We start from the raw sequence: 108,818 nt of genomic DNA on the forward strand, positions 1-108,818 counted from the left end.
GGCCGTGATGAGCCACGAGCTGCGCACGCCGCTGAACGGCATGCTGGGCATGGCCCAGGCCCTGCGCGGCGAGGCCCTGGACGCCCGCCAACGCGAGCAGGTCGAGCTGATGATCGACAGCGGCGACACCCTGCTGGTGCTGCTCAACGATATCCTGGACCTGTCCAAGATCGAGGCCGGCAAGCTGGAGATCGCCCCCACCGCCGGCGACCTGGTCGGGGTCTGCGCCCGCCTGGTGGGGGGCTACCAGCCGACCGCCCGGGAAAAGGGCGTCGAGCTGACCTTCGCCGTGGCGGGCGACCCGCCGCCGATGCTGCTGTTCGACGCCGTGCGGGTGCGCCAGTGCCTGGCCAACCTGCTGTCCAACGCCCTGAAGTTCACGGTGGTGGGCCGGGTGGAGGTGACCCTGGCCTGGGCGCCCGATCCGCAGACGGGGCGCACGGCGATCAGCCTGACCGTCGCCGACACCGGCATCGGCATGACCCCGGCCACCCTGTCCAAGCTGTTCGGCGCCTTCACCCAGGCCGACGCCTCGACCACCCGCACCTTCGGCGGCACGGGCCTGGGCCTGAACATCACGCGCCGCCTGGCCGAGCTGATGGACGGCGAGATCCGCGTCGACAGCCGCGAGGGCCACGGCTCGACCTTCATGCTGGACTTCCAGGTCGACCTCGCGGCCGCCGGGACGATCGAGACCGGGGCCCCGGCCTTTGGCGCCCCGGGCGAGGACGAGACGCTGTCGCCCCTGCACGGCCGCCGGGTGCTGGTGGTCGACGACCACCCGGTCAACCGCCGGGTCATCAAGCTGTTCCTGGCCCCGTTCGACTGCGACCTGGTGGAGGTCGAGAACGGTCGCGAGGCCCTCGACGCCCTGGAGGCCGAGGCCTTCGACCTGGTGCTGATGGACGTCAACATGCCGGTGATGGACGGGCTGGAGGCCACGCGCCGCCTGCGCCGCGACCCGCGCTGGACCGGCCTGCCGGTCATCGCCCTGACCGCCGACGTCATGCGCACCCAGATCGACACCTGCCTGGAGGCGGGCATGGACGCTCACATCGCCAAGCCGATCGACCTGCGCGACCTGCTGTCGGTGATGGTCCAGGTGCTGGGCCGGCGCGGCGTCGCGCCGGCGGTCGGCGAGACCGCGCTGGCCTAGGCGGCCACGGCGCGCTCGCGGCGGCCGCGCAGATACAGCTCGACCAGAAGCAGGTTCGGGATCCAGGCCAGGAAGGCCGAGGCGCGGTAGGCGTCGATCTCGGCCACGCCCATCATCGGCAGCACCACGATGTAGATCCGCAGGCTGACCGCGGCGAAGGTCATGGCGAACGATCGCAGCATCCAGGCGCGGTGGTCGTCGAAGCGGCGCGCCACCGCCAGGCGCCAGCCCTGGACGTTGGCCGTGATCCAGCAGACCGCCAGGCTGGCGAAACCGACCGTGGCGATCGGCCCGGCGGTCGAGCCGAAGGCCATCACCAGCCCGCCGACCCCGCCGGCCAGGCAGCCGATCACATAGACCCGCCCCAGCGTCCGGTGCAGGGCGGGGAACCGTCGGCGCACCCAGGGCAGGAACTGGAGCGGGCCGACCAGCAGCGCCGTCGCCGCGCCCGCCACGTGGACGTCCAGCCAGGGTCGCGCGAACAGGTTGGCCAGGATCTCGGGGCCCAGCGGCCCGATCCTCGGCAGATAGCGGTACGAGAAGATCGCCACGGCCGCGCTCAGCAGGGCGTACAGGGTCCAGAGGCTTCGGTTCAGCAGGCGGGTCATGTCGGTCTCCGAGGTTTGGCGGAGATTGCGAAGCTCGCCGACCGGCGCTAGGCGAGGTTGCGTGAGCGGCGCCGATACTGCGCGAACGGCGCCGCGCCATGATGAGAGGCTTTTGGGCGAGAGGCTTAGATCGGGGTGACGGACCTGCGGGCGATCCTTCAGCGCGGCGGCGCGGACCTGGCGCTGCTGCTGGCGATGGGCCTGTTCCTGGGCGCGGTCGGCCCGTTCGGCAGCGAGCACCTGGCGCCGCGCCAGGCCTACGCCTACTGGGTGCTGTGCATCGTCGGCGGCGGGCTGATCGGCATCCTGATCGACGAGACCGTCGGACGCCGGGCCGGCGTCTTCTGGCGGCGGCTGCTGGTCACCGCCGTGCTGATGACGCCGCCGACCGCCCTGTGGGTGCTGGTGTCCGATCGCCTCGTGGTCGGCGCGCCGATCGTCGCGTCGCGGTACTGGCCGCTGCTGTGGCAGGTGTTCCTGATCTCGGTCCCGGTCATGGCCGTCCGGGCCCTGGTCTGGCGCCGGCCGTCGGCGGTGGTCGAGACCCGGGTGGTGGTCGAGCCGCCCCTGCCCGAGGCCGAGGCGGCCTTCCGCCGGCGCCTGTCGGCGAAGCGGCGCGGCGCGCGGCTGATCGCGGTCGAGGCCGACGACCACTACCTGCGGGTCCACACCGACGCCGGGGCCGAGATGGTCACCCTGCGCTTCGCCGTCGCCCTGGACGAGCTGTCCGGCGCGCACGGCTTCCAGACCCACCGCTCGTGGTGGGTGGCGGCCGAGGCGGTGGAGGGCGTGCGCTGGCGGCGCGGCGGCGGCGAACTGCGCCTGGCGGGCGGCCTGGCGGCTCCGGTCAGCCGCACCCATGCGCCGACCGTCAAGGCGGCCGGCTGGTTCTGAGCGCTAGGCCGGTAAGGCCGCCGGCTCGGTGATCCCGAACAGCGCCCGCATCTGGTGGCGCTGATCCAGCAGGTCCTCCAGCGTGTACTTGTCCAGCACCGCGATGAACGCCGCCGTCGCCTCGTTGAGGGCGCGGGGCAGGGTGCAGGCGGGGGCGATCACGCAGCTGCTGCAGTCCACCAGCTGGAAGCCCTCCTCGGTCTGGCGCACCACCTGGCCGACGACGATCTGGTCGGCCGGACGGGCCAGGGCGATGCCGCCGCCGCGGCCGCGCACCGTGCGCACGAAGCCGGCCTTGCCCAGATCCTGCACCACCTTCATCAGGTGGTTCTGCGAGATCTTGTAGAGGGCCGCGATCTCGCCGATCGAGGACAGGTCGCCGTCGTCGCGCGCCGCCAGGTGCAGCAGCACCCGCATGGCGTAGTCGGTGTAGCGCGTCAGCCGCATCGGGACTCCGGGCACGCGCCCCGCCGAGACGGACTAAGGGCGAATACGTAAAACAGGCATTTTCATTGCATGTTTCGTCGCGGCCTTATAGATGCATTTTTGACGCATCAATTAGGCTCCCCCTATGGACCCGACCCAAGCCGCCGAGATCGAAGCCGCCCTGCCGGCGCTGCTGGAGCGCTTCTACGCCCGCGTCCGCGCCGACGCCGAGCTGGGCCCGGTGTTCAACGACGCCGTTCAGGACTGGGATCACCACCTGGGGACCCTGGCCGACTTCTGGTCGTCGGTGATGCTGACCAGCGGCCGCTACAAGGGCAATCCGATGGCGGTCCACCTGCAGCACGCCGCCCGCATCCCGTCGGAGATGTTCGGCCGCTGGTTGGCGCTGTGGACTCAGACCACCGACGAGATGATGTCGCCGCCGGTCGCCGCGGTCATGCAGGCCAAGGCCGCGCGCATCGCCCAGAGTCTGGACGCGGCCCTCCATTTCCGCCTGTCCAAGGCCGAGGCCGCCAAGAGCGAAACGATTCAGCGTGAGGTCTCCAAGCCCTATCGTTCGACCCCGGTCTTCGACGAGCGGACCCTGCCGCAAGGCCTGCGCCAGGCGCACACCACCAAGGACGGCGTCTGGGGCGTGATCCGCGTGCTCGAGGGCTGTGTCCGTTACCGGATCGAGGCCCACGACCAGGACGTCATCCTGTCGCCGGGCACGCCGGGCCTGGTGCGGCCCCAGGAACCTCATCACGTCGAGCCGGTCGGGCCGATGCGCATGCAGGTCGAGTTCTACAACCATCCTCCGGCGCTCTAGCCGGACCGAAACACCGAACCCGAACGAGGAGAGAGACAATGGCGGCTGCGCTCAGCGCGGAGACGATCGCGCGCGTCAAGGCCACGGTTCCGGCCCTGGCCGAACACGGCGAGGCGATCACCCTGGCGATGTACGCCCGGCTGTTCCAGGACGACCATATCAAGGCGCTGTTCAACCACGCCAACCAGGCGACCGGCGCCCAGCCCAAGGCCCTGGCCGGGGCGATCCTGGCCTACGCCCAGAACATCGACAATCTGGGCGTGGTGCTGCCGGTGGTCGAGCGCATCGCCCACAAGCACGTCGGCTATCACATCCTGGCCGAGCACTATCCGTTCGTGGCCAAGGCCTTGCTGGGCGCGATCAAGGACGTGCTGGGCGACGCCGCCACCGACGAGATCCTGGGCGCCTGGGGCGAGGCCTACTGGTTCCTGGCCGACATCCTGATCGGTCGCGAGGCGGCGATCCGCACGGAGATCGAGGCCTTCGAAGGCGGCTGGACCGGCTGGCGCGACTTCGTGGTGGCCGAGAAGGTCCGTGAGAGCGCGGTGATCACCTCGTTCGTGCTGCGGCCCGCGGACGGCGGCAAGGTGATCCCGCACAAGCCGGGCCAGTACCTGACCTTCCGCTTCGACTCCGCCGACCTCGCCGGCGAGAAGCGCAACTACTCGATCTCGGCCGGGCCGAACGGCGAGAGCTACCGCATCTCGGTCAAGCGCGAGGACCTGGGCGCGGCCTCGCGGTTCCTGCACGACCAGACCCGGATCGGCGACATCCTGCAGGCCACCCCGCCGGCCGGCGACTTCTTCCTGGCCGACCAGCCGGCCCGTCCGGTGGTGCTGCTCAGCGGCGGCGTTGGCCTGACGCCGATGGTCAGCATGGTCGAGCACATCGCCAAGGAACATCCGGAGCTGGAAGCCCACTTCGTGCACGGGGCGCTGAACAGCAAGGTCCACGCCCTGGACGGCCACGTCCGCGCCCTGGCCAAGGACCACGGCGGCGTCTCGGTGACCACCTTCTACAGCCACCCCTTGGCGGGCGACCGGGCCGGTGAGAGCCACGACGTCGACGGGTTCATCACCATAGACTGGCTGAAGGCCAACACCCCGTTCGCCGAGGCGGATTTCTACCTGTGCGGCCCGACGCCGTTCCTGAAGGCCTTCGTCAGTGGGCTGACGGACGCCGGCGTGCCGGCCGACCGGGTGCACTACGAGGTGTTCGGCCCGACGGCCGAGGCGATCGCGGCCTGAGGCTGAGCTCGGAGCGTCGCCGTGCTATTGAGGCGGCATGAGCGACCCGCCTTTCTCCAACGATCCAAACTCGAATGGCTGGGCTGAATCCGCGGCGGCCTGGATCGCCGACATGGGCGAGCACGGCGACTACGGCCGTCGCTACGTGCTCGATCCCGTGATCCGCCAACGGCTGGGCGAGCGCGGCTTTCGCAAGGCCCTGGACGTGGGCTGCGGCGAAGGACGGCTGTGTCGGATGCTGTCGGGCTTCGGCGTCGAAACGATCGGGCTGGACCCGACACAAGCCCTGCTGGACCAAGCCAGACGGTCGCACCCCGAGGGACGCTATGTGGAGGGCGTCGCCGAGGCCCTGCCGTTCGAGGACGCGGGCTTCGACCTGGTCGTCAGTTGCTTGAGCCTCATCGACATCCCCGGCTTCGAAGCGGCGATCGCCGAGATGGCCCGGGTGCTGGCGCCGGGTGGAACCCTGTTCGTCGCCAACCTGACCAGCTTCGCGACCGCCCGGATCGACGCCCCGATCCTGGAGCGCTGGGTCAACAGTCCGGGCGTGCGGATCGACCGCTATCTGGAACAGCGGTCCAGCTGGGAGGCTTGGCGGGGCATCCGGATCGTCAACTGGCACCGGCCCCTGTCGGCCTACATGGCCGCTTTCCTGGGCGCGGGCCTGCGCCTGACCCACTTCGACGAGCCGGCGCCGGTCGGCGGCGACCCGGCCAAGGCCGAGCGCTATCGCGGCGTGCCCTGGTACGTCGTGATGGAGTGGGAGAAGCCGGCCTAGCCCCGCGCCGCCGCCAACCGCCGCACCGCCTCATCCAGCGTGTCGTCCGCCTTGGCGAAGCACAGGCGCAGGATGTGGCGCACCGGGTCTTCCGCATAGAAGGCCGAGACCGGGATGCTGGCCACCCCGTGGTCGCGCACGGCGCGCAGGGCGAAGGTCCGGTCGTCCTCGTCGACCCCCGACGCCTTCAGGTCGACGTTGAGGAAATAGGTCCCGCCGCTGTCCAGCACCACGAAGCCGGCGTCGCGCAGGCCCGCCGCCAGGCGGTCGCGCGAGCGCTGCAGGCCGGCGGGCATGGCCTCGAACCAGTCGCCGGGGTCCCGCAGCCCGAACGCCACCGCCTCCTGCAGGTTGGGCGGGGTGGTGAAGGTCAGGAACTGGTGGGCGCCGGCCAGGGCCTTGGTCAGGGCGGGGGCGGCGCACAGGAAGCCGACCTTCCAGCCGGTCATGCCGAACATCTTGCCGGCCGAGCCGATCTTCACGGTGCGCTCGCGCATGCCCGGATAGCCGATCAGCGGCCGGTGCCGGCGACCGTCGAACACCACGGCCTCCCACACCTCGTCGCAGACGGCGACGGCGTCGTGCCTGACGCAGAACTCGGCCAGCAGCGCCAGGTCCTCGTCGGGCGTGACCACCCCGGCGGGGTTCAGCGGAGTGTTCAGCACCACCATCCGCGTCCGGTCGCTGAAGGCGGCCTCCAGCATGGCGCGGTCGAACCGCCAGTGCGGCGGGGTCAGGCGCACCAGCTTCGGAACCCCTCCCGCGCGCTTCACCATCGGCAGGTAGGCGTCGTACAGCGGCTGGAACAGCACCACCTCGTCGCCCGGCGAGATCAGGCTGAGGAAGGCCGCCGCGAGGGCCTCGGTCGCGCCGGAGGTGACGACGATCTCGCTCTCCCAATCCAGGTCCAGCCCCTGGGTCCGGCCGTAGTGCGCCGCCACCGCCTGGCGCAGGTCGGGCAGGCCGCGCATCGGCGGATATTGGTTCGTGCCCGTGATCAGCGCCTCGCCGGCCTTCCGGCGCAGGGCCATCGGACCCGCGTCGTCCGGAAATCCCTGGCCCAGATTGATCGCCCCGGTCTGGCGGGCCAGGCCGCTCATCTCCTCGAAGATGGTGGTGGGCAGGTCGGCGTAGACCGGATGGACCATGGGGCGCGTCTCCCAAGACACTCGAACTGGGAACCCTTGCCTAGCACAGGTCGCGCGGTGATAGCTTGGGTCGTCGCGTGGAACGATTTCCCCAAGGCGGAGCTTCCTCTGAAGTGACCGACAGCGCCGTCCCCGCACCGCCGTCTCCGCCGCCCTGGACCTGGTCGCATGGGCTGGCCTACGGCGCGGTGTCGATGCTGCTGGGCCTGACCCAGGGGCTGGGCGCCAACCTGATCAACAACAACCTGCCTTGGATCCAGGGCTCGCTTGGCGCCTACACCAACGAGTCGGCCTGGCTGTCGATCGCCTACACCGCCGCCAACGCCACCATCGGCCTGCTGGCCGTGAAGTTCCGCTTCCAGTACGGCCTGCGGCTGTTCGCCGACATCGGGCTGGGGCTGTTCATCGTGGTGGGCCTGGCGCACCTCCTGAGCAACGACCTGCGCTCGGCCATCGCGGTGCGGGCGGCGGCGGGCATGGCCGCCTCGGCCCTGTCGACCCTGACCCTGCTCTACATGGTCGAGGCCGCGCCGCCCGAGCGGCGCATCGTCGGCATCGCCTTGGGCGTGGGCTGGGCGCAGCTGGCCCTGCCGCTGTCGCGACTCGTTTCCTCCGACCTGCTCGACACCGGCCAGTGGCACGGCCTGTACCTGGCCGAGATCGGGCTGAGCGTCGTCTGCCTGTCGGCGGTGAACCTGCTGCGCCTGCCGCCGATCCCGCGCGTGCAGATGTTCGAGTGGCGCGACTTCCTTACCTTCGCCCTGTTCGCCCCGGGCATCGCCCTGCTGTGCGTGGTGCTGGGGCAGGGGCGTTACGTCTGGTGGTTCGACACCGCCTGGATCGGCTGGTGCCTGGCCGCCGCCATCGTGCTGCTGGCGGCCTCGGCCCTGGTCGAGCTGCACCGCAACAAGCCGCTGATCCACCTGCGCTGGCTGACCAGCGCCGACCTCTTGCGCCTGCTGGTGATCATCCTGCTGTTCCGCATCGTGCTGTCCGAGCAGGGCGTCGGCGCGTTCGGCCTGCTGCAGACCCTGGGCATGAACAACGACCAGATGGCCGGGCTGTCGTGGGTGATGCTGGCGGCCACCCTGGCCGGCATGGTCATCGTGGCCTTCACGATCAATCCCGAGCACGTCAGCACCCCGGCCCTGATCGCCCTGCTGATGGTGGCGGCCGCGGCCTGGATGGACAGCCTGTCCACCAGCCTGACCCGGCCCGAGCAGATGTATCTCAGCCAGGGCATGATGGCCTTCGCCGGGGCCCTGTTCCTGCCCGCCGCCCTGCTGGCCGGCTTCCCGCGCGCCATCCGCATGGGCCAGGAGTACATCGTCAGCTTCATCGTGCTGTTTTCGACCGGCCAGGTGATCGGGGCCCTGGGCGGCTCGGCCTTCCTGGGCACGCTGATGACGGTGCGCGAGCGGGTGCATTCGGCCGCTATCGTCGACCGGCTCAGCCTGACCGACCCGCAGGTGGCCCTGCGGGTGAAGCAGTTGTCGGGGACCTATGCCGGCGTCCTGACCGACCCGGCCCTGCGCAGCGGCGAGGGCGCGGCCCTGCTGGCCCAGCAGGCGACGCGCGAGGCCACGGTGCTGGCCTATGACGACGTGTTCGCCACCGTGGCCGTGATGGCGATGATGGTGTTCTTCTACCTGTTGTTCCTGCGCGTCCGGTCCGACCTGCGCCTGCGGCGCGCGGCGCGGCTGACGCCCGTGGAGGCCGCCTGATGTCCGACCCGCAAGCCGCCACGCCGACCGCCCCTCCGCCGCCGCCCCCAAAACGGATGTGGTCGCGCGCCGCGATCCCGGTGATCGTCGCGGGAATCGGCGGGGTGCTGCTGGTGCTCTACGCCTGGAAGCTGCCGCCGTTCACCGGCACGATGCAGAGCACCGAGAACGCCTATGTCCGAGGCTATGTCACCCTGCTGGCCCCCAAGGTGGACGGCTATGTGACGGCGGTGGCGGTCAAGGACTTCCAGGCGGTGAAGGCGGGCCAGGTGCTGGTCCAGATCGACGACCGCATCTACCGCCAGAAGCTGGCCCAGGCCGAGGCCAGCGTGCGCTCGGCCCAGGCGGCCCTGGACGCCAACACCCAGGCCCAGACCTCCAACGCCGCCCAGATCCGCCTCGCCGAGGCCCAGGCCGGCAGCAGCCAGGCGGCCCTGGCCAAGGCCCAGGTCGACATCAAGCGGGCCGAGCCGCTGCTCGCCCAGGGCTGGCTGGCCCCCAGCCAGCGCGACGTGCTGCAGGTGGCCCAGCGCCAGGCCGCCGCCGGCGTCGCCCAGACGGCGGCCAATATCGACATCGCCCGCCAGGCCCTGGCCACCACCAAGGTCAATCGCGAGGGGCTGGAGGCCACCCTGGCCAACGCCCGGGCCGCCGTCGAGCTGGCTCGCATCGACCTGGCCAACACCACCATCCGCGCGCCCGAGGACGGGGCGGTGGGCGAGGTGGGCGTGAAGTTGGGCCAGTACGTCGCCGTCGGGACCCAGCTGATGGGCGTGGTGCCACGCCAGACCTGGGTGACCGCCAACTTCAAGGAGACCCAGACGGCCCACATCAAGGTGGGCCAGCCGGCGACGGTCCAGGTCGACGCCCTGGGCGGGCTGAAGCTGCGCGGCCATGTCGAGCGGCTGGGACCGGCCACCGGCTCGGAATTCGCGGTGATCAAGCCCGACAACGCCACCGGCAACTTCACCAAGGTGGTCCAGCGCCTGCCTACCCGCATCGTGCTCGATCCGGACCAGGACGGTGTCGCCCGCCTGCGGCCGGGCATGAGCGTGGTCGCCCGTATCGACACCGCGCGCTAGGGTCTAGAGGTAGTACATCGCCACCGTCATGCACGCGCAGAGCAGCGCGCCGAGGCGGGTGAGGACCAAGAGCGCGCGCCGCTTCCGGGGAAATTCCTCGATCGCCCAGCGCCGATTGGCGGCCAACGCGATCCATAGGCGCGGCCATCGCGTCAGGCACAGCATGAAGATCGTGCACAGCGCGAAGAAGGCGACGCCGACAAGGTCTGGTCCATGGTCCATTCCAAAGTGTTCCACGGCGCTCACCGGCTGTCGAGCGACCGGCCGGTCGGCCGCGGCGCAACCTTTCCGGGGGTTCCGGTGTTCCAGCAGCAAATCTTGGCTGTGAGGATCTTCAGCACATGAACGGCGTGGGTTTCATCGGTGCGGTCATCATCGGCATCTTCGCCGGCTGGATCGCCGAACAGGTCATGGGCCGCAATCACGGTCTGATCACCAACCTGATCGTCGGCCTGGTCGGCGCCCTGATCGGCGCCTTCCTGGCCAGCATGTTCAACATCCACTTCTTCGGCTGGCTGGGCAGCCTGCTGGTCTCGACCGTCGGGGCGATCGTCCTGCTGTGGATCGTGGGCCTGTTCAGCGGGCGACGCCGGATCTAGGCGCCCTTGGCCGCCGCGGCGCTCTCGACGGCTTCGTCCAGCACAATCCGGCGCATCTGCTGCGCCGTGTTGTCCAGCAGGAAGCCGGGGATGTCGGCGATCGGCATGGGACGGCCGAACAGGTAGCCCTGGAAGTGATCGCAGCGCATGTCCTCAAGGATCCGCGCCTGGTCGGCGGTCTCCACGCCCTCGGCGGTGACCTCCAGGTTCAGGGTGCGGCCCAGCAGGGTGATGGTGCGCAGGATGTCGGCGATCGCCGGGTTGCCCGCCATCTCGGCCACGAAGGTGCGGTCGATCTTGATCTTGTCGAACGGGAACCGCCACAGATAGGCCAGGCTGGAATAGCCCGTGCCGAAGTCGTCCATGGCGATGCGCACGCCCAGGTCCTTCAGGGCCTTCAGCTGCTCCAGCGTGCCGGCGGTGTCGCGCAGCAGCAGGCCCTCGGTGATCTCCAGCTCCAGGCGCGAGGGCGCCAGGCCCGAGGCCTCCAGGGCCGCCCGCACCTGGTCCACCAGGTCGCCGGCCGCGAACTGGTTGGGCGACAGGTTGACCGCCACCTTCAGCGGCGCGGGCCAGGCGGCGGCCTGACGGCAGGCCTCGTTCAGCACCCACTCGCCGATCTTGCAGATCAGGCCCCACTGCTCGGCGCATTCGATGAAGTCGTCGGGCCCGACCAGGCCGCGGCGCGGGTGCTGCCAGCGCAGCAGGGCCTCGAAGCCGATGGTCTCGTGGGCCTTGGCGCCGATCAGCGGCTGGAAGAACAGCTTCAGCTCGTCGTTCTTCAGGGCCGAGCGCAGGTCGATCTCCAGGGCCCGGCGCTCCTGGGCCCACAGGTCCATGGTCGCCTCGAAGAAGCGATAGGCCCCGCGCCCGTCGCCCTTGGCGCGATAGAGGGCCAGGTCGGCGTTCTTCAGCAGGGTGTCGGCGTCGTCGGCGTCGGCCGGGGCCACGGCGATGCCGACGCTGGCCCCGATCGACACGTGATGGTCGTTCAGCTCGTAGGGCTGGGACAGGGCGTCGACGATGGCCTGGGCCAGGGCCCCCAGCTCGGCGGGCGCCAGGTGGTCGCGGACCACCACGGCGAACTCGTCGCCGCCCAGGCGGGTGACGACTCCGGTCTCGCCGACGCAGGCGCGCAGGCGGCCGGCCGCCTCGGCCAGCAGGGCGTCGCCGATCGGGTGGCCCAGGCTGTCGTTGACGCCCTTGAAGTGGTCCAGGTCCAGGCACAGCACCGCGCAGCCCGAGGTCTTGCCCTTGGCGTCCCAGGCGGCGCTCAGGGCCTGCAGGAACGACAGGCGGTTGGGCAGGCCAGTCAGCACGTCGTAGTGGGCCAGGCGCTTGATGCGCTCCTGGTCCTTGCGGGCCTGGGTGACGTCGGCCCCTACGCCCCGGAAGCCCGCGAAGGCCCCGTCCAGGTCATGGATCGGCTTGCCGCTCAGCGCCCACCAATGCAGTTCGTCGCCGACCACCACCGACACGACCACGTCGCGGAAGGCCTTCTGGTCGATCAGCAGTCCGCCCAGGTTGGAAAGGCCCTCGGGGGCCTCGGCCAGTTCGGCGCCCAGCTCGCTGACGCGGCGGCCCAGCAGGTCCTCGCGCGGCCGGCCGGCCGCTTCGGCCATGCGTTCGGAGACGTAGGTCAGGGCCCCGGCGGCGTCGACTTCCCAGAGCCAGTCGCTGGAGCCTTCCTCGAAGTCGCTGAGCAGCAGGCTGACCACCTGCTTCTGGCGCTCCAGCTCGTCGCCGGCCACCAGGCGGTCGACGAAGACCTTGGCGTGCGACAGGCACGACAGGCCCACGACCAGGTAGCAGAAGATCAGAAGGCCGGCCAAGGCCAGCAGGATGGGCTCGTGGCTGGTCAGCAGCACCCACAGCGAGCCGACGACCAGCGGCGTCGTGTAGGCCAGGGCCGCCACGGGCAGGGTCAGCAGGGCGAAGCTTCCCACGCCGATCATCCCGGCCATCAGGGCCACGACCAGCATGCTCATGTGGAGGCCGGCGTCGTGCAGGGCCAGGGCCGGCAACAGGCCCCAGATGAAGCCCAGTAGCCCGGCCTGCAGGGCCACGCGGCGCACGCCGCGGGCCGAGACGGTGTTCTTGCCGCTCTTGCGGCGGCGGGCGGCGACCCAGCCGCGCAGGCCCAGCAGGGCGTAGCAGGTGACCACGCCGGCCCAGACCAGCAGGGTGAGGCGATGCGTCCCGCCCAGGCCGGCCAGGCAGACCAGCTGGGCGTTGATGATGTTGGCGGCCATCATCACCGGCGTCAGGCGCTGGATGCTGGCCAGCTGCTCGAACCGGACGCGGCCGGCCATGGCCTCGGGCACGGCGGTCAGGTGGCGCGACAGCAGGGCGGCGGCTCGCGAGGCGGTTCCCGAAATGACGCCCGAAAAGAAGGAAGTCTGGCGCACGGCGCGGTCCTGCACTTCAGGACGCCCCCGCATCCCCCGCCTGCAACGTACCGTCGGTTCCTGAAACGCGGGTTAACCGTAAGCTGAGCAAAGGCGCGTGAAAAAGCCCGCCATCCCAAGAGATGACGGGCTTCTTGATCGTCTGTCCCAGAAGAGTCTGGGAAGCGACTATTCTTCCTTGACGCGACGCTTGCGGAACGACGGGTTCAGGACCTGCTTGCGCAGGCGGATGTTCTTGGGCGTCACTTCCACCAGCTCGTCTTCCTCGATGTAGGCGATGGCCTGCTCGAGGGTCATGCGGCGCGGCGGGGTCAGGCGGATCGACTCGTCCTTGCCCGAGGCGCGGACGTTGGTCAGCTGCTTGGCCTTCATCGGGTTGACGTCGAGGTCGTCCTGACGGGCGTTCTCGCCGATGATCATGCCCTGATAGGTCTTCTCGCCGGCGCCGACGAACATCACGCCGCGCTCTTCCAGGTTCCACAGCGCGTAGGCCGCGGTCTCACCGTCCGAGTTCGAGATCAGCACGCCCTTGCGCTGCTGGTCGATGGCGCCCTTGTAGGGCTCGTAGTGGCTGAACACGCGGTTCAGCACGCCCGAGCCGCGGGTGTCGGTCAGGAACTCGCCCTGGTAGCCGATCAGCGAGCGCGACGGGGCGGTCAGCTGGAGGCGGGTCTTGCCCGCGCCCGACGGGCCCATGTCCTTCAGCTCGGCCTTACGGAGCGACAGCTTCTCGATGACGATGCCCGAGAACTCGTCGTCGACGTCGATCATGACGTCTTCCATCGGTTCCAGGCGCTTGCCGGTTTCCGGATCGTTCTGGAACACCACGCGCGGACGGCTGATCGACACCTCGAAGCCTTCGCGGCGCATGTTCTCGATCAGGACGCCCAGCTGCAGTTCGCCGCGGCCGGCGACTTCATAGGCGTCGCCTTCGGTCGACTCGGTCACCTTGATGGCGACGTTGGACTCGGCTTCCTTCAGCAGGCGGTCGCGGATCACGCGGCTCTGCACCTTGTCGCCTTCGCGGCCGGCCAGGGGCGAGTCGTTGACCGAGACGGTCATCGAGATGGTCGGCGGATCGATCGGCTGGGCCGGCAGGGCCTCGGTCAGGTCCAGGGCGCACAGGGTGTCGGCCACGGTGGCCTTGGACATGCCGGCGATGGCGACGATGTCACCGGCCTCGGCGCCCTCGTCGATCGGCTGGCGCTTCAGGCCGCGGAAGGCCAGCACCTTGGTGATGCGGCCGCGCTCGATTTCCTTGCCGTTGCGGTCCAGGGCCTTGATGGCCATGCCGGGGACGGCCTTGCCGCTCTCGATGCGGCCGGTCAGCAGGCGGCCCAGGAACGGATCGGATTCGATCAGCACGTTCAGGATCTGGAACGGCTCGTCCTTCTTCTCGATCTGCTTGGGTTCCGGCACGTGGCGGACGATCAGGTCGAACAGCGGGGCCAGGTTGTCGTTGGGGACGTTCAGGTCGAGCGTGGCCCAGCCGGCGCGGCCCGAGGCGTAGATGTGCGGGAAGTCCAGCTGCTCGTCCGTGGCGCCGATGGCGGCGAACAGGTCGAAGGCGGCGTTGTGCACGCGGTCCGGATCGGCGTGGGCGCGGTCGACCTTGTTGATGCAGAGGATCGGGCGCAGGCCCATCTTCAGCGCCTTGGTCAGCACGAACTTGGTCTGCGGCATGACGCCTTCCTCGGCGTCGACCAGCAGGACGCAGCCGTCCACCATGCCCAGGATGCGCTCGACCTCGCCGCCGAAGTCGGCGTGGCCGGGGGTGTCGATGATGTTGATGCGGGTTTCGCCCGCTTCACCGTTCCACAGGACGCTGGTGCACTTGGCCAGGATGGTGATGCCGCGCTCGCGCTCCTGGTCGTTGGAGTCCATGGCGCGCTCGGTCGTCGCCTCGTTGGCGCGGAACACGCCCGACTGGGCCAGGAGCTGGTCGACGAGGGTGGTCTTGCCATGATCGACGTGCGCGATGATGGCGATATTTCGCATGGACATGGAGAAGGCGGACTTTCGGGGAGGAACAGATGGGGTTTGACGCGGGCGCGTCAGGCGCGCGGCTTTTACGCGACTGCGCGACGTTTATCCACCCCCACCCCTGCGCGTGGAATTGCCACGGTAACCGGTGTCACGCTCAAACCCCTTAAATTCATAGGGTTTGCGAAAGTTGCGGGCGGATGTCGTTTCTTCGGCAACTAATTGTGCAGTGCAGCATTGTCGCCAAAATCGGCCAAGCTTGGAGAGCGGCGTTCTCTGTCCCTTGTGTTACAAAGGATTTCACTCGGTTCGCGATATAAAAAACGACAACGTTGTCGAAGATTTCGCTTGATGCATTTCGCACCGCACCCTATAAGCAACCTGTGAGGCGGCGCTGCCGCCTCTGCCCTTCCTGGGCGTTTCCTCCCTAATGAACTGCCCGGCTTTCGAGCCGGGCTTTTTTTTGCCCGCAACCTGGGCGAACCCAAGGCGAACGGCCACGCTCGGGGTGTTTTCGCGAAAAACCCGAATTCGGAAGGGCTAGAGAAGCTCGGCCCAGTCGGTCGCGACCAGCCGGGCCGTCACCGACTCGATATGCGCCTTCAGCCGCGCCAGGCCTTCGGTCGGCTCGCGCGTCGTCTCGTTCATATAGAGCGCGCGGTTGATCTCGACCTGGATGGCGTGGGTGCGCCGGGCGGGGCGGCCGTAGTGCTCGGTGGTGTAGCCGCCGGCGTAGGGGGCGTTGCGGGCGACGCGATAGCCCAGCCCCTCAAGGGTCTTCTCCATCAGCGCGGTCAGCTTGGGACCGCAGGCGGCGCCGAAGCGGTCGCCCAGCACGATGTCGCACGGGCCGCCGCCGCGCGCTCTGTGGCCGCGGGCCGCCGCCGCCGGCATCGAGTGCCAGTCGACCAGGATCGCCAGGCCGTGGGCGTTGCGCGCCTGGGCCAGCAGGCGGTCCAGGGCGTCGTGATAGGGCCGGTGGGCGGTCTCGATGCGGGCCTTGGCCTCGGCGAAGGTCAGCTTGCGGGCGTAGATCGGGCGGCCTTCGCCGGCCACGCGGGCGATGGCGCCCAGCCCCGCCGCCACCCGCGCCGTGCGGGCCTGGGCGAAGTCGGGCAGGGCGTCCTCGAACATCGCCGGGTCCAGCTCCCAGGCGTCGCGGTTCAAGTCGATATAGGCGCGGGCCAGCCGGGCGCGGATCACGCAGGCCCCCTGGGCGGGCGCGCCGGCGATCAGGTCGTCGACGAAGGCGTCCTCGGATCCGCGCAGGTCCTGGGCCGTCAGCCGCGCGGCGGCCATCATGTCGGGCGGATACAGCCGGCCCGAATGGGGCGAGGCGAAGACCAGCGGGGTCGGGGGCGGCTCGCCTTCGGCCTGGGCCCGCGCGATCTCGAAAGCCGGCGAGAAGCCCTGCTCCGCCGTCGCCGGCGTTTCCGAAGCGATCGGCTCCCATGCGGTCATGGGCTTATTGTCGCGGCCGGACGGTTCCGGGTCAAACGCCAAGCGCCCGGGTGATAAGGAGCGGGGCCCGGCGCCAAAGCTTTACCTGTGGACAGCGCGGGGCCGGTTCATCCGCGATTTACCGTCCTTCTCTAGATTCCCGCTTTCCAATTCCGCCGATCGCCTGGAAACTGACCGCATGGCCCGCATCCTCCTCGCCGAAGACGATGACTCCCTCCGCGGGTTCCTGGCCCGGGCGCTCGAGCGGGCCGGATTCGAGGTCACGGCCTGCGCCGACGGCGAGGAAGCCGTCCAGCACCTGGACACCCCCTGGGACCTGCTGCTGACCGACATCGTCATGCCCGGCATGGACGGCATCGAGGTGGCCCGCCAGGCCGCCGCCCGCGACCCGTCCCTGCGCATCATGTTCATCACCGGCTTCGCCGCCGTGGCCCTGTCGGCCCAGGACCGCGCGCCGGCCGGCGCCAAGGTGCTGTCCAAGCCCGTCCACCTGCGCGACCTCGTCTCCGAGGTCGAGAAGATGATGGCCGCCTAATTTTTTGGGGACCCGCCGAAAGGCGGGTTGCGCGACGGCCAAGCCGCCGCTATACCCCCACACCTTCCCGGCCGGGACGCCTTTTAAGAGGCGCTTCGGATCGCTTCGGCGGACGCGTAGCTCAGCGGGAGAGCACTACGTTGACATCGTAGGGGTCACAGGTTCAATCCCTGTCGCGTCCACCATTCCCTTCCTAAAATCAGATCGACCCGACGCCTGTTCAGGCGTCGTCGTGACGCGTGGCCGTCGCCACCGCCTCCCACGCCGCCAGGTCGGCCAGCATCGCCTGGGCGTGGCCGCGCACGGCCTCGACCGCGTCGGCGCCCAGCTGCAGGCGTAGAGGGGTCACCTCGGCGTCCAGCGCCGTGACGATCGCGGCGGCGGCCTTGCGCGGGTCGCCGGGCTGGGTCCCGTGCATGTCGTGGGCGAAGGCGCGGGTGGGGCCGACCGTGTCCTGGTAGGCGGCCAGGATCGGCATGTGGCGCATGCCGGCGCCGGCCAGGTCGGTGCGGAACTGGCCGGGCTCGACGATCAGCACCTTGATCCCGAACGGCGCGACCTCCTGGGCCAGGGCCTCCGAAGCGCCCTCCAGGGCGAACTTGCTGGCCGAATAGGCCGAGAAGCCGGCGAACGACAACTGGCCGCCCAGGCTGGAGATATTGACGATCGCGCCCGAGCCTTGCGCCCGCAGCGTCGGCAGGGCGGCGCGGATCACGGCCAGGGCGCCGAAGAAGTTGGTGTCCATGATCGCCCGCAGCTCGGCGTCCGGCGTCTCCTCCAGGGCGCCGACCACGCCGTAGCCGGCGTTGTTCACCAGGATGTCGATGCGGCCGAAGCGGGCGACCGCCGCGGCGACGGCCGCCTCGGCGTCGCCGGCCTGGTCGACGTCCAGCTTGGCGGCCGACACCCGGGCCGGGTCCAGGGCGACCAGGCCGTCCAGCTTGGCGGTCGAGCGCGCCGTGGCCACGACGTTGTCGCCGCGTGACAGGGCGTGCTCGGCGAAGGCGCGGCCGAAGCCCGAGGCGGCGCCGGTGATGAACCAGGTCTTGGCGGAGGCGGTGGCGGTCATGGGAATCTCCGGTTCGGAACGCGTTCCGTCCGAACGCCGGGCGAAGATCGCAACCGAGGCATTGCGCGATAAGTCGGTTCAAATCGCATTGGCTGTTCGATATCGTGCAGGAATGGATCGAGACCTGATCGCGCACTTCCCCGTGGTCCTGGCTGTCGCCCGACGCGGCGGCTTCGCGGCGGCGGCGGCCGAGCTGGGCATGAGCCCCTCGGCGGTCAGCCATGCGGTCAAGACGGTCGAGGACCGCCTGGGCCTGCCGCTGCTGACCCGCACGACCCGCAGCGTCGCCCCGACCGAGGCCGGCGCCCAGTTCGTCGCCGAGGTCGGTCCGGCCCTGGCCGAGGTGGGCGAGGCGGTCGAGCGGCTGCGGGCGACCCGGGGGCGGGTGACCGGCGTGCTGCGTCTGAACGCGCCGCGGGTGGCGCTCGAGACCGCCCTGACCCCGGTGATCGCCGAAATGGCCTGGCGGCACCCGGACCTGGTGATCGAGGTCACTTCGGACGACGGCCTGGTCGACATCGTGGCCGGCGGCTGGGACGCCGGCGTGCGGCTGGGCGAGATGATCGCCCAGGACATGACCGCCGTCCGACTGACCCCGCCGTTCAAGGCGATCATGGTCGCGTCGCCCGGCTATCTGGCGGCGAGGGGCGAGCCTGGGGTCCTGGCCGACCTGGCCGATCACAACTGCATCGGCTTCCGCCTGATCTCGACGGGCGGCGACTATGCCTGGGAGGTGCGGGAGAACGGCGCCGACACGGCGGTGCGGGTGCGGGGCAGCGCCCGCGTCACCGATCCGCTCTACGCCCGCGACCTGGCCCTGGCCGGGGTGGGTGTGGCCTATGTGTTCGAGCCCCTGGTCCGCGAGGCCGTGCGCGAGGGACGCCTGCGCTGGCTGCTGCCCGACACCGCGATCGAGGAGCCTGGCCTGTTCCTCTACTTCCCGCGCCGCGCGGCCCAGGCTCCCAAGCTGCGGGCCTTCGTCGACGTGGCGCGGGAGGTCCTGGGGCCACGCCGCCGCCGCGACGGGAGCGATCGCTCGGGGACGACGTTTTCTTGAAAGGACAAGGGCCCGGGTTCCGGAGCGTTGAGTCGGTTCTTCGACGAAATGACCGGAATGTGGCGCCTTGGCCACACCTGATTTCAATCCTGGCGCGTTGTCGTCGTGAGGTCGCTCCCAGTGCCGATCTCGCGACATTCACGTAGAGGGTTACATCATGAAAATCGGGTTGCTGGCTGGTGTTGCGACGCTTGCGCTCTGCGCCGCGTCGGGCGCCTCCGCCCAAATGACGTTGAGCGGATGGTACGTCGCCGGCGACGTCGGGTACCATTGGCCCGACGGCGTCAAGGGGACCTCGTCCACCACCGGCTCGGAGTGGAGCTTCTCCCCCGATGACGATTGGGCGGGCTTTGGCCGTATCGGCTACAAACTGACGCCGAACTGGCGCGTCGAAGGCGAATACGGCTATCGCCCGGGCGACCAGTCGGGCGTCCACGGCACGGGTACGCCGTCGGGTCTCTGCACCCCCGGCGTCATGCGCACCACCGCCGCGCCGACCTGCGGCGGCGTGGATGGCGAGCTGAAGGCCTCGAGCCTGATGTTCAACGTCATCTACGACTTCATGCCGGACTCGACCTGGCGTCCGTTCCTCGGCGCCGGCCTGGGTACCGCCTGGGTCCACAACAAGGTCTACGGCCAACTGTCCAACGTGCCGGCCGGCGCCGCGGCGTTCCAGAACACCAGCATCGACGACGTCGACCAGGCCCTGGCCTGGCAAGGCATCCTCGGCGTGGCCTGGGACTTCGCGCCGAACTGGTCCCTGGACCTGACCGGCCGCTACCTGGCGACGGACGACCTGCAATGGGGTTCGCTGACCACCAACACCGGCGGTCCGGGCCGCTTCGGCGCGGTGACCGACGTCGGCACGTTCGAAGGCAAGTACAAGGACACCTCGCTGACGCTGGGTATCCGCTACACCTTCGGCTCGCCGCCGCCCCCGCCGCCGCCGCCTCCGCCGCCCCCGCCGCCTCCGCCCCCGCCGCCTCCGCCGGAGCCGCCCCCGCCGCCTCCGCCGCCGGCCTACGAGGCCAAGGAGTTCGTGGTCTACTTCCCGTTCGATCAGTACGTGCTGACGCCGGAAGCCCAGGCCGTGGTCTCGCAAGCGGCTGACTACGCCAAGGGCGGTAACGCGACGAAGATCACCGTGGTCGGCCACACCGACACCTCGGGGTCTCCGAAGTACAACGCCAAGCTCTCCGAGCGCCGGGCCAAGGCCGTCGCCGACGCCCTGGTGGGCGCCGGTGTCCAAGCCACCACCCTGGCGGTGGATTGGAAGGGCGAAAGCGAACCGGCCGTCGCCACCGGCGACGGTGTGAAGGAACCGCTGAACCGCCGTTCCACGATCTCGATCAACTTCTAAGATCGCGATCCGGTACTGAAGTCGAGGGCTCGGCCGAAAGGCCGGGCCCTTTTCTTTTGCGTCTTCCCTGGGAGCGAGGCGGCGGCGCGACCATCCGCAAAAGAAAGACGCCCCCGAGCGGTTCGGGAGCGTCATCGTCCGGAATCCCGAGAGGGCGTCGGGGGCCGGTCAGGCCGACGTTCTGGGGGTGTCGGCTCTCGTGGCGGGCGTCCGCGCCGTCAGGGCCTCTGCTTGTCCGGCAGGGCGGAGGCTTCCTCGGGCGTCAGGGCGCGGATGGACTGCACCGCGCAATGCAGCGGGCCCGCGCCGCTGCGCGTGATGACGGTGGCGGGGCGGCCGTTGCACATCTGGTCGGTGAAGTCGGTGTCGAAGGACAGGACGCGATAGGTCGTCAGGCCGGGGCAGTCGCCCTTCAGGGTCACCTGGAAGACCGCGCCGGTGTTGAGCTTCACATAGATGTTGCGGTCGTCGTCGGAGGCCCAGTTGGCCATCCGCTCGGTGCGGAAGCACTGCGACGGATCGACCTTCCTGGACGAGGCCTCGACGGCGGGGGAGGCGAAGCTGGTCAGGGCGGCGGCCGAAGCGGCCAAGACGAGGAACATGCGCTGCATGGCGTTCTCCTGTTTCCCCGTTTCGACGCCGATTATACCGCTCTAGGTTAAGGGCGCGATGAAAATCGCGCGGGCTCGACCAGTGCGGCCAGGTCGCGCGGCAGCGGCGAGGGCAGGGCCAGGATCCGGGCCGTCAGGTGCTCGGCCAGCAGGGGCGCCAGGCAGAAGCCGCGTCCGCTCAGCCCGCCCAGGACGAACAGGTTCCCGGGCGAGTCGGGGATCGCTCCGGCCAGCGGCAGGTGGTCGGCGGTGGTCGCGCGCACGGCGGCGCGGCCCCGTAGCGGCGCGTCGGCGAGCCCGGCGGCCAGGCCGGGCAACCCCTTGGCCAGGGCCGCGAGGTTGCGGCGGTCGTCGGCCTCGCGGGCGTCGGTCTCGACGACGCCGCGATCGTGGGTGGCCCCGAACAGCACCCCGTCGCGGGTCGGGATCGCATAGGCGCCGAACGCGGCGGGGGCGGGCGCGTGGTCGGGATCTGGGCGCTCGGCCCAGGTGGCCTGGCCGCGCACGGGGCGGATGGGGGCGGAAGGCCACAGGGCGGCCTGCTCCGCGCCGCCGGCCAGCACCACGGCGTCGGCCTCGGCCAGCAGGCGATCCTCCGCGTCGTACAGGCGCCAGGCGTCGTCCTCGCGCGCCAGCCGGGCCACGCGGGCCAGGATCGCCGGTCCGCGCCAGGCCTCCAACACCCTGGCCGGCTCGACGACCAGCGCCTGGGCCATGTCGAGGGCGGCCTCCGCCGGTTCGCCCAGACGCGCCGCGGCGGCGTCGGCGGCCAGCACGCGCATGGCGCCCGGTTCGAACAGGTCCTGGGCGGCGACGGCGTCGTGGCGCTCGCCGTCGCGCGGCGCGACCGCCAGCTTCAGCACGCCCCGGGCGATCACCGCTTCCGGCCAATGGGCTTCCAAGTCGGCGTAGAGCGCGACGGCGCGGGCGAAGGCCTGGGCCGGCAGGGCGGCGCGCGGGCCGCCGCCGGCGTCCAGGGCGGGGGTGACCAGGGCGGCGGGATTGCCCGAGGCCGGCGCCCGGCCGTCGTCGAGGATGGTCACGGCCAGGCCCTCGGCCCGCGCGGCGCGGGCCATGGCGGCGCCGGCGATCCCGCCGCCGATCACCGCCAGGCGGCGCGGACGGGCGGTCACGGACGGCGCGCCCGGAAACACCGCCTCCAGCCGTTCCTTCTTGCGGCCGAAGCCCGGACGCTTGTCGACCTGGAAGCCGGCGGCGGCCAGCCCGCGCCGCACGGCGCCGGCGACGGTGAAGGTGGCGGCCCGCGCCCCGGGGGCGCTGCGGGCGGCCACCGCGGCTAGGATCTCCTCGCGCCACATGGCCGGGTTCAGGGCGGGCGAGAAGCCGTCCAGGAACCAGGCGTCGGCCGCCCCGTCCCAGGCGGCCAGGGCGTCCTCGACGTCCATCACGGCCAGGTCGAAGGTGGCGTCGAAGCCGGGCAGGTCGATGCGGTGGAAGCCCCGCGCCCGGCCCGGCCAGTGGTCGAGCAGCACCTGGGCCGCCTCGCCCAGTTCTGGCCAGACCGCCAGGGCCCGGGCCGCCTCGTCGCGGGTGATCGGGTGGGCCTCGATCGAGAAGACGTGCAGGCGCTGGCCGGGGGTCTTTTCCCGCCGCCACAGGTCCAGCAGGGCGGCGATGTTGAGGCCGGTGCCGAAGCCCAACTCGCCGACGACGAGGCGGTCGCGCCCTCGCCAGGCGGCCGGCAGGTCGCAGCCGGTCAGGAACACCGCTCGGGTCTCCGCCAGGCCGTCGGTGCTGGAGAAGTAGACGTCGCCGTACAGCGCCGACTGCGGCAGGCCGTCGTCGCGCCAGACCAGCGGGGAGTCGGGGGAGGGGGCGGCCGGATCGCTCATGCGCCGCTTATAGGGCGCGCCCGACTCTTTCAGAAGAAGCCCGCAAAGAAGAAGGGCCGCCCTCGCGGACGGCCCTTCCGGATCGCTTGGAAGCGAACCCGCCTTAGTGGGCGGCCGGTTCGGTCTTCTTTTCGGTGGTGGTGGTCGTGGTGGTGGTCGTGCCGGGCGCTTCGGCGGCGGTCGTGGCGTCCGGGGCGGCCGGAGTCGCGGCGGCGTCGGCGGCGGCCTTGTTGGCGTCGGCGGCGGCGGTGGCGGCGTTCGCGGACGCGTCCTGGGCCGTGCTGGCCGAGGCGGCGGCGTCCTGGGCGGCCTTGCTGGCGTTGGCGTCGGCGGCGGTGTCGGTCTTCGGGCCGCAGGCGGCCAGCGACAGGGCCGAGACGGCCACGCCGGCGATCAGGAACGAGCGGAGAATCTTGGTGGTCATAGGGACTTCCCTTGCGACTGCTTTTTGGGCGATCGCGGCTCGTTGGGGCCGCGTCACAAGGTCACAGAACATCAGTTCGGTGGCAGGGGCAAGACAAATGTTCACGGATCCGTGATCGGTCCGTGATCGCCCGGATCAGACCTCGTTGGGGATGGCCTGCAGGGCTTCTTCCAGTTCCAGGAAGCTGGGTTGGGCCTCGCTGGGGACGTTGCCGCGGCCGATCTCGACGCTGATCTGGGCGGCGTTGCCGTGCAGGTGGGCGACCAGGACCGACTGGATGATCTTGTAGAACGAGCCCTCCTCGTCGACCACGGCGGTCAGGCGGGTGGCGAACGGGGCGACCAGGCCGTAGGCCAGGAACACGCCCAGGAAGGTGCCGACCAGGGCGCCGCCGATCATCGCGCCCAGCACGGCCGGCGGCTCGGTGATCGAACCCATGGTCTTGATGACGCCCAGCACGGCGGCGACGATGCCGAGGGCGGGCAGGGCGTCGGCCAGGCTCTGCAGGGCGTGGGCCGGGGCCAGGCCTTCGTGATGGTGCTTTTCGAGCTGCTTCTCCATCGCGTCCTCGACCTGGTGGGGATCCTCCAGGTTCATGGTCATCATCCGCAGGGTGTCGCAGATGAAGTCGACGGCGAAGTGGTCCTTGATGATCTTCGGGTAGCGCAGGAAGATTCCGCTCTCGTGCGGCCGCTCGATGTGGCTTTCCAGGGCGATGACGCCCTTGGACTTCATGGTCTTGGTCAGCAGGAACAGCAGGCCCAGCAGGTCGCGATAGTCCGCGGTCTTCCACTTGGGGCCCTTGAAGATCTTGCCGAAGCCGGCGCCGGTGGCCTTGATCACCGTCATCGAGTTCGAGATCAGGAACGAGGCGATGCCCGCGCCGAGGATGCACATCAGCTCGTGCGGGGCGGCTTCGATGATCACGTCCATCTTGCCGCCGGACATGATGAAGCTGCCGAACACGAGGCCGAACAGCAGAACGATGCCGATGATCTGGAACATGACGAAGGGCGCCCCGGGTAACTTCAGCCGGGATCATCGCCGTTAATGCTTAATCCAAGGTGAGCGGGGGTTTTCGGGCCTGTTGCGCCTTTCGCCGCACCCGCCTAACAGATGTTTGACGTCGCTGCTTCGACACGAGCCGGACCAACCGGCCAGGAGCGGGCGAGCCGTCGCCTGGAGGGGAAGCATGAGCGCAGCCAGCCCGGACGCTGATCTTTTCGGGCGCCTCGACGACCGTGCCAAGGGCCGCGCCTTCGCCATCCTGTTCGCCGTCCTGCTGTCCAGCGCCGCGGGCAACACGGCGCTGCAGACCGTGCTGCCGGCCATCGGCCGCCAGGTCGGCATCCCGGACGTCCTGATCAGCTCGATCTTCTCGCTGTCGGCCCTGCTGTGGGGCGTGATGTCGCCGGTCTGGGCGCGGATGTCGGACAAGCGCGGCCGCAAGCCGATGGTGATCCTGGGCATGGCCGGTTTCGCCGTGTCGATGCTGGGCTTCGGCTTCTTCATCCTGATGGGGCTGAAGGGCCTGATGGTCCCGCTGGCGGTGTTCGCCGGCGCGGCCCTGTCGCGGGCGATCTTCGGCCTGGTGGGCAGCGCCTCCAACCCGGCGGCCCAGGCCTATGTCGCCGACCGCACGGCGCCGGCGGACCGCACCAACGCCCTGGCCACCATGGCCTCGGCCAGCGGGCTGGGCACGATCCTGGGCCCGGCCGTCGCGCCGTTCCTGGTGTTCCCGCTGCTGACCCTCTCGGGGCCGATGTTCTCGTTCGCGCTGATCGCCGGCGTGGTGCTGATCCTGGTGATGCGCGGCCTGCCCGAAGCGCCCGAGGAGATCCCCGAGCGCGCCGGCGACACGGCGCGGAAACCCCGGGCCCGCGTGCGCTGGAACGACCGGCGGATCATGCCCTTCATCCTCTACGGCTTCCTGCTGGCCAGCGCCCAGACGGTGAACCAGCAGACCCTGGGCTTCATGGTCATCGACAAGCTCAACATCAGCCCGGCCAAGGCGGCGGCCTTCGCGGGGATAGCCATGATGGCCGGGGCGGTGGCCAGCCTGCTGGCCCAGTGGGGCCTGATCCGCATGCTGCGCCTGATCCCGCGCCAGCTGCTGTGGCTGGGCGCGGGCTGCGCGGGCCTGGGCAACCTGATCGTCGCCTTCTCGCCGGACTACCACACCCTGGTCGTCGGCTTCGCCCTGTGCAGCCTGGGCTACGGCTTCGCCCGGCCCGGCTTCACGGCCGGCGCCTCGCTGTCGGTGGGGCACGAGGAGCAGGGGGCGGTGGCCGGGGCGATCAGCGCCATCAACGGCGCTTCGGTGATCATCGCCCCGGTGCTGGGCGTGGCGCTGTACAAGTGGGCCCACCCGTCGCCCTATCTGATGAACGTCGTGGTGCTGGTCGGCCTGGTCGCCTACGCCCTGATCGACCCGATCATGCGCCGGGTCGGCGAGGCCGCGGCCCCGCGCGAGGCCCGCGACGAGTCCCAGGTGGTGGACGCCAGCTCGATCGACGCCACGGGACCGCACTGACGGCCGGCGACGCTTCCGACCTGCAATAGTCGTGAAATGAACCGAGCGCAGCGTCCCGAGGCGTCCGCCTCAGGGAGATCTACGGTGGGTTCCAAGCTGTTCATCCTGGCCTGCGCGGCGGGCCTGGCCATCGGGGCCGGCGCCGCCATCGCCGCCCAACCGAAGCAGTATGTCGTGACGGTCAAGCCGGCGGGGCATCCGTCCGGCTACGAGAAGCTGAACGTCGCCAAGGCCGTCGTCGGCAGCGCGCCGATCCGGGTCTGGGCCAACACCGCCATCGATCCCGACTGCTCGGCCCACGTTCCGGGCGCCGAACTGACCATCCTGCAGCCGCCGTCCCACGGCACGGCGGTGGTCAAGGACGAGCCCTATTTCGCCGCCTTCCCGCCGGCCAATCCGCGCTCGGCCTGCAACAACCGCAAGGTGCCGGGCCATCAGGCCTTCTACACCGCGGCCTCGGGCTATACCGGCCACGACCATATGGTGCTGCAGGGCTCCAGCCCCGACGGCGCGGTCCGGCGGATCGCGGTGGACATCACCGTGCGCTAGCCTCAGGTCGGCGGCGCGGCGGGCATCTTCAGGCTGAGCGGCACGGTCAGGCCCAGCCAGATCGAGTCGCCCTCCATCCGGTTGGTGGCGTCGAACTCGGTGAAGGCCCGAGCCCGCAGGGTGGCGGGCATGTGGCCGATCTTGAAGTTGTAGGCCGCCGTCGCGCCCACGCCGGTCACCTCGCCCTGGAACGGGCCCAGCACGGCGCCGGGGCCGCGGTCGGCGCTGACCTGGTCGAAATAGTAGCCGATCAGGCCCGCCGACCACTTCGGCGAGAAGGTCTTCTCGACCGAGGCCTCCACGTGCATCTCGGTCCCGGTGGTGTAGTTGGTGTATCGGTTCTCGCCGTTCCAGGTCAGGCCCGCCTTGCCGCTGACGTCCCAGCCGCTCTTGGGGTCGTGCCAGCTGACCGCGAACGAGGAATCGAACGCCCAGCGGTGGAAGGCCAGGTTGGCCAGCTCGTCCTTGCGGTAGTCGCCGATCGGGACGTTGAGCATGGTCGAGACCTGGTAGTGGACGTTCCCCTTGCTCCAGCCGAGCATCCCGGTGGCGATCGGGTCGCCGATCACGGTGGCGGAGTCGCTGGCCGAGCGGCCGATCTGGTTCCCGTGCGGGCCGGTGATCACCGCGTTGACGTCGACATCGGCGTTGCCCACGGGCAGGGCGGCGCCCAGCGCCACGGTCACGCCGTTGAGGTTGGTCGTCGGCACCCACAGGACCGTGGCGAAGTCGGCCAGGATCTTGGCGTCCAGGCCGGCCACGACGTTGCCGCCGACGGTGAACTGCTTTCCGGAGCTGGCCCCGCCCTTGTAGTAGTAGACCTCGTTGTCGAAGAACACGCCCCGCAGCGGCGGCATGATGGCGTTCCCCGGTCCGCCCGATCCCAGCAGGTAGAGGCTGGCCCCGCCCTCGGACGCCTGGGCCTGCTGGGCCCCCGCCGCCAGGACCAGGACGAGGCCCGCGCCCAGCGCCAGGGCGGCTGGACGGGCGGCGGATCGGATGTTCGGCGTGAGGCCCATGACCCAGGTCTCCGTGGCTTTAGGCCTCGAAGAGTGGTCGGGCGCGATCCCAGCGGCCATAGGGCGGATTGCTGAGTGGCCTTTGCGGCGCGACGGTAATCCCTGGCCGGGAACGGCCCAGGGCGGGTCTAGCTGATCCCGGCCTGGGCCTTGAGCCGCGCCACCATGTCGGACGACAGGTAGCCGTCGGCGGGCAGCTTGCGGTCGGTCTGCCAGGCGCGCAGGGCCTTGCGGGTGCCCGCGCCGATCACCCCGTCCGCCGGACCCGGATCGAAGCCCAGGCGGGCCAGCGCGATCTGGGCGGCCATGCGGTCGGCCAGGTTCAGCGGCGTCTCGACCGGCCAGCTCGCGACCAGCGGCCCGCCGCCGCCGAAGCGGTCGGCCAGCAGGCCGATGCCCAGGGCGTAGGAGGTGGAGTTGTTGTAGGTGCGGATCGCGAAGTGGTTGGGCAGCACCAGGAAGGCCGGGCCCGACCAGCCGGCGGGCAGGATCAGCCCGGCCGGCGAGGCGGCGTCGGCGGCGGTCCAGGGCAGGCCGTCGGCGCGCCTGACGCCCTTGGCTTCCCACCAGGCCGGGATCTCGCGCGGACCTTCCGCCAGGCCGTAGTCGAAACCGGCCGGCAGGATCACTTCCTTGGCCCAGCCCACGCCGGGCTTCCAGCCGCCCTTCTTCAGGAGGTTGGCGGCCGAGGCCAGGCTGTCGCTGTCGCTGCCCCAGATGTCGCGCCGCCCGTCGCCGTCGTTGTCGACCGCGGTGGACAGGTAGTTCGAGGGCAGGAACTGGGTCTGGCCCATGGCCCCGGCCCACGAGCCGCGCAGCTGGGCGCGGGTGACCTCGCCCGAGGCGATGATCTTCAGGGCGGCGATCAGCTCGCCCTCGGCCCAGTTCCGTCGGCGACCGTCGGCGGCCAGGCTGGCCATCGAGCGCACGACGTCGAAATTGCCCTGGATCTTGCCGAACGCCGACTCCATGGCCCAGACGGCCAGCAGGATGTCGCGCGGCACGCCGTAGCGCTGCTCGACATCCGGCAGGAACGCCAGGGTCTGGCGCTTGTCGCGGCCCACGGCGATGCGGTCGTCGCCGACCACGCCCTGGATGTAGGCGCCGACCGGCTTGGAGAACTCGGGCTGGCGGCCGTCCAGCGAGATGACCTTGGGATCGGGCGTCACGCCGTCCAGCTCGCGGTCCAGCAGCTGCTGGGTCAGGCCGGCGGCCAGGGCCTTCTGCTTGAAGGCGGCCAGCCAGGTGTCGAAGCCGACCGACTGGCCCGAGGCCCCCGGATCGGCCGACGGGGCGGCGGGCGCGGGCGGCGGCACGGCCGGCGGCTTGGGCGGCGTCACCGACGGCGCGAGCGGCGCGTTGGCCGAGGTGTCGGCGCACCCGGCCAGCAGCAGAACGAGGAAAACGCGTCTATCCATGGGGTCAGGCTACCGGGGTTCGCGACAGGGCTGCAATCACAAGGGCGACAGAGCGGCGAAGTTCCCGCCGATACGCGTCTAAACTGTGGAGCTTTTGACCTTCTGGAAGGCCAGGATCGTCCAGGTCACGCCGGCCAGGCGGTTGGCGGCCTGGATCGAGCCGCGTTCCTGGTGAAGTCGAACTTCCAGGCCCTCGGCCCGCGCCAGGTCGATCGTTTCCTCCGCCGCCACCTCGAACATCCGGCGGCCGGGCGGGACCGGGCCGTGGCGCAGGGACAGAATCAGCGTCCCGCCATCGGCCAGCAGCCCCGCGACGTTCGGCATGGCGCGACGGCGCTGGCCCGCGTCCAGGTGCATCCAGACCGCCGACAGCAGGATCAGGTCGAAAGCCTGGCCCCGCGCCCGCGTCGCGGCGAGGTCGGGCAGGCCGTCGTCCAGCCAGGCGATGGCGGGATGGGCGTGGCGGGTCATCGCCTCGGCCAGCAGGGCGGGGGTGGGCTCGGCGGCCAGCACCCGATGGCCCTGGAGCGCCAGATCGAACGCGTCCTTGCCCGATCCGGCCCCGATATCGAGGATTTCGGCCGGGGCGGCGGGAATCAGATGCGCGACGTCGGCGTATTTTTCGGCGAAGGCGATCGCGTCGGCCCGGGCGAAGAAGGCCTCGACGTCCTGATCGTAGCCCTGGGTTCCGTCGAGGCTGGCGGTCGTCATGAGGTCGCTCTAAAACCAGGGGAAGGGCGCGGAACCCTGCCGTTCCGTGCTTTTGGAGCCAAGGCGCGCATTGACTCCGGCGGTTGTCCTGCTTATACGCACGCCCTCCGAAACATCCCGGATGTTCCTTTCGCCCTCATGGCGGCCGCGAACCTCTCCGCTGAGTATAGAGACGGTCATGAAGGTTCGTAGCTCGCTGAAGTCGCTGAAGTCGCGTCACCGCGACTGCAAGATGGTCCGCCGCAAGGGCGTGATCTACATCATCAACAAGACCGACCCGCGCTTCAAAGCCAAGCAAGGCTAATGACGCCCGCACGGCCTCCCAGGGCGCTGCTCTGGGATGTCGGCAACGTCATCGTGCGCTGGAATCCGCGCACGCTCTACGCGAAGATCTTCAAGGAACCGGCCGATCTCGACCGGTTCCTTTCGCATGTCGGGACCCTGGATTGGCACGCGGCCACCGACCGCGGCGTGACCTTCGCCGACAACATCGCCGCCCGCAGCGCCCAGCATCCCGAACACGCCGAGCATCTGGCCGCCTGGTGGGACCGCTGGGACGAGATGTTCTCCGGAACGATCCCCGAGACGGAAAGCCTCATCGAGGACCTGGCCGCGCGCGGCGTGCCGCAGTTCGGCCTGACCAACATGTCCCACGAGACCTGGGACGGCGTGCGGGCCCGGAGCCCAACCTTCCGCCATTTCCGCGACACCGTGGTCTCGGGCCACGAGCGGGTGATCAAGCCCGAGCCGCGCATCTACCAGATCGTCCTGGAACGCACCGGGCTCGAGCCCGCCGACCTGCTGTTCGTCGACGACAGCGCCGCCAACATCGCCGCGGCGGACGCCCTGGGCTTCCATGTCCACCACTTCACCGACCCGGCGGCGCTGCGGCCGGTGGTGGAGAAGCACGGGCTCCTCTGATCCCTTCTCCCCTTGCGGGAGAAGGTGGCGCGAAGCGCCGGACGAGGGGTTGAAGATCGGTTCCGCCGCGACCAGTTGTGCCGTCACGCAGACGTCTGACGTCTGTGCGACCCTTCATCCGTCGGCTGCGCCGACACCTTCTCCCGCAAGGGGAGAAGGAAGACCGGAGACCTTCCCATGAACATCGGTTTCATCGGCCTGGGCGCCATGGGCAAGGCCATGGTCGAGAACCTGCTGGAGAAGGGCCACGCCGTGACGGTGTGGAACCGCTCGCCCGGTCCGGCCGCCGAGCTGGCCGCCCTGGGCGCGACCGTGGCCGACGGCGTCGAGGGCGCGCTGCAGGGGGATCTGGTGCTGTCGATCCTGGCCCACGACCAGGCGATCCGCGACGCCCTGCTGGACGCCCTGCCCCGCGCCCGACCGGGTCTGGTGCACGTCAACCTGGCCACCATCTCGACCGCTTTCGCCCGCGAACTGGCCGACCGCCATGCCGAGCTGGGCCTGGGCTACGTAGCCGCGCCGGTGTTCGGCCGTCCGCCGGTGGCGCGGGCCGGCGGGCTGAACGTGCTGGCGGCCGGCGCGCCCGAGGCGGTGGCGGCGGCGACGCCGGCGTTGGAGGTCCTGGCCGGCAAGGTCTGGCCGATGGGCGAGGACCCGGTCCGCGCCAACGCCGTCAAGATCGCCGGCAACCTGATGATCGTCTCGGCCGTCGAGGCCATGGGCGAGGCCACGGCCCTGGGCGCGGCCCACGGCGTGCCGGCCGCCGACCTGCTGGACGTGCTGACCAGCACGATCTTCGCCTCGCCGATCTACAAGATCTACGGCGGCATGATCGCCGAGGGCCGCTACCACCCGCCAGGCTTCGCCGCCGACCTGGCCCTGAAGGACGTGCGCCTGGCCCAGGCCGCCGGCGACGAGAAGGGCCTGGCCCTGCCGCTGGCCGACCTGGTCGAGGGCGGGCTGGAGACCCTGCTGTCGGGCGAGGGCGAGACGCCGGACCTGGCCGCCCTGGCCGAGGTGTCGCGCGGACGTGTGGAAGGGCGCTAAAGAAAAAAGAGGGGGGAATCGGCCTTCCGTTCGCGCGCCGTTGCCACTAGGTTCCGCGCCTCTGTTTTCCCGCCTTTTCGCGAGCATTCTCCATGGCCGACGACGCCGCCCCGCACGCCGATGTGCTGAACTCCACCGCCCAAGGTCAGCTGAAGAGCATCGTCGACCGGGTCGAGCGCCTCGAGGTCGAGAAGACCGAGATCATGGAGCAGATCAAGGAAGTCTACGCCGAGGCCAAGGGCAACGGCTTCGACGTCAAGGTGCTCAAGAAGGTGGTCCGCCTGCGCAAGATGGACCGCGCCAAGCGCCAGGAAGAGGACGCGATCCTGGACCTGTACCTGTCGGCCATCGGCGAGATCTAGGACGCTGGCGATCGGGGACGCCCGCATGCGGGCGTCCCCGGCCGCAACCGCGATTTTTCCGCGTGCGTCCCGCCCTCGACGCCCGCTAGTCTCCCCGCATGCGCGCCAAGAAGCCGCCCGATCCCAGAGCTCAGGCGCGCAAGGCGGCCCTCAACGCCCTCAAGCGCGCCAAGCGCACGGCGGACAAGGCCGGGATCGAGCTGTCGGAGTGGGAGAACGAGTTCCTGGGCTCGGTCGCCCAGCGCATCGAGACCTACGGCCGGGCGTTCGGCGATCCCGAAAAGGGCGGCGCCGGCCAGGCCATGTCGGGCAACCAGACCATCAAGCTCAAGGAAATCGCCGCCAAGGCGAAAGGCGAGCGCAAGCCCATGTCGCGCGGCAAGGGCTTCGGCCGTCGCGACTCGCCGCGGCGCGGGCGCGAGCCCGAGGCGCCGGCGATCGAGTCCGACGACGAATGAGCGGCTACAGCCAAGTTTCGGCCTAGGGTGAATCCCTGAGACGGCGGGCGGCGAACCCCCGAATCCGCCGAAAATGGTCCCCGTTTCTCACCAAACACGCGAGTCCAGAGAACGGCGTTAGGTTTTCGGTAACGAAACGGGCGGACATTTGGGGCTCGCGTAAAGTATTGCTTTTAATCGCTTTTGTCGTCTGTCCGCGCCGTAGAAAATGGCTGCGACCGACGCCGCGACAGCGTGACCGCGGTGGGGAGTCTCACGCCTTTCTGGGCAGCCCGAAGATGGCGACCACGATCTACGACTACCTTTTGCGACGGAAGGCCGACCTGGAGGCGCGCATGCTGGAAGCCCAGCGCCGCGCCCAGGCGCCGTTCGAGGACGAGCTGCGGGCGCTGAGCCTGGCCCTGGGCGCCATCGAGCGCGGCGGCCTGGCCGACGGCGCCCATGGTCACGTCGGGCTGGAGGGCGAACCCGCCAGCTTCGCGACCGGCGCGTCCCGGCGCGGCCGCAAGCCGCGCTCGGCCCGCGAGATGATCCTGCTGGTGCTGGGCAGCGGCGATGCGGCGATCGCGGCGTCCGAGATCTCGCGCAAGCTGACCCGGCGCTGGGGCCGCGCTATCCCGCTGGCCGCGGTGATGCTGGAGCTGCAGGGCCTGGAGCAGACGGGCCTGGCCCTCCGGACCGAGGCCGGATGGGTGCGGGCCGATCAGCCGGAAGTCGAGGTCGAGGCGGAGGCCGAAGCCTCGCCGCCCCTGGCGATCAGCGCCTGACCCTTACGACGCTTCCTTGAGATCGACGTCGATGCCCTGCTCGCGGACCTTGCGGTAGAGGGTCGAACGGCCGATGCCGAGGCGGCGGGCCACTTCCGACATGTGGCCGGCATAGACCTCGATGGCGTGCTGGATCAGGTCGCGCTCGATCTCCTCCAGGGTCCGCAGGTGGCCGCGGTCGTCGAGGATGCGCACGGGCGCGTCCTGGGCCGGGGCGCGGGCCATGGCGGCGTGGGCGGCCTGCAGGGCGGCCGACAGATCGGGCTGGGCGGCCTGGACCGGCGCGGCTTCCGGCGGCGGCGCCACGATCCCCGAGATGGCCGGGAAGTCGTAGGGCTGCAGATAGGGCGCGTCGGCCAGGATGATGGCGCGATAGACCGCGTTCTCCAGCTGGCGCACGTTGCCGGGCCAGTCGAAGCCGGTGAGGACCTGCAGGGTCTCCGGCGCGGCGCCGACCACCCGCTTGCCTTCCTCGACGTTGAAGCGGCGGATGAAGGCCTCGACCAGGGCCGGGATGTCCTCGCGGCGTTCGCGCAGGGACGGGGCCTCGATCGGGAAGACGTTCAGGCGGTAGTAGAGGTCCTCGCGGAACCGGCCCTGCTGCACGGCGTGGGCCACGTCGCGGTTGGTGGCCGAGACGATGCGCACGTCCACCTTCTGCGAGCGCTTGGAGCCGATCGGGTCGATCTCGCCTTCCTGCAGCGCGCGCAGCAGCTTGACCTGCATGTCCAGCGGCAGCTCGCCCACCTCGTCCAGGAACAGGGTGCCGCCGTCGGCCTCCTTGAACTTGCCCAGGTGCTTGTCGGTGGCGCCGGTGAAGCTGCCCTTCTCGTGGCCGAACAGGATCGACTCGACCAGGTTCTCCGGGATGGCGCCGCAGTTGACCGCCACGAACGGCTTGCCGGCGCGGTCGGACCCGCCGTGCACGGCGCGGGCGATCAGCTCCTTGCCGACCCCGCTCTCGCCGGTGATCAGGATGGGGATCGACGACTTGGCCGCGCGCTCGCCCATGCGCTTGACCAGGGTCATGGCGGGCGAGGTCCCGATCAGGTCGGCGAAGGTGGTGCGGTTGCCGGCGCGCTTGGTCAGGCGCTCGACCTCGCCCTTCAGCTCGCCCATCGACAGGGCGTTGCGGATCGAGACCGTGATGCGCTCGGGCGAAGCCGGCTTGATGAAGAAGTCGGTGGCGCCGGCCTGCATGGCCTTGACCACGGTGTCGACGCCGCCCGAGGCGGTCAGGACGATCACGGGCTGCGCATAGCCGCGGGCGCGCATTTCCTTCAGGGTGTCCTGGCCCGACAGGCCCGGCATGACCAAGTCCAGCAGGACCACGTCGACGGGCGCGCCGCTGGCGAGATGCGCCATGGCCGCGTCACCGTTCTCGGCGTGCGAGACCGAGAAGCTTTCGCGCTCGAGGACGGCCTGGATCAGCCGCCGTTGAGTCGGATCGTCGTCGACGACGAGAACCGTCTTGGTCATTGCAGACACCCGTTAGAACCGGCCGCGTCCGACATGGGACAGGGCTCTTGTTGGTTCAGAGTGATACAGGCGCGGGGTAAAGACCGGGTTTCGGAGACGTGAGTCAGGGGTTAACGGTCGCCCTTAACGAGGTGTGACGATTGGGCGCGCGGGGGCCTCGTCGCTGATCGTGATCTTCCCGATGGGTGTTCCCGGCGGCAGGGCCTTGATCTGCCGATGCAACTGGCCCGCGATGTTGACGTTGACGACGAAGCTCCCCTTGGTGATCGCCTCCACCGAGCATCGGCCGCCGAGGATGGGGGCGATGGTCCAGTCGAAACTCTCGCCCGGAGCAAGGACAAGTCCCCGCCGGCTGACCGCCTGCACCCAGACGTCCCCGAGAATCTCGTCGCGATAGTGGTCCTGGTCCAGCGCCTCGACAAAGGCCGCCGCGCTGTCGGCCACAACGTTCAAGGCGCCCTCCATCGTGTCCAGCATGATCACGCCCCGCGGCGTGTCGAAGAACATGTCGCCGAAAGGGACGATCAGGTCAGGGAGCGGGGCCGGTGGCTCGAGCCACGCCCAGGCCTCGAGCGCCTGCGCGATATCCGACACGTCGACGTCCAGCACCAGTCGCGGATAGAGGGCGCGTACGGTCTGGCCCAGCGCGCCGATCTTGCGCGGCGGCGAGCCACCGAACAGCTTCTTGAACATGCTTGCGGCCCTCCCGATCGGCGAGAGCTTGCCCCGGACGCGCGGGCGGGGCTAGCCCGAGATCCGGCTCGGCGGCACGCGGCGGATCGGGCCGCCGTCCTGGCTGACCAGGCGGGCCTCGACGCGGGTCTCGCCCTCGCGGCCGATGTGGCAGACGCCGACGAAGTGGCTGCGGCGCTGGGTCTTCTTCTCGGTGGTCGTGGCCGAGAACTTGACGTCCACGGCGCCCGACAGGTCGCCGCCGCCGGTGTCCATGTTGGTGATGTCGATGTCGTTCAGCGGCCCGATGTTGAACCTCTCCTTCAGGCGCTCGGTGCAGCTGTGGAACACCACCACGCTGCGCAGGGTCAGGGACAGCCAGCCCATCGGCTGGGGCTTGTCCGCCGCCATCGCCGACGGCGCGGCGACCAGCCCCACGGCCAGGGCGACGGAAACGGCGGCCTTGCTCATCGATGTCTGCCCTCGCCGACAACCCCTCGTCGACCGGCGATATCCTAAGGGGCGACTCGCCGGCGCGCCCTTTAATTCGCGGTAATGCGAACGGCTGTTCAGGCGTGCCGATCCGACCTAGCCTCCGCTCGTGTTGCGTGGGAGGGGATGATGTTCGTGGGGCACTACGCGGCCGCCCTGGCCGCCAAGGCCGCTCAGCCCAAGGCGCCGCTCTGGACCTATGTGCTGGGCGCCCAGGTGGTGGACGTGGCGTGGGCCGTGCTGGTCCTGGCCGGGGTCGAGCGGATGAGCCTGGACCCGCATCTGGCCGGCAGCCCGCTGGTCCTGTCGCACATGCCCTACACCCACAGCCTGCCCGCCGCGCTCCTGTGGGCGCTGGGCGCGGGCCTGGCCGCCTTCTTCCTGCTGAAGCTGCCCCGCGCGGCGGCGATCGCCGTGGGGCTGGTGGTGGCGTCGCACTGGGGACTGGATTTCCTGGTGCACCGGCCCGACCTGGCGCTGGGGTTCGGCGGTCCGAAGGTGGGGTTGGGCTGGTGGGACCACGCCGTGCCCGAGCAGGCGCTGGAGATGGGCCTGCTGGCCATCGCCGCCACGGCCTGGGGCTGGCGGCGCGGCCTGCAGGGGCACAGCGGCTGGAGCACGCCGCTGTTCCTGGTCCTGCTGGTGGCCCTGCAGCTGGTCAGCATCGTGGCTCCACCGACCGGCGGCGTCCCGCAGATGGTGATCGCCTCGCTGTCGGCCTACATGCTGGCGACCCTGTTCGCCTGGCTGATGGACCAGACTGAGCGGCGAGGGCGCTGAGGAAAGCCACGGCCACGATTGCGTGCGTCTTTCGACAGGGCCATATCCGTGGGCCATGAACGCGCCCTTCAAGACCGACGCCCTGCCCGAGTGGAATCTCGCCGACCTCTACGCCGGCCGCGAGGATCCCAGGATCGAGACCGACCTGGCCGCCGCCAAGGCCGCCAATGACGAACTGGCCAGCCTGGAGGGCCTGTTCCTCCAGGCCCGCGGCGAGCCCGAGCGCCTGGGCGTGCTGCTGGATCGCGGGATCCGCCTCTACGAGCAGGCGACCAACGGCCTGTGGGGCGTGGGGGCCTATGCGGGCCTGGCCGCCTCGACCGCCCGCGACGACCCGGCCTGGGCCAAGTTCGAGGCCGACCTGCGGGCCCGCTCGTCGCAGATCGCCTCGGAAAGCCTGTTCTTCTCGCTGGAACTGAACCAGCTGGAGGACCACGAGCTGGAAGCCGCCCTCGAGGTCCATCCCGCCGCCCAGCGCTGGCGGCCCTGGTTGCGCCGCCTGCGCCTGTCGCGTCCGCACGAGCTGACGCCGGACCTGGAGCGCTACATCGTCGATCGCGGACCGGCCGTGGCCAACTGGGTGCGGCTGTACGACGAGACCCTGGCCAAGCTGACGGCGAGCGTCGGCAAGGAAAGCCTGACCCTGCCCGAGGCGCTGAACCGCCTGTCGGACCCGGACGGCAAGCGCCGTAAGGCCGCCGCCGACGGCCTGGCCAAGGCGCTGGAAGAGCGCGCCTCGACCCAGGGCCTGGTGATGAACACCCTGGCCTTCGAAAAGCAGGTCGAGGACCGCTGGCGGCGGTTCGACAGCCCCGCCCAGTCGCGCCACCTGGCCAACGAGGTCGACGCCGACGCGGTCGACGCCCTGGAGCAGGCGGTGGTCGAGGCCTATCCGCGCCTGTCGCACCGCTACTACGCGCTGAAGGCCAAGGTCATGGGCCGCAAGACCCTGGACTACTGGGACCGCAACGCGCCCCTGACCGCCGCCGCGCCCAGGAACTACGACTGGACCGAGGCCCAGGGCATCGTGCTGGAAAGCTTCCAGGCCCTGGCCCCGAAGTTCGCCCACACGGCCCAGACCTTCTTCGACAAGCCGTGGATCGACGCCCGGCCGCGCGCGGGCAAGCAGTCGGGGGCCTATTCCCACCCGGTGACGGCCGAGCGGCACCCCTACGTCTTCATGAACTACATGGGCGAGCGGCGCGACGTGTTGACCCTGGCCCACGAGCTGGGCCACGCCGTGCACCAGACCCTGTGCGCGCCGCTGGGCACCCTGCTGGCCGACACGCCCCTGACCCTGGCCGAGACCGCCTCGATCTTCGGCGAGGGCCTGGTGTTCGACCGCCTGCTGGCCGAGGCCGCGCCGAAGGATCGCATGGGGCTCCTCGCCGGCAAGATCGAGGACGGCCTCAACACCGTGGTCCGCCAGATCGCCTTCCACCGGTTCGAGCGCCGCTTCCACGAGGCCCGGAAGGACGGCGAGCTGTCGCCCGACCAGATCGGCAAGCTGTGGCTGGACGTGATGGGCGAGAGCCTGGGCCCGGCCGTCGTGCTGAACGAGGGCTACGAACACTACTGGGCCTATGTCAGCCACTTCGTGCACGCGCCGTTCTACGTCTACGCCTATGCGTTCGGCGACCTGCTGGTGCGCGGCCTGATGGAGAAGCGCCGCGAGGACCCGGAAAGCTTCGCGCCGCTGTACGAGGACCTGCTGGCGGCAGGGGGCACGCGCACCTATGTCGAGGCGCTCAAGCCCTTCGGGCTGAACCCGCGCGAGAAGGCGTTCTGGGCCGCGGGCTGCGCCCAGCTGGAACGCCTGGTCGACGAGTTCGAGGCCCTCGTCTGATCGGAGCTGGAATGCCCACCAAGGACCGCCTGGCCGACTTCATCGCCACCGTCGAGCGCAACGAGCACGTGGAGGCGATCGAGCGCTTCTATGCGCCGAACGCCTCGATGCAGGAGAACAACGCCCAGCCGCGCGTCGGTCGCGACGTCCTGGTCGCGCACGAGGCGGCGGCCCTGGCGCGGCTGTCGAAGATGGACACCCAGCCGGCGGCCATGGTCCTGCACGACGGCGACAATGTCGTCATCCAGTGGGTGTTCCTGATGACCAACCAGAAGGGCGAGACCCTGCGGTTCGAGGAACTGACCCACCAGGTCTGGGAGGGCGACCGGATCGTCCGTGAGCGGTTCTTCTACGACTCCCGGCAGTTCGGCTGATGGCCGACGACCCCCGCGATCCGGAACGCAATCGCCTGGCCGGCCGCGTGTCGCGCTTCGCCAAGGTCGGGGCCGGCCTCTCCGGCGCGGCGGTCAGCTACGGCGCCAACAGCCTGTTCGGCGGCGAGGGCGCCGACGCCCGCAACGCCAAGGCGCTGAAGGCGGCCCTGGGCGGGCTGAAGGGCCCGCTGATGAAGGCGGCCCAGATGTTCGCCACCGTGCCGGACCTGCTGCCGCCCGAGTTCGCCGCCGAGCTGGCCGAGCTGCAGACCAACGCCCCGGCCATGGGCTGGCCGTTCGTCCGCCGCCGGATGGCCGCCGAACTGGGGCCGGACTGGGCCTCCAGGTTCCAGAGCTTCGAGCACGAGGCCGCCGCCGCCGCGTCGCTGGGCCAGGTGCACCGCGCCGTCGGCCCCGACGGCCGCGCCCTGGCCGTGAAGCTGCAGTATCCGGACATGCAGAGCGCGGTCGAAAGCGACCTTGGCCAACTGCGCGCCCTGATCGGCCTGTTCAAGCGCATGGACGGCTCGATCGACCCCAGCGAGGCCATCGTCGAGATCGGCGACCGGCTGCGCGAGGAGCTGGACTACGAGCGCGAGGCCAAGCTGATGGCCGTCTATGGCGGGTTCTTCACCGGCCGCGACGACATCCAGGTTCCCGAGCCCGTCCCGTCGCTGTCGACCAAGCGCCTGCTCAGCATGACCTGGCTGGAGGGCCGGGGCCTGCTGGCCTTCAAGGACGCCCCGCAGGAGACCCGCGACCGCATCGCCGCCCTGCTGTTCGAGGCCTGGTGGAGCCCGATGACCCACCTGGGCATCATCCACGGCGACCCGCACCTGGGGAACTACACGTTCGGCGGAGAAGGCGCGGCGCACCTGAACCTGCTGGACTTCGGCTGCATCCGCATCTTCCCGCCGAAGTTCGTGGGCGGGGTGGTGCGGCTCTACCGCGCCCTGTCCAACGACGACCGCGCCGAGCAGGTCGAGGCCTATCGCAGCTGGGGCTTCGCCAACCTGACCGACGACCTGGTCGACGTGCTGAACGTCTGGGCCCGCTTCATCTACGGCCCGCTGCTGGACGACCGCGTGCGCAGCGTCGCCGACGACACCCCGCCCGGCGAGTACGGCCGCCGCGAGGCCTTCAAGGTGCGCCAGGCCCTGAAGGACAAGGGTCCGATCACCATCCCCCGTGAATTCGTGTTCATGGACCGCGCCGCCATCGGCCTGGGCGCGGCCTTCCTGCACCTGGGCGCGCGGCATAACTGGAAGGCGCTGTTCGAGAAGTCGCTTGAGGGCTTCTCGGAAGAGGGCCTGGCCGCGCGGCAGGCGGCGGTGCTGAGCGCGGCCGGAGTTTCCTGATGAGCCCCAGAACCCTGAAGCGCCTGCACCCCGCCCATCGCGACGACATCGGCGACCTGGTCACCCGGCGGCCGCTGCCCGGGCCGGCGATCCCGCAGCTGGACCCGTTCCTGTTCCTCAACCACCACGGCCCGCAGGTCTATCCGCCGAACAACCGCGGCCTGCCGTTCGGACCGCATCCGCATCGCGGCTTCGAGACCGTGACCTTCATCCTGGACGGCGAGCTGTCGCACCTCGACAGCGGCGGGCACGAAAGCATCATCGGCCCCGGTGGCGTGCAGTGGATGACGGCCGGCAGCGGCCTGGTCCACGCCGAGCTGTCGCCGGAGAGCTTCAAGCGCGCGGGCGGGCCGATGGAGATCCTGCAGCTGTGGGTCAACCTGCCCGGCCGGCTGAAGATGACCACGCCGAACTATCTGGGCCTGCAGGGCGCGGAGATTCCCAAGGTCGAAGCCGGCGGCGCGACCGTGGAGGTGATCTCGGGCGAGGTCGCCGGCGTGACCGGTCCGTTCCCGTCGCTGATCGGCATCGAGATGAGCGTCGTGCGCCTGGCTCCCGGCGGCGCGCTGGACCTGCTGGTGGCGAAGGGCAGGGCGGTGTTCCTGTACGTGGTCTCCGGCGGGATCGTGGTCGGCGGCCAGGCGGTCCCGAAATGGAGCCTGGTCGAGCTGAACGACGACGGCGACGCGGTGGCCTTCACCGCGCCGGAGGGGGCGGTGGTCTTGCTGGGCCATGCCGAGCCGATCGGCGAACCGGTCTTCGCCCACGGCCCCTTCGTGATGAACACCCGGGAAGAGATCATCCAGGCGATCGACGACTACAACGCCGGCAAGTTCGGGGCCGTGCCGGGGTAACGGACGGGCGTTTCAAGCTTCCCAAATCGTTGTCATCCCGGAAGCCTCGCAGAGGCTATCCGGGACCCAGGGGGCCGGGCTGATGCGGTGCGGCTGCCCTGGGTCCCGGACAAGCGCTTCACGCTTTCCGGGATGACAAGAGATGGTTTGACCACCGGTCCTTCAGCTACTCCCGATATTCCTTCAGCAGCCCCTCCAGCCGCCGCTGCTCGGGCTTCAGCACCTTGAAGAACCGCAGGGCGTTCCAGCCGAGGCTGGCGGCCAGGGCCACGCCGAACAGCAGCAGCATCTGCCAGACGTTGCGGTCGGTGGCCTTGCCCACTTCGTTCAGCTGGAACACGCCGATCAGGGTGGGCAGGATGAACACCGGCAGGCTCATCCAGAAGATCCGGTAGTTGATCCGCGCCCGGCGGTTGGCGGCCAGCATGGCCTCCAGGGTCTGGCGCACCGGCGAGCCGTCGCCGCGCGGCCGCCTGACCAGCAAGGCGGCGAAGAACACCGCCGCCAGCACGGCCCAGCAGACCGCCAGCATGGCCAGGGCGCCCCATTCGTGGGCGAGATCGCTGCGGCCGGTCAGGAACGACCGCGCGGCGATCGCCGTGAACAGGGTCATGGCCGCGACCGGGATCGCGAACAGCAGGGTCTCGCCGCGACGGCGGGCTTTCAGCATCTGCATCATCTGCTCCATCAGATAGGCCTGAGCCCGGGCGTCGGGGGTGTTGGCCTCCGATCGCCAGGCCTGTTCGAGACGGTCAAACTCCATCGCCGTCCTCCTTCACCAGGGTCGTCAGCCGGGCGCGGATGCGGGTCAGTCGCGCGCCGACATTGGTTTGCGTCAGGCCGTGCAGCCCGGCGATCTGCTCGTAGGCCAGGCCGTCCAGCGACAGCAGGATCAGCGACCGGTCCAGCGGCGGCAGGGTGCGGATCGCCGCGTATAGGCGCTCCAGAAGGCCCGCCTCGGGCGTGTCCGGGTGGTCCGCCCGCACGGCCAGTTCGGCCGCCGCAGCGTCCTGGCGTCGCCGCCGCCGGGTCTCGCCGCGCCGCCAGGTGAGGGCGGCGTTGTGGGCCACGCGGTGGACGAAGGTGGCGTCGGCGGCCTCGCCCCGGAACCGCGGCCGGGCCTTCCACAGGGCCACCGTCAGCTCCTGCATCAGGTCGTGCTGGTCGGCCGGCTCGGCGAAGGCGCGGGCCACCCGGCGCAGGGCGCCCAGGTGCGACGCCAGCCACGCCGCGAAAGCCTCGTCCTCCTGTCGTCCAGCCGCCATGGTGCGCCCCGTTTTCGAAAGGTTAGACGCCGGCAGCCGCGCCGTCCTTACACGGGTGCGGACAGGCTTCCGTTCGGGGCATGCTTGCCACGCTTCAAACGCTCGTTAGACTTTGTCCCATGTCCGACGATCTCACAGACGCCCAGGCCGCCGCCATTCCCGAGGGCTACAGCCAGCTGAACTGGTCGCGCGGCTTCGGCCGGCAGATCGGGCCGCTATACGAACAGCGCGCAGGGCCCGGCGAGGCGACCCTGGGCTTCCGCGTCGAGGAGCACCACACCAACGGCCTGGGCAACTGCCACGGCGGCATGCTGATGAGCTTCGCCGACATGGCCTGGGGCCGGATCATCTCGCTGCAGAAGTCCTACAGCTGGGTCACGGTCCGCCTGAACTGCGACTTCCTGTCGGGCGCCCAACTGGGCGATTTCGTCGAGGGCGCGGGCGAGCTGATTTCGGAACAGGACCTGGTCTTCACCGTGCGCGGCCGCATCTGGGCCGGCGAGCGGACCCTGATGACCGGCACGGGCGTCTTCAAGGCCCTGTCGCCCCGCGCTCCGCGCCCGGGCGAGGTCGCCTACAAGGCGGAGGCCTAGCGATGGCCGACGACCGTCCCGCCCCCGTCTCGCTGCTGGGTCCGTTCAACGGCGAACGGCCGCCGGCTCCGGCCTGGTTCGAGGCCGCCGTCGCCGTCGCGCCCGAGCGCTCGCGCATCCCCGTCGAGGGCGCGGAGATCGAGCTGCTGACCTGGGGCGAGATCGGCAAGCCGGGCCTACTGTTCCTGCACGGCAACGGCGCCCACGCCGATTGGTGGAGCTTCATCGCGCCGTTCTTCGCGAAGGATTGGCGTTGCGCGGCCATCTCGTGGTCGGGCATGGGCGGCTCGGACTGGCGGCCAGCCTATTCGGCGCAATCGTTCGCGGCCGAGATCTTCGCGGCGGTCGAGGCGGCGGGCCTGGAGGCGGGCGGCGTGAAGCCGATCCTGGTCGGCCACTCGTTCGGCGGCTTCCCCACCCTCTATTGCGGCGTCGAGCACGCCGACCGGCTGCGCGGCATCGTCATGGTCGACAGCAGCATCCAGCCGCCCGAGAAGCGCTGGAAGGGCCCGCCCTCGCGTCCCGACGCCGCCAACCGGGTCTATCCGACCCTGGAGCAGGCGCTGAGCCGCTTCCGCCTGGCCCCGCCGCAGGGCTGCGAGAACCTCTACATCGCCGACCACATCGCGCGCGGCTCTCTGAAGGAGGTCGAGGGCGGCTGGACCTGGAAATTCGATCCAGCCATCTGGCAGCGGTTCTCGATGCCGGACCTTGGCCTGCTGCTGCCGCGCATCGCCTGCCCGGCGGCGGTGATGTGGGGCGAGCGCTCGGCCCTGATGCGCGAAGACACCCTGGCCTACATGTTCGGCGAGATGCCGGGCAGCGTCCTGCGCGTCGCCATCCCCGACGCCGATCACCACGTCATGGTGGACCAACCGCTGGCCTTCGTGGCCGGGCTGCGGGGACTGCTGGCGGGCTGGGAGTAGGGCGCACGCGGGGCTTGTCCCGCCGCCGGTCCGCTGGCTAGCCTGTGGCCACGCTTTTGGGGGACGGTCATGGGCAAGCCAATCGATGTCGGGATCAGCACGCAGGTCGGGCCGCGGACCATCGAGGCGTCGCGCCTCAAGATGTCGCTCTACCTGGCGGGCAGCCTGGTCTTCTTCGCCCTCGCGGTCTGGATGGTCAGGGATCCGTCGACCGGCTGGAAGGGATGGCTCGCCCTGGGCTTCGTCACGCTGTGCATCGCGAGTTTCACCTGGATGCTGCTGCGTCCCCAGGTCCTGGAGCTGGACGCCAAGGGCTTCACGCTTCGCGGAGGTTTCGTCCGGTCCCCCAAGACCGTGCTCTGGCGCGATGTCGAGAGCCTCTTCGTCTACAAGCTGCCCCGGGGCGGCAAGATGATCGGCTACAATCTCGTGCCCGCCGCCCGCAAGCAGACGGCCCTGGGCCGGATCGCGCGCGGCTTCGGGGCCGACGGAGCCTTGCCCAAGGGCTGGCCCGGCTCGCCCGAGAAGATGGTCGAGGACCTGAACGCCTACCGGCTGTGGGCGCTGGGCGGCCGTTGACGACCGGCCGGGATGACAAGGCCCGCGCCGCCCGTTAAGCCCCCAAGGGCCTTAGTCGGGGCCTAGTCGGGAGCCTGATCCTTCGTGAACGCGAAAAACCCTGCCGGTCCCGTGCTGGTCTACGCTCCCGACCGGGGCATCGGCGACCTGATGTGGCACCTGCCGACCTTCCGGGCCATCGCGGCGACCACGCCTGAGGGGACGGTGGTGCTGGCCGCCCGGCCGTCCAGCCGCGCCGCCGAGGTGCTGGCGGTCGAGCCGACGATCGCCGGCGTGATCTATGCCCGCCACTTCGCCGGATCGCTGAAGGGCGTGAAGGAGGTCCTCGACTTCTGGCGCATCTGCCGCGCGGTGAAGCCGCGCGCCGTCTGGATCCTGGAGAAGATCGGCCGTCCCGCCCAGGCCGCCTGGCTGGCCGGGGTGCCGGACCGGCGCGGCTTCGGCCTGGGCCATTCCAGCCAGGAGCAGTGGCTGCGGGGGCCGTTCCTGCCCAAGGCCATGCGGCCCGAGCATCGCCTGGCCAAGCTGGCCGCCTTCGAGGCCCTGCATGGGCTGAAGGTCGACAGCCGCGAGCCGGGCCTGTTGCTCGACCCCAAGGCCGTGGCCGCCGTCAAGGCGCGGTTCGGCGACCGGCCCGGGCCCTGGCTGGTGCTGGGCGTGGGGGCCAGCGAGCCGGCCCGCACCTGGCCCGCCGAGCGTTTCGCCGCCGTGTCGACGGCCCTGGCCGACCTATTCCCGACCGTCTTCTGGCTAGGCGGGCCCGGTGACGCCGCGCGGGCCGCGCCCGTGATCGAGGCTCAGCCTCCTGGCCGCGACGTGGCCGTCTTCGACCTGCCGCTGGACCAGGGCGCGGCCCTGATCGCCCTGTCGGCCGGGTTCCTGGGCAACGACTCGGGACCTCTGAACGTCGCCGCCTCGGTCGGCCGCCCGGCCGTCGGCCTGATGGGCACCAGCCCCGTACCGGCCTATTCGCGCTGGCTCTCGCGGCTGGACGGTGGGGAAGGGCGGATCGCCGACATTTCGGTCTACCAGGCCGTCGCGGCTGTGCGAACGCGGTTCACCGACGAGGCCTGGGCCAACCGCGACATCGCGGCGGCTTGAGCCCACGCGCCGCACGTTGTAAGCGGCGGGGCGTTTTTTTAATTCCACCTAGGAAACAGACATGGCCGGCGACTACCAACGCGGTTCGATGGACATTCAAGAGCAGGCCGCGACCTTCGAGGGTTTCGGCAAGATGACCAAGTGGGGCTCGCTGGCCGTGGCCGTCCTGCTGCTGACGATCACCCTGTGGTTCTGCACCGCCGCCGGCTTCATCGGTGGTCTGGTCCCGGGAATCGTGCTGGCGATCGTGGGCGTCGTGTTCCTGCGCGAAAAGCCCGCCTCCGCCCACTGACACCGGTAGACATCGGAATTTTTTTGCCTCTGACGCGAGCGTAAGGCTCGACATCGGGCAAGAACATCCCCTAGAGAGACGCGCAAGCTCGTCGGAGCAAGCAGCGTCCTTGGGAGGGGTATGCCGATGGCCGTCATCGCCGTCACGAAAGAGACCCGCGCGGGTGAAACGCGGGTCGCGGCCACGCCCGAGACCGTGAAGAAACTGGCTGCCGCCGGCTTCACGGTCGTCGTGCAGGCCGGGGCGGGGATCGCGGCGTCGTATCCGGACGCCGACTACGAAGCGGCCGGCGCCAAGCTGGCCAAGACGGCGAAGGACGCCCTGAAGGACGCCGACGTCCTGTTCAAGGTCCGCGCCCCCGAAGCCGCCGAGATCGCCGCCCTGAAGAAGGGCGCGATCGTCGCGGCCGCGCTCAATCCGCACCAGGACAAGGAAACCCTGGACGCCCTGGCCAAGGCCGGCGCCAGCGCCATCGCCATGGAGTTCATCCCGCGCATCACGCGGGCCCAGGTGATGGACATGCTGTCCTCCCAGGCCAACCTCGCCGGCTATCGCGCCGTGATCGAGGGCGCCGAGGCCTACGGCAAGGCCCTGCCGATGATGATGACCGCCGCCGGCACCGTCGCCGCGGCCAAGGTCTTCGTGATGGGCGTGGGCGTGGCGGGCCTGCAGGCCATCGCCACCGCTCGCCGCCTGGGCGCGGTGGTCACCGCCACCGACGTGCGTCCGGCCACCAAGGAGCAGGTCGAGTCGCTGGGCGCCAAGTTCCTGGCCGTCGAGGACGAAGAGTTCAAGAACGCCCAGACCGCCGGCGGCTACGCCAAGGAAATGTCGAAGGAATACCAGGCCAAGCAGGCCGAGCTGGTCTCCTCGCACATCGCCAAGCAGGACATCGTGATCACCACGGCCCTGATCCCCGGCCGCCCCGCGCCCAAGCTGGTCAACGCCGCCCAGGTGGCGTCGATGAAGCCGGGCTCGATCCTGGTCGACCTGGCCATCGAGGCCGGCGGCAACGTCGAGGGCGGCAAGCTGAACGAAACCGTGGTCACCGCCAACGGCGTCAAGATCCTGGGCGCGGCCAATCTGCCGGGCCGCATCGCCACCGACGCCAGCGCGCTCTACGCCCGCAACCTCTTCGCCCTGTCGAGCCTGTTCCTGAACAAGGAGGGCGCCTTCGCCCCCGACTTCGAGGACGAGATCCTCAAGGCGGCCCTGGTCACCCAGGGCGGCGAAGTCGTGCACCCTTCTCTGAAGACCGCCTAACTCCACGCATCGAAATAGGGAGGCTCCCATGGAAGCCGTCGACCCCACCGTGTTCCGCCTGGCGATCTTCGTGCTCGCCATCTTCGTGGGCTACTACGTGGTCTGGAGCGTGACGCCCGCGCTGCACACCCCGCTGATGGCCGTGACCAACGCCATCTCGTCGGTGATCATCGTCGGCGCCCTGCTGGCCGCCGCGGCCCACGGCGCCAATGCCGACCTGGACGGCGGCACGGTGGCCGCCTCGACCTGGATCTCCAAGGGGGCCGGCGCGGTCGCCGCCGCCTTCGCCGCGGTCAACATCTTCGGCGGCTTCCTGGTCACCCAGCGCATGCTGGCGATGTACAAGAAGAAAGAGAAGAAATAGGGCGCGGAAGGCGACGGGAGCCTTCGGGCCATGTTCAGCGCGATCAAGAAAATCGCCAACCGTTCCGACGGCCTGCGGCGCATCGCGCTGGAGCGCTGGTGGGACGAGCTGCGCGGCAGCGAACGGGCTCGCCAGCCCGGGCGGCTGATCGCCCATGGCCGCAAGACCTACAGCCAGAACGACGAGGACGGCATCGTCCTCGAGATCTTCAACCGCATCGGCGAGGGCGACCGGCGCTTCATCGAGTTCGGCGTCCAGGCCGGGGTGGAATGCAACACCGCCCTGCTGCTGATGGCCGGCTGGAGCGGCCTGTGGCTGGACGGTTCGGACAAGTACGTCGAGGCCGCCCAGAAGCACCAGGCCGTGGCCGTGGGGCAGGGGCGCCTGACCGTCCAGAAGGCCTTCGTCACCGCCGAGAACATCGACGGCCTGCTGGGCCCCTGGGCCGGCGGGACCGCCGCCACGCCCGCCTCGGTGGACCTGCTGTCGATCGACATCGACGGCAACGACTACTGGATCTGGAAGGCCATCGAGGCCGTGCGCCCGCGCGTCCTGATCATCGAATACAACGCCGCCTATCCGCCGCCCGTGCCCTTCGTCGCCGAGTACAAGGCCGACCGGGTCTGGGACGGCGGCAACTATCACAGCGCCAGCCTCACCAGCCTGGAGGCCCTGGGCCGCGCCAAGGGCTACGCCCTGGTCGGCTGCAATCTCTCCGGCGCCAACGCCTTCTTCGTGCGCGAGGACGAGTTGGCCGGTCCCGACGGCCAGCCCCGCTTCGCCGCGCCCTACACGGCGGCCAACCACTACGAGCCGCCGCGCTACGACCTCTCCGGCCTGCCTTCGGGCCATCCACCCCGGTTCGGCGTCAACGCCGCGCCGGAGTTGAGTCCTCAGGAGGGCGGGCGTTGATCGTGCCGCACCTCACCAGTTTCGCTTTCGGGTTCATCGCGATCGGCATGGCCGCCGGTGCGTTTGTGGTCCGGCATCGACAAGCCCGGTTGAGCGGAATGCTCATTGGACTCTCTTATTTTTCGTTGGCCGCCGCGCTGGGCGTCGAGATCAGGATTTCTGAACTCGAGCGTCGTCGAGGTTTCCATGAAGACGTGGCAGTGCTGAGGGGCGTGGTTGCGCAGTTTGTCGCCCTTCCGACGATCGTACCGCCCCGCGAGCGGGATCAAACCGTCGTGCTCGCGAACGCGATGCTGCACCACGTGGAAAGCTCGCGGCGGGACCATGACCTCCCGAGTAAAATCATAGCCCTGCTCCTGCTCGTCGCAGGTGGATTCAAGTTGGGGGGCGCCGTGGTGCCAACCGACTCTTCTGCTGGTCGTCCCCAGCGAAAAACCGACAACGCCAACAACGCGGCGTCCGCAGCCGCAATGGGGGAACACCCGTGAACGCCAATCTCGCCGCCATCCTCTACATCGTGTCGGGGGTGCTCTTCATCCTGGCGCTGCGGGGGCTGTCCAGCCCCGAGACCAGCCGCAAGGGCAACACCTACGGCATGATCGGCATGGCCATCGCCGTGCTGACCACCCTGGCCACCCTGTGGAGCCAGGGCGCGCTCGACCCGGTGACCATCGGCCTGATCATCGGCGGCGTGGCCGTCGGCGGCGGGGTGGGCGCGGTGATCGCCCGCAAGGTGCCGATGACCTCGATGCCCCAGCTGGTGGCGGCCTTCCACAGCCTGGTCGGCATGGCCGCCTGTCTGGTGGCCGTGGCGGCGATCTACACCCCGGCGGCCTACGGCATCCTGGGCGCGGACGGTCATGTGCACCTCAACAGCCTGATCGAGCTGTCGGTGGGCCTGGCCATCGGCGCCATCACCTTCACCGGCTCGGTCATCGCCTTCGCCAAGCTGAACGGCAACATGGGCGGCGCGCCGATCCTGCTGCCGGCCCGCCACCTGCTGAACATCGTCATTGCCCTGGCCATCGTGGCCCTGGTGGTGGTGCTGGTGATCTCGGGCGGTGCGGCCATCTGGGCCTTCTGGGCGATCTTCGCGCTGAGCCTGCTGATTGGCGTGACCCTGATTATCCCGATCGGCGGCGCCGACATGCCGGTCGTCGTGTCGATGCTGAACAGCTATTCGGGCTGGGCCGCCGCGGCTCTGGGCTTCACCCTGGAGAACACCACCCTGATCATCACCGGCGCCCTGGTCGGTTCGTCGGGCGCGATCCTGTCCTACATCATGTGCAAGGGCATGAACCGATCGTTCGTCTCGGTGATCCTGGGCGGCTTCGGGGCCGACGCCGCGGCCGCCGGCCCCGGCGGCAAGGTCGAGACCCGTCCGGTCAAGCAGGGCTCGGCCGACGACGCGGCCTTCATCATGAAGAACGCCAGCAAGGTGATCATCGTCCCGGGCTACGGCATGGCCGTCTCCCAGGCCCAGCACGCCCTGCGCGAAATGGCCGACAAGCTGAAGGAAGAGGGCGTGGAGGTGAAGTACGCCATCCACCCCGTCGCCGGCCGCATGCCGGGCCACATGAACGTGCTGCTGGCCGAGGCCAACGTGCCCTATGACGAGGTGTTCGAGCTGGAGGACATCAACAGCGAGTTCTCGACGGCCGACGTGGCCTTCGTGATCGGCGCCAACGACGTCACCAACCCGGCCGCCAAGACCGACCCGCAGAGCCCGATCTTCGGCATGCCGATCCTGGACGTCGAGAAGGCCCGCACCGTGCTGTTCATCAAGCGCGGCATGAGCTCGGGCTACGCCGGCGTGGAGAACGAGCTGTTCTTCCGCGACAACACCATGATGCTGTTCGGCGACGCCAAGAAGATGGTCGAGGGGATCGTGAAGGGGCTCTAGGGCCTGCGATCCCGTCTGCAAAAGAAGAGGCCCCGGACGTTCCCGTCCGGGGCCTTTTGCTTGTCTGGATCATGCGGTCGCTCAGCGGGCGGCGACCGAGACCGGGGTGGCGCGGACGGCCATCTTCAGGGCTTCGCGCTGGCTCTGCGACAGCTGGGCGGCGGCCTGCTTGCGGATGCCGTCCTTGCAGCCGGCGATCGTGAAGTCGCCCGTGGGGTTGTCGTGGACCAGGGTGCGGCAGACGCGTTCGCCGGCGGCGTCGACGCGGGCGTTGAATTCGGCGGCGTGGGCGGGGTTGGAGAGGTTCAGGCCCACCAGCGAGATGGTGGCGGTGGTTTCGGCGTGGGCGGCCTGCAGCAGGCCCAGGGCGGGCACGGCGGCCAGGGTGACGGTGGCCACGGCGGCCAGACTGGTCATGAACTTGCGCATCGGATCGTCCCTTCGGTTGATGTCGGCGGCGCGTCCCTGCGCCATGCCCAAAGGTATATTCCGGTATTCTCATGAATACTCGTTACGTCTCCTTCATGACGTGTAATTAAAGAAGTGTACTCAAAGTAATGTTCTAAACTTCCTGTAATGTCGGCGTGGATCATCTGTTCGCGGATCATGGCCATGGTTGACCAATGGTTAAGCTGCGCCGCCTTTTCGCCTCATGGACGCGGCATAGGGCTACGCCTTCATCATCCCGAAAGGTCACCTGTGGGATGGGAGCCCGCTTCGGCGGGACCTTTGGGTCGACCGCCCGTCTGTGAGGATCGCTCTTGGCGTCTCGAGTCCTGGCCGCAACCACGTCGCCCTATTCGCTCGTCGCGTTCGCCGCGCTGGGCGGCGCCATCGTGGTCTGGGGCGCGGTCAATGCGGTGACGACCATCGGGGCGATGAGCGCCGGCCTGGAGCAGCCCGCGCCGGCGACCGCGGCAGAGCCCGTCACGGCCCCCGAGCCGCCGCCCCCGCCGCCGCCCGCCTTCGTGTTCGACGCCCCGCTGCCGGGCCATGTGGTCAATTCGCCGTTCGGCCTGCGCCAGATGCCGTGGGAAGAGAACGGCCGCCTGCACGAGGGCGTCGACATCGCCGCCCCGGTCGGCGCGCCGGTCCACGTGGCCACCGACGGCATCGTCATGCGCAGCGGCGTCTCGTCCACCTACGGCCGGTTCGTCGAGGTGGCCCACAAGGACGGCTTCCGCACCCTCTACGCCCACCTCGGCCGCGACGCGGGCTTCAAGCGCGGGGCCTATGTCAAGCGCGGGACCACGGTGGCCTATGTCGGCAGCAGCGGCCGCTCGACGGGCTCGCACCTGCATTTCGAGCTGCGCAACAAGGCCGGCAAGCCGCTGAACCCGGCCCTGTTCATGGGCAAGACCTTCGCGCAGAAGGACGACCTGCCCCTGAAGGCCGCCGCCAAGGTGGGCCGCAAGGTGCGCCTGGCCACGGTCTCGCGCTGGCCCGACGGCGTGAAGGCGAAAATGTCGGCCAACGGCGAGGGCGTGGTCACCCGCGTCAAGGGCGGCCGCATCCGCACGCGGATCAACGTGGTCGACGGCTAGGGCTCCCGCCTTTTGGGCGTCCCGGCCCTCCATGCGTTTTCCACAGGGCCGTCACTCGACGGACACCGACGCTCGGCTAGAGTGGCCGCATGCTCAAGTTCCTCGGACGCGCCGTTGCCGGATTCGCTCTTTTCCTTGTCTCGTTCGTCGCCGTGGGCGGCCTGATGTCGGCGGCCGGGCATCCCGCGCCGCGCGGCAAGATGGTGGACATCGGCGAGGGCCGACAGCTGCGGCTGGTCTGCGAAGGGCCCGCCCAGGGCGCGACGGGCGACCGCCCGGTGGTCTGGCTGGAGGCGGGGGCCTTCGGTTTCGCCGCCGACTGGGGCGCGACCCAGGAAGCCCTGACGAAGGCCGGTTGGCGGTCCTGCGCCTACGATCGGGCCGGCATGGGCTTCTCGCCGCCCGGGCCCGCGCCGCGCGATGGCCTGGCCATCGTCTCCGACTTCGAGAAGCTGGTCGCCGCCTCCGGCGAGCAGGGACCGTTCATCGTGGTCGGCCACTCGATGGCCGGCCTGCGCCTGCGCGAATACGCCGGACGCAACCCCGACAAGATCGCCGGCCTGGTGCTGGTCGACGCCGCCACGGCCGACGCCTCGGAAACCGAGGCCTTCAAGCCCTTCATCCAGGCCTTCGCCACGGCCTCGCGCTGGGCGGCGCGGGGCGCGTCGCTGGGGCTCTACAAGCCGCTGGTCTACACCAGTCTCGGCGACAAGATCGGCCTGCCGCCGGCCGCCAAGGCCGAGAAGCGCTGGGCCTTCGCCAACGGCCGCCACAACCGCACCGCCGCCGCCGAGGTCGAGCTGTGGTCGGAGTCGGCCCGGCAGGCGGTCGCCGTCCCGGCCTACGATCCCGCCTGGCCGGTGGCCGTGGTGACCGCCGGGCCGGTCCAGGGCCGCGAGAAGCGCAAGGCCATGCAGTCCGCCCCGGCCGAGCGGTCGGCGCACGGCTATGTGGACCACGTCGAGGCGGCCACCCATACGCGGCTGCTGGGCGAGCAGTTCGCGGGGCATATCGTCAAGGCGGTGGAGTTCGTGGGCGGGAGGGGCGGCTAGCACTTGCCCCCTACGGACCGCTTCGCGGTCGTCTTCCCCCAGAGGGGGAAGAGCCTGAAGCGCGAGGCTCAGCCCCCTACGGGGGCGGACAGACGGCGAAGCCGTCAGGTGGGGGCAAGGGGGGCGTCATCCAGCTCTCAGGCAAACAAAACCCGCCCGGATCGCTCCGGGCGGGTTTGGTGTTTCCAGAAACCTGGAAAGCGTCGCTTAGCGCGCGCCGGCCGGCTTCTTCGGCATCGGCAGCAGGCCTTCGCGCTGAGCGCGCTTGCGGGCCAGCTTGCGGGCGCGGCGGACAGCTTCGGCCTTTTGACGGGCGCGCTTTTCCGACGGCTTCTCGTAGTGCACGTGGCGCTTCATTTCACGGAAGCTGCCTTCGCGTTGCATCTTCTTCTTCAGGGCCTTGAGCGCCTGATCGACATTGTTGTCGCGGACGAAAATCTGGACCAGGGGTCTCTCTCCATTCGACGGCCCGACCATCTTCCCGAGTCCCTCTCAGGGGCCGGGCGGGCGAACAAAACCTGATAAGCCCGGAAAGGGATCTCCCGGGCGACGAGGGGCGGCTGATAGCAGAGGCGAGGCCCGCTGTCCATGGCGACGCGGCCTAAACTCCCGTGTAGACTCGGATTCATGAGCGACAAAACCGCCGAAGCGCCCAACGACCCCGGTGATTGGGCCGACACGACCGAGCAACGGGTGCTGGACGAGGCCCTGCGCCTGGCGCCGCGCCTGGGGTGGAACCCGGGGATGGCCCGCGCCGCAGCGGTGGCCGCCGGCCTCAACGCCGGAGAGGCGCAACTGCTTTTGCCGCAAGGGGCCCGCGACCTGGCCGCTCTGCTGTCGCGCCGCCACGACAAGGCCGCCCTGGCCGCGCTGAAGGCCTTGAACCCGCCGCCGACCAAGATCCGGGAGAAGATCCGGGCCGGCGTGATCGCCCGCCTGGACGCCGCCCAGCACGACGCCGAGGCCCTGCGCAAGCTTTCCGCCTTTCTGGCCTTCCCGACCAACATGCCGCTGGCTCTGAGCCTGATCTGGGAAAGCGCCGACGTCCTGTGGCGCTGGGCCGGCGATACGGCCACCGACGAGAATCACTATTCCAAGCGGGCGATTCTGTCGGGGATCCTGGTCTCGACCCTGGCGGTCGACATGGCCTCGGGCCGCGAGTCGGCGCTCAAGCACCTGGACGGCCGCATCGACAACGTCATGGCCTTCGAGAAGTGGAAAGCCGGGATCAAGCCGATGAACCTGGCGGCCGAGGTGGCCGCGGCCCTGGCGCGGATGCGGTACGGGACGCGCTAGCCTCCCAACGCCCGGTCCACCGCCGCCATGGCGTGCAGCGTCGTGGTGTCGAACACCGGCACGGGGCTGTCTTCCTGGCCGATCAGCAGCATGATCTCGGTGCAGCCCAGGATGATCCCCTGCGCCCCGCGCGCCACCAGTCGCGCGATCACCTCGCGATAGACCTGGCGCGAGGCGTCCAGCACCTGGCCGGTCACCAGCTCGCGATAGATGATGTCGTGCACCGCCTTGCGGTCCTGGGCGTCGGGGACCAGCACCTCCAGGCCGAACTTGTCCTCCAGCCGGCCGCGGTAGAAATCCTGCTCCATGGTGAAGGCCGTGCCCAGCAGGCCCACCCGGGTTAGGCCCGCGGCCTGGATCGCCGCCGCCGTCGGATCGGCGATGTGCAGCAGCGGGGTCTTCACCGCCGCATCGACGGCCCAGGCGCAGCGGTGCATGGTGTTGGTGCACAGGACCAGGAAGTCGGCCCCGCCCCTGCGCAGCGCCTTGGCCGCATCGACCATCTGGCCGGCCAGGGCGTCCCAGTCGCCGGCGTGCTGCAGGGCCTCGATCTCGGCGAAGTCGAACGACCACATCAGGATGCGGGCCGAAGCCGTCCCGCCCAGGCGGTCGCGCACCCCCTCGTTGATCAGCCGATAGTACTGGGCCGAGCTCTCCCAGCTCATGCCGCCGATCAGTCCGATCAGTTTCTGGCCGATGAGCGTTTGTTCGGCCATGGGGCGCTCCGGGAAGGGCCGTCACACCGACGGCGCGTCTTTCCGCTAAGCTGGGGCGTGAAGCCGCAAAACGAAAGCCCCTGGAGGCGCGCCATGGACACCGTGATCCACAATCCCACCGATGGGATCTACGCCGCCACCGACGACTACGTGCATGCCCTGGAAGTGCGCAATCCGGCCCGCATGCTGTTCGTGGCCGGGACCATGGGGCTGGATGCCGAGGGCGCGGCCGGGACCAGCCTGGAGCATCAACTGGAGCTGGTCTGGTCGAACCTGCGGACCATCCTGGCCAGCGCCGGCATGACCGTGGACAACATCGTGCGCCTGACCAGCTATCTGCGCGACGGCGCCTATGCCGAGGCCAACGGCGCGGCGCGGGTGAAGGCCCTGGGCGACCGACGCATCCCGACCACGGCGATCATCGTCCAGACCCTGGCCGAGGACTGGCTGATCGAGCTGGAGATCATCGCGGTGGCCTAATCCTTCAGGCCCCGCAGCCGGTTCACGTGGCCCATCTTCCGTCCCGGCCGGGCCTCGCCCTTGCCGTAGAGGTGGACGCGGGTCTCGGGCTCGGCGGCCAGCTTGGCCCAGGCCTCGACCTCGGGGCCCAGCAGGTTGGTCATCTCGACATGGGCCCGGGGGGCGGTGGGGCCCAGCGGCCAGCCGGCGATGGCGCGGATGTGCTGTTCGAACTGGTCGACCTCGCAGCCGTCCTGGGTCCAGTGGCCGGTGTTGTGGACGCGGGGGGCGAACTCGTTGACCAGCAGCTTGCCGCCGGCCAGCTCGAACAGCTCCACCCCGATCACGCCCACATATTCCAGGGCGGTCAGGATCTTGGCGACGATGGCCTCGGCCTGGTCGCGGGTGGCGGCGCTGACCTTGGCCGGCGCGCTGGTGCGGCGCAGGACGCCGCCCTCGTGGTGGTTGTCCGACAGCGGATAGCAGGCGATCTCGCCGTCGCGGCCGCGGGCGGCGATCACCGACAACTCGCGCACGAAGTCGGCCGGGGCCTCCAGGATGGCCGGCTGGCGGCCGATCTTGTCGAAGGCCGCGGCGGCTTCGGCGGGGCGCTGGATCCAGGCCTGGCCCTTGCCGTCATAGCCTTCGCGACGGGTCTTCAGCAGCGACGGCGCGCCGATCTGGGCGACGGCGGCGGCCAGGCTTTCGGCGTCGTCGACGGCCGCGAACGCGACGGTGGGCGCGCCGATCTCGGCCAGGAAGCTCTTCTCCACCACCCGGTCCTGGGCGGCGGCCAGGGCCTTGGCGCCGGGGGCCACCGACACGCCCAGGGCGGTCAGCTCGGCCACGGTGGCGGCGGGCACGTTCTCGAACTCGTAGGTGACGACGTCGCAGACCTCGGCCAGGCGCTTGAGCGCCCAGCGGTCGTCGTAGGGGCCGACGATCTGACGGCTGGCGACGCGGCCGGCCGGGCTGTTCTCCTCGGGGTCCAGGATCACCACGTCGAAGCCCAGGCGCGCGGCGGCCAGGGCCAGCATGCGGCCCAGCTGTCCCCCGCCGAGGATGCCGATCGTGGAACCAGGAGCCAAAGGGGAAGCGGGCGGGAACTTGCTCATCAGTCTTCGACGCTTTCGACGACGCTGTCGGTCTGTTCGGCTCGGAAGGCGGCCAGGCGCTGGACCAGGGCGGGGTCCGAGGTCGCCAGGATCTGGGCGGCCAGCAGGCCGGCGTTCCTGGCGCCCGCCTCGCCGATGGCCAGGGTGGCGACGGGCACGCCGCCCGGCATCTGGACGATCGACAGCAGGGAATCCAGGCCGTTCAGGGCCTTGGACTGCACCGGCACGCCCAGCACCGGCAGGATGGTCATCGAGGCCACCATGCCCGGCAGGTGCGCCGCGCCGCCGGCTCCGGCGACGATCACCTTGTAGCCGGCGGCCTGGGCCCCGGTGGAGAACTCGACCAGGCGCTGGGGGGTGCGGTGGGCCGAGACCACCTTGGCCTCCCAGGCCACGCCCAGGGAATCGAGCGCGTCGGCCGCCTTCTTCATGGTCGGCCAGTCCGAACGACTGCCCATGACGATAGCGACGGGTGGCGTGGCGGTGGGCATCGGCGACGATTTCCCCAGAAGGCGGTGGAGCGCCGCTGGAGGCGCTCAGTGACCTGACGGCCGTGAATCGCGGGCCTTATAGCCGCTGGCGCCCGGGCTCCAAAGCCCGTTCTCACCAGAAAACCGCAGGCGATCCCGGACGATAGTGCGGCGCCGCGACGCTGCGACACATGGCCGTCGCCATTGTCATGGTTAATGAAAGAACGCAGAAATGCGCGAAGCTTCACCGCAAGTGATTCCCCAAGTGGCTTTCGTCGTCCCATGAAGATCACCAGCGCCCGCACCGAATCCTTCTCGGCGATCCGTCGCCGGGCGCTGACCGAGGCCGCGGGGCCGGTGGTGGCGCGGGCCGTGGTCGCCGCCGACACGGCGGGGTTCCTGGGCCTGTCGGAAGCCGACCTGACCCCGCAGGTGCAGTCGGCCCTGAAGACCCTGATGGTCGAGATCGACGACCTGCGCAACGAGGTCGCCCGCCTGAAGTTCAAGCTGGGCGAGGCGCAGGGCCTGGCCGACCTGGACGTGCTGGCCCCGGTGCTGAACCGCCGGGCCTTCCTGCGTGAGATCAAGCGGGTCGCCGCCTTCGCCCAGCGCTACGGCTCGCCCGCCAGCCTGGTGTTCTTCGACCTGGACGGCTTCAAGGCCGTCAACGACCGCTTCGGCCACGCGGCCGGCGACGAGGCCCTGAAGGTCGTCGCCCAGCGCCTGCAGGCCAATGTCCGCGAGAGCGACGTGGTGGGCCGGATCGGCGGCGACGAGTTCGCCGTGCTGCTGGTCCAGGCCGACCAGCAGACCGCCGTCTCCAAGGCCGAGACCCTGGCCGCGGCCGTGCGCGACATGCCGGTGCAGGTGGGCGAATGGTCGGTGCCCCTGCGCGTCTCGTGGGGCGTGCGCGAGATCGAGGCCGGCGCCGACCCCGAAGCCGCCCTGGCCGAGGCCGACGCGGCGATGTTCCTGAAGAAGCGCTCGCGCAAGGAAGCGTAGGAACCGCTAGGTTCGAGGCGCACTCACTTGCCCCCACCTGACGGCTTCGCCGTCTGTCCGCCCCCGTAGGGGGCGGAGGCCGCGCGCACGGTTCCTCTTCCCCCTCTGGGGGAAGACGATCGCGAAGCGATCCGTAGGGGGCAAGTGCTCGCCGTCGAAACGTTCGCCCGCAATCGCCCTAGGCGATGATGTCCGGCGTCAGCCGGTCTTCCAGGCGGACGATCTCGTCCTTCAGGGAGAGCTTGCGGCGCTTGAGGCGGGCGATCTGCAGCATGTCGGGCTGGGGGCGCTCTTCGAGGGCCTCGATCGAGTCCGAGAGGTCCTGGTGCTCTTCGCGCAGCGTGGCCAGCCGTCGCTCGATGGCGACGTCGGATTCGTCGGAAGGATCGTCGTCGTTCATGGACGCTCCTCCATGCCTTGCCCCGATCGGCGTCTTAAGGGCGGTGATAGATAGCAAAGCCTGACAGCGGGTAAAGGGCGTTGAAGCGGCTCTAGGAAAGCGTGTCGGAAAGGGCGCGCAGGGCGGCTTCGCGGGGCGGTGGGCCGGCCGCCTGGGCCGCCTCCAGCAGGGCCTCGAACAGGTCCCGCCGCGGGCCCGGATCGCCGCTCAGGGCCTCCAGGCTCTCCATCAGCAGCTTCTCGCCGCGCAGCTCGACGGCCTTGACCGCGCCGCGGAAATCCTCGCGCGCGTCGTCGTCGATCGCGGGCCAGGCCGGCTTGATCGCGCGGCGGACGGCGCGCAGGGGCGAGCCGACCTCGGCGTCCCAGCGCCTGACCAGATCGGCGGCGACCCCGGCGTCGGCGTCGCGTCCTTCGCTGGCCCGCCAGGCGGCCCACAGCAGATAGGGCACGTTCTGGCCGTGCTGGTCCTGCAGCGACAGGCACGCCTCTGCGACAGACGGTCGCGCATAGACCTCCAGGGCCCACTGCCAAAGCCGCATCCGCGTTAACCCCTCAGGCCTTTTCAGGCGTCGCCAGTGATGGTCGCCAGGTCTTCGCCCCAGCGTTTGACCGGCCGCCACGAGAGGCCGAACAGGTCGAACGCGCGGCCCACCGATTGGTCCACCATCTCAGCGATCGATTGCGGTTTTGCGTAGAAGGCGGGCAGGGGCGGGGCGATCACGGCGCCCATCTCGGCCAATTTGGTCAGGGTGCGCAGGTGGCCCAGGTGCAGCGGCGTCTCGCGCACCATCAGCACCAGAGGGCGGCGCTCCTTCAGGGTCACGTCGGCGGCGCGGGTCAGAAGCGAAGCCGTTACGCCCGTTGCGATTTCGCTCATGGTCCGCACCGAGCAGGGGGCGACGATCATCCCCAGCGTGCGATACGACCCTGACGCGATCGCCGCCCCGACGTCGCCCACGCGATGGACGACATCTGCCTTCTCATTGACCTGCGCGACGGAAAATCCGGTCTCCTGCGACAGGGTCAGGGCGGCCGATTTCGACAGGACCAGGTGGCTTTCCACGCCCAGTTCGCGGCAGGCGTCCAGCGTCCGCAGACCGTAGACAACCCCTGACGCCCCCGAGATTCCAACGACCAGGCGGGGTTTTTCGGGCGAAGTCGGCGAGGTCGACATGGTGAATTTTCGTCCGTCTTGGGAGCAAGCTGCGCCAGGTCAAGCGCCGCCGATTGCAATCATATGTGATCTGACAGCTTCGAACAGCGGGTGTTGACTTCGATGTCCACCAGCAAGGAGCCGACAGCCATGGCCATCGAATCCCGTATCCGCGAGCTTGGATCCCGTCATGAGAGCCTCGACCGCACGATTCAGGAGGAGACCCGTCGTCCCGTCAGTGACACCACCCTGCTCAGGGAGTTGAAGCGGCAGAAGCTCAGGCTCAAGGAGGAAATCGAAGGCCTCAGGGCGCGACTTCACTAGCCCCCTCTAGCCATCGCCTCGTCGGAATGGCGGTGGCCGCCAGAGGAGGCCGAAAACAGAAAGGCCCGCTCCGTGCAGACGGGGCGGGCCTTTTGCTTGAGCGGCGGGGAGCTTAGTCCTCGTCGTCCTCTTCGTCGTCGGCCACGTAGGTCGACTTGCCGAACACGTCCTCGGCCTTGGGCTCGATGCGCGAGGCGCGGATGGCGGCCTCCTCGTCGTCGTGATCCTCGGGCAGGGCGCTGGTCTCGGAGGCCGGACGCAGGGTCGGGTCTTCCGGCAGGATGCCCTTCTTCAGGTCGTCCTTGGCCTTCTTCTCGGCGGCCTTCTTGACCAGGGCGTCCAGCTCCAGCTGGCCGACCAGGCCCAGGGTCACGGGATCGACCGGCTTGATGTTGGCGGCGTTCCAGTGCGTGCGGGCGCGGACCTGCTCGATGGTCGACTTGGTCGTGCCCAGCAGCTTGGAGATCTGCGCGTCGGTCACCTCGGGGTGATGGCGCAGGAACCAGGCGATGGCGTCCGGACGGTCCTGGCGGCGCGACACCGGGGTGTAGCGCGGGGCCTTCTTCTGCGGCTTCAGCAACTCGGCGTGACGGCTGACCTGGGCCTTCATCCGATAGTCCGGATTGGCCTGGGCGCGGTCCAGTTCCTCGCGGGTCAGCTGGCCGTTGCCGATCGGGTCGGCGCCGCGGATGTCGCGCGCCACTTCGCCGTCGGCGATGCCGCGGACTTCCAGGGGGTGCAGGCCGCAGAAGTCGGCGATCTGTTCAAAGCTAAGCGACGTGTTGTCCACGAGCCAGACGGCCGTCGCCTTGGGCATCAGGATGTCGGACATGCGGTCCTCCAGAAATGACGGCGCCCGACCTTGCGGCCGGGCGGGATGTTCAGCCTGGAGCTATAATGCGGTTTCTCGGGAAAGGGAACGGGGATCAACCATTCCCCAGATTCAGCGGCGCATGGCGGGTGGAAGCCGCGTTTTCGCGCAGGCCTTCCAACCGTTCGCGCCGGCCGACGGCGCGCAGGGTGACCAGTCCGCCGCCGCCCACCGCGAAGGCCAGGGCCAGGCCCAGGGCGAACGGCGAGGTGTCCAGGCCTCGCCCCTGACCGTCGAGGAAGAACAGGAAGCCCGGCCCCATCAGCATCGACAGGGTCAGCCATTGCAGCCAGGCCTCCGGCTTGCGGACCTCGAACCAGACGAGGGCGATCACCATGGCCGCGCCCAGGACGCCCAACTCCACGCGGTGGGGATGGACCGTCAGCGCGTGCAAGCCGTGCAAAGTGCCGTTCAGGCTCATGGGCGTCCTCCGTTCGCCCAGGGCTATCACCGCAGGTTGCGGGCGGGAAAGGCGGCTCCCCCGATGGGCGATCGGACCGGCCGGGCGATCAACCCGCCGGGGTCCGGACGCGTCTAGGCCAGCAGCACCACCTTGCCCACGTGCTCGCCCGCCTCGAGATGGGCGTGGGCGGCGGCGGCTTCTTCCAGGGGGAAGGTGGCGTCGATCACCGGCTTGAGCTTGCCGGCCGCGATCCACGGCCAGACCACACGCTCGATCTCGGCGGCCAGGCGGGCCTTCTCGTCGGCCGGGCGGGGACGCAGGGTCGAGCCGGTGATCACCGCCCGCTTCTGCATGATCTTCATCACCGGGACCTCCAGCACCGGCCCGGCCAGGGCGGCGATGTAGACGATGCGGCCGCCGGTGTTCAGGGCCTCGAGGTTCTTCTCGAAATAGCTGGCCCCGACCATGTCCAGCACCACATCGACGCCGCCGGCTGCCTTGGCGACCTCGGCGAAGTCCTCGGTCTTGGCGTCGACGGCGATGTCGGCGCCCAGGGCCAGCGCCTGGGCCTTCTTGTCGGCGCCGCGGCCGGTGGCGATCACCCGCGCGCCGTGCGCCTTGGCCATGGCGATCGCGGTTGTCCCGATACCGGACGTCCCACCATGAATCAGCAGCGTCTCGCCAAGCTTCAGCGCCCCATGTTCGAACACATTGGCGAACACCGTGAACACCGTCTCGGGCAGGGCGGCGGCGTGGGCGAAGTCGAAGCCTTCGGGAACGGGCAGGGCGTGGCGGGCGTCGACCACGGCGTACTGGGCGTAGCCGCCGCCGCCCAGCAGGGCGCAGACCTTGTCGCCGGCCTTCCAGCGTCCCGATCCGACCACGACCTCGCCCGCGACCTCCAGGCCCAGGGTGGCCGGCGCGCCGGGCGGCGGCGGGTAGAAACCCAGGCGCTGCAACAGGTCCGGACGGTTCACCCCGGCGGCGCGCACGCGGATCAGGATCTGGCCGGGCCCCGGCTGCGGGCGTTCGACGGTCACCGGATGCAGGGCGTCGGCGGCCCCTTTCCCGCCTTCGATGGCGATGGCGGTCATGGTCTCGGACATGGCGGAACATCCCGTGAGGCTTGCGTCCGGCCCTTGGTAGGCGTCAGATGCCGGATCGAAAAGGGGTCGAGCAAAGGGAGACCGATCCGATGATGGAAGAACCGGTCGAGCCGCGCGCCTTCCGTGGCGATGCGCTCAACGCCACCACGCATGAAGACCTGGACACCTACGGCGTGGCCGAGCTGGAAGAGCGGATCGAGGCGCTGGAAGCGGAAATCGCCCGCACCCGCGCCCAACTGACCAAGAAAAAGGCGGGGCGCGACGCGGCCAATGCGCTGTTTGGTCGCCTAGACTAACGATCGGTTTACGCTACAGGCGGACTCTCGGGCCCGCCTGACTCGGATACGATTTGCGTCGAACTTGGGGAGGGGCGGTCGCGAAACGGGACGATCACGTCTGGCACGGGGGTTGCAGTCCCCCTGTCCGGCGAGACGGTCTCGCGGCCTTTCGAAGGGGCAATGAGTAGCTATGACCGAGTTGAACGTGGCCCAGGCCCCCTGGCGTGCTGGCGTGATCCAGGATTTCGCCCGCTCCGAACTGTTTGATCGGACCTTCGAGGAAGGCATGACGCTGGTCGAGGAGACCGCCGCCTACCTGGACGGGGCCGGCCGCCACGACAGCAAGATCCTCTCGCGCAACGCCGCCCTGGCCTACGCCAGCGAAAGCATGCGCCTGACCACCCGCCTGATGCAGGTGGCCTCGTGGCTCCTGGTGCAGCGCGCGGTCAAGGAAGGCGAGATGGCCGCCGAGGCCGCCTGCGCCGAGAACTACCGCCTGGGCCTGGAGAGCGGCGAAGCCGCCGCCGTCGAGGACCTGCCCTTCGGCCTGGTCAACCTGCTGCAGCGCTCCGAGCGCCTCTACGAGCGCGTCCGCCACCTGGACAAGCGCATGTACGTCGAGGCCGCCACCGAGGAAGAAGCCCCGCGTCCGGTGCAGGCCCACTTCGACCGCCTGAGCGCGGCGTTCGGCGCGGCCTAGGTCGCGCCTCTTACCCCCTCCGGGGGAAGACGACCGCGAAGCGGTCCGTAGGGGGCAAGTGTTAGCCGCGACGCCGCTAACCTTTGTGCGCCCCATCCCGTCTCACTTGCCCCCACTTGGCGACTTCGTCGCCTGTCCGCCCCCATAGGGGGCGGAGGAGCATCCCAAAACAGAAAAGGCCGGCCCGCTAACGCGGAACCGGCCTTTCGTCGCCCTTACGGCGAGAAGCGTGGAACGCTTACTTCTTGGCGGTGAAGCCGGCGAACTTCGCGTTGAAGCGCGAGACGCGGCCGCCACGGTCCATCATCTGGGCGTTGCCGCCGGTCCAGGCCGGGTGCACGCGCGGATCGATGTCCAGCGCCAGGGTGGCGCCTTCCTTACCGTAGGTCGAACGCGTCTTGTACGACGAGCCGTCGGTCAGGGTGACGGTGATGAAGTGATAGTCGGGGTGAATGTCTTGTTTCATCGGGCGATCCAACCGACTTGAGGCGGCATGTAAGAATGTGTGGGCGGGAGCCGAACCTTGCGGGTGGCTCTCGGAGACGCGCGGCTATAAAGAAAGCGCGCGAATTTGGCAAGGGACAGTTGATGAGTGACGTGAACGCGGGCGAGATTTCGGCCGAGGGCAGGCCGAGCGCGGGCGCGGAGCTGGTCCAGAATCTGGCCGAGGCCGCCAACCGCCGTCCGCGCCGCAAGGACATCCGTCCGCTGGCGCATCTGCTGCCTTTCGTGCGCCGCCACGTGGGCGACGCCCTGGCCGCCGGCTTCTTCCTGCTGTTCTCGACCAGCGCCACCCTGGGCCTGACCGGGGCCTTCAAGGGCGTGATCGACAAGGGCTTCAGCAAGGGCTCGGGCGAGGCGGTCAACAGCGCCTTCCTCGGTCTGGCGGCGGTGGCCCTGCTGCTGGCGGTGGCCACGGCCCTGCGATTCTTCTTCGTCACGCGCCTGGGCGAGCGGGTCGTCGCCGACCTGCGCCGGGCGCTCTACGGCCACACCCTGAAGCTGGACCCGGCCTTCTTCCTGAAGACCCGCACCGGCGAGGTGCTGTCGCGGATGACGACCGACATCACCATCGTCGAGCAACTGGTGGGCACCAGCGTCTCGGTGGCCCTGCGCAACACGCTCAGCCTGATCGGCGGCCTGGGCTACATGGCCTTCGTCAGCCCCAAGCTGGCCGGTTTCATCGTGTTGATGGTGCCGGTGGTGCTGGCGCCGATCTTCCTGCTGGGCCGCAACGTCCGCAAGCTGTCGGTCACCGCCCAGGACAAGTTCGCCGACGCGGTCGGCTACGCCGGCGAGAGTCTGGACGCCCTGGACACCGTCCAGGCCTTCGGGCGCGAGGGCGCGGCCGACACCCGGTTCGGCGGCGCCGTCGAGACGGCCTACAAGGCCTCGATCCGGCGGGTCAGCGCCCGGGCCCGCATGACCGTCGTGGTCATGACCCTGGCGTTCGGCGGCGTGACCCTGCTGCTGTGGGTCGGGGCGCACCTGGTGCTGTCGGGCGAGATGACGCCGGGCACCCTGGCCCAGTTCGCCATGCTGGCCATCTTCGCCGCCGGCTCGGTCGGCGCCCTGGGCGAGGTCTGGGGCGACGTGCAGAAGGCGGCCGGGGCCATGGACCGGATCTCCGAGCTGCTCAATTCCCAGCCCGGCATCGCCGCGCCGGAAAAGCCCAAGACCCTGCCGGTCCCCTCGCGCGGCGCCATCGCCTTCGAGGACGTGACCTTCGCCTATCCGGGCCGCCCGGACCTGCCGGCCCTGAAGGGCTTCGACCTGGTCGTGAAGCCGGGCGAGACCGTGGCCCTGGTCGGGCCCTCGGGGGCGGGCAAGAGCACGGTGCTGCGGCTGCTGCTGCGATTCTATGACCCGCAGACCGGCGTGGTGCGCCTGGACGGGGTCGACCTGCGCGACGCCGATCCGGCCGAGGTCCGCGACCGCATGGCCCTGGTGGCCCAGGACAGCCCGCTGTTCTCGGGCTCGGCCCTAGACAACATCCGCTTCGGCCGCGAGGACGCCACCGAGGCCGAGGCCCGCGCCGCCGCCGACGCGGCCCAGGCCACGGCCTTCATCAACGCCCTGCCGGAGGGTTTCGACACCCCGGTGGGCGAGCGGGCCAAGACCCTGTCGGGCGGCCAGCGCCAGCGCCTGGCCATCGCCCGCGCCCTGGTGCGCGACGCCCCGATCCTGCTGCTGGACGAGGCCACCAGCGCCCTGGACGCCGAGAACGAGCGCCTGGTCCAGAAGGCCCTGCACGACGCCATGAGCGAGCGCACCACCTTGGTCATCGCCCACCGCCTGGCCACCGTGCTCAAGGCCGACCGCATCGTGGTCATGGAGGACGGCCGGGTGGTCGAGCAGGGCACCCACGCCGAGCTGGCGGCCCAGGGCGGCCTCTACGCCAAGCTGGCGCGGCTGCAGTTCGGGGTGGAGGCGGCCTAGGGCCCGTTGACCGGCCGGCCGCAACCTCGGATGGTGCGGTCAAGCTTGTAACCCTGGGGGCTTTCCAATGAACGACCTGTCGCGCTGGCTCAATCCGGCCGCCGCCATCTCCACCGAGGACGAGGCCCTGGCCTCGGGCCGCGCCGGCGCCGTGGGGGCGTTCGTCAGCGCCGCCCACGGCCTGTTCGGCGCGGCGCTGATCGCCGTGAACATCGACGGCTACCTGGCCCAGCTGCGCGCCGTCACGGCCACCATGTACGGCGAGAGCAGCCAGGCGGGGCAGGCGGCCCTGGCGATGATGGGCCCGGCGATGGTCTACACCACGCTCGCCATGAGCGTCGGGTTCGCGGCCGTGTTCGCGATCGTCGGCGTCGTGCAGTGGCGCAAGCCCAACGCGGTCATCCCGCTGCTGCTGGGGTTGCTGGCGCTCTACAGCCTGCTGATGCTGGTCTTGAACATGGCCAATCCCGCGACGGCGAGCGCCCACATGATCCCGGCCTGGCGCCAGGCCCTGGCGGTGGTGGTGGACCTGGTCTGCCTGCTGCTGTTCTACAACGGCCTGCGGGGCGCCAACCGCCTGCGCAAGCTGCGCGACGCGGCCTAGCTATTCGACGGCGGTCGCCGTCGGCGCCGGCGCCTTTTCCTCCCGCCGGATCACGTCCACGTGCTCCAGCTGCAGCTTGAGCTCGGCGATCGCCTTGTGCTCGGGCAGGCCCTGCTTCTCGGCCCAGTCGATGACCACCGACAGGGCCTCGCCGATCCGGCCCAGCTGGCGGCCGTAGCTGCCGACCTCGTCCAGGATCCGCGCCTCGACGCCGGGGGCGGCCGACTTGCCCAGGTTGACGGTGAACAGGCTGAAATCGCCGAAGGTCCAGGACCACGGATTGATCGTCTGGGTCAGCTGGCTGGGCGCGAGGGCGAGCTTGAAGTCGGGCATGGCGGGGCTCCCGGGATGACCCATCATCAACGCTGAGATGTGTCTCGACGCGGGACATCTTCCAAGGGATCGTGACAATCGCACGCACGCCTAATCAATAGGCGCCGTCCCTCCCCCTTGTGGGGAGGGTGGACGCGAAGCGGACGGGTGGGGGATCGGTGCAGGGCGCCTAACTCAGCAGGCCCCACCCGACCCTGGCTCAGCCAGGGCCGCCCTCCCCATGAAGGGGAGGGAAGGGAAAAGACCTAGGCCGCCGCGCGGCCCTCGACCGCTTCCAGATCGACCCCCAGCCGCGTCCGCAGTTCCTCGCGCCCCAGCGTCGTCAGCTTGGCCGCGCGGCTGCCGGCGACGGTCTCGATCCAGCCCAGGGCGACCATGCGGCTGAGCAGGGTCACGCCAAGCGGGCCGGCCAGGTGGTGGCGGCGCTCGGTCCAGTCCAGGCACTGGCGGGCCGCGCCGCGCTTGGAGCGCGTGGCCTCGAGGTCCAGGCCCAGGTCCTCGAACCAGGCGCGGCCTTGCGGGGTGATCGCGTAGAGCTTGTCGTCGGCGGGGCGGATCAGGTCGCGGGCGACCAGGGCGTCGGTCACGGCGATGCCCAGCCGCCCGGCCAGGTGGCCGTAGCAGCAGCGGCCGTCGCGCAGGGCGCGGGCCTGGGGCGAGCGGGGCTGCTCCAGCGAGCGGACCGGCGCGGCCAGCACGGCCAGGGCCTCCAGCACGTGGGCGACCTCGGCGCTGGCCAGGCGGTAGTAGCGGTGGCGGCCCTCGCGCTCGACGCTGACCAGCCCGCCGTCGACCAGCTTGGCCAGGTGGTTGCTGGCCGCCTGCGCCGTCAGGCCCGCGGCCCAGGCCAGGGCCCCGGCCGGATGGGCCCGGCCGTCCTGCAGGGCCTGCAGCATGGCCGCCCGGCTGGGATCGCCGATCAGGGCGGCGGGGGAGGCGATATTGGCTTCCATGGACTGACTATAAGACAGCCATCGCCCGGATGCTTCACTCCCGCGTGTAACATCGGGCCGCGACCTGGGCGAAGATCGCGCCATGACCAACGTCCGAGTCGCGTCCGCCTCCGCCCGCCGTCCCGCCGGCCTGCCGATGATCCTGGCGGCCGCCAGCTTCGGCTTCACGATCGTCCAGCTGGACGTGACCATCGTCAACGTGGCCCTGGACGCCATCGGCCGCGAGTTCGGGGCCCCGACCGCCAGCCTGCAGTGGGTGGTGGACGCCTACACCCTGCTGCTGGCGGCGCTGCTGCTGTCGGCGGGGGCGCTGGGCGACCGGTTCGGACCCCGGCGGGCCTTCCTGGCCGGGCTGGTGCTGTTCGCCCTGTCGTCCGCCGCCTGCGGCCTGGCCCACGACGCCCTGCAGCTGATCCTGGCCCGGGCGATCCAGGGGGCGGCCGCCGCCCTGCTGGTGCCGCCCTCGCTGGCCCTGATCACCCACGCGGCGGCCGGCGACGACAAGGCCCGCGCCTGGGCCGTGGGCTGGTGGACGGCGGCCGGCGGGGTGTCGATCGCCGCTGGACCGGTGATCGGCGGCCTGCTGATCGGCGCCCTGGGCTGGCGCTGGGTGTTCCTGGTCAACCTGCCGCTCTGCCTGCTGGGCTCGGCCCTGACCCTGGCCTTCGTGCCCGAGGTCCCGCCGCGCGAGAAGCGGCCGCTGGACCTGCCCGGACAGGTCCTGGCCTTCCTCGCCCTGGTCGGCCTGGTCGGGGCGGTGATCGAGGGCGGCCATCGCGGCTGGAGCGATCCGCTGGTCCTGGGCGCCCTGGCCGGCGGCGTCGCGGCGGGGGCGGCCTTCCTGGCGGTCGAGATGCGCAGCGCGCATCCGGCGGTCCCCCTGGAAGTGTTCAGGAACCGCATGGTCTGGTCGGCGGTGGCGATCGGGGTCGGCGTCAACTTCACCTATTACGGCGTGATCTTCGTGCTGGGGCTCTTCCTGCAGCGCTCGGCGGGCTACGATGCGGTCCAGGCGGGCCTGGCCTTCCTGCCGCTGACGGCGACCTTCATCGTCTCCAACCTGCTCAGCAGCCGGATCGCCCACCGCTTCGGCCCGGCGCGGACCATGGCCGGCGGGGTGCTGGTGGCGGCGCTGGGCTACGCCCTGACCAGCCGGCTGACCCCGACCACGCCGTTCTGGCTGATGGTCCCCGGCTTCCTGCTGATCCCCGGCGGCATGGGCACGGCGGTGCCGGCCATGACCAGCGCCCTGCTGGCCAGCGTCGACCGCCATTTCTCGGGCACGGCCTCGGGCGTGCTGAACGCCTGCCGCCAGGCGGCCGGCGCGGCGGGGGTGGCGGTGATGGGCGCCCTGGCGGCCGGCGGTCCCGAGCGCATTGCCGCCGGACTCCGAGTCTCGGGCCTGATCGCCGCGGCGGTGCTGCTGGTCGCGGCCTGGCTGGCGTGGCGCAGTGAGGGCCGTACGGCGGCCAGTGTCGGCTAGCCGACCGCAACCGGATGAATTATCGGCCGTTTTCGCCTCCGCAGGTGGGAACGGGCTGTTTTTCGTTGGATGAGAATCCCAGGGTCCAGCGCCGCGGCTTGAAACCCCGCCCGCCATGAGGTCTGCTGCACCTTGGCCGTTGACCGCGGCCGGGAAGGAACACGGGCATGGTGGACACCCGTGATCAGGGGCTCGCCCCCGACACGCCCCCGTTAGGCACGCCTTCGGCGGAGGAGACGTTCGCGCCCGGCGATCTGCGCGAGCGGATCGCGGCGTTCGACTGGGCGGCCACGCCGCTCGGCCCGCGCGCCACGTGGTCGCTCGCCCTGGTCTTCGCCGTCGACATGATCGTCGCCAGCCGGTTTCCCAGCGCCCTTCGCTGGGGTCCGGAGATGGTGCTGATCTACAACGACGCCTACGCCCCCATGCTGGGCGAACGTCATCCGTACGTGCTGGGCAAGACCTTCGCCGAGGCGCCGCCGACCTCGGCCGCCGATTCCGAGGGGCCCGAGCGGGCGATCCTGGCCGGGGCCAGCGGCGGCACGGTCATCGAGGACCTGTTCCTGACCACGATCCAGCCGGACGGCTCGGTCACCGACGGCTATTTCAACATCCGGCTCAGCCCGATGCCCGACGCCACCGCGCCGTCGGGCGTGGGCGGGGTGCTGATCGCCCTGACCGACGTCACGCGGCGGGTCCAGGCCGAGCAGGCCCTGCGGGCCAGCGAGGAGCGCTACCAGCTGGCCCTGAGGGCGGCCAGCGGGGTGGGCACCTGGGACTGGGACATCCTCGCCGACAAGGTCTATGCCGACGCCCGCTACGCGCGGTTCCACAACGTCGACCCCGAGCGCGCCGTCGGCGGGCTGCCGCTGGCGGATTTCAGCAAGGCCCTGCACCCCGACGACTTCGCGCGGCTGCTCAAGTCCGGCCGCACCCACCTGCGGACCACGAACGATTTCGACGAGGAGTATCGGCTGATCCAGGCCGACGGCTCGATCCGCTGGGTGCAGACCCGCGGCAAGGTCGAGCGCGACGCCCGGGGCTGGGCGGTGCGCCACCGCGGGGTGATGGTCGACATCACCGACCGCAAGCGCATCGAGCACGCGCTGGAAGCGGCCGAGGCCGACCTGCGCATCGCCGTCGACGGCGCGGGCCTGGGCCGCTGGGACCACAATCCGCAGACCGGCGAGCGCTACTGGGACAAGCGCTGCCGCGAGATCTACGGCCTGCCGGAGGGCATGATCGAGAACCCGCTCGACGCCTTCGAGCGGCTGGTCCATCCCGACGACCTGCCGGCGCTGATGGACGCCATCCGCGCGGCCATGGACCCGGCGGGCGACAACACCATCAACCGCGAGTACCGCGTCCGGCGCGACAACGACGGCGCGCTGCGCTGGATCGAGACCTTCGGCCGGGCCTTCTTCCAGGACGGCCTGTGCGTGCGCTTCGTGGGCGTGGTGTCCGACGTCACCGAGCGCAAGGAGGCCGAGGCCGACCAGGTGCTGCGCGAGGCGACCATGGCTCTGGCCCTGGACGCGGGCAATGTGGGCACCTGGGACTACGACGTCCGCAAGCGTCAGCTGCGCTGGTCTGAACGCGGCTACGGCATGTTCGGCATGGCGCTGGGGGCCGATGTCGGGCTGGACGACTTCTACGCGGCCATGCATCCCGATGATCGCGAGGCCGTGCGCGCGGCGCTGCTGGCCTCGATGGACCCTGTCCGCCGCGCCGACATCGACGTCGAGTACCGAACGGTGGGCCGCGACGACGCCAAGGAGCGCTGGATCTCGGCCAAGGGCCGGGGCTTCTTCGACGACGCCGGCAAGCCCGCGCGCGTGGTCGGGGCCACGGTCGACATCACCGACCGCAAGCGCGCCGAGCTGCACCTGCGGCTGCTGGTCAACGAGCTGAATCACCGGGTCAAGAACTCGCTGGCCACCATCCAGGCCATCGCCGCCCAGACCTTCCACGCCGCCCGCTCGCTGCCCCAAGCGCAGGAGGCCTTCTCGGCCCGTATCGTCGCCCTGGCCGAGGCCCACGACCTGCTGACCCGCGAGAACTGGGAGGGGGCCGACCTGCTGGACCTGCTGGGCCGCCTGGAGGACCTGCACGGCGGCGCCGAGCGGTTCGCGACCGAGGGCGGGTCGGTGCGGCTGTCGCCGCGCATGGCGCTGTCGCTGTCGATGGCCCTGCACGAGCTGGCGACCAACGCGGTCAAGTACGGGGCGCTGTCGCTGACGACGGGTCAGGTGCGGATCGCCTGGACCGTGGTCCCCGGCGGGGCCCATCCCCGCCTGGTCCTGACCTGGACCGAGACCGGCGGCCCGCCGGTCTCTCCGCCCAGCCGTCGGGGCTTCGGCTCGCGCCTGATCGAACGGGGCCTGGCCGCCGAGCTGTCGGGCGTTGCGCACATCGACTTCAGGCCGGACGGCGTGGTGTGCCGGATCGAGGCGGCGCTTGACGGGTAGGGCGGCGAACAAGCACGCCCCAAAATGGTGTCATCCCGGAAAGCGCGCGGCGCTCGTCCGGGACCCAGGTGAACCGCAAAGCATCAGCCCAGTCCCCTGGGTCCCGGACAGCCTCTGCGAGGCTTCCGGGATGATAACATTTTGGGATTTGGAGAAATCAGAGCCTAGGCGTCGCTTGGAAGTCGATCGGCGCGGGGGTCTTCGCGGCCGCGGGCTTCAGCGCCTGGACCACCGTCGCGCCCAGGGCCAGCAGGGCCATCGGGATCAGGGCCACCAGCCAGACCAGGAAGAGCATCGCCAGCTGCAGCGCGCTGATCGCTACGACCAGGGCCTTCGACTCCTGGCGGGTCGCCCGGTGGTTCTGGGATCGGAACGTGGCGTGCACGGCGGGCATGCGTACTCTCGACTCAACTCTATGTCCCCGACCCGACATAGACCGTAGCTGCGTCGCAATGTCGCGCAATCAGGTAAAACCCTAATCGCAGCTTTACCGTGTTCGAAGGTTGCGGGCGATCTGGGCGTCGCTGCGCCGCAGGCTGAGCAGGGCCGCGCCGGCCAGGCCCAGCGGGATCAGGGCCCAGGCCCACAGGCCGGCCACGGCGATGCCCGTGGCGCCGGCCAGCAGGGCCGAGACCAGCATCTCGGCGATGGTCGCCATCCATGAGGCCCCGCCGCGTCGTTTGAAGTCCGACCGCTTGCCCGGCCGCTGGTGCCAGATGTTGATCAGGCCGCTGCTCCAGGCCGCCAGGGCCGCGCCCAGCGCCGTCCAGACGCCGGCGGTCGGCAGGAACCAGGTCAGGACCGCGATCGGCAGGACCAGGAACAGGGCTACAGGGATCAGGGCGGCCGCCAGCTTGGCGCGGCGCAGGGTGCGGATCCTGGCCGGCGACACGGCCAGCAGGTCGGGGGCGTCCTCGGCCGACAGGGTGATCCAGGCCAGGCTTCCGGCCACCTGTCCGGCCAGGAAGGCCACGACCCCGGCCCCGCCGGCCAGCGCCGGGCCCGCGCCGTGGGCGGCGTTGCGGCTCAGCACCAGGGCGGTGGGGATCAGGTACAGGACCCGCAGCAGCACCTGCGACAGCAGGGCCGCGTCGCGGCCGATCAGCAGCAGCTCCTTGCGCACGGTGGCCAGGAAGGGGCCGGCGGCGAAGGCGCGGCGGGCGTCGCCGCGGCGGACCTTGGCCGGCCGGGCGGCGGTCTTGCCCTGGGTCGCGGCGGCCGCGTCCGAGAACCGCCGGCCCAGCGCCAGGGCGGCCAGGGCGAACAGCGCCGCCGAGCCGGCCAGCAGGACCAGCAGGGGCAGGGGCTCGCCCAGCATGGCCCGCAGCGGCAGGGCGACGATCGGCGGCGGGTGCAGCCGTCCCTCCTGCGCCTGGCGCTCGATCTCGAGGAACAGACTGCTGCTCTTCTGGGCCCCCAGGATCGTGCGGGTCTGGCTGGCCAGGAAGAAGGTGGCGCCGACCAGGGCCGCCAGCACCTGGGCCACGGTGCGGGTGCGGCGCGGGCCGATCAGGGCGAACAGGGCCATGGCCAGCAGCAGGCCGACGGCGGTCGAGCTCAAGGCCAGGGCGCCCAGCATCCCGAACACCCCGATCCAGCCGGGATGGCCCCAGATCACCGACGGCAGCAGCAGGGGCGTGACGAACAGGGCGAAGATGGTCAGGACCCCGCCCGCCACGCCCAGCGAGCGCACGAACAGCACCTTGCCGGGCCCGATCGGCGAGGAGAACAGCAGGTCCAGGTCGTTGCGGTCATACAGCGCCTCGCTCGACGCGCTCAGGGTCTGGGACAGCATCAGGGTGAAGACCACGGCGCTGCCCAGGGCCGCCAGGCTGATCGAGATCGGGTTGATCGGGACCTGGACGTCGTGCAGCCCCAGGGCCGCCAGGACGCCGCCGCCCAGCAGCATCGCCGCCACGATCACCAGGCTGATCAGCCCGCGCGCGCCCCGGCCGGCCCGTCCGGCGCGGAAGTTGCGCCAGTACAGCCGCATCTCGTGGCCCAGCAGCCAGAGGATCGAGCCCGGCGCGAACAGGGTCACGCGGGGGCTCCCTCGGTCGCGGTCAGTTGCAGGAAGACGTCCTCGAGGCTGGAGCCGCCCTTTCCCTCGCCGGCTTGGGTGCGCAGCGCGTCCAGCGAGCCCTCGGCCAGCAGGCGGCCGCCGGCGATGATGCCGATGCGGTCGGCCATCCGCTCGGCCACCTCCAGGATGTGGGTGGTCAGGATCACCGTGCCGCCGGCGTCGACCCGCTCCTGCAGCATGTCCTTGACCAGGCGGGCGGCGGCGGCGTCCAGGCCCGTCAGCGGCTCGTCGAGGATCAGCAGCCTGGGGTCGTGGATCAGGGCCCCGGCCAGGGCCACCTTCTGCTTCATGCCGCGCGAGAAGCCCTCGCAGCGCGTGCGCGCCTCGGCCGCCAGGCCCAGCTTGGCCAGCAGCGCCTCGGCCCGGGCCTTGGCGGCCTTGGGCTCGACGTTCCACAGGCCGGCGACGAACTCCAGATATTCCAGAGGCGTCAGCCGGTCATAGACCATGGCCTCGTCCGGCGCCCAGGCGGTGATGGCCTTGGCGGCGGCCGGGTCCGCCCGGGCGTCGATCCCGAAGATGCTGATCTCGCCCTTGTCGGGCTTGGTCAGGCCCGCGACCATCCGCAGGGTGGTGGTCTTGCCCGCCCCGTTGGGGCCCAGCAGGGCGTACAGCTCGCCGGCGTGGACGGTGAGGTCCAGGTCCATGACCGCCGGCTTGGTGAAGGTCTTGTCGAGGCCGCGAACGATGAGGGCTTCGGTCAAACGCGGCGTCTCCCCAATGACAGGCGATCATGAGAACGCGATTGGGGCCGCGGTTTCAAGCGCCTCGCGGCCGGCGCCGACGTCAGTCGACGGCCCGCCAGGGGGCGATCGGCCGCACGGTCGCGCAGGCCGGGCCGCCGTCCTTGTCGCGGCCGGGAAGCAGGGCCTCCAGGACCTTGCCCGCCAGCGCCTGGTTCAGCAGGTCTTCCGGGAGGGTATGGATGTCGATCTTGGCGCGCCGGGTCCACGGCGAGGCGTGCTGGCCCGCCGAGACGCCGATGGCGATGTAGACGAAGCGCCGGCCGCCGGCTTCGCTGCGCACGAAATCCCCCAGGAACCGCGGCCCCGGCGCCACGCGCACCGGCACGTCGAACGCGATCGGGCCGTCGCCCGCCGTGACGGGCCCGACCGTCCGGTTGTCCTTGTCCTGAAGGCTGTAGGCCACGCCCGGGACCGGGTCCCGGATGATGAGCCTGAGCATGACGGCCTGTCCGGTCATGGGCCTGCGCCTCCCCGCCGCCTAGTTCGGCCGGCCGTCGGGTTCCAATTCGAACGCCGCGTCCAGGGTGACCTCGTCCACGACCGTCCCCTTCAGCGCCGCGTCCAGCACCTCGCCCAGCGAGCTCCAGACGAAGGTCAGCTGTTCCAGAACGGCCGGCAGGCGCTCGGGCTCGAAGCCGGGGAAGAGGTCGGCGACCAGCCAGAGGCCGGTCAGCTCGTCGAAACCGAACCGGCAGCCGATCATCCGGAACTGGGCCCGGGCCACGGTCTCGAACAGGGCGGTCAGGTCGCGGGCCTGGTCCAGGTCGGTCTCGTCGAACACCTGGCAGCGCACCTGCAGCCAGTCGCCCTCCGGGAACAGGTAGAAGGCCCCGCCGTCGTCGGCGCCGGCGATCTCCAGGCCGCGATCGATCTCGGTCACGACGTAGCCGGCGTCGCGGCAGGTCTCGGCGATGTCGGTGAGATCGAGGGCCATGGCTACGACCGATAGTCCCCGTTGATCGCCACGTACTGCTTGGTCAGGTCGCAGGTCCAGACCGTGGCCGAGCCCTTGCCGACGCCGACGTCCACCGAGACCTCGAACTCCTGGCGCTTGACGTACTTGCTCATCTTGGCCTCGTCGTACTCGGCCGAGACCAGGCCGTCGCGGGCGGCGTAGAGGTCGCCGAACTTGACGCTGAGCTTCTCGCGGTTGACCGGCTCGTCGGCGCGGCCCACGGCCATGACGATGCGGCCCCAGTTGGCGTCCTCGCCGGCGAAGGCGGTCTTGACCAGCGGGCTTTCGGCGATGGTGCGGGCGATCTTGCGGGCCGACAGCGGGCTTTCGGCGCCGTTGACGGTGATCTTGACGAACTTGGTCGCGCCCTCGCCGTCACGGACCAGCTGCAGGGCCAGGTCCAGCAGCACGGCCTCCAGCTTTTCGCGGAAATCGGCCAGGCGGCGGTCGCCCGCCCGGTGAATCTTGGGCGCGCCCGACTGGCCGGTGGCGAACAGCAGCAAGGTGTCGTTGGTCGAGCGGTCGCCGTCCACCGTCACGCAGTTGAAGGTGGTGCGGGTGTAGAGGCTGACCAGGGTCTGCAGGGCGGCCGGGGCGATGGCCGCGTCGGTGGCCACGAAGGCCAGCATGGTGGCCATGTCGGGCGCGATCATGCCCGAGCCCTTGGTGATCCCCGCGATCCGCACTTCGTGGCCGTCGATCATCGCCGTGGCGTAGGCGCCCTTCGGGAAGGTGTCGGTGGTCATGATCGCCGCCGCGGCGCCGGCCCAGGCGTCCTCGGTCAGGCGGGTCTCCACCTCGCGCAGGTTCGAGATGATCTTGCTGTCGTCCAGGATGACGCCGATGACGCCCGTCGAGGCCATCATCACGTCGCGCTGGCGGCAGTCGAAGCGCTTGCCCACGGCCGTGGCCACCCGGCGCACGGCGTCGGCGCCGGGCTTGCCGGTGAAGCTGTTGGCGCAGCCGGCGTTGACGACCAGGGCGCGGACGTCCTCGCCCTTGCTGGCGGCCAGCTGGCGCTTGCACCAGTCGACGGGGGCCGAGCCGACGCCGTGGCGGGTGAACACGCCGGCGCAACTGGTGCCCTCGGCGAAGCGCATCAGCAGCATGTCCTCGCGCTGGTGCTTGTAGAAGCCGGCGCGGCCCGTGGCGATCTCGACCCCGGCGATCGGCGGGATGGTCGGGAACGGCACGGCCAGGGGCGAGACGGCCAGGCCCGGTTTCCCCGGCGCGCCGGCGGGCTTCGCGGCCTGGACCGCCTGGGCGGTTTCGGGCGCGCCCTGGCTGGCGTCCTTCTGGGCGCGGCGCAGGCCGGCGCGCTTGAGGGCGGCGGTCAGCGGGTCCAGGGCCCGTTCCAGGGTCTGGCCGACGCTGGCGCCGACCTGGCCGACGATCTCGGCCGGGGTGGGCGAGGGCGCGGCGGCCGGCTTGGCGGCCTTGGCTTTCGGCTCGGCCTTGGTCGCCTTCTTGGTCGCGGCGGGCTTGGAAGCCTTGGAGGGGGTCTTGGTCATTTCTTGGCCGGAGCTTGAGCGGGCGCGGACGCCGGCGGGGCGTCGTCGAGATCGGAGGAGGGGGCCTGGTCGGCCGAGCCGGGCGGGGCCGAGGCCGGCTCCTGCGGCGCGCCGGGCACGTCCTGGGGCTTGCCGGTCAGCATCTCGACCTTGGCCCCGCCGCGCAGCTTCTCCAGCAGGTCGCGGACCTGGTCATAGGTCAGGAAGCGCACGATCTGCGGGCGGGCGGCCTCCAGCGTGATCGGTTCCTCCAGGCGCTTGTCCTCGACGCGCAGCACGGCCCAGCCGCCCTCGGTCTGGAACGGGCCGACCAGCGCGCCCTTCTCGACGTTCTGCAGGGCCGCGGCGTAGGCCGGCGGCATGACGTCGACGGTGAAGTAGCCCAGGTCGCCGCCGTTGAAGCGGGTGGCCGGGTCGGTCGAGCGCTCCATGGCCAGGGCGTCGAACGAGGCCCCGGCGGTCAGCAGCTTCTTGACGGCCTCGGCGTCGGCCTGGCTGGCGACCAGGATCTGGCGGGCGCGGATCTCCTCGCTGCGCTTGGACAGCTTCTGCTGCTCGGCGTAGAGGCCGCGGATCGCGTTCTCGTTGACCGCCTTCTCGACCACGCTCTCCACCAGCATGTCGCCCAGGATGCGTTCGCGCGCGGCGGCCAGGCGGCGCTGGGCCACCGGGTCCTTGTCCAGCTTCTGCTTCAGCGCCTCGGCGGCCAGCAGCTTCTGGTCGATCACCTCGTCCAGGCGCTGGCGGAACAGGTCCGAACCGATGTCCAGCGGCTCGCCTTCGCTGATCAGGCCCTGGGCCACGGCTTCGCGCTTGACGTCGCTGGCCCAGACCGTGTGGCCGTCGACCCGGGCGACGGCGGTGTCGCCGGGTTCGGGCGGGCGCTCGTCGGCCTTGTTGCGACCGCAGGCGGCGACCAGCAGGCTCAGGGCCAGGACGGCGACGAGGCCGTACGCGCGAGGCTTACCAATATTCATCTGTGGCCGATCTCCGGCTGACTCTCCTTCAGCGCTCTAGCGCGGTTTAACGCCAAGAGGAAACAGCTTCGCGATATGGATCGGAAAACGCGCGAAGCTGTTAAACGGGGCGCAAACCGTAACCGCACGCCCCCGCCTCGCGTTGACACCCGCTAGGCCGGTGCTTAAGTCTCCGCGCGCGTAGAAGAAGTGGACTTTCCGCTCGCTTCGACGCCTCGAATTTACCGTAGTGAAGGCCTTCAAGCCCTAGCGCCGGCCTCACACACACCCGCTCCGGAACCCTCACTTCATGCTCGGCTTCGCCAAAAAGCTCTTCGGCTCTTCCAACGAACGCAAAGTCAAGGCGATGTCCGCCAAGGTGGCGAAGATCAACGCCCTGGAGCCGGAATACGCCGCGCTGTCGGACGAGGCCCTCAAGGCCAAGACCGCCGAGTTCAAGGCCCGCCTGGAAAAGGGCGAGACCCTGGACGATCTGCTGGTCGAAGCCTTCGCCACCGTCCGCGAGGCGTCCAAGCGCGTGCTGGGCATGCGCCACTTCGACGTCCAGATGGTCGGCGGCATGGTCCTGCACGGCGGCGGCATCTCGGAAATGCGCACCGGCGAGGGCAAGACCCTGGTCGCCACCCTGCCGACCTACCTGAACGCCCTGGAAGGCAAGGGCGTCCACGTCATCACCGTGAACGACTACCTGGCCAAGCGCGACGCCGAGTGGATGGGCCAGATCCACAACTTCCTGGGCCTGTCGTACGGCGTGATCGTCAACGGTCTCAGCCAGGGTGAACGTCAGCGCGCCTATCGCAGCGACATCACCTACGGCACCAACAACGAATTCGGCTTCGACTACCTGCGCGACAACCTCGTCTACAGCGTCGAGGAGATGGTCCAGCGCGGCCACCACTACGTGATCGTCGACGAAGTGGACTCGATCCTGATCGACGAGGCCCGCACGCCGCTGATCATCTCGGGCCCGACCGAGGACCGCAGCGAGTTCTACAAGACCATCGACGTCCTGGTGAAGGAACTCATCAAGGACAAGACCAACTACGATCACGACGAGAAGCAGAAGCAGGTCATCCTCACCGAGGAAGGCCAGGAGCGCATCGAAGAGATCCTGATGGCGGGCGGCCACCTGGCCGAGGACACCGCCGGCCTCTACGACGCCGCCAACATCTCGGTCGTGCACCACGTCAACCAGGCCCTGCGCGCCAACGTGCTGTACACGCTCGACAAGGACTACATCGTCAAGGACGGCGAGGTGATCCTGATCGACGAGTTCACCGGCCGCATGATGACCGGTCGCCGCCTGTCGGAAGGCCTGCACCAGGCCATCGAGGCCAAGGAAGGCGCCCAGATCCAGCCCGAGAACCAGACCCTGGCCTCGGTGACCATCCAGAACTACTTCCGCCTCTACAAGAAACTGGCCGGCATGACCGGCACGGCCGCGACCGAGGCCCAGGAATTCGACGACATCTACAAGATGGGCGTCAGCGAGATCCCGACCAACCGCCCGGTCCAGCGCATCGACGACGACGACGAGGTCTATCGCACCGAGCGCGAGAAGAACGAGTCGATCCTCAAGCAGATCGCCGACTGCCACGCGCGCGGCCAGCCGATCCTGGTCGGCACCGTGTCGATCGAGAAGTCGGAAGAGCTGTCCAAGCTGCTGTCGACCTACGCCTGGGAATATGAAGGCAAGAAGCACAAGGGCATCCCGCACCAGGTGCTGAACGCCCGCTTCCACGAGCAGGAAGCCGGCATCGTCGCCGACGCGGGCGTGCCCGGCGCGGTGACCATCGCCACCAACATGGCCGGCCGCGGCACCGACATCCAGCTGGGCGGCAACGTCGAGATGCGGGTGGCCAACTGGAAGCAGCAGCAGAAGGGCCTGGGGATCACCCCGACCCACGAGGACGAGCTGGCCCAGAAGGCCGAGATCGAGTCCGAGATCAGCGAAGCCAAGGCCAAGGCCCTGGCCGCCGGCGGCCTGTTCGTGCTGGGCACCGAGCGCCACGAAAGCCGCCGCATCGACAACCAGCTGCGCGGCCGCACCGGCCGTCAGGGCGACCCGGGTCGTTCGAAGTTCTTCCTGTCGTGCGAGGACGACCTGCTGCGCATCTTTGCCGGCGAGCGCCTGGACGCGATCATGCGCACGTTCGGCGTCCAGGAAGGCGAGGCGATCACCCACAAGTGGCTGAACAACGCCATCGCCACCGCCCAGAAGCGCGTCGAGCAGCGCAACTACGAGATCCGCAAGAACCTCCTGAAGTACGACGACGTCGTCAACGACCAGCGCAAGGCCGTGTTCGAGCAGCGCCAGGAGTTCATGGAGGCGACCGACCTCTCGGAGATCATCACCGAGATGCGCCACGACGTGGTCGACGACTTCATCGCCCGCCACATCCCGCCCAAGGCCTATGCCGAGCAGTGGGACATCGAGGGCCTGAAGGAGCGCTGCCAGGCGATCCTGGGCCTGGACCTGCCGATCGAGGAATGGGCGGCCGAGGAGGGCGTCGACGACGAGGCCTTCCGCGAGCGCATCACCCAGGCGGCCGACGCCTACGCCGCCGAGCGCGAAGTGATCATCACCCCCGAGCAGATGCGCTCGGTGGAGAAGAACTTCCTGCTGCAGATGATCGATCTGCAGTGGCGCGAGCACCTGATGCACCTGGACCACCTGCGCAACGTCATCGGCCTGCGCGGCTACGGCCAGCGCGACCCGCTGAACGAGTACAAGACCGAGGCCTTCTCGCTGTTCGAGAAGCTGCTGGGCGACCTGCGCACCAACACCACCCGCTGGCTGATGACGGTCGAGATCGCCTATGCCGAGCCCGAGCCCCTGCACACGCCGGAAGGCCTGACCCAGGTGCACCTGGACCCGCTGACCGGCGAGAACGCGGCCACCGCCGGCGCCCTGCCGGAAGGCCTGTCGCCCGAGCAGCGCGAGGCCCTGCCGGTCTCGGTCCTGCCGGAAGGCTGGGAATACACCGCCCGCAACGGCGCCTGCCCCTGCGGCTCGGGCAAGAAGTTCAAGCACTGCCACGGCGCGCTGGTCTAAAGCCCGAGCGTCTGACGAAAGAAAACGCCCGCCCCGGGAGACCGGGGCGGGCGTTTTGCTTTTTCAGTTCCACCAAAGCTGACGGGGACACGCCCTCGTGGCGTGTGCCCAAGTCTTGGCTCCGTGGATGCTGTTGGGGACACGCCGCAAGGGCATGTCCCCGTCAGGATCACGAGTCGATGGGGTTCCAGCGCTCCGACGGGGCCGCCGCGCGCTTGGGGCCGCGGAAGTCGCCGCCGCCCGAGCGGCCTTGACCTTGAGCCTGCTGGCCCTGGCCCTGGCCGCCGCCGTTGCGGCCGCGGTTCTGGCCGCCCGGCTTGCCATGGCCTTGGCCCTGACCCTGAGCCTTCTGGCCGCCGTTCTTGTTCGGGCGGTTGCGCTGGCGGCGCAGTTCCGACGGCACGTTGTTGCGCGGGTCGGCGCGGCGCGGATCGACGTACTTCTCCGGCGGAGCCAGCTTGTCGGCCACGGCCGCGGCGGCCGCCAGGCCCTTGTCGTTGCGACGGTCGAAGGACGGGATCGTCTGGCGGGTGGCCTTCTGGATGTCCTTCAGCAGCGGACGCTCGTCGTCGGCGCAGAAGCTGATGGCCACGCCGTCCTTGCCCTTGCGGGCCGTACGGCCGATCCGGTGGACATAGGCCTCCGGCACGTTGGGCAGCTCGTAGTTGAACACGTGGCTGACGTCGTTGACGTCGATGCCGCGCGCGGCGATGTCGGTCGCCACCAGGGCCTTGGTCTCGCCGGCCTTGAAGGCCGCCAGGGCGCGCTCGCGCTGGCCCTGGGTCTTGTCGCCGTGGATCGAGGCGCTCTCGATGCCGCTGGCGGTCAGGTACTTGGCCACGCGGTCGGCGCCGCGCTTGGTGCGGGTGAAGACGATGGCGCGCTCGACGCTGCGGTCGGCCAGCAGCTCGGCCAGCAGCGGACGCTTGCGCTGGGCCTCGATGAAGATCAGCGACTGCTCGATGCGCTCGACCGTGGTGGCCTGCGGGGTGATCGAGACCTGGGCCGGGTTCTTCAGCAGCTCGCCGGCCAGCTTGCCGATCTCGCCCGGCATGGTGGCCGAGAAGAACAGGTTCTGGCGGTCCTTGGGCAGCTGGCTGGCGATCTTGCGGATCGGCACCACGAAGCCCAGGTCCAGCATCTGGTCGGCTTCGTCCAGGACGAAGATCTCGACGCCGTTCAGGTGGGCCGACTTCTCGCCCAGATGGTCCATCAGGCGGCCCGGGGTGGCCACGACCACGTCGACGCCGGCCGCCAGGGCCTTCATCTGCGGGCCGTACTTCACGCCGCCGAAGATGGTGGCCACGGTCAGGCCCAGATGGGCGCCGTAGGCCTTGAAGTTGTCGGCGATCTGGGTGGCCAGCTCGCGGGTGGGCGAGAGGACCAGGCAGCGGAAGCCGCGGCGCGGGGCCGGACGGCGGTCCTCGGCCAGCCGGTGCAGGATCGGCAGGGCGAAGGCGGCGGTCTTGCCGGTGCCGGTCTGGGCGATGCCCAGCAGGTCACGGCCCGACATCACGGTCGGGATGGCCTGTTCCTGGATCGGGGTGGGCTGGGTGTAGCCCTTGTCGGCCAGCGCCTTCAGCAGGGGCTTGGCGAGGCCGAGATCGGAGAATTGAGTCACTCAGTGTCTTTCGTGCAGCCGCGCGGCGGCGCATGCGATCCTCGCACGGCTCGCCTCGCGGCGGGTCGGTGGGGAGCGCCCCGCGTGACACGGGCGGTCTGATGAGAAGCTTTCAGGGCGCTCGACAGGCTGGACCGAAGGGGTCCCTCACGCGGCTGGAGCGGCCGATAACGCCGGATGGCGTACGGCGTATGTCGTTTATTGCAGGTGCGAAGTCAAGGGCGAGGCCGAAGAAGGCCTTTTGTCGCAAGGGTTCCGGAGGCCCGCGCTGACGCACGGGCCTCCGATTCCGAGGGTTAGAACTTCCAGTTCAGGCCGACGAACACCCCTTGGCGCCCGCCGTCGCCGAACTCGCCGGCATAGGCGGCCGAGACCGTCAGGCCCTGGCTGAGGTCGTAGGCGGCGCCGGCTCCGGCCGTGGCCAGGGTCCCGTCGCGGGCCAGGCCGTCGACGACGATCGGCGTCGGCAGGCCGGTCAGCGTGGCCGAGGCGGCCGTGCCGCCGCCGCTGGCCGTCGTCCGAAGGCCCAGCGAGGCGAACGGATGCAGGCGGGCGCCGGCCGTCTGGCCGCCCAGCACCTCCACCTGGCCGTCGACGAACCAGGCCGAGGCCTTGTCGCCCTGCACGGCCAGGCCGAAGGCCCCGCCGCCGCGTTCGGTCAGGCCGTCGCGCGTGGTCTGGACGTAGCTGGCGCCCAGGCGCGGCTGCACCACCCAGTCGGCGTTCAGCTTGGCGCGGTAGGTCAGGTTGACGTCGGCGATCCAGCTCTTGAGCTTGTAGTCGCCGCTGGCCGCCGTCCCGCCGGGCGCGGTGCGCCGGGTGTCGACGTCGGCGCCGTCGTGGGCCGCCATGGCGCCCAGCTGGAAGCCGCCGACCCGGACCTGGCCCTGGGCGCCGATCACGAAGCTGTCGGTCCCGGTGCGGACGTCCAGTTCGCTGATGCGCTGGCGCCCGTTCAGGTAGCCGACGAAGACCCCCGCCCAGGCGGAATCGACGCCGTAGCCCACCCCGGCCAGGCCGCCGGTGGTGTCGATCTTGCCCTTGGCGATCCCGGCGGCGGCGTCGCCGTCCAGCTTGCGCTGGCTGGCGATCGCCTGGCCGAAGCCGAACAGGCCCGGCGTCTGGGGCGCGAAGCGCGCCTGGGCGCGCGAGGCCTCGACCACCGTCAGGCCGTCCTCGACCGCCAGCTGGGAGGCCGAGGCGTAGGCCTGGGGCGTGACCCGGGCCAGGGCGCGCGGATCACTCTTGCTGGTGGCCGGATCGACCAGCAGCGGCAGGGCGGCGATCAGCGAGGCGCTGACCTTGTCGTCGATCAGGGCGGTGTTGAACTGGTCGATCAGGCCCGACACCTGCGAGGAGAAGGCCGTGTCGGTCGTGAACAGGCCCAGGGCCTGCAGTCGCGTGGCCGACTGCTCGATGTGCAGGTTCAGCCCCTGCGCGCCGTCGATGGTCGAGAACGACCCGATTATCCCGCCGCCGGCGGTGATCAGGTCGAGACGGCGACCGGGCGTCAGGGCGGCGGCGCCGACCAGCTTCAGGGTCGAGCCCTGGGCGATCGTCACCGTGCCCGACACCACCAGCTTGTCGCTGACCGTCGGCGTGAACTCGAACAGGGCGGTGGAGCCCGCGACCAGAGCGACGTCGCCCGTCACGGTCATGGTGCCCGGCGAGGCGCCGGGGCTGAGCGTGCCCGCCACGGCGATGTCGCCGTTGACGGCGCCGGCCGACCCGAAGGTCGCGCCCTGGCCCACGGTGATGTTCGAGGCCGTCAGCTGCGAACCGGCCAGGCCGATCAGGCGTCCGCTCTGGACCTGGATGCTGTCGAAGCCGTAGCCGCCCGAAACGCTGATCACGCCCGACTGGACGCTCAGGGTCTCGAAGCCGTCGAACGGCGTGGCGCCCAGGGCGATCGGCGCGGCGTCCGTGCCGCCCAGGGCCAGCACCAGGCTGTCCTGGCCCGCGCCGCCGTGCGCGACGCCCGCGACGGTTCCGCCGGTGGTCAGGCGCAGGACGTCGTCGCCGGCCCCCAGGTCCAGCGCGCCCGAGAAGCTGCCGGCCAGGGTCACGGTGTTGGCGTCGCCGCCCAGCGTCAGGTCGCCGGCGTCAAGGCTGGCGCCCGCGGCCAGGGTGAGGTCCTTGCTGTTGCTGACCAGGTGGTCGAAGTGCGCCGCGCCGCCCGTGAAGTTCAGCGCGCCCGTGCCCGTGACCTCCAGGGTCTCGAACTGCTGCAGCTGGTCGCCGCGCAGCGACAGGTCGGACGTCAGGTCGATGGCGACCTTGTCGTCGCCCGCGCCGCCCAACACCGTGCCGACCAACTGGCCGCCGGCGGCCATCTGGAACAGGTCGGCGCCCGCGCCCAGGTCGACGGTTCCGTCCAGCTTGCCGCCCGACAGGAGGGTCAGTCGCTGCGGTCCGCCCGAGAAGGTCAGCTTGTCGCCGCTGGCCCCCAGGACGCCGGACACGTCCATCTGGCCGCTGCTCAGCGCCACGGTCTCGAAGCCCGAGACCGCGCCGCTCACGACGACCTTGTTGCCGGTCGAGAATGTCAGGGCGTCGGTCCCCGCGCCGCCGTCATAGGCGCCGGCGAAGGTGTCGCCGGCCAGGGTCAGGGCGTCGGCTCCGCCGCCGAGCTGAACCTTGGCGATGTCCCGGTCCAGGGACACGACCTCGGCCTGATCGCCGCCGAACACGCCGCCGACCGAGAAGGCGCCCTGTTGCAGGGTCAGGCCCACGCCGGCCAGGCTGACCGTTTCCCAGTTCTGGTCCAGGGTCAGGTTCAGGCTGCCCGTGCCGATCAGGCCCAGGCGCTCGAAATTGGCGCCGTGCAGGATGTTGCCCCACAGGCCGTCCAGTTCGACGACATAGGTGTCCGTCCCGGCGCCGCCGTCGATGGCGTACTGCGCGCCTGAGCCGAGGCCCGCGGTGTAGACGTCGTCTCCGTCCCCGAGCAGCACCGAGCCGTCGATGAAGCCGTTGTTCTCGACGCTGTCGGCGCCGGCGCCGAGGTTGATGCTGCCCTGGATCAGGCCGCCGTTCTTGATGTGCTCGCTGTCCGAGCCGCCGAGGAAGGCGGGCGTCATGACCGTCTTCCCGGCCAGCACCTCGGCGCCGCCGCCGTCCAGGACGATCGCCGAGTTGAACACCCCTTCGTAGACGAGGCTGCCGCCGCCGATCTGCTTGAAGCGCTCGAAATTGGTGAACTGGGAGCCTGAAACGCTGCCGCCGCCGGTCGAGTCGATGATCAGGGTGTCGAGGCCGTAGCCTCCGTCCACCGTGCCGTTCATCGCGCCGCCGACCCACTGGACGAAGGTGTCGTTGCCGTCGCCCAGGTTCACGGCGCCGGTGATGGAGCCGTAGTTCTCGAGCCGGTCGTCGCCGTAGTTCAGGTTGATCCCGCCCACGATCTCGCCGTCGTTGCGCACCGTGTCGCCATAGCCGCCCGTGCTGATCGCCAGCGCCGTGTCGCTGACGATCTGGCCGGTGGCGGTGTTGGTGATCGTCGCCGCGCCCGAGCTGTACTGGATGATGGCGTTGCCGGTCGTGGAGTGGATCACGCCGCTGTTGGTGACGCTGGGGGTCGTCGTCGTGGGCGTGGAGTAGTTGTAGTAGTACAGCATGATCGCATCGCCGGCGGTGCTGATGACGCCGCTGTTCTCGACGATCTGGGCGTTATACAGCCCGAGCGACCGCTCGCCCGTCTCCGACTGGACGATGCTTCCCGTATTGACGACCTTGAGCGCGCCGGTGATCCCGGCGGCGCCGTCCAGGACGATCGTGCCCGAGTTGGTCACCAGCTTGCCGCCCGTGATCGCGGCCGTCGGCGGCGAAGTGAACGCGCGACCCGTGACGATCATGCTGCCGAGGTTCTCGAACGTCGACTTGTCGTTCAGCGCCACGCCGACGCCGGAATAGTTGGTGCTGGTGAACGACAGCGCGCCGTGGCTGACGATCGAGACCTCGCCGACATCGCTGTACGCGCCGTCGAACGGGGTGGTGACCATGATGGCGTAGCCGTCGTTGACGGTCATGTCGGCGCTCAGGTCGACCTTGCCCTTGCCCGCCAGCATCAGCATGCTGGTGAAGGTCTTGTCCGCCGTCAGGGTCAGGCTGACGCCGTCGCCCAACTCGTAGCCGACGCGCTCGAAGGACGTCGCGGACGCGATCTTGGTGGTCGTGTTGGCGGCCACCCGCAGGATCAGACGGTCGACTCCGTCGCCGCCGTCCATCGCCCCGGTGACGCTCTTGAACTTGCCGTTGGCGAAGTCGTCGACGGTGGTGACGAAGACATCCTCGCCGCCGCCCATCAACAGGCCGCCGTTCAACGTGCCGCCCTTGCTGATGAAGACGTCGTTCGAATAGTAGCCGGCGGTGAAATCGACGTCGCCGTTCAGCGTTCCGGCGTTGGTCACGCGGGCGGTGTAGCCGTTGGCGACCGACGCCTTGGAGCCGGTGATCACGCCGCCGGCCAGGTTGTCGAGGCTGGCGCTGTTGAGCAGCACGCCCACGCCGTTCGTCGCCTTGATGGTCCCGCTGTTGGACAGGGCGCCGGACAAGGATGCGCCTATGAGTGCGCCCTCGATCGTGCCGCTGTTGTCCCCGACCCGGGCGAAGTAGCCCAGATTGAGGCCCGTGCCGGAGGTCGAGCGAATCGTTCCGCTGTTGCTGAATTTGGCTGCGTTTACATAGGCTCCCGTACCGCTGGCGATGATCGTGCCGCTGTTGGAGAAGCCGCCGGCCACGTCCCAGAGGAAGTTGGCGGACACGCCGCCGGCGGCCGTCGAGGTGATCGTGCCGGTGTTGACGAAGTCGTTGAGGTTCTGCAGCTCGACGGCGAAGCCGTACGGGTCCACGCCGCCGCCGGCCGGCGAGAAGGTCGCGGTGATGTCGCCCGTGTTCCTGAAGCCGAGCGTCGCGCTGTAGTCCCAGGGCGGACCGATCGTCGTGACGAAGGCCGCGCCGGTGCTGGTCACCTTGCCCGTGGTCACGAACCGTCCCGAGCCGCCGATGAAAAGCCCGTCGACCGCGTCGCTGTTGAGCGTGGCGGTGGCGTTCGGGCCGATCATCATCCCCAGCTTCTGGAAGCGGGTGGGGAGCACGACGTTCTGCATGAGCGAGTCGAGCGTGACGTCCTGCGTGAAGTCGAACCGCAGCGTGTTCGTGCCGCCGCCGCCATCGATGGCGCCCGAAATCCCGGCGATCCGGCCGGCCGCGGCGTCCCAGCGCGCGAGCAATATGTCGTCCTGCGCGCCCAGCTGCACGGCGCCGTTGATGGTCCCCGCGCTGTTGTCCAGCACCGTGGACGATCCTCGTGCGCCGGAGGTGAAGATGCTGCCGTTGATGGTTCCGGCGTTGATGATCGTCCCGCCGTCGGCCCTGATCGCGGTCCCGCCGGCGCTCTGGATGAGGCCCCCGGCCTTGTTCGTCAGCGTGACGAGGTTGGCGGTGTCGATCACCGACCCGGAAGCGTCGTTCCGCATCACGCCGCTGTTGGTGATCGTCATGTAGCCCATGTCCAGCCTGATGGTGGGCAGGCTGCTGCCGGACCGGATCGTTCCGGTGTTGGTGATCGACTGGGGGATCACCGCGAAGCTGGTGTTGGCGACGTTGAGCCAATAGGCCGATCCGGCTCCGCCGTCGATCAGGCCGGCGTTGGTGAGGACGCCCACCGAGCCGTAGATGGCGGTGGCGTCGCTGCGGATCACGCCGCCCGCCCGGTTCGTGATCGATTGGAATCCGGACATCTGCGGATCGGACGCCACCAGGCCCATGGCGGTCGCCGAGATCACGCCGCTGTTGTCGATCGTGGCGATGACGGGAGCCCATCCCGCGTAGTTCTGGCCGTTGAGCCAGATGGCGTTGCCGCCCTCGACCCGGCCGGTCTGGCCCACCGTCAGGTCGAGCTTGGTGGCCGGGAAGCTGTTGTTGGCGCCGGTGGAGGTGACCTGGATACCGGTGGTGACGCCGCCGGTGATCGTGCCGTCGACGTTCAGGCTCACCGTCGTACCGGGCGTCGCGCCGGCCGCCGAGGTGATGATGAGGGCGTTGTACTGGCCCACGATATCGGGGCGTTCGAGGACCGCGCCGACCGGCACGTCCATGGCGCCGCTCGTCGAAATGACGAGCTGGGCCACCGTCGTCCCGGAACAGGTGACCGGGGTGGTCGGAGTCGGAGACGCCGGAAGGCAGTCCGCGAACGCCGCGCCGCCCATCCCCATCGTCAGCGCGAGGACGCTGCAACCCAACAAACGCTTGCGCTTCGCGCGCACGAACACACTCGACTCGACCACTGGAAACTTCCCCCCAAAACGCTACTTGGAGGAGGTCTCTAGCTTCGCCTTAGTACAACGTCCAGTTAAGGTTTTTGGCGCTCTAGCGGAAGGCTAGGGTTCCTCGAAGAAGCGCTCCACCTGCTCGGCCCAGCCGTAGGTGGCGCTGTTGAGCTGGTCGCGGTCGTAGGCGGGGACCTCCTTGAAGCGGTCCTTGGTGACGTCGGCGATATAGGCCTCGTCCTTGTCGTCCCAGGTCAGCACGCGCCAGGGCAGGGGGCGGTACTTGCCGCCGGCCGCGAACAGGCCCGCCGGTTCGATGGCCACGTAGCGGGCGATGCCGGCGTCGCGGTCGATGAACACCTCGCGGATCGCGCCCAGCTTGTGGCCGCCCGCGTCGTTGACCTTGACGCCGATCAGGGCGGCGCTCTTCACCAGGCGATCGTCGAGGCTCATCGAGGGGCTCCTTGGCAGGGTCTTGTGGGCGGGATTTTGAGGTTTGTTCCGCGAACAAACGCGGCTACGGCCAAGATCGATCCATTGGTCAGACCTTGGTCGGTATGGTCAGGCCAGCTGGCGTTGCGGATGATGGTGGGGCGGTCTATGGCTGTTACCGCTACCGTCGCGGCGACATCGCCAAGGCAGGCGGGGTCGGGGAGAGAGGCATGAACGGCAAGATCCGGGCCCTGCGCTGGTGGATGATCGGCCTGGTGATGCTGGGCGCGGTGCTGAACTACCTGACGCGCAGCACCCTGGGCGTCGCGGCCCCGACCGTGCTGGCCGACCTGCATATCGGCCCCAAGGAATATTCCTGGATCACCGGCGCCTTCCAGTTGGGGGTCATGCTGCAGCCCCTGTGCGGCTACGTGCTGGACTCCATCGGCCTGAAGCTGGGCTTCGCCCTGTTCGCCACCGCCTGGTCGCTGCTGACCATGGCCCATGGCTTCGCGGGAAGTTGGCAGGCCTTGCTGGGTCTGCGCGGCGCGTTGGGCGTGGCCGAGGGCTGCGCCCAGCCGGCCGGGATGAAGGCGGTGTCGATCTGGTTCCCGGCCAAGGAGCGCGGCTTCGCCGGCGGGATGTTCAACATCGGCGCCTCGATGGGCGCGGTGCTGGCCCCGCCGCTGGTGGCCTGGTCGATCCTGGTCTGGAACTGGCGGGCGGCCTTCTTCGTGGCCGGCGCCCTGGGCCTGGTCTGGGTGGTGCTGTGGCTGGCGGCCTACCAGTCGCCCGACAAGCACAAGGCCCTCTCCGACGCCGAGCGCGACCTGATCGCCTCGGGCCAGGAGACCCACCTGGACGACGCCGGGGCCAAGCCGTCGATCCTGACCCTGATGACCCGCCGCAACTTCTGGGGCATCGCCCTGCCCAGGTTCCTGGCCGACCCCACCTGGGGCACGCTGTCGTTCTGGATCCCGCTGTACCTGACCACCGTCCGCCATTTCGACCTCAAGCAGATCGCCCTGTTCGCCTGGCTGCCGTTCGTGGCGGCCGACCTGGGCTGCCTGTTCGGCCCCGCGGTGGTGCTGTTCCTGCAGAAGCGCGGGGTGAGCCTGATCAACGCCCGCCGCTGGGCCTTCACCCTGGGCGCCCTGCTGATGACCGGCATGATGTTCGTCGGCCGGGTCGAGAGCCCCTATGTGGCCATAGCCCTGCTGTGCGTGGGCGGCTTCGCCCACCAGACCCTGTCGGTGACGGTGATCACCATGTCGTCCGACCTGTTCCGCAAGAGCGAGGTGGCGACCGTGGCCGGCATGGCCGGGTTCTGCGGCAATTTCGGCCTGCTGATCTTTTCGCTGCTGATCGGCGGCCTGGTGGCCCGGATCGGCTACGATCCGTTCTTCGTCGCCCTGGGCGTGCTGGACCTGGCCGGCGCCGCCCTGCTGTGGACCCTGGTCCGCGAGTCCGCCCCTCCTCCGGCCGCCCGGCCCGTCACCGTTCCCGCCCTCTAGAGCCGCCGATGTCCGTGATCTCCAACCCGATCCTGAGGGGCTTCAATCCCGACCCGTCGATCATCCGCGTCGGCGAGGACTACTACGTCGCCACCTCGACCTTCGAATGGTTCCCGGGCGTCCAGATCCACCACTCGCGCGACCTGGTGAACTGGCGGCTGCTGAGCCGGCCCCTGATCCGGCCCAGCCAGCTGGACATGCTGGGCGCGCCCGACGGCTGCGGCGTCTGGGCCCCGTGCCTGACCCACGCCGACGGCAAGTTCTGGCTGATCTACACCGATGTGAAGCGCTACGGCCGCACCACGACCGGCGGCGCCTCGGGCGCGTCCCTGCGCGACTTCCACAACTACCTGGTCACCGCCGACGACATCGAGGGGCCGTGGTCCGACCCGGTGTTCCTCAACAGCAGCGGCTTCGACCCCTCGCTGTTCCACGACGACGACGGCCGCAAGTGGCTGCTGAACATGCTGTGGGACCACCGGCCGGGCCGCAACCGCTTCGCCGGCATCGTCGCCCAGGAATACGACGCCTTCGCCGCCAAGCTGGTGGGCGAACGCATCAACATCTTCCCCGGCACGCCGCTGGGCCTGACCGAGGCGCCGCACCTCTACAAGCGCGACGGCTGGTACCACCTGATCACCGCCGAGGGCGGCACGGGCTTCGGCCACGCGGTGACCATGGCCCGCTCGCGGACGCTGGAAGGTCCCTACGCGCTCCACCCCGACGGTCCGGTGCTGACCGCCCGCGACCGGCCGCACGCGACCCTGCAGCGGGCCGGCCACGCCGACCTCGTCGAGACGCCCGACGGCGAGACCTGGATGGCCTATCTGTGCGGCCGTCCGCTGCCCAATCGCGGCCGCTGCGTGCTGGGCCGCGAGACGGCGATCCAGCCGATGACCTGGGGCGAGGACGGCTGGCTGCGCACCCGCGACGGCTCGGGCGATCCCGAGCTGGACCCGCCGTCGCCCGGCTTGCCGCCCGCGCCGTGGCCCGCCGCCCCGGCCTGGGAGGACTTCGACGGTCCCGACCTGCCCCTGGACTTCCAGTGGCTGCGTTCGCCCTATCCCGACCAGCTGTTCAGCCTGACGGCCCGGCCCGGCTGGCTGCGCCTGTTCGGCCGCGAGAGCATCGGCAGCACCTTCCGCCAGGCCCTGGTCGCCCGCCGCCAGCAAGCGTTCTGCTACAGCGCCCGCACTGTGCTGGACTTCGCGCCCGCGCACTACCAGCAGGCGGCCGGGCTGGTCTGCTATTACGGAGCCAACAAATTCCACTACCTGTTCGTGTCGCGCGACGAGGAGAACGGGCGGCATCTGCAGGTGATGTCGGCCCTGCCCGACAGCCCCCAGGCTGACGCCTTCACGACCCCGATCCCGCTGCCCGACGCGGGGCTGGTCCACCTGCGGGTCGAGGTCGACTTCGAGCGCCTGCGCTTCGCGTGGAGCCTGGACGGCGAAGCCTGGACCTGGCTGCCCCAGGTGTTCGACGCCTCGATCCTGTCGGACGAGGCCACCGCGCCGGGCGCCCCCAACTTCACCGGCGCCTTCGTGGGCGTGGCTTGCCAGGACACCTCGGGCACGGCCCTGCCGGCCGACTTCGACGGGTTCGGCTATGTGGAGCGGGGGTACGAGGCGAAAATCCCTCTCTCATAGAGAGAGGGATTCAAGGTTGCCAATCCGCTCTGGACGTTCAACTAACGCCCCATGACCGCGCCCAAGCCCACCGTCCTCGTCGCCGCCGCCGCCCTGATCGATGTCGACGGCCGCGTGCTGATCTGCCGGCGCCCGCAGGGCAAGTCGCTGGCGGGGTTGTGGGAGTTTCCCGGCGGCAAGGTCGAGCCGGGCGAGACGCCCGAGCAGTGCCTCATCCGCGAGCTGCACGAGGAGCTGGACATCAAGGTCGCCCAGGCCTGCCTGGCGCCGTTCGTCTTCGCCTCGCACACCTACGAGACCTTCCACCTCTTGATGCCGCTATACCTGCTGCGGCGCTGGGACGGCATGGTCACGGCCAAGGAGCACGAGGCGCTGAAATGGGTGAAGCCGGACCAGCTGGCCGACTATCCGATGCCGCCGGCCGACCTGCCGTTGATCGCCTGGCTGCGCGACCTGCTGTGAAGCGTCCGCCTTATCCCTCTTATCCGCTCATCCCGGCGAATGCCGGGATGAGCGGATCAAGAAGGCGATCCAAAGCTGAGAAACTGCCCTAGCTCCCGGCCTTGTCGCCCGCCGGCTGCTCCACCGTGCCCAGCGCATCCGCCAGGCGCATCTTGGCCGAGCCGGGGCGCAGGGGCTTCTGCTGGCGCTCGTGCGGGGCCCAGCCGGTGACGGTGATGATCTCGAACGTGGCCGGCACCCGGCCGTCGGGCTCGGCGAAGCGCGCTTGATAGATTTCCATCGCCCGGAACAGCACCTTGCGGCTCAGGGGCTTGCGCGAGCGGTCGATCAGCACGCTGGTCTCGCCCATGGCCCGCAGGTCCTTGAGCAGGGCCAGCGGGTGGGCGTAGCGCACCTTGACCCGGTCCTTGTCGGCCACCGGCAGGGCGAAGCCGGCGCGCTGCAGCAGGCCCGCGGCGTCGACCGTGTCGGCGAACGGCGAGACGCGGGGGAAGGCTCCGCCGGTGATCTCGTCCTCGGCGGCCAGCAGGGCCTGGCGCAACTCGGTCAGGGTGGCCCCGCCGAACAGGGCGCCGACGAACAGCCCGTCGGGCTTGAGCGCGCGGCGGACCTGGATCAGGGCGCCGACCAGGTCGTTGGTCCAGTGCAGGGCCAGGGTCGAGACGGCCAGGTCCAGGGTCTCGTCGCCGAACGGCAGGCGTTCCTCGTCGGCGACGACCCGCGCGCCGCTGCGGCCCGCCAGCATCCGCTCCGACAGGTCGGTCTCGATCAGCAGGCCGACCTTGGCGCGGGCGTCGCTTTCGGCCAGGGCGCGCGAGAAAGCGCCGTTTCGGCTTCCCAGGTCGACCGCCACCGGAAACTCCCGCAGGATCGCTTCCAGGCGCAGCACGGCGTCCTCGGCGGCGCGGGCCTTCAGGAAGTCGGCGGCCTGGAAGCCGGGGGCGGCGCGGTCGAGACGGGCGCGCAGCAGGGCGCGGTCGAAGAGCAGGGGGGCGGCGGTCATGTCGGCGCAAGATGGGCCTTCTCGCGCTTCTTGGAAACCGCCTGCTGGCGTTACGGCGTTCGCTCGGGGGATGCTGGACCTGATCCTGCCGCCGCGCGCCTTCGACGGCGGGGCGGCCCTGACCTCGGGGCTGTCGGCGCAGGCGTGGAGCCGCATCACCTTCCTGGACGGTCCGGTCTGCGACGGCTGCGGCGCGGCCTTCGCCTTCGACGCCGGCGAGGTCCGCTGCGTCCTGTGCCAGACGAGACCCCGCGCCTTCGCCCGGGCGCGGGCCGCCTGCCTCTACGATGAGCACTCGCGCGACCTGATCCTCAAGCTCAAGCACGCCGACCGCACCGACCTGTCGGGCCTGTTCGCCCGCTGGCTGTCGCGCAGCGCCGCCGACCTTCTGGACGAGGCGCAGGCGGTGGTCCCCGTGCCCATGCACCCCTCGCGCCTGCTGAAACGCCGCTACAACCAGGCCGCCGAGATCGCCCGGCCGCTGTGCGCCATGACCGGCCGGACCTATCTGCCCGACGCCCTGGTGCGCCGGCGCGATACCGACAGCCAGGGCGGCAAGTCGGCCGACGGCCGCCGCCGCAATGTCGCCGCCGCCTTCGCCGTGCCCGAACGGCGCCGCCACCGGGTGATCGGCCGCCGGGTGCTGCTGGTCGACGACGTCCTGACCACCGGCGCCACGGCCGAGGGCTGCGCCCGGGCCCTGCTGGCGGCCGGCGCCACACAAGTGTCACTCGCCGTCGTCGCGCGCGTTACAGAAATGCAAGCGCGTCCTATATGAGGACGGAAACGACTTCTGTTACGGATTCCCCATGGCCAAGGTCACCATCTACACCCGTCCGTTCTGCGGCTACTGCTCGCGGGCCGTGAAGCTGCTCAACGACAAGGGCGCCGACTTCACAGAGATCGAAGCGGGCATGGATCCGGCGCTGCGCAAGGAGATGATGGACCGCTCGGGCCGCACCACCTTCCCGCAGATCTTCGTGGGCGAGCAGCACATCGGCGGCTGCGACGACATGATGGCCCTCGAGCGCGAGGGCAAGCTGGACGCGCTTCTGGCCGCATGACCCAGCTTCGAGTCGGCCTGATCCAGACCCGCACGCCCGCCACCCACGCGGCGGCGCTGGCCCATATCGCGCCCCTGGTGCGGGAGGCGGCGGCGCAGGACGCCCGGTTCATCCTGACGCCGGAATGCACCAACGTCCTGCAGAAGGACCGCACCAAGCTCCTGCCGACCCTGGTCTCGCTGGAGGACGACCTGGTGGTGCGCGGCCTGCGCGACCTGGCCCGCGAGCTCGGCGTCTGGATCGACGTCGGTTCGGCCCTGGTGCTGCGCGAGGACGGCAAGGCGGCGAACCGCCAGGCGGTGATCGACCCGACCGGCGCGATCGTGGCCACCTACGACAAGCTCCACATGTTCGACGTCGACCTGCCGACCGGCGAGACGGCGCGGGAGTCGGCGACCTACACCCCGGGCGACCGGGCGGCGGTGGTGGAGACGCCGCTGGCGAATTTCGGCCTGACCATCTGCTACGACATGCGCTTCCCGGCCCTGCACCGGGCCCTGGCGCTGGGCGGGGCCCAGGTCCTGACCGCGCCCGCCGCCTTCACCCGGCCCACGGGCGAGGCCCACTGGGACATCCTGCTGCGGGCCCGCGCCATCGAGACCGGTTCGTTCGTGATCGCCGCCGCCCAGGGCGGCTTCCACGAGGACGGCCGGGGCACCTGGGGCCGCTCGATCGCGGTCGGCCCCTGGGGCGAGGTGATCGGCAAACTTGACCACGACGAGCCGGGCGTGTTGATCGCCGACCTCGGCCTCGCGGCCGTCGACAAGGCCCGCGCGGCGATCCCGGCCCTCAAGAACGCCCGTACCTTCACGGGCCCGTAGTCCCTATATCTCTCCCATGATCAGGTACGCGCTCAGCTGCGATCACGACCACGCCTTCGAAGGCTGGTTCGGCTCGTCGTCCGACTATGACGACCAGGCCGCGCGCGGGCTGCTGGAATGCCCGCTGTGCGGGTCCAAGGGCGTGCGCAAGCAGATCATGGCCCCCGCCGTGGCCGGGACGAAGGCCCAGAAGTCCGCGCCCGCCGTCGATCCGAAGATGCGCGAGATGATGATGACCGCCATGGGCGAGGTCCGCCGCCAGGTCGAGGAGAACTTCGACTATGTGGGCGACCGCTTCGCCAAGGAGGCGCGCGACATCCACGAGGGCAAGTCCGAGGAGCGCGGCATCTACGGCGAGGCCTCGGCCAAGGAGGTCAAGGCCCTGGTCGAGGACGGCGTCAAGATCGCGCCCCTGCCGCCGGCCGCGCCGAAGAAGACCGAGGTCAACTAGGACCCGCTATGCCAGGCGGAACTTCGGCGGCGGCAGGCTCAGCCGGGTGTCGGCCACGGCCTCGCCGCGGAAGAACCGCACCAGCAGGCCCTGCACGTCGGGATGGGCCTCGAAGACGTTGTGGCCGGCGTTCTCCACGATCACCCGGGACTTATGCGTGAACTGGGCCGCCACCACGTCCTGTTCGGCCAGCGGCGTGCGGCCGTCCAGCGAGCCGGCGACCAGCAGGGCGGGGTGGTCGATGCGCAGCGACGCCCGGAAGCCTTCGCCCAGGTCGGCCCCCGGAACCGCGCCCAGCAGCTGCGGCATCGGGAAGTTCAGCGCCTCGCCCAGCACGGCGGCCTTCGCCTCGCGCCGGATCAGGGCCAGCCGACCCGGCGATATCCCCGACGCCAGGTCCGTGGCCTCGGGCATGCCGGTCACGCTCAGCAGGTCGGCCACGTCGCCCAGGAACGGCGCCAGCACATCGGTCCGTCCGGCGTCGAGGGCCAGGTACAGGCTCGGCAGCAGGGCCAGGGTGTTGGGATTGGCGATCAGACCACCCGCCAGCATCTGGACGCCGAAGCCGCCCATCGCGATCTCGCCCGGCGCGCCGTTCAGCGTGACCTTCGTCACGGCCGGCTGGGCCTCCAACCTGGCGTGCACGCGGCGCATCAGGGCGGGCAGGTCGGGGACCGCGGCGCGGACCGCCGGGTCGGCGTCCAGCAGGGCGTCCACCTGGCGCAGGAGGCCGTCGATCGCCGCTGGGCGCTTCACCGTCTGGTCCTGGCCCTCCAGGCTGGCCAGGGCCACGCGGTTGATCCGGTCGCCGTGCCGCTTGAGCGCGCTGAGGGCCAGGTGCGAGCCGTAGCTGATGCCCCAGAGGTCGACCTTCTCGGCCCCGAGGTGACGGCGCAGGTCGTCGATGTCGTCGGCGTTCTGGGCGGTGTTGTAGCCGGTCATGGCCACGCCGGCCTTGGTCCAGTCTAGCCAGGCCTCCTGGAACTCGGCGCGGAACCAGGCGGTCAGCCCGGCCTCCGTGAACACCGGCGGCGGCCGCGTCGAGGCCGGCCGCGCCGGGATGGCGTTCGACAGCCCCGTGCCCCGCTGGTCGAAGGCGATGACGTCGGCCACTTCGCGCAGGGCCATGAAGATCGGGAAGCGCGGTCCGGCCGCCGCGCCGGTCGCCGTGCCGCCGGGGCCGCCGGCCAGGTAGACGATCGGCGGGCCGGGCCTGGCCGCCGTCGAGGCGAAGCGGACATAGCTCAGGCGGATGCGGCGCGAGCGGGGATCTCGACGATCCTCGGGAACCTCGAAGAAGCCCCGCTCGGCGTCGACCTCCTGGCCGCTCCGGCTCTTGAAGCGGAACGGTCCCGCCTGGGGCTGACCGGAAGAGGGCTGCGCCGGGGCGAGCGTCGGAAGGGCGAGGCCGGCGGCGAAGCCCGAGGCGAGCAGGGCGCGGCGGTGAAGGGATGTGCTGTTCATGCCGCCGACAGAGCCGGGGCGGCGCCGATTTGTCCGGGGCGGTTCGGTCAACGGCGCGTCCCGGTCGGTGAACAGCCACGCATCTCGGCGAGCGGCGCCCTAGACTGACGCCATGTGGCGAACCCTTCTCCTCGCCGGCCTCCTGGCCGGTTTCGCGACCCTGGCCAGGGCTAACGATCTGCCGTGGCAGGCCTGTCGGGGCGTTCCGGGCGCCGACGGTCCGGTCCTGACCGATTGCCGTCCGCTGGGCGGCGCGATCGATCCCCAAGGTCGCGAGATCTGGCTCCGCGCAGCCCTGCCCGCGCCGACGGATACGCGTCCCCAGGCGTTCTACATCGCGGGCGTCGCCTCGTCCGAGGTCTGGCTGAACGGCCGAAGGCTCGGCGCCAACGGCCGTCCCGCCGCCGACGCCCGCGCCGAGGTCCCGGGGCGCTACCAGATCGCCATGCCGATCGCCGAGACCGCCTGGCGGCCGGGGGCGAACGTGGTCGTGATGCACATGTCGTCCTTCCGCGGCGGCCTGCGTTTCGATCGCCCGATCATGTCGGCGACGGTCGGGCCCTATCCCTATTCGGCCCACATTCCGCTGCTGGCGGTGACCTTCGCCGCGGCCGGCGCGCTGGTGGCCGCGGCGTTCGGCTTCGGCGTGATCCATGCCCTGCGTCGCACGGGGTCGAGTCTGGTCCTGGCCGCGATGGCGGCGGTCGCGGCCCTGCAAGCCGTCGTGGAGAGCCTTCGGGCGCTGGTCTCCTACGCCTATCCCCTGCACGCCTGGCGGATGAGCGCGATCTGGGCGCTGTCAGGCGCCTTCTCGATCATGCTGGTGGCCTACGCCGCAGGCCGCTTTCTGCCTGGGGCGCGTCGGCGGATGACCGTCCTGGGCGCGGTCGCCGTCGGCCTCACCGCCCTGGCGCCCGGCTTCGACCTCAAGACCGGACTGGCTTTGCTGATCGGCGTGATCCTGGCCGGGGTCGCCGCCGCGGTCGGGGTCCGCAAGCGCCTGCCCGGGGCGCGGCCGGCCCTGGCCTATCTGGCGCTGTTCCTGGTCCTGGCCGTCGGGTTTCCCGAGTGGCTGGTGGACCTGTCCTACTTCCTGCTCGCCGCCGGACTGGTCGTGCCGTTGCTGATGGCCGAGGTCGTTCGGCTGGGCCGCGACGATCGTGGGCGCGAGGCCGCGCTGACCCGCGCCGCCAGTCGTCCCGACCGGCTGACCGTGGCCTCTGCGCGCGGGGTCGAGCTGGTGCCGGTCGCCGAGATCCTGGCGGTGGTGGGGGCCGACGACTACGCCGAGCTGCGACTGGTCGGCGGACGCGACCTGCTGCACGCCGCGCGTCTCGACCAGCTGGAGGTCCAGCTGCCGCCGAGCTTCCTACGGGTTCATCGGTCGGTGATCGCCAATCTGGCCCAGGTCCAGCGGCTCGAACGGCAGAACGGCGGCGGCCGCCTTCACATGCGCGAGGGGCCGCCGCTGCCCGTCAGCCGATCCCGCCTGCAGGCCCTGCGCGAGGCCCTCGACGAGGCCGTCCTGCTGCGCGCCACGGGCTAGCCGACGCGCCGGACAGGCAAAAGGGGACGATTTCCCGTCCCCTTCGCCCGACCTGCCTTTGGCGGAGCCGCCCGGAGCCTGGCTAAAAGCCAGGCTCCATTAACAGCTTAGAGCATGGCGGACGCCGGAACCGGCATCCACTTTCGGCTGCCATGCTCTAGTAGTAGCGGTACTCGTAGTGGCAGTTCTTGTTCTTCGAGTTCTTCTTGGCGATCTGGTTGCCGGCGACCGCGCCGACCGCGCCGCCCAGCAGGGCGCCTTCGGTCTTGTTGCCGTGGCCCGCGACGACCGCGCCGAGCGTGCCGCCCGACAGGGCGCCGATCACCGTGCCCTTGTTACGGGCGCTCTTGGTGCTCTTGCAGACCCAGACCTTGTGGCGGGTCTGGGCTTCGGCCGCGGTGACCGCGACGGTGGACGCCGTGAAGCCGAGGGCGACGACGACGGCGAGGGTCTTGAGTTGGGCGCGCATGGCGAGCTCCGTTCTTGGTTTGTGATCCTTGAGCGCATTGAACGCCCAAGCTCGTATTGGGTTCGATCAGTGTCGGCTTTCCGACCTGAACCGGGGATGAAGCGGCTCCGACGCCTCCGTTCATCCCCGTTCCGACTTTAGCCCTGGACGCGATAGCGGCCGGCGCTGTCGGGGCAGACGCGGACATAGCGGGTCTCGACACGGCCGTTGTAGTCGGTGTCGGCCGGGGCCAGGCGGCAGCGGCGGCTGTAGTCGCTGTAGACGCTGCTGGAGCTGGCGCGATAGCGGCTGCTTTCGCGATAGGCGACGGTGTCGTTATAGGTCCAGTACTGGCCGTTGGCGTCGCAGCGGCCCTTGCTGGAGGCGTTGCCGATGCTGGCGCCGACGCCGGCCCCGACCAGGGCGCCCAGCACCGTGCCTTCCGGCTTGGCGTTGCGGGCGGCCAGGTTCGAGCCGGCCACAGCGCCGACCAGGGCCCCGATCACGCCGCCGGCGGTGGCGTTCTTCTTGGCGTCGCTCCGGCAGGGGGCGTTGTAGGAGACGTCGTCGCCATAGCTTCCCGCGTACGGCGCGCCGTAGCGCGTGGCGTAGTCGGGATAGCGGCGGTCATAGGCGCCCGAGCCGTAGCGGCGGTCGTAGTCGGCGCGGGCCCGCTCGTAGTCGGCCCGGTCGCGGTCGTACTGGGCGCGCTGGCTCAGATAGTCGCTGTTGCTGGTGGTGTAGGCCTGGCCGCTGACGCTGAAGCGCCGGGCCTGGTCGGGATAGCGCCGGTCATAGGCGCCGTAGCCGTTGCGACGGTCGTAGTCGCGGCGGGTGTCCTCATAGACCTGGCGATCGTGCTCGAACGCGGTCTGCTCGCGATAATAGTCCGAGCTGCTGTTGTAGCTGGGGCTATCGAAGCGGGTGGCGTATTCCGGATAACGACGGTCGTAGGCGCCGGCGCCGTAGCGGCGGTCGTAGTCGGCCTTGTCGCTAAGGTACTTGGAGCGGTCGCGGTCGTAGTCGCGCTGCTGCTCCCGATAGTCGGCGCTCTGGGCGTCGTAGACGGCGCGCTGGTCGCCGTAGGTCTCCAGGCGTTGGCGATAGGCCGCGTCGGCCGACTGGGCCAGTACAGGCGCGGCCGCGCTCAGGGCGACGGCCGAGGCCATCAGCCACACAGTGGTCTTGGAAGTCATGGTTGCTCTCCGTTCCGACGAACGGATCGACGCTCGGCCCCCGATTACGGCCGCCAATCCTTGTTGGGATGTCCCTGGCCAATAGAAGGCGCGGCGGCGGTACAGGTTCCGTCAGGCGCCGGAGCGGGCCTCAGTCCTTGGTCACCGTCATCATGTAGTTGATGTCGACGTCGGCCGAGCGGCTCCAGCGGCCGGTCAGCGGGTTGTAGGCCACGCCGAACGGGCCTTTGACGTCCACCGGCTCGCCGGCCAGGAAGGCACGCAGTTCGTCGGGTTTCAGGAACTGCTTCCAGTCGTGGGTGCCGGGCGGCACCCAGCGCAGCACGTACTCGGCGCCGATCTTGGCCAGGGCCAGGGCCTTCAGCGTGCGGTTCAGGGTGGCGACGATCATCAGGCCGCCGGGCTTGAGCAGCCGCGAGCAGGTGCGCAGGAATTCGCCCGGATCGGCCACGTGCTCGATGACCTCCATGGTCAGCACCACGTCGAACGGCCCCGCGCCCTCGGCCAGCAGCTGCTCGGCGGTGGCGGGACGGTAGCCGATCGCCAGCCCCTGCTCGGCGGCGTGGGCGGCGGCGGTCTTGATGTTGTTCTCCGAGGCGTCGACGGCCGTGACCGTGAAGCCCAGCCGCGCCATCGGCTCGCTGAGCAGGCCGCCGCCGCAGCCGATGTCCAGCAGGGTCAGGCCCTCGAACGGCGTGCGGGCGTTGCCGTCGCGGTCGAACCGTGCCAGCGCCTGCTCGCGGATGAAGCCCAGCCGGCAGGGGTTGAACACATGCAGCGGCGCGAACTTGCCGCGCGGGTCCCACCACTCCGCCGCGATGGCCGAGAACCGCGCCACGTCGGCGGGGTCGATGCTCCAGGAGGGGGCGTTTCCGGCGGAGGGGGGCGCGTCGGCGGACTGGCTCATGGTCCTCATTTAGCAACGACACGGCGAGCGGCACAGGGCGAGACGTCGCACCCGACGAAAAAGACACGTCCGCGACATTGCCGTTGCGCCGCTGCGCCGCTAGAAGACCGCGGCTTGCGCGAGCGGCGCGGTTCGTCCGCCCCCGGCGCAAGAATTGACCTTAGGTTTTTCAGGGGTAGGGCGTGTCACGTCTGGTGATGAAGTTCGGCGGCACCTCGGTGGCCGACCTGGAGCGCATCCGCCGGGTGGCGCGCCTGGTCGCGGCCGAAGTGGCCACGGGCAAGCAGGTGGCGGTGGTGGTCTCGGCCATGTCGGGCAAGACCAACGAACTGGTCGCCTGGACCGACGGCTCGGGCCGCGCGGCGCAAGGGCTGCCGGAGTCGGACGACGAGTACGACGCCGTCGTCGCCTCGGGCGAGCAGGTCACGGCCGGCCTGCTGGCCATGACCCTGCGCAACATGGGCCTGAACGCCCGCTCGTTCCTGGGCTGGCAGGTGCCGATCCTGACCGACGACGCCCACGGGCGCGCCCGCATCGAGGACATCCCGCCGGCCAATCTGGAGGCCTGTTTCGCGGCCGGCCAGATCGCCGTGATCGCCGGCTTCCAGGGCGTGACCCCCGACCAGCGCATCACCACCCTGGGCCGGGGCGGCTCGGACACCAGCGCCGTGGCCATCGCCGCCGCCCTGAAGGGCGACTGCGACATCTATACGGACGTCGACGGCGTCTACACGACCGACCCTCGGATCGAGAGCAAGGCCAAGCGCCTGGCCAAGATCTCCTACGAGGAAATGCTGGAAATGGCCTCGCTGGGGGCCAAGGTGCTGCAGACCCGCTCGGTCGAGATGGCCATGGCCCATCGCGTCCCGGTGCGGGTGCTGTCGAGTTTCGTCGAGCCGGGCGAAGCCCCGGGCCAAGGTACGATCGTCTGCGACGAGGAAGAAATCATGGAAAAGCGCATCGTCTCGGGCGTCGCCTATAGCCGCGACGAAGCCAAGATCACCCTGCTGGGCCTGCCCGACCATCCGGGCGTGTCGTCGCAGATCTTCGGCCGCCTGGCCGACGCCAACGTGAACGTCGATATGATCGTGCAGTCGCGCGCCCGCAGCGCCGACACCGCCAACATGGAGTTCACCGTCGGCAAGCGCGACGCCGTCCGCGCCGTCGAGATCGTCCGCGCCGCCCAGAAGGAGATCGGCTTCGAGGACGTGGCCGTGAACGAGGACGTGGCCAAGGTGTCGGTGATCGGCGTGGGCATGCGCTCGCACGCCGGCGTCGCCCAGTCGATGTTCCAGGCCCTGGCCGAGAAGAACATCAACATCCAGGTCATCTCGACCTCGGAGATCAAGATCTCGGTCCTGATCGACGCGGCCTACACCGAGTTGGCCGTGCGCGCGCTGCACGCGGCGTATGGGCTGGACCAGCTCTAGAGACCCCCCTCAGTCGCTGCGCGACAGCTCCCCCAGAGGGGGAGCATCTGTTCGGCGTAGATCCTCCCCCTCTGGGGGAGGTGGCCCGAAGGGCCGGAGGGGGCGTCCCTCGGCGTTAGCGAAATGTCGCCTTCTGACGTTATGACGTCAAAACGTCATCCTCCAGGAGCCTCCATGTCGGTCTTCCATTTCGATCCCGAGAAGAAGTCCGTCACCTTCGAGGGCGAGGCCGGGCTGGAGCTGCTGTACGACCTGCTGCTGCGGGCCAAGTTCGGCGACGGCTACGAGAAGCCCCTGCTGGTCAGTCCGTGGCTGGCGGCGCTGCTGCGCAAGCTGGACCGCGTCCTGCCCGACGACGGCCAGTGGTTCCCCGAACAGCCGGGCCGGCCGATCTTCGACGAGGACGACCTGCTGGCCATGGGCGACGCGGTCATCGAGGAAGGCCACACCGTCGGCTGGTGGACCATGACCGAGCCCGAGAAGCGCGCCTATTTGCGCGAGGTCATCGCCGCCCCACATCCCCTGACGGACGCCGAGGTGGCGTTCATCGAGCGCGACATCGAAGGCGCGGTCGAGCAGGCCAAGCAATTGGTCGAGGCCATCAGCGAGCCGCTGGCCCTGCCGGGGCACGGCTGACGGAACAGGGAAGGCGGCGGCGATGCACGATGGACTGAACGGCCGCCCCGCCCAGCTCTCCCTCCGCCGCTACGGCGCCGACGGCGACGCCCACGCCCACGACGACTTCGACCAGATCGTCCTGCCGCGCCGGGGCGTGCTGGAGATGGAGGTCGACGGCCGCGGCGGCCGGGTCCAGGCCGGCCAGGCGGTGCTGGTCCCGTGCGGGACCCGCCACGCCTTCGCCGCCGACGGCGACAACCTGTTCGTGGTGGCCGACATCGGCGCCGCCCTGATCGCCCCGTTCGAAGCCCTGCGCGAACGCACCTTCCTGCCGGTCAACGCCCCGGTGCGCGGGCTGCTGGACTTCGTCTGCGGTGACGCGGCGCGGCAGGTCGAGGACGAGGTGGCCGCCCTGTGGGCGCCGTTGCTGTTGCGGGCCCTGGCGGCCGGCGGGCCCGGACCCGACCCGCGCCTGGCTCGCGCCGCCGCCCTGATCGAGCGCGACTTCGCCCGCCCCCTGGCCGTCGCCGAGATGGCGGCCGAGGCGGGGATGAGCCAGAGCCGGTTCTTCGCCGGCTTCGCGGCGGCGTTCGGCCGCTCGCCGCACGGCCAGCTGGCCGACACCCGGCTGCGCGCCGCCCAGCGCCTGCTGACCGGGACCCGGCTGTCGATCGCCGAGATCGCCGTGCGCACCGGCCATGCCGACCAGAGCGCCCTGACCCGGGCGATGAAGGCGCGGCTGGGCGTGACCCCGGCGGCCTGGCGACGCGGCGCCTCCTAAATCCGCTCATCCCGGCATTCGCCGGGATGAGCGGAATCCAGGGAAATTTTGAACCCTCGATGTCGAAATCGCGCCCCCCGGCGCGACTTCTCTTCGAAGGCCCCGCCGGGGCCTCGCAACGAGGAGCCGCATGATGATCACGGTGAGTGCTTTCCGCTCGGTCCCGCCCTTCGCCAAGGGACTGGTCCGCGACCTTCGCGTCCGTTGGGCGCTGGAAGAGGCGGGAATTCCCTACGAAGCCCGCCTGCTGGACCAGGGCGAACAGGACAGCCCCGCCTACCGGGCGATCCAGCCGTTCGGCCAGGTGCCCTACATCCAGGACGGCGATTTCGTGATGTTCGAGAGCGGCGCCATCGTGCTGCACATCGCCGAGAAGTCGCCCGTCCTGTCGCCCTCCGATCCGGAGGCGCGGCTGCGGATGCACACCTGGCTGATCGCCGCCCTGAACTCGGTCGAGCCGGCCCTGCAGAACCTGTTCCTGATCGACATCCTCTTCACCGAGGAAGCCTGGGCCAAGGCGCGCCGGCCGGGGGCCGAGGCCTTCGCGATCCGGCGGCTGGAAGGCCTGGCCGCCTGGCTGAAGGGCCGCAAATACCTGGCCGACGAACGCTTCACCGCCGCCGACCTGATGATGACCACCGTGCTGCGCCTGGCGCGCGAGACCGATCTGGTCACCGGCAATCCCGTGCTGGACGCCTATGTCCGCCGCTGCGAGGCCCGTCCGGCCTTCCAGCGCGCCCTGGCGGCCCAGACGGCGCCGTTCGAGGCGGCGCTGGAGCCGGCCGAGTAGGACTTTTCGCCAAGGCTCCGGGAGGTTTCGCCAAGCTTCCCGGAGCCGGCTCTGCTACGTCGCGGGCATGACCCCGCGCCAGCGCCTTGTGATCGGACTCCTCTGCGGCCTCGTCGCCGGGGCGTTCTGGGGCGGGGTGTTCCTGGCCCCCAAGCTGCTGCACGCCTTCACCCCGCTGCAGATGACCGCCGGGCGCTATCTCTGCTACGGCCTGGCCTCGGCGGCCCTGCTGGTCTCCAGCGCCCGCTCGGTGCTGGCGCGGCTGACCCTGGCCGACTGGCGCGACCTGGCGGGCCTGAGTCTGCTGGGCAACATCGTCTACTATGTGGGCCTGGCGGTCGCGGTGCAGATCGCCGGCGTCGCCCCGGCCTCGCTGATCATCGGCCTGCTGCCGGTCACCATCACCCTGGTCGGCGCGAAACCCGGCGAAGGCGTGGCGCTCCGGAAGCTGGCCGCGCCGCTGCTGCTGGTCGCCGCCGGCGTGGTCTGCATCAACGTCGCCGCGTTCCAGACCACCGCCGGGATCGGTGTGGGCCGCCTGGTCCTGGGCCTGCTGGCGGCGGTCGGCGCCCTCGCCACGTGGACCGTCTACGCCGTCTGGAACGCCCGCCGCCTGGCCGCCACGCCCCGCTTCAACAGCCACGAGTGGTCGCTGCTGACCGGCGTGGTCACGGGTCTGCTCTCGCTGCTGCTGGTGATCCCGGCCTTCCTGGGCGCGGCCCCGCACGTTCCGGCCGACTGGATGCTGTTCTGGGGCGTCAGCCTGGCCGTGGCCCTGGGCGCCTCGGTGATCGGCAACGGCCTGTGGAACGCCGCCAGCCGCCTGCTGCCGCTGTCCCTGTCGGGCCAGCTGATCGTGTTCGAGACCCTGTTCGCCCTGGTCTACGGCTTCCTGCACGACGCCCGCTGGCCGCTGGCGCTGGAGGCCGCGGCGATCGTCCTGATGCTGGCCGGCGTGCTGTGGTCGGTGCACCTGCATCGACCTTCGGCGGAAGCCCATCCGGCGGAGTAGGGGGCTCGCCGCAAACATGACTGTAAGCTGAACATCGCCGTTCAGATCGGGTTCAAGGCCACTTTGCGACAAAGGCTCCAACAGCGCCGAACCGGACTTCCCCGGACATGACGCTTCGAATTGGAGCAAGTGCCATGAAGACCACCAAGTTCACGAAGATCGCCGTCGCCGCGGCCGTCACCGGCGCCCTGGTCCTGCCCGCCTCGGCCGCCTTCGCCGGCGACAAGAGCAACAAGACCGAACGCGCCATCATCGGCGCCCTGATCGGCGGCATCGCCGGCGCGGCGCTGTCGGACGGCGACAAGGGCGGCATCGCCATCGGCGCCGTCGCCGGGGCCGCCCTCGGCGCCTCGACCGGCGGCAACGACCGCGACCACCGCTACTCCAACAGCTATCGCGATCCGCGCTACGGCTACGGGTCCAGCTACAACAACGGCTACGGCTACAACAACGGCTACGGCCAGTCGGGCTACGGCTACGGCGCCGACCATCGCGACGACCGCTACAACACCGGCTACCGCTACAGCGGCGGCCAGTACGGGAACGGCTATTACGGCCAGCGCCGCTAACGGCCTTCCAGGCGAAACCACCGGCGCCGTCCCTTCGGGGGCGGCGCCTTTTTCGTGCGCGAACCACGATTTGACCGCGAGCGAACGCTGTGCGGAGCGCGAAATCTGCTATAGCCCGGCTGAGGACGATGCGGCTTCTTAACCTTCGACGCGTTCTGTCGGGACCAGCCGTATCGGACCAACGGGGAGTGCGCGCGCAGACATGGCGGCGTCCGGGATCGCTGTTCGGGGACCACGCAGCCTGCTTCGGCAGATTCGCGAGGCCATGGCCGGGGCGGGTCCCGCCCAGGGCAAGCTCGACATGGTGGTGCGCACCATCGCCATCTCGATGGTCGCCGAGGTTTGCTCGATCTACCTGCGCCGCGCCTCGGGCGACCTGGAGCTGTTCGCCACCGAGGGCCTGTCGCGCGACGCCGTCCACGTCACCCGGCTGAAGCCGGGCGAGGGCCTGGTCGGCGAGACCATGCGCCTGGGCCGGCCGCTGAACCTGTCGGACGCCGCCAGCCACCCGTCGTTCTCGTATCGGCCGGAAACCGGCGAAGACCCCTACCACGCCTTCCTGGCCGTGCCGCTGCTGCGCGGTGGTCGCGCGATCGGCGTGCTGGTGGTCCAGAACCGCACCGAGCGGATCTATGACGAGGAAGAGGTCGAGGACCTGCAGATCATCGCCATGGTGCTGGCCGAGATGGTCAGCTCCAGCGAGCTGCTGGGCCAGGGCGAGCTCAAGGACGTCGAGATCGCGCCGCACAAGCCCGAGCGGCTGAAGGGCGCGCGCTTCGCCGAGGGCCTGGCCTACGGCGTGGCCGTGCTGCACGAGCAGCCCGTGGCCCCCGAGCAGCTGCTGTCCGACGACGCCCTGGCCGAGGAGGCCCGGCTGAAATGGGCGGTCGAGGCGCTGCAGACCCAGATCGACGAGATGCTGGAAGGCCAGCACGGCCTGGTCGGCGCCAGCTACGAGGTGCTCGAGACCTACCGCCTGTTCGCCCACGACCGGGGCTGGAACCGGTCGCTGCAGGAAGCCGTGCGTTCGGGCCTGACCGCCGAAGCCGCGGTCGAGCGCGTGCGCTCCGAGCATCGCGCCCGCCTGGGCCAGGCCCGCGACCCCTATCTGCGCGAGCGCCTGCACGACCTGGAAGATCTGAACGACCGGCTGCTGCGCCACCTGTCGGGCGACGTCCATGCCGTGCGCGTGTTGCCCGAGGACGCGATCCTGATCGCCCGGAACCTCGGCCCCGCCGACCTGCTGGAATACGACCGCACCAAGCTGAAGGGCATCCTCCTGGAGGAGGGCTCGGCCGCCAGCCACGCCGGCATCGTGGCCCGGGCCCTGGACATCCCCTGCGTGGGCCGCCTGGCCGGCCTGCGCGACCGGGTCAGCGAGGGCGACCCCGTCGTGGTCGACGCCGAGACCGCCGAGGCCTGGCTGCGGCCGCGCGCCGACGTGATCAAGGCCCTGCAGGCCCGGATGGAGGTCCGCGCCCAGCGCAAGGCCGAGTTCGCCCGCATCCGGGAGACGCCGGCGGTCACCAAGGACGGCGGCAAGGTCACCCTCTTGATGAACGCCGGCCTGGCCGTCGACCTGGACATCCTGGGCGAGACGGGGGCCGAGGGCATCGGCCTGTTCCGCACCGAATTCCAGTTCATGGTCGCCGAGGAGATGCCGCGCCTCGAGGCCCAGACCAGCCTCTACGAGAAGGTCCTGGAAGCCGCGAACGGCATGCCCGTCACCTTCCGGACCCTGGACCTGGGCGGCGACAAGCTGCTGCCGTACATGGAGCTGGAGCGCGAGGACAATCCGGCCCTGGGCTGGCGCGCCGTGCGCATGGGCCTGGACCGGCCGGCCTTGCTTCGCATGCAGATCCGGGCCCTGATCAAGGCCGCGCGCGGCCGCGAGCTGCGGATCATGTTCCCGCTGGTGGCCAATGTGGACGAGTTCCGCGCCGCCCGCGCCTTCGTCGACCAGGAGGTCGCCTGGGCCCTGAAGCGCGGCCGGCCCGCGCCCCAGCGCCTGGACGTCGGGGCGATGATCGAGGCCCCCTCGCTGCTGTGGCATCTCGACGCGCTTTTGCCGATGACCGACTTCGTTTCGGTCGGCACCAACGACCTGATGCAGTATTTGTTCGCCGCCGATCGGGGCAATCCAAGGGTTTCGGACCGCTACGATCCGCTGTCCCCGGCGGCCC

111 protein-coding genes and 1 tRNA gene (2 of these 112 only partly in view) are annotated in these 108,818 nt (G+C 70.1%); 63 read left to right on the plus strand and 49 right to left on the minus strand.

The window, feature by feature from the left end; all coding sequences use genetic code 11:
• Positions 1–1,156, plus strand: partial view of a response regulator gene (locus WAE60_RS10615; protein WP_337686274.1) — the end only. Its footprint begins 1,409 nt before the window's first position; 1,156 of the gene's 2,565 nt are visible here — the last part of the coding sequence; the start codon falls outside the window, past its left edge; its stop codon occupies positions 1,154–1,156.
• Here the strand turns inward: WAE60_RS10615 and WAE60_RS10620 are convergent.
• Positions 1,153–1,764, minus strand: coding sequence for a DUF2306 domain-containing protein (locus WAE60_RS10620; protein ID WP_337686277.1), 612 nt, complete (start codon positions 1,762–1,764; stop codon positions 1,153–1,155). The genes WAE60_RS10615 and WAE60_RS10620 overlap by 4 nt on opposite strands.
• A gap of 135 nt (positions 1,765–1,899) precedes the next feature.
• Between WAE60_RS10620 and WAE60_RS10625 the strand changes: the two genes are divergently transcribed.
• Entirely contained in the window at positions 1,900–2,658 is a 759-nt protein-coding gene (locus WAE60_RS10625; protein ID WP_231499490.1) for a LytTR family DNA-binding domain-containing protein, read from the plus strand.
• 3 nt (positions 2,659–2,661) lie between these two features.
• Here WAE60_RS10625 and WAE60_RS10630 read toward each other — a convergent pair whose 3' ends face one another.
• Complete coding sequence (locus WAE60_RS10630; RefSeq protein ID WP_029914418.1) at positions 2,662–3,105, minus strand: Rrf2 family transcriptional regulator; 444 nt, start codon at positions 3,103–3,105, stop codon at positions 2,662–2,664.
• A 124-nt stretch (positions 3,106–3,229) separates the two neighbouring features.
• Between WAE60_RS10630 and WAE60_RS10635 the strand changes: the two genes are divergently transcribed.
• The 3 genes from WAE60_RS10635 to WAE60_RS10645 are packed head-to-tail and all read left to right on the plus strand — an operon-like array spanning position 3,230 to position 5,938.
• Complete coding sequence (locus tag WAE60_RS10635; protein ID WP_337686280.1) at positions 3,230–3,913, plus strand: DUF1971 domain-containing protein; 684 nt, start codon at positions 3,230–3,232, stop codon at positions 3,911–3,913.
• A gap of 38 nt (positions 3,914–3,951) precedes the next feature.
• Positions 3,952–5,160, plus strand: a complete 1,209-nt coding sequence (hmpA, locus tag WAE60_RS10640) for an NO-inducible flavohemoprotein (RefSeq protein WP_029914414.1) — start codon at positions 3,952–3,954, stop codon at positions 5,158–5,160.
• Positions 5,161–5,197: 37 nt separating this feature from the next.
• Positions 5,198–5,938: a class I SAM-dependent methyltransferase gene (locus tag WAE60_RS10645; RefSeq protein ID WP_337686283.1), complete on the plus strand. Its 741-nt coding sequence runs from the start codon at positions 5,198–5,200 to the stop codon at positions 5,936–5,938.
• Here WAE60_RS10645 and WAE60_RS10650 read toward each other — a convergent pair.
• The gene (locus WAE60_RS10650; RefSeq protein WP_337686286.1) at positions 5,935–7,086 is read right to left on the minus strand and encodes an aminotransferase; all 1,152 of its coding nucleotides are present in this window, start codon (positions 7,084–7,086) and stop codon (positions 5,935–5,937) included. The genes WAE60_RS10645 and WAE60_RS10650 overlap by 4 nt on opposite strands.
• 113 nt (positions 7,087–7,199) lie before the next feature.
• Between WAE60_RS10650 and WAE60_RS10655 the strand changes: the two genes are divergently transcribed.
• Both WAE60_RS10655 and WAE60_RS10660 read left to right on the plus strand, forming a co-directional pair.
• Positions 7,200–8,810, plus strand: coding sequence for a transporter (locus tag WAE60_RS10655; protein WP_337686288.1), 1,611 nt, complete (start codon positions 7,200–7,202; stop codon positions 8,808–8,810).
• Positions 8,810–9,892, plus strand: a complete 1,083-nt coding sequence (locus WAE60_RS10660) for an HlyD family secretion protein (protein WP_337686291.1) — start codon at positions 8,810–8,812, stop codon at positions 9,890–9,892. The genes WAE60_RS10655 and WAE60_RS10660 overlap by 1 nt, the downstream gene beginning before the upstream one ends.
• Positions 9,893–9,895: 3 nt before the next feature.
• Here WAE60_RS10660 and WAE60_RS10665 read toward each other — a convergent pair whose 3' ends face one another.
• Positions 9,896–10,207, minus strand: a complete 312-nt coding sequence (locus WAE60_RS10665; RefSeq protein WP_156035804.1) for a hypothetical protein — start codon at positions 10,205–10,207, stop codon at positions 9,896–9,898.
• Positions 10,208–10,233: 26 nt separating this feature from the next.
• Between WAE60_RS10665 and WAE60_RS10670 the strand changes: the two genes are divergently transcribed.
• Positions 10,234–10,491 (plus strand): GlsB/YeaQ/YmgE family stress response membrane protein, encoded by a 258-nt coding sequence (locus tag WAE60_RS10670; protein WP_029914402.1) that lies wholly within the window; start codon positions 10,234–10,236, stop codon positions 10,489–10,491.
• Here the strand turns inward: WAE60_RS10670 and WAE60_RS10675 are convergent.
• From WAE60_RS10675 to WAE60_RS10685, 3 genes are all read right to left on the minus strand, one after another.
• Positions 10,488–12,899 (minus strand): EAL domain-containing protein, encoded by a 2,412-nt coding sequence (locus WAE60_RS10675; protein WP_337686295.1) that lies wholly within the window; start codon positions 12,897–12,899, stop codon positions 10,488–10,490. The genes WAE60_RS10670 and WAE60_RS10675 overlap by 4 nt on opposite strands.
• Before the next feature lie 168 nt (positions 12,900–13,067).
• Positions 13,068–14,903 (minus strand): translational GTPase TypA, encoded by a 1,836-nt coding sequence (gene typA / locus WAE60_RS10680; protein WP_029914398.1) that lies wholly within the window; start codon positions 14,901–14,903, stop codon positions 13,068–13,070.
• A gap of 519 nt (positions 14,904–15,422) precedes the next feature.
• Positions 15,423–16,343, minus strand: coding sequence for an N-formylglutamate amidohydrolase (locus tag WAE60_RS10685; RefSeq protein WP_029914396.1), 921 nt, complete (start codon positions 16,341–16,343; stop codon positions 15,423–15,425).
• A 178-nt stretch (positions 16,344–16,521) separates the two neighbouring features.
• Here WAE60_RS10685 and cpdR point away from each other — a divergent pair, with 178 nt between their 5' ends.
• Positions 16,522–16,878: a cell cycle two-component system response regulator CpdR gene (gene cpdR, locus WAE60_RS10690; protein WP_012284930.1), complete on the plus strand. Its 357-nt coding sequence runs from the start codon at positions 16,522–16,524 to the stop codon at positions 16,876–16,878.
• A gap of 110 nt (positions 16,879–16,988) precedes the next feature.
• A tRNA-Val gene (locus WAE60_RS10695) sits at positions 16,989–17,063 on the plus strand.
• Between the two features lie 35 nt (positions 17,064–17,098).
• On the opposite strand, the gene WAE60_RS10700 is transcribed toward WAE60_RS10695, so the two are convergent.
• Positions 17,099–17,947, minus strand: a complete 849-nt coding sequence (locus WAE60_RS10700) for an oxidoreductase (RefSeq protein ID WP_337686312.1) — start codon at positions 17,945–17,947, stop codon at positions 17,099–17,101.
• Positions 17,948–18,059: 112 nt separating this feature from the next.
• Between WAE60_RS10700 and WAE60_RS10705 the strand changes: the two genes are divergently transcribed.
• Together WAE60_RS10705 and WAE60_RS10710 are read left to right on the plus strand one after the other, a co-directional pair.
• Positions 18,060–19,004, plus strand: coding sequence for a LysR family transcriptional regulator (locus WAE60_RS10705; protein WP_337686314.1), 945 nt, complete (start codon positions 18,060–18,062; stop codon positions 19,002–19,004).
• A 157-nt stretch (positions 19,005–19,161) separates the two neighbouring features.
• Positions 19,162–20,364, plus strand: a complete 1,203-nt coding sequence (locus WAE60_RS10710; RefSeq protein ID WP_029914390.1) for an OmpA family protein — start codon at positions 19,162–19,164, stop codon at positions 20,362–20,364.
• A gap of 218 nt (positions 20,365–20,582) precedes the next feature.
• Here WAE60_RS10710 and WAE60_RS10715 read toward each other — a convergent pair whose 3' ends face one another.
• The 4 genes from WAE60_RS10715 to motA all read right to left on the minus strand — a co-directional run bounded on the left by WAE60_RS10715 (position 20,583) and on the right by motA (position 24,257).
• Positions 20,583–20,975: a DUF6491 family protein gene (locus WAE60_RS10715; protein WP_029914388.1), complete on the minus strand. Its 393-nt coding sequence runs from the start codon at positions 20,973–20,975 to the stop codon at positions 20,583–20,585.
• Positions 20,976–21,022: 47 nt separating this feature from the next.
• Complete coding sequence (mnmD, locus tag WAE60_RS10720) at positions 21,023–22,828, minus strand: tRNA (5-methylaminomethyl-2-thiouridine)(34)-methyltransferase MnmD (protein ID WP_337686315.1); 1,806 nt, start codon at positions 22,826–22,828, stop codon at positions 21,023–21,025.
• Positions 22,829–22,931: 103 nt separating this feature from the next.
• Positions 22,932–23,252: a hypothetical protein gene (locus tag WAE60_RS10725; RefSeq protein WP_337686317.1), complete on the minus strand. Its 321-nt coding sequence runs from the start codon at positions 23,250–23,252 to the stop codon at positions 22,932–22,934.
• 135 nt (positions 23,253–23,387) lie between these two features.
• Positions 23,388–24,257 (minus strand): flagellar motor stator protein MotA, encoded by an 870-nt coding sequence (motA, locus tag WAE60_RS10730; RefSeq protein ID WP_029914382.1) that lies wholly within the window; start codon positions 24,255–24,257, stop codon positions 23,388–23,390.
• A 187-nt stretch (positions 24,258–24,444) separates the two neighbouring features.
• Here motA and WAE60_RS10735 point away from each other — a divergent pair, with 187 nt between their 5' ends.
• Together WAE60_RS10735 and WAE60_RS10740 are read left to right on the plus strand one after the other, a co-directional pair.
• Entirely contained in the window at positions 24,445–25,785 is a 1,341-nt protein-coding gene (locus tag WAE60_RS10735; RefSeq protein ID WP_337686319.1) for an MFS transporter, read from the plus strand.
• Between the two features lie 84 nt (positions 25,786–25,869).
• On the plus strand, positions 25,870–26,334 hold the full coding sequence (locus WAE60_RS10740; RefSeq protein WP_029914378.1) for a hypothetical protein: 465 nt from the start codon (positions 25,870–25,872) through the stop codon (positions 26,332–26,334).
• Between the two features lie 2 nt (positions 26,335–26,336).
• Here WAE60_RS10740 and WAE60_RS10745 read toward each other — a convergent pair whose 3' ends face one another.
• From WAE60_RS10745 to WAE60_RS10755, 3 genes are all read right to left on the minus strand, one after another.
• On the minus strand, positions 26,337–27,353 hold the full coding sequence (locus tag WAE60_RS10745) for a transporter (RefSeq protein WP_337686323.1): 1,017 nt from the start codon (positions 27,351–27,353) through the stop codon (positions 26,337–26,339).
• 128 nt (positions 27,354–27,481) lie between these two features.
• Positions 27,482–28,771, minus strand: a complete 1,290-nt coding sequence (locus WAE60_RS10750; RefSeq protein WP_337686325.1) for a lytic murein transglycosylase — start codon at positions 28,769–28,771, stop codon at positions 27,482–27,484.
• A 78-nt stretch (positions 28,772–28,849) separates the two neighbouring features.
• A complete protein-coding gene (locus tag WAE60_RS10755; protein WP_337686327.1) occupies positions 28,850–29,482 on the minus strand; it encodes a class I SAM-dependent methyltransferase in 633 nt (210 codons plus the stop codon).
• 178 nt (positions 29,483–29,660) lie between these two features.
• Here WAE60_RS10755 and ykgO point away from each other — a divergent pair, with 178 nt between their 5' ends.
• From ykgO to WAE60_RS10785, 6 genes are all read left to right on the plus strand, one after another.
• Positions 29,661–29,786, plus strand: coding sequence for a type B 50S ribosomal protein L36 (gene ykgO, locus WAE60_RS10760; RefSeq protein ID WP_018061125.1), 126 nt, complete (start codon positions 29,661–29,663; stop codon positions 29,784–29,786).
• Positions 29,786–30,403 carry an HAD-IA family hydrolase gene (locus WAE60_RS10765; RefSeq protein WP_337686335.1) on the plus strand — a complete coding sequence of 206 codons (618 nt, stop codon included), beginning with the start codon at positions 29,786–29,788 and terminating at the stop codon, positions 30,401–30,403. Before ykgO ends, WAE60_RS10765 begins: the two co-directional genes overlap by 1 nt.
• Positions 30,404–30,580: 177 nt before the next feature.
• Entirely contained in the window at positions 30,581–31,450 is an 870-nt protein-coding gene (locus WAE60_RS10770) for an NAD(P)-dependent oxidoreductase (protein WP_337686337.1), read from the plus strand.
• Between the two features lie 92 nt (positions 31,451–31,542).
• Positions 31,543–31,812, plus strand: coding sequence for a DUF2312 domain-containing protein (locus WAE60_RS10775; RefSeq protein ID WP_029914357.1), 270 nt, complete (start codon positions 31,543–31,545; stop codon positions 31,810–31,812).
• Positions 31,813–31,910: 98 nt separating this feature from the next.
• On the plus strand, positions 31,911–32,270 hold the full coding sequence (locus WAE60_RS10780) for a hypothetical protein (RefSeq protein ID WP_337686339.1): 360 nt from the start codon (positions 31,911–31,913) through the stop codon (positions 32,268–32,270).
• 278 nt (positions 32,271–32,548) lie between these two features.
• On the plus strand, positions 32,549–33,037 hold the full coding sequence (locus WAE60_RS10785; protein WP_337686342.1) for a hypothetical protein: 489 nt from the start codon (positions 32,549–32,551) through the stop codon (positions 33,035–33,037).
• A 3-nt stretch (positions 33,038–33,040) separates the two neighbouring features.
• Here the strand turns inward: WAE60_RS10785 and WAE60_RS10790 are convergent, their stop codons facing one another.
• The 3 genes from WAE60_RS10790 to WAE60_RS10800 form a co-directional block, all read right to left on the minus strand.
• Positions 33,041–34,516: a sigma-54 dependent transcriptional regulator gene (locus WAE60_RS10790; protein ID WP_029914345.1), complete on the minus strand. Its 1,476-nt coding sequence runs from the start codon at positions 34,514–34,516 to the stop codon at positions 33,041–33,043.
• Positions 34,517–34,639: 123 nt separating this feature from the next.
• The gene (locus WAE60_RS10795; RefSeq protein ID WP_337686346.1) at positions 34,640–35,209 is read right to left on the minus strand and encodes a T6SS immunity protein Tdi1 domain-containing protein; all 570 of its coding nucleotides are present in this window, start codon (positions 35,207–35,209) and stop codon (positions 34,640–34,642) included.
• Positions 35,210–35,260: 51 nt separating this feature from the next.
• Positions 35,261–35,659, minus strand: a complete 399-nt coding sequence (locus WAE60_RS10800) for a hypothetical protein (RefSeq protein WP_337686349.1) — start codon at positions 35,657–35,659, stop codon at positions 35,261–35,263.
• A gap of 150 nt (positions 35,660–35,809) precedes the next feature.
• Here WAE60_RS10800 and WAE60_RS10805 point away from each other — a divergent pair, with 150 nt between their 5' ends.
• Genes WAE60_RS10805 through WAE60_RS10825 form a run of 5 tightly spaced genes read left to right on the plus strand, consistent with a single transcriptional unit; the run spans position 35,810 to position 40,892 of the window.
• Positions 35,810–36,460, plus strand: a complete 651-nt coding sequence (locus tag WAE60_RS10805; RefSeq protein ID WP_029914338.1) for a hypothetical protein — start codon at positions 35,810–35,812, stop codon at positions 36,458–36,460.
• A 55-nt stretch (positions 36,461–36,515) separates the two neighbouring features.
• On the plus strand, positions 36,516–38,306 hold the full coding sequence (locus WAE60_RS10810) for a M3 family oligoendopeptidase (protein ID WP_337686352.1): 1,791 nt from the start codon (positions 36,516–36,518) through the stop codon (positions 38,304–38,306).
• Positions 38,307–38,317: 11 nt separating this feature from the next.
• Positions 38,318–38,680 (plus strand): nuclear transport factor 2 family protein, encoded by a 363-nt coding sequence (locus WAE60_RS10815; protein WP_337686354.1) that lies wholly within the window; start codon positions 38,318–38,320, stop codon positions 38,678–38,680.
• Positions 38,680–40,038: an AarF/UbiB family protein gene (locus tag WAE60_RS10820; RefSeq protein ID WP_337686357.1), complete on the plus strand. Its 1,359-nt coding sequence runs from the start codon at positions 38,680–38,682 to the stop codon at positions 40,036–40,038. Before WAE60_RS10815 ends, WAE60_RS10820 begins: the two co-directional genes overlap by 1 nt.
• The gene (locus WAE60_RS10825; protein ID WP_337686359.1) at positions 40,038–40,892 is read left to right on the plus strand and encodes a pirin family protein; all 855 of its coding nucleotides are present in this window, start codon (positions 40,038–40,040) and stop codon (positions 40,890–40,892) included. Before WAE60_RS10820 ends, WAE60_RS10825 begins: the two co-directional genes overlap by 1 nt.
• A 166-nt stretch (positions 40,893–41,058) precedes the next feature.
• Here the strand turns inward: WAE60_RS10825 and WAE60_RS10830 are convergent, their stop codons facing one another.
• Positions 41,059–41,655 (minus strand): hypothetical protein, encoded by a 597-nt coding sequence (locus WAE60_RS10830; protein WP_337686360.1) that lies wholly within the window; start codon positions 41,653–41,655, stop codon positions 41,059–41,061.
• Entirely contained in the window at positions 41,645–42,157 is a 513-nt protein-coding gene (locus WAE60_RS10835) for a sigma-70 family RNA polymerase sigma factor (protein ID WP_337686361.1), read from the minus strand. The genes WAE60_RS10830 and WAE60_RS10835 overlap by 11 nt, the downstream gene beginning before the upstream one ends.
• Positions 42,158–42,276: 119 nt before the next feature.
• On the opposite strand from WAE60_RS10835, the gene WAE60_RS10840 reads away from it, so the two are divergent.
• The 10 genes from WAE60_RS10840 (at position 42,277) to WAE60_RS10885 (ending at position 50,090) form a co-directional block, all read left to right on the plus strand.
• The gene (locus WAE60_RS10840; protein WP_337686363.1) at positions 42,277–42,750 is read left to right on the plus strand and encodes a PaaI family thioesterase; all 474 of its coding nucleotides are present in this window, start codon (positions 42,277–42,279) and stop codon (positions 42,748–42,750) included.
• 2 nt (positions 42,751–42,752) lie between these two features.
• Entirely contained in the window at positions 42,753–43,676 is a 924-nt protein-coding gene (locus tag WAE60_RS10845) for an alpha/beta hydrolase (protein WP_337686365.1), read from the plus strand.
• A 69-nt stretch (positions 43,677–43,745) separates the two neighbouring features.
• On the plus strand, positions 43,746–44,255 hold the full coding sequence (locus WAE60_RS10850) for a hypothetical protein (RefSeq protein WP_029914321.1): 510 nt from the start codon (positions 43,746–43,748) through the stop codon (positions 44,253–44,255).
• A gap of 150 nt (positions 44,256–44,405) precedes the next feature.
• Complete coding sequence (locus WAE60_RS10855; protein WP_337686493.1) at positions 44,406–45,356, plus strand: glycosyltransferase family 9 protein; 951 nt, start codon at positions 44,406–44,408, stop codon at positions 45,354–45,356.
• 61 nt (positions 45,357–45,417) lie between these two features.
• Positions 45,418–45,648: an aa3-type cytochrome c oxidase subunit IV gene (locus WAE60_RS10860; RefSeq protein ID WP_029914316.1), complete on the plus strand. Its 231-nt coding sequence runs from the start codon at positions 45,418–45,420 to the stop codon at positions 45,646–45,648.
• 120 nt (positions 45,649–45,768) lie between these two features.
• Positions 45,769–46,911 carry a Re/Si-specific NAD(P)(+) transhydrogenase subunit alpha gene (locus WAE60_RS10865; RefSeq protein ID WP_197026722.1) on the plus strand — a complete coding sequence of 381 codons (1,143 nt, stop codon included), beginning with the start codon at positions 45,769–45,771 and terminating at the stop codon, positions 46,909–46,911.
• A gap of 28 nt (positions 46,912–46,939) precedes the next feature.
• Entirely contained in the window at positions 46,940–47,275 is a 336-nt protein-coding gene (locus WAE60_RS10870; protein WP_337686368.1) for a proton-translocating transhydrogenase family protein, read from the plus strand.
• Between the two features lie 30 nt (positions 47,276–47,305).
• A complete protein-coding gene (locus WAE60_RS10875; protein ID WP_337686371.1) occupies positions 47,306–48,187 on the plus strand; it encodes a hypothetical protein in 882 nt (293 codons plus the stop codon).
• A complete protein-coding gene (locus WAE60_RS10880) occupies positions 48,184–48,675 on the plus strand; it encodes a hypothetical protein (RefSeq protein WP_337686374.1) in 492 nt (163 codons plus the stop codon). Before WAE60_RS10875 ends, WAE60_RS10880 begins: the two co-directional genes overlap by 4 nt.
• Positions 48,672–50,090 (plus strand): NAD(P)(+) transhydrogenase (Re/Si-specific) subunit beta, encoded by a 1,419-nt coding sequence (locus WAE60_RS10885; RefSeq protein ID WP_337686377.1) that lies wholly within the window; start codon positions 48,672–48,674, stop codon positions 50,088–50,090. The genes WAE60_RS10880 and WAE60_RS10885 overlap by 4 nt, the downstream gene beginning before the upstream one ends.
• 81 nt (positions 50,091–50,171) lie before the next feature.
• Here the strand turns inward: WAE60_RS10885 and WAE60_RS10890 are convergent, their stop codons facing one another.
• Complete coding sequence (locus WAE60_RS10890) at positions 50,172–50,564, minus strand: UrcA family protein (RefSeq protein ID WP_337686380.1); 393 nt, start codon at positions 50,562–50,564, stop codon at positions 50,172–50,174.
• Positions 50,565–50,851: 287 nt separating this feature from the next.
• Between WAE60_RS10890 and WAE60_RS10895 the strand changes: the two genes are divergently transcribed.
• Complete coding sequence (locus WAE60_RS10895) at positions 50,852–51,634, plus strand: M23 family metallopeptidase (protein WP_029914305.1); 783 nt, start codon at positions 50,852–50,854, stop codon at positions 51,632–51,634.
• 89 nt (positions 51,635–51,723) lie between these two features.
• On the plus strand, positions 51,724–52,686 hold the full coding sequence (locus tag WAE60_RS10900; RefSeq protein WP_337686383.1) for an alpha/beta fold hydrolase: 963 nt from the start codon (positions 51,724–51,726) through the stop codon (positions 52,684–52,686).
• Positions 52,687–52,893: 207 nt separating this feature from the next.
• On the opposite strand, the gene rpsU is transcribed toward WAE60_RS10900, so the two are convergent.
• Positions 52,894–53,133 (minus strand): 30S ribosomal protein S21, encoded by a 240-nt coding sequence (gene rpsU / locus WAE60_RS10905; protein ID WP_089924448.1) that lies wholly within the window; start codon positions 53,131–53,133, stop codon positions 52,894–52,896.
• A 180-nt stretch (positions 53,134–53,313) separates the two neighbouring features.
• Between rpsU and WAE60_RS10910 the strand changes: the two genes are divergently transcribed.
• Complete coding sequence (locus WAE60_RS10910) at positions 53,314–53,982, plus strand: COQ9 family protein (RefSeq protein ID WP_337686385.1); 669 nt, start codon at positions 53,314–53,316, stop codon at positions 53,980–53,982.
• Here the strand turns inward: WAE60_RS10910 and WAE60_RS10915 are convergent.
• Positions 53,979–54,698, minus strand: coding sequence for an aspartate/glutamate racemase family protein (locus WAE60_RS10915; RefSeq protein WP_337686387.1), 720 nt, complete (start codon positions 54,696–54,698; stop codon positions 53,979–53,981). The two genes, WAE60_RS10910 and WAE60_RS10915, sit on opposite strands and share 4 nt — an antisense overlap.
• A 93-nt stretch (positions 54,699–54,791) precedes the next feature.
• Between WAE60_RS10915 and WAE60_RS10920 the strand changes: the two genes are divergently transcribed.
• A complete protein-coding gene (locus tag WAE60_RS10920; protein WP_337686390.1) occupies positions 54,792–55,178 on the plus strand; it encodes a RidA family protein in 387 nt (128 codons plus the stop codon).
• Here the strand turns inward: WAE60_RS10920 and WAE60_RS10925 are convergent.
• Together WAE60_RS10925 and purE are read right to left on the minus strand one after the other, a co-directional pair.
• On the minus strand, positions 55,175–56,272 hold the full coding sequence (locus WAE60_RS10925; protein WP_337686392.1) for a 5-(carboxyamino)imidazole ribonucleotide synthase: 1,098 nt from the start codon (positions 56,270–56,272) through the stop codon (positions 55,175–55,177). The two genes, WAE60_RS10920 and WAE60_RS10925, sit on opposite strands and share 4 nt — an antisense overlap.
• Positions 56,272–56,763 carry a 5-(carboxyamino)imidazole ribonucleotide mutase gene (gene purE, locus WAE60_RS10930; protein WP_337686394.1) on the minus strand — a complete coding sequence of 164 codons (492 nt, stop codon included), beginning with the start codon at positions 56,761–56,763 and terminating at the stop codon, positions 56,272–56,274. Before purE ends, WAE60_RS10925 begins: the two co-directional genes overlap by 1 nt.
• A 261-nt stretch (positions 56,764–57,024) precedes the next feature.
• Here purE and WAE60_RS10935 point away from each other — a divergent pair, with 261 nt between their 5' ends.
• On the plus strand, positions 57,025–57,744 hold the full coding sequence (locus tag WAE60_RS10935; protein ID WP_337686395.1) for a GGDEF domain-containing protein: 720 nt from the start codon (positions 57,025–57,027) through the stop codon (positions 57,742–57,744).
• A 178-nt stretch (positions 57,745–57,922) separates the two neighbouring features.
• Here WAE60_RS10935 and WAE60_RS10940 read toward each other — a convergent pair whose 3' ends face one another.
• From WAE60_RS10940 to WAE60_RS10950, 3 genes are all read right to left on the minus strand, one after another.
• Positions 57,923–58,144: a DUF465 domain-containing protein gene (locus tag WAE60_RS10940; protein WP_029914277.1), complete on the minus strand. Its 222-nt coding sequence runs from the start codon at positions 58,142–58,144 to the stop codon at positions 57,923–57,925.
• 91 nt (positions 58,145–58,235) lie between these two features.
• Positions 58,236–58,685, minus strand: a complete 450-nt coding sequence (locus WAE60_RS10945) for a TIGR02444 family protein (RefSeq protein ID WP_029914275.1) — start codon at positions 58,683–58,685, stop codon at positions 58,236–58,238.
• A gap of 23 nt (positions 58,686–58,708) precedes the next feature.
• A complete protein-coding gene (locus tag WAE60_RS10950) occupies positions 58,709–59,320 on the minus strand; it encodes a UbiX family flavin prenyltransferase (RefSeq protein WP_337686398.1) in 612 nt (203 codons plus the stop codon).
• A gap of 129 nt (positions 59,321–59,449) precedes the next feature.
• Between WAE60_RS10950 and WAE60_RS10955 the strand changes: the two genes are divergently transcribed.
• A complete protein-coding gene (locus tag WAE60_RS10955) occupies positions 59,450–59,623 on the plus strand; it encodes a DUF465 domain-containing protein (RefSeq protein ID WP_035018606.1) in 174 nt (57 codons plus the stop codon).
• Between the two features lie 112 nt (positions 59,624–59,735).
• Here the strand turns inward: WAE60_RS10955 and WAE60_RS10960 are convergent, their stop codons facing one another.
• The 3 genes from WAE60_RS10960 to WAE60_RS10970 all read right to left on the minus strand — a co-directional run bounded on the left by WAE60_RS10960 (position 59,736) and on the right by WAE60_RS10970 (position 62,003).
• The gene (locus tag WAE60_RS10960; RefSeq protein WP_337686401.1) at positions 59,736–60,455 is read right to left on the minus strand and encodes a cell cycle transcriptional regulator TrcR; all 720 of its coding nucleotides are present in this window, start codon (positions 60,453–60,455) and stop codon (positions 59,736–59,738) included.
• A gap of 94 nt (positions 60,456–60,549) precedes the next feature.
• Positions 60,550–60,915 (minus strand): hypothetical protein, encoded by a 366-nt coding sequence (locus tag WAE60_RS10965; protein ID WP_029914269.1) that lies wholly within the window; start codon positions 60,913–60,915, stop codon positions 60,550–60,552.
• A 113-nt stretch (positions 60,916–61,028) separates the two neighbouring features.
• On the minus strand, positions 61,029–62,003 hold the full coding sequence (locus WAE60_RS10970) for an NAD(P)H-quinone oxidoreductase (RefSeq protein ID WP_337686405.1): 975 nt from the start codon (positions 62,001–62,003) through the stop codon (positions 61,029–61,031).
• Between the two features lie 89 nt (positions 62,004–62,092).
• On the opposite strand from WAE60_RS10970, the gene WAE60_RS10975 reads away from it, so the two are divergent.
• Positions 62,093–62,299: a DUF1192 family protein gene (locus WAE60_RS10975; protein ID WP_029914264.1), complete on the plus strand. Its 207-nt coding sequence runs from the start codon at positions 62,093–62,095 to the stop codon at positions 62,297–62,299.
• Positions 62,300–62,471: 172 nt separating this feature from the next.
• The gene (locus WAE60_RS10980) at positions 62,472–62,981 is read left to right on the plus strand and encodes a DUF1465 family protein (RefSeq protein WP_029914262.1); all 510 of its coding nucleotides are present in this window, start codon (positions 62,472–62,474) and stop codon (positions 62,979–62,981) included.
• A 238-nt stretch (positions 62,982–63,219) separates the two neighbouring features.
• On the opposite strand, the gene rpmE is transcribed toward WAE60_RS10980, so the two are convergent.
• The gene (gene rpmE, locus WAE60_RS10985) at positions 63,220–63,447 is read right to left on the minus strand and encodes a 50S ribosomal protein L31 (RefSeq protein ID WP_029914260.1); all 228 of its coding nucleotides are present in this window, start codon (positions 63,445–63,447) and stop codon (positions 63,220–63,222) included.
• 119 nt (positions 63,448–63,566) lie between these two features.
• Between rpmE and WAE60_RS10990 the strand changes: the two genes are divergently transcribed.
• Positions 63,567–65,420: an ABC transporter transmembrane domain-containing protein gene (locus WAE60_RS10990; protein WP_337686408.1), complete on the plus strand. Its 1,854-nt coding sequence runs from the start codon at positions 63,567–63,569 to the stop codon at positions 65,418–65,420.
• Between the two features lie 67 nt (positions 65,421–65,487).
• Positions 65,488–66,024 (plus strand): hypothetical protein, encoded by a 537-nt coding sequence (locus WAE60_RS10995; protein ID WP_029914256.1) that lies wholly within the window; start codon positions 65,488–65,490, stop codon positions 66,022–66,024.
• Here the strand turns inward: WAE60_RS10995 and WAE60_RS11000 are convergent, their stop codons facing one another.
• Positions 66,025–66,357: a hypothetical protein gene (locus WAE60_RS11000; protein WP_337686411.1), complete on the minus strand. Its 333-nt coding sequence runs from the start codon at positions 66,355–66,357 to the stop codon at positions 66,025–66,027.
• 245 nt (positions 66,358–66,602) lie between these two features.
• The gene (locus WAE60_RS11005; protein ID WP_337686413.1) at positions 66,603–67,310 is read right to left on the minus strand and encodes a helix-turn-helix transcriptional regulator; all 708 of its coding nucleotides are present in this window, start codon (positions 67,308–67,310) and stop codon (positions 66,603–66,605) included.
• A gap of 82 nt (positions 67,311–67,392) precedes the next feature.
• Here WAE60_RS11005 and WAE60_RS11010 point away from each other — a divergent pair, with 82 nt between their 5' ends.
• Positions 67,393–68,793 carry an MFS transporter gene (locus WAE60_RS11010; RefSeq protein WP_337686414.1) on the plus strand — a complete coding sequence of 467 codons (1,401 nt, stop codon included), beginning with the start codon at positions 67,393–67,395 and terminating at the stop codon, positions 68,791–68,793.
• 167 nt (positions 68,794–68,960) lie between these two features.
• Complete coding sequence (locus WAE60_RS11015; protein ID WP_337686415.1) at positions 68,961–71,261, plus strand: PAS domain-containing protein; 2,301 nt, start codon at positions 68,961–68,963, stop codon at positions 71,259–71,261.
• A gap of 157 nt (positions 71,262–71,418) precedes the next feature.
• On the opposite strand, the gene WAE60_RS11020 is transcribed toward WAE60_RS11015, so the two are convergent.
• From WAE60_RS11020 to WAE60_RS11050, 7 genes are all read right to left on the minus strand, one after another.
• Positions 71,419–71,655: a hypothetical protein gene (locus WAE60_RS11020; protein ID WP_337686417.1), complete on the minus strand. Its 237-nt coding sequence runs from the start codon at positions 71,653–71,655 to the stop codon at positions 71,419–71,421.
• A 93-nt stretch (positions 71,656–71,748) separates the two neighbouring features.
• Positions 71,749–73,302, minus strand: a complete 1,554-nt coding sequence (locus WAE60_RS11025; protein ID WP_337686418.1) for a hypothetical protein — start codon at positions 73,300–73,302, stop codon at positions 71,749–71,751.
• Positions 73,299–73,991: an ABC transporter ATP-binding protein gene (locus WAE60_RS11030; RefSeq protein ID WP_231499494.1), complete on the minus strand. Its 693-nt coding sequence runs from the start codon at positions 73,989–73,991 to the stop codon at positions 73,299–73,301. Before WAE60_RS11030 ends, WAE60_RS11025 begins: the two co-directional genes overlap by 4 nt.
• 139 nt (positions 73,992–74,130) lie before the next feature.
• On the minus strand, positions 74,131–74,547 hold the full coding sequence (locus WAE60_RS11035) for a DUF5990 family protein (RefSeq protein ID WP_337686420.1): 417 nt from the start codon (positions 74,545–74,547) through the stop codon (positions 74,131–74,133).
• Positions 74,548–74,568: 21 nt separating this feature from the next.
• Positions 74,569–75,024, minus strand: coding sequence for a hypothetical protein (locus WAE60_RS11040; RefSeq protein ID WP_029914239.1), 456 nt, complete (start codon positions 75,022–75,024; stop codon positions 74,569–74,571).
• Positions 75,025–75,026: 2 nt separating this feature from the next.
• The gene (gene argJ / locus WAE60_RS11045) at positions 75,027–76,556 is read right to left on the minus strand and encodes a bifunctional glutamate N-acetyltransferase/amino-acid acetyltransferase ArgJ (protein WP_081916852.1); all 1,530 of its coding nucleotides are present in this window, start codon (positions 76,554–76,556) and stop codon (positions 75,027–75,029) included.
• The gene (locus WAE60_RS11050; protein ID WP_029914228.1) at positions 76,553–77,533 is read right to left on the minus strand and encodes a peptidylprolyl isomerase; all 981 of its coding nucleotides are present in this window, start codon (positions 77,531–77,533) and stop codon (positions 76,553–76,555) included. Before WAE60_RS11050 ends, argJ begins: the two co-directional genes overlap by 4 nt.
• A gap of 289 nt (positions 77,534–77,822) precedes the next feature.
• Here WAE60_RS11050 and secA point away from each other — a divergent pair, with 289 nt between their 5' ends.
• Positions 77,823–80,588 (plus strand): preprotein translocase subunit SecA, encoded by a 2,766-nt coding sequence (gene secA, locus WAE60_RS11055; RefSeq protein ID WP_029914226.1) that lies wholly within the window; start codon positions 77,823–77,825, stop codon positions 80,586–80,588.
• Between the two features lie 169 nt (positions 80,589–80,757).
• Here the strand turns inward: secA and WAE60_RS11060 are convergent, their stop codons facing one another.
• The 3 genes from WAE60_RS11060 to WAE60_RS11070 all read right to left on the minus strand — a co-directional run bounded on the left by WAE60_RS11060 (position 80,758) and on the right by WAE60_RS11070 (position 88,931).
• A complete protein-coding gene (locus WAE60_RS11060; RefSeq protein ID WP_029914224.1) occupies positions 80,758–82,209 on the minus strand; it encodes a DEAD/DEAH box helicase in 1,452 nt (483 codons plus the stop codon).
• A gap of 296 nt (positions 82,210–82,505) precedes the next feature.
• Entirely contained in the window at positions 82,506–88,307 is a 5,802-nt protein-coding gene (locus WAE60_RS11065) for a hypothetical protein (protein WP_337686424.1), read from the minus strand.
• Positions 88,308–88,589: 282 nt separating this feature from the next.
• Positions 88,590–88,931 carry a PRC-barrel domain-containing protein gene (locus WAE60_RS11070; RefSeq protein WP_337686425.1) on the minus strand — a complete coding sequence of 114 codons (342 nt, stop codon included), beginning with the start codon at positions 88,929–88,931 and terminating at the stop codon, positions 88,590–88,592.
• A 209-nt stretch (positions 88,932–89,140) separates the two neighbouring features.
• Between WAE60_RS11070 and WAE60_RS11075 the strand changes: the two genes are divergently transcribed.
• From WAE60_RS11075 to mutT, 3 genes are read left to right on the plus strand one after another with little or no spacing between them, the layout of a single operon-like run.
• On the plus strand, positions 89,141–90,424 hold the full coding sequence (locus WAE60_RS11075) for an MFS transporter (protein ID WP_337686427.1): 1,284 nt from the start codon (positions 89,141–89,143) through the stop codon (positions 90,422–90,424).
• Positions 90,425–90,432: 8 nt separating this feature from the next.
• The gene (locus WAE60_RS11080) at positions 90,433–92,073 is read left to right on the plus strand and encodes a glycoside hydrolase family 43 protein (RefSeq protein ID WP_337686428.1); all 1,641 of its coding nucleotides are present in this window, start codon (positions 90,433–90,435) and stop codon (positions 92,071–92,073) included.
• A gap of 51 nt (positions 92,074–92,124) precedes the next feature.
• Complete coding sequence (gene mutT / locus WAE60_RS11085; protein WP_337686430.1) at positions 92,125–92,535, plus strand: 8-oxo-dGTP diphosphatase MutT; 411 nt, start codon at positions 92,125–92,127, stop codon at positions 92,533–92,535.
• Positions 92,536–92,623: 88 nt separating this feature from the next.
• On the opposite strand, the gene WAE60_RS11090 is transcribed toward mutT, so the two are convergent.
• Positions 92,624–93,538 (minus strand): methyltransferase domain-containing protein, encoded by a 915-nt coding sequence (locus WAE60_RS11090; protein WP_337686431.1) that lies wholly within the window; start codon positions 93,536–93,538, stop codon positions 92,624–92,626.
• Positions 93,539–93,608: 70 nt separating this feature from the next.
• Here WAE60_RS11090 and WAE60_RS11095 point away from each other — a divergent pair, with 70 nt between their 5' ends.
• The 4 genes from WAE60_RS11095 to WAE60_RS11110 are packed head-to-tail and all read left to right on the plus strand — an operon-like array spanning position 93,609 to position 95,874.
• Entirely contained in the window at positions 93,609–94,316 is a 708-nt protein-coding gene (locus WAE60_RS11095; RefSeq protein ID WP_156035803.1) for a ComF family protein, read from the plus strand.
• Between the two features lie 31 nt (positions 94,317–94,347).
• Positions 94,348–94,602 carry a glutaredoxin 3 gene (gene grxC / locus WAE60_RS11100; RefSeq protein ID WP_029914208.1) on the plus strand — a complete coding sequence of 85 codons (255 nt, stop codon included), beginning with the start codon at positions 94,348–94,350 and terminating at the stop codon, positions 94,600–94,602.
• Entirely contained in the window at positions 94,599–95,423 is an 825-nt protein-coding gene (locus WAE60_RS11105; protein WP_337686434.1) for a carbon-nitrogen hydrolase family protein, read from the plus strand. The genes grxC and WAE60_RS11105 overlap by 4 nt, the downstream gene beginning before the upstream one ends.
• Positions 95,424–95,439: 16 nt before the next feature.
• On the plus strand, positions 95,440–95,874 hold the full coding sequence (locus WAE60_RS11110) for a DUF1178 family protein (protein ID WP_029914203.1): 435 nt from the start codon (positions 95,440–95,442) through the stop codon (positions 95,872–95,874).
• Positions 95,875–95,880: 6 nt separating this feature from the next.
• On the opposite strand, the gene WAE60_RS11115 is transcribed toward WAE60_RS11110, so the two are convergent.
• Positions 95,881–97,338: an alpha/beta fold hydrolase gene (locus WAE60_RS11115; protein ID WP_337686438.1), complete on the minus strand. Its 1,458-nt coding sequence runs from the start codon at positions 97,336–97,338 to the stop codon at positions 95,881–95,883.
• A gap of 112 nt (positions 97,339–97,450) precedes the next feature.
• Here WAE60_RS11115 and WAE60_RS11120 point away from each other — a divergent pair, with 112 nt between their 5' ends.
• Complete coding sequence (locus WAE60_RS11120; RefSeq protein ID WP_337686440.1) at positions 97,451–98,884, plus strand: LytTR family DNA-binding domain-containing protein; 1,434 nt, start codon at positions 97,451–97,453, stop codon at positions 98,882–98,884.
• Positions 98,885–99,041: 157 nt separating this feature from the next.
• On the opposite strand, the gene WAE60_RS11125 is transcribed toward WAE60_RS11120, so the two are convergent.
• The 3 genes from WAE60_RS11125 to ubiG form a co-directional block, all read right to left on the minus strand.
• Positions 99,042–99,353, minus strand: coding sequence for a glycine zipper 2TM domain-containing protein (locus WAE60_RS11125; RefSeq protein ID WP_029914197.1), 312 nt, complete (start codon positions 99,351–99,353; stop codon positions 99,042–99,044).
• A gap of 137 nt (positions 99,354–99,490) precedes the next feature.
• A complete protein-coding gene (locus WAE60_RS11130; RefSeq protein WP_337686442.1) occupies positions 99,491–100,528 on the minus strand; it encodes a glycine zipper 2TM domain-containing protein in 1,038 nt (345 codons plus the stop codon).
• A gap of 130 nt (positions 100,529–100,658) precedes the next feature.
• On the minus strand, positions 100,659–101,435 hold the full coding sequence (gene ubiG / locus WAE60_RS11135) for a bifunctional 2-polyprenyl-6-hydroxyphenol methylase/3-demethylubiquinol 3-O-methyltransferase UbiG (RefSeq protein WP_029914194.1): 777 nt from the start codon (positions 101,433–101,435) through the stop codon (positions 100,659–100,661).
• 182 nt (positions 101,436–101,617) lie between these two features.
• On the opposite strand from ubiG, the gene WAE60_RS11140 reads away from it, so the two are divergent.
• From WAE60_RS11140 to ptsP, 7 genes are all read left to right on the plus strand, one after another.
• Positions 101,618–102,865 carry an aspartate kinase gene (locus tag WAE60_RS11140; RefSeq protein WP_029914192.1) on the plus strand — a complete coding sequence of 416 codons (1,248 nt, stop codon included), beginning with the start codon at positions 101,618–101,620 and terminating at the stop codon, positions 102,863–102,865.
• A gap of 174 nt (positions 102,866–103,039) precedes the next feature.
• Positions 103,040–103,501, plus strand: a complete 462-nt coding sequence (locus WAE60_RS11145; protein ID WP_029914190.1) for a hypothetical protein — start codon at positions 103,040–103,042, stop codon at positions 103,499–103,501.
• A 22-nt stretch (positions 103,502–103,523) separates the two neighbouring features.
• Entirely contained in the window at positions 103,524–104,264 is a 741-nt protein-coding gene (locus tag WAE60_RS11150) for an AraC family transcriptional regulator (protein ID WP_029914188.1), read from the plus strand.
• 130 nt (positions 104,265–104,394) lie between these two features.
• On the plus strand, positions 104,395–105,054 hold the full coding sequence (locus WAE60_RS11155; protein WP_337686447.1) for a glutathione S-transferase family protein: 660 nt from the start codon (positions 104,395–104,397) through the stop codon (positions 105,052–105,054).
• A 67-nt stretch (positions 105,055–105,121) separates the two neighbouring features.
• Positions 105,122–106,066 (plus strand): DMT family transporter, encoded by a 945-nt coding sequence (locus tag WAE60_RS11160; RefSeq protein ID WP_337686448.1) that lies wholly within the window; start codon positions 105,122–105,124, stop codon positions 106,064–106,066.
• Between the two features lie 134 nt (positions 106,067–106,200).
• Complete coding sequence (locus WAE60_RS11165; RefSeq protein WP_337686449.1) at positions 106,201–106,635, plus strand: glycine zipper 2TM domain-containing protein; 435 nt, start codon at positions 106,201–106,203, stop codon at positions 106,633–106,635.
• Positions 106,636–106,837: 202 nt separating this feature from the next.
• Positions 106,838–108,818, plus strand: the 5' portion of a protein-coding gene (gene ptsP / locus WAE60_RS11170) for a phosphoenolpyruvate--protein phosphotransferase (RefSeq protein WP_029914180.1). It continues 284 nt past the right edge of the window; the window shows 1,981 of its 2,265 coding nt (coding positions 1–1,981); the start codon lies at positions 106,838–106,840; its stop codon lies beyond the right edge, outside the window.

Source organism: Caulobacter sp. CCG-8 (genome assembly GCF_037402475.1).
Lineage (GTDB): Bacteria > Pseudomonadota > Alphaproteobacteria > Caulobacterales > Caulobacteraceae > Caulobacter.

Coding starts and splice junctions, on each gene's coding strand:
- WAE60_RS10620 (WP_337686277.1), bottom strand. CDS start 1,764: ATGACCCGCCTGCTGAACCGAAGCCTCTGGACCCTGTACGCCCTGCTG.
- WAE60_RS10630 (WP_029914418.1), bottom strand. CDS start 3,105: ATGCGGCTGACGCGCTACACCGACTACGCCATGCGGGTGCTGCTGCAC.
- WAE60_RS10635 (WP_337686280.1), top strand. CDS start 3,230: ATGGACCCGACCCAAGCCGCCGAGATCGAAGCCGCCCTGCCGGCGCTG.
- hmpA (WP_029914414.1), top strand. CDS start 3,952: ATGGCGGCTGCGCTCAGCGCGGAGACGATCGCGCGCGTCAAGGCCACG.
- WAE60_RS10645 (WP_337686283.1), top strand. CDS start 5,198: ATGAGCGACCCGCCTTTCTCCAACGATCCAAACTCGAATGGCTGGGCT.
- WAE60_RS10650 (WP_337686286.1), bottom strand. CDS start 7,086: ATGGTCCATCCGGTCTACGCCGACCTGCCCACCACCATCTTCGAGGAG.
- WAE60_RS10660 (WP_337686291.1), top strand. CDS start 8,810: ATGTCCGACCCGCAAGCCGCCACGCCGACCGCCCCTCCGCCGCCGCCC.
- WAE60_RS10670 (WP_029914402.1), top strand. CDS start 10,234: ATGAACGGCGTGGGTTTCATCGGTGCGGTCATCATCGGCATCTTCGCC.
- typA (WP_029914398.1), bottom strand. CDS start 14,903: ATGTCCATGCGAAATATCGCCATCATCGCGCACGTCGATCATGGCAAG.
- WAE60_RS10685 (WP_029914396.1), bottom strand. CDS start 16,343: ATGACCGCATGGGAGCCGATCGCTTCGGAAACGCCGGCGACGGCGGAG.
- cpdR (WP_012284930.1), top strand. CDS start 16,522: ATGGCCCGCATCCTCCTCGCCGAAGACGATGACTCCCTCCGCGGGTTC.
- WAE60_RS10700 (WP_337686312.1), bottom strand. CDS start 17,947: ATGACCGCCACCGCCTCCGCCAAGACCTGGTTCATCACCGGCGCCGCC.
- WAE60_RS10705 (WP_337686314.1), top strand. CDS start 18,060: ATGGATCGAGACCTGATCGCGCACTTCCCCGTGGTCCTGGCTGTCGCC.
- WAE60_RS10710 (WP_029914390.1), top strand. CDS start 19,162: ATGAAAATCGGGTTGCTGGCTGGTGTTGCGACGCTTGCGCTCTGCGCC.
- WAE60_RS10715 (WP_029914388.1), bottom strand. CDS start 20,975: ATGCAGCGCATGTTCCTCGTCTTGGCCGCTTCGGCCGCCGCCCTGACC.
- mnmD (WP_337686315.1), bottom strand. CDS start 22,828: ATGAGCGATCCGGCCGCCCCCTCCCCCGACTCCCCGCTGGTCTGGCGC.
- WAE60_RS10725 (WP_337686317.1), bottom strand. CDS start 23,252: ATGACCACCAAGATTCTCCGCTCGTTCCTGATCGCCGGCGTGGCCGTC.
- motA (WP_029914382.1), bottom strand. CDS start 24,257: ATGTTCCAGATCATCGGCATCGTTCTGCTGTTCGGCCTCGTGTTCGGC.
- WAE60_RS10735 (WP_337686319.1), top strand. CDS start 24,445: ATGAGCGCAGCCAGCCCGGACGCTGATCTTTTCGGGCGCCTCGACGAC.
- WAE60_RS10745 (WP_337686323.1), bottom strand. CDS start 27,353: ATGGGCCTCACGCCGAACATCCGATCCGCCGCCCGTCCAGCCGCCCTG.
- WAE60_RS10750 (WP_337686325.1), bottom strand. CDS start 28,771: ATGGATAGACGCGTTTTCCTCGTTCTGCTGCTGGCCGGGTGCGCCGAC.
- WAE60_RS10755 (WP_337686327.1), bottom strand. CDS start 29,482: ATGACGACCGCCAGCCTCGACGGAACCCAGGGCTACGATCAGGACGTC.
- ykgO (WP_018061125.1), top strand. CDS start 29,661: ATGAAGGTTCGTAGCTCGCTGAAGTCGCTGAAGTCGCGTCACCGCGAC.
- WAE60_RS10765 (WP_337686335.1), top strand. CDS start 29,786: ATGACGCCCGCACGGCCTCCCAGGGCGCTGCTCTGGGATGTCGGCAAC.
- WAE60_RS10770 (WP_337686337.1), top strand. CDS start 30,581: ATGAACATCGGTTTCATCGGCCTGGGCGCCATGGGCAAGGCCATGGTC.
- WAE60_RS10775 (WP_029914357.1), top strand. CDS start 31,543: ATGGCCGACGACGCCGCCCCGCACGCCGATGTGCTGAACTCCACCGCC.
- WAE60_RS10780 (WP_337686339.1), top strand. CDS start 31,911: ATGCGCGCCAAGAAGCCGCCCGATCCCAGAGCTCAGGCGCGCAAGGCG.
- WAE60_RS10785 (WP_337686342.1), top strand. CDS start 32,549: ATGGCGACCACGATCTACGACTACCTTTTGCGACGGAAGGCCGACCTG.
- WAE60_RS10790 (WP_029914345.1), bottom strand. CDS start 34,516: ATGACCAAGACGGTTCTCGTCGTCGACGACGATCCGACTCAACGGCGG.
- WAE60_RS10795 (WP_337686346.1), bottom strand. CDS start 35,209: ATGTTCAAGAAGCTGTTCGGTGGCTCGCCGCCGCGCAAGATCGGCGCG.
- WAE60_RS10800 (WP_337686349.1), bottom strand. CDS start 35,659: ATGAGCAAGGCCGCCGTTTCCGTCGCCCTGGCCGTGGGGCTGGTCGCC.
- WAE60_RS10805 (WP_029914338.1), top strand. CDS start 35,810: ATGTTCGTGGGGCACTACGCGGCCGCCCTGGCCGCCAAGGCCGCTCAG.
- WAE60_RS10810 (WP_337686352.1), top strand. CDS start 36,516: ATGAACGCGCCCTTCAAGACCGACGCCCTGCCCGAGTGGAATCTCGCC.
- WAE60_RS10815 (WP_337686354.1), top strand. CDS start 38,318: ATGCCCACCAAGGACCGCCTGGCCGACTTCATCGCCACCGTCGAGCGC.
- WAE60_RS10820 (WP_337686357.1), top strand. CDS start 38,680: ATGGCCGACGACCCCCGCGATCCGGAACGCAATCGCCTGGCCGGCCGC.
- WAE60_RS10825 (WP_337686359.1), top strand. CDS start 40,038: ATGAGCCCCAGAACCCTGAAGCGCCTGCACCCCGCCCATCGCGACGAC.
- WAE60_RS10830 (WP_337686360.1), bottom strand. CDS start 41,655: ATGGAGTTTGACCGTCTCGAACAGGCCTGGCGATCGGAGGCCAACACC.
- WAE60_RS10835 (WP_337686361.1), bottom strand. CDS start 42,157: ATGGCGGCTGGACGACAGGAGGACGAGGCTTTCGCGGCGTGGCTGGCG.
- WAE60_RS10840 (WP_337686363.1), top strand. CDS start 42,277: ATGTCCGACGATCTCACAGACGCCCAGGCCGCCGCCATTCCCGAGGGC.
- WAE60_RS10845 (WP_337686365.1), top strand. CDS start 42,753: ATGGCCGACGACCGTCCCGCCCCCGTCTCGCTGCTGGGTCCGTTCAAC.
- WAE60_RS10850 (WP_029914321.1), top strand. CDS start 43,746: ATGGGCAAGCCAATCGATGTCGGGATCAGCACGCAGGTCGGGCCGCGG.
- WAE60_RS10855 (WP_337686493.1), top strand. CDS start 44,406: ATGTGGCACCTGCCGACCTTCCGGGCCATCGCGGCGACCACGCCTGAG.
- WAE60_RS10860 (WP_029914316.1), top strand. CDS start 45,418: ATGGCCGGCGACTACCAACGCGGTTCGATGGACATTCAAGAGCAGGCC.
- WAE60_RS10865 (WP_197026722.1), top strand. CDS start 45,769: ATGCCGATGGCCGTCATCGCCGTCACGAAAGAGACCCGCGCGGGTGAA.
- WAE60_RS10870 (WP_337686368.1), top strand. CDS start 46,940: ATGGAAGCCGTCGACCCCACCGTGTTCCGCCTGGCGATCTTCGTGCTC.
- WAE60_RS10875 (WP_337686371.1), top strand. CDS start 47,306: ATGTTCAGCGCGATCAAGAAAATCGCCAACCGTTCCGACGGCCTGCGG.
- WAE60_RS10890 (WP_337686380.1), bottom strand. CDS start 50,564: ATGGCGCAGGGACGCGCCGCCGACATCAACCGAAGGGACGATCCGATG.
- WAE60_RS10900 (WP_337686383.1), top strand. CDS start 51,724: ATGCTCAAGTTCCTCGGACGCGCCGTTGCCGGATTCGCTCTTTTCCTT.
- WAE60_RS10910 (WP_337686385.1), top strand. CDS start 53,314: ATGAGCGACAAAACCGCCGAAGCGCCCAACGACCCCGGTGATTGGGCC.
- WAE60_RS10915 (WP_337686387.1), bottom strand. CDS start 54,698: ATGGCCGAACAAACGCTCATCGGCCAGAAACTGATCGGACTGATCGGC.
- WAE60_RS10920 (WP_337686390.1), top strand. CDS start 54,792: ATGGACACCGTGATCCACAATCCCACCGATGGGATCTACGCCGCCACC.
- WAE60_RS10925 (WP_337686392.1), bottom strand. CDS start 56,272: ATGAGCAAGTTCCCGCCCGCTTCCCCTTTGGCTCCTGGTTCCACGATC.
- purE (WP_337686394.1), bottom strand. CDS start 56,763: ATGCCCACCGCCACGCCACCCGTCGCTATCGTCATGGGCAGTCGTTCG.
- WAE60_RS10935 (WP_337686395.1), top strand. CDS start 57,025: ATGAAGATCACCAGCGCCCGCACCGAATCCTTCTCGGCGATCCGTCGC.
- WAE60_RS10940 (WP_029914277.1), bottom strand. CDS start 58,144: ATGAACGACGACGATCCTTCCGACGAATCCGACGTCGCCATCGAGCGA.
- WAE60_RS10945 (WP_029914275.1), bottom strand. CDS start 58,685: ATGCGGCTTTGGCAGTGGGCCCTGGAGGTCTATGCGCGACCGTCTGTC.
- WAE60_RS10950 (WP_337686398.1), bottom strand. CDS start 59,320: ATGTCGACCTCGCCGACTTCGCCCGAAAAACCCCGCCTGGTCGTTGGA.
- WAE60_RS10955 (WP_035018606.1), top strand. CDS start 59,450: ATGGCCATCGAATCCCGTATCCGCGAGCTTGGATCCCGTCATGAGAGC.
- WAE60_RS10960 (WP_337686401.1), bottom strand. CDS start 60,455: ATGTCCGACATCCTGATGCCCAAGGCGACGGCCGTCTGGCTCGTGGAC.
- WAE60_RS10965 (WP_029914269.1), bottom strand. CDS start 60,915: ATGAGCCTGAACGGCACTTTGCACGGCTTGCACGCGCTGACGGTCCAT.
- WAE60_RS10970 (WP_337686405.1), bottom strand. CDS start 62,003: ATGTCCGAGACCATGACCGCCATCGCCATCGAAGGCGGGAAAGGGGCC.
- WAE60_RS10975 (WP_029914264.1), top strand. CDS start 62,093: ATGATGGAAGAACCGGTCGAGCCGCGCGCCTTCCGTGGCGATGCGCTC.
- WAE60_RS10980 (WP_029914262.1), top strand. CDS start 62,472: ATGACCGAGTTGAACGTGGCCCAGGCCCCCTGGCGTGCTGGCGTGATC.
- rpmE (WP_029914260.1), bottom strand. CDS start 63,447: ATGAAACAAGACATTCACCCCGACTATCACTTCATCACCGTCACCCTG.
- WAE60_RS10995 (WP_029914256.1), top strand. CDS start 65,488: ATGAACGACCTGTCGCGCTGGCTCAATCCGGCCGCCGCCATCTCCACC.
- WAE60_RS11000 (WP_337686411.1), bottom strand. CDS start 66,357: ATGCCCGACTTCAAGCTCGCCCTCGCGCCCAGCCAGCTGACCCAGACG.
- WAE60_RS11005 (WP_337686413.1), bottom strand. CDS start 67,310: ATGGAAGCCAATATCGCCTCCCCCGCCGCCCTGATCGGCGATCCCAGC.
- WAE60_RS11010 (WP_337686414.1), top strand. CDS start 67,393: ATGACCAACGTCCGAGTCGCGTCCGCCTCCGCCCGCCGTCCCGCCGGC.
- WAE60_RS11015 (WP_337686415.1), top strand. CDS start 68,961: ATGGTGGACACCCGTGATCAGGGGCTCGCCCCCGACACGCCCCCGTTA.
- WAE60_RS11020 (WP_337686417.1), bottom strand. CDS start 71,655: ATGCCCGCCGTGCACGCCACGTTCCGATCCCAGAACCACCGGGCGACC.
- WAE60_RS11030 (WP_231499494.1), bottom strand. CDS start 73,991: ATGGACCTGGACCTCACCGTCCACGCCGGCGAGCTGTACGCCCTGCTG.
- WAE60_RS11035 (WP_337686420.1), bottom strand. CDS start 74,547: ATGACCGGACAGGCCGTCATGCTCAGGCTCATCATCCGGGACCCGGTC.
- WAE60_RS11040 (WP_029914239.1), bottom strand. CDS start 75,024: ATGGCCCTCGATCTCACCGACATCGCCGAGACCTGCCGCGACGCCGGC.
- argJ (WP_081916852.1), bottom strand. CDS start 76,556: ATGACCAAGACCCCCTCCAAGGCTTCCAAGCCCGCCGCGACCAAGAAG.
- WAE60_RS11050 (WP_029914228.1), bottom strand. CDS start 77,533: ATGAATATTGGTAAGCCTCGCGCGTACGGCCTCGTCGCCGTCCTGGCC.
- secA (WP_029914226.1), top strand. CDS start 77,823: ATGCTCGGCTTCGCCAAAAAGCTCTTCGGCTCTTCCAACGAACGCAAA.
- WAE60_RS11065 (WP_337686424.1), bottom strand. CDS start 88,307: ATGGACGTGCCGGTCGGCGCGGTCCTCGAACGCCCCGATATCGTGGGC.
- WAE60_RS11070 (WP_337686425.1), bottom strand. CDS start 88,931: ATGAGCCTCGACGATCGCCTGGTGAAGAGCGCCGCCCTGATCGGCGTC.
- WAE60_RS11075 (WP_337686427.1), top strand. CDS start 89,141: ATGAACGGCAAGATCCGGGCCCTGCGCTGGTGGATGATCGGCCTGGTG.
- WAE60_RS11080 (WP_337686428.1), top strand. CDS start 90,433: ATGTCCGTGATCTCCAACCCGATCCTGAGGGGCTTCAATCCCGACCCG.
- mutT (WP_337686430.1), top strand. CDS start 92,125: ATGACCGCGCCCAAGCCCACCGTCCTCGTCGCCGCCGCCGCCCTGATC.
- WAE60_RS11090 (WP_337686431.1), bottom strand. CDS start 93,538: ATGACCGCCGCCCCCCTGCTCTTCGACCGCGCCCTGCTGCGCGCCCGT.
- WAE60_RS11095 (WP_156035803.1), top strand. CDS start 93,609: ATGCTGGACCTGATCCTGCCGCCGCGCGCCTTCGACGGCGGGGCGGCC.
- grxC (WP_029914208.1), top strand. CDS start 94,348: ATGGCCAAGGTCACCATCTACACCCGTCCGTTCTGCGGCTACTGCTCG.
- WAE60_RS11105 (WP_337686434.1), top strand. CDS start 94,599: ATGACCCAGCTTCGAGTCGGCCTGATCCAGACCCGCACGCCCGCCACC.
- WAE60_RS11110 (WP_029914203.1), top strand. CDS start 95,440: ATGATCAGGTACGCGCTCAGCTGCGATCACGACCACGCCTTCGAAGGC.
- WAE60_RS11115 (WP_337686438.1), bottom strand. CDS start 97,338: ATGAACAGCACATCCCTTCACCGCCGCGCCCTGCTCGCCTCGGGCTTC.
- WAE60_RS11120 (WP_337686440.1), top strand. CDS start 97,451: ATGTGGCGAACCCTTCTCCTCGCCGGCCTCCTGGCCGGTTTCGCGACC.
- WAE60_RS11125 (WP_029914197.1), bottom strand. CDS start 99,353: ATGCGCGCCCAACTCAAGACCCTCGCCGTCGTCGTCGCCCTCGGCTTC.
- WAE60_RS11130 (WP_337686442.1), bottom strand. CDS start 100,528: ATGACTTCCAAGACCACTGTGTGGCTGATGGCCTCGGCCGTCGCCCTG.
- ubiG (WP_029914194.1), bottom strand. CDS start 101,435: ATGAGCCAGTCCGCCGACGCGCCCCCCTCCGCCGGAAACGCCCCCTCC.
- WAE60_RS11145 (WP_029914190.1), top strand. CDS start 103,040: ATGTCGGTCTTCCATTTCGATCCCGAGAAGAAGTCCGTCACCTTCGAG.
- WAE60_RS11150 (WP_029914188.1), top strand. CDS start 103,524: ATGCACGATGGACTGAACGGCCGCCCCGCCCAGCTCTCCCTCCGCCGC.
- WAE60_RS11155 (WP_337686447.1), top strand. CDS start 104,395: ATGATGATCACGGTGAGTGCTTTCCGCTCGGTCCCGCCCTTCGCCAAG.
- WAE60_RS11160 (WP_337686448.1), top strand. CDS start 105,122: ATGACCCCGCGCCAGCGCCTTGTGATCGGACTCCTCTGCGGCCTCGTC.
- WAE60_RS11165 (WP_337686449.1), top strand. CDS start 106,201: ATGAAGACCACCAAGTTCACGAAGATCGCCGTCGCCGCGGCCGTCACC.